The 115,343-nt window shown below is 66.4% G+C and carries 110 protein-coding genes, 5 tRNA genes and 7 pseudogenes (2 of these 122 cut by a window edge); 33 read left to right on the top strand and 89 right to left on the bottom strand.

Going from position 1 to position 115,343, the window contains the following annotated elements:
* The 8 genes and pseudogenes from V9E98_11530 to V9E98_11495 form a co-directional block, all read right to left on the bottom strand.
* Nucleotides 1–67, bottom strand: a pseudogene (locus V9E98_11530) (hypothetical protein) (it extends 38 nt beyond the left edge of the window).
* A 13-nt stretch (nucleotides 68–80) separates the two neighbouring features.
* A pseudogene (locus V9E98_11525) lies at nucleotides 81–587 on the bottom strand (EF-Tu/IF-2/RF-3 family GTPase).
* A gap of 45 nt (nucleotides 588–632) precedes the next feature.
* Nucleotides 633–812, bottom strand: a complete 180-nt coding sequence (locus V9E98_11520) for a hypothetical protein (protein MEI2717600.1) — start codon at nucleotides 810–812, stop codon at nucleotides 633–635.
* A 347-nt stretch (nucleotides 813–1,159) separates the two neighbouring features.
* Nucleotides 1,160–1,498: a GTP-binding protein gene (locus V9E98_11515; GenBank protein MEI2717599.1), complete on the bottom strand. Its 339-nt coding sequence runs from the start codon at nucleotides 1,496–1,498 to the stop codon at nucleotides 1,160–1,162.
* A pseudogene (locus V9E98_11510) lies at nucleotides 1,395–1,622 on the bottom strand (GTP-binding protein). The gene V9E98_11515 and the pseudogene V9E98_11510 overlap by 104 nt, the downstream one beginning before the upstream one ends.
* Nucleotides 1,623–1,657: 35 nt before the next feature.
* Nucleotides 1,658–2,042 (bottom strand): annotated as a pseudogene (gene rpsG / locus V9E98_11505) (30S ribosomal protein S7).
* Nucleotides 2,043–2,129: 87 nt separating this feature from the next.
* Nucleotides 2,130–2,504 (bottom strand): 30S ribosomal protein S12, encoded by a 375-nt coding sequence (gene rpsL / locus V9E98_11500; GenBank protein MEI2717598.1) that lies wholly within the window; start codon nucleotides 2,502–2,504, stop codon nucleotides 2,130–2,132.
* Nucleotides 2,505–2,850: 346 nt separating this feature from the next.
* Entirely contained in the window at nucleotides 2,851–3,303 is a 453-nt protein-coding gene (locus tag V9E98_11495; GenBank protein MEI2717597.1) for a pyridoxamine 5'-phosphate oxidase family protein, read from the bottom strand.
* Nucleotides 3,304–3,464: 161 nt separating this feature from the next.
* Between V9E98_11495 and V9E98_11490 the strand changes: the two genes are divergently transcribed.
* A complete protein-coding gene (locus V9E98_11490) occupies nucleotides 3,465–4,256 on the top strand; it encodes an HAD family acid phosphatase (protein ID MEI2717596.1) in 792 nt (263 codons plus the stop codon).
* A 74-nt stretch (nucleotides 4,257–4,330) separates the two neighbouring features.
* Here V9E98_11490 and V9E98_11485 read toward each other — a convergent pair whose 3' ends face one another.
* Nucleotides 4,331–5,281 (bottom strand): NAD(P)H-quinone oxidoreductase, encoded by a 951-nt coding sequence (locus tag V9E98_11485; protein MEI2717595.1) that lies wholly within the window; start codon nucleotides 5,279–5,281, stop codon nucleotides 4,331–4,333.
* 144 nt (nucleotides 5,282–5,425) lie between these two features.
* Nucleotides 5,426–5,860, bottom strand: coding sequence for a hypothetical protein (locus V9E98_11480; protein ID MEI2717594.1), 435 nt, complete (start codon nucleotides 5,858–5,860; stop codon nucleotides 5,426–5,428).
* A 184-nt stretch (nucleotides 5,861–6,044) separates the two neighbouring features.
* Here V9E98_11480 and V9E98_11475 point away from each other — a divergent pair, with 184 nt between their 5' ends.
* Nucleotides 6,045–6,674, top strand: a complete 630-nt coding sequence (locus V9E98_11475; protein ID MEI2717593.1) for an ion channel — start codon at nucleotides 6,045–6,047, stop codon at nucleotides 6,672–6,674.
* Here the strand turns inward: V9E98_11475 and V9E98_11470 are convergent.
* The 12 genes and pseudogenes from V9E98_11470 to V9E98_11415 form a co-directional block, all read right to left on the bottom strand.
* The gene (locus V9E98_11470) at nucleotides 6,661–8,610 is read right to left on the bottom strand and encodes a S9 family peptidase (protein ID MEI2717592.1); all 1,950 of its coding nucleotides are present in this window, start codon (nucleotides 8,608–8,610) and stop codon (nucleotides 6,661–6,663) included. The two genes, V9E98_11475 and V9E98_11470, sit on opposite strands and share 14 nt — an antisense overlap.
* Before the next feature lie 65 nt (nucleotides 8,611–8,675).
* On the bottom strand, nucleotides 8,676–9,908 hold the full coding sequence (locus V9E98_11465; GenBank protein MEI2717591.1) for an SUMF1/EgtB/PvdO family nonheme iron enzyme: 1,233 nt from the start codon (nucleotides 9,906–9,908) through the stop codon (nucleotides 8,676–8,678).
* A 175-nt stretch (nucleotides 9,909–10,083) separates the two neighbouring features.
* Nucleotides 10,084–13,984, bottom strand: a pseudogene (locus V9E98_11460) (DNA-directed RNA polymerase subunit beta').
* Nucleotides 13,985–14,062: 78 nt separating this feature from the next.
* Nucleotides 14,063–17,533, bottom strand: a complete 3,471-nt coding sequence (gene rpoB, locus V9E98_11455; protein ID MEI2717590.1) for a DNA-directed RNA polymerase subunit beta — start codon at nucleotides 17,531–17,533, stop codon at nucleotides 14,063–14,065.
* Between the two features lie 401 nt (nucleotides 17,534–17,934).
* Nucleotides 17,935–18,327: a 50S ribosomal protein L7/L12 gene (gene rplL, locus V9E98_11450; protein MEI2717589.1), complete on the bottom strand. Its 393-nt coding sequence runs from the start codon at nucleotides 18,325–18,327 to the stop codon at nucleotides 17,935–17,937.
* A gap of 267 nt (nucleotides 18,328–18,594) precedes the next feature.
* A pseudogene (gene rplJ, locus V9E98_11445) lies at nucleotides 18,595–19,098 on the bottom strand (50S ribosomal protein L10).
* A gap of 178 nt (nucleotides 19,099–19,276) precedes the next feature.
* Entirely contained in the window at nucleotides 19,277–20,668 is a 1,392-nt protein-coding gene (locus V9E98_11440; protein ID MEI2717588.1) for a hypothetical protein, read from the bottom strand.
* Nucleotides 20,669–20,872: 204 nt separating this feature from the next.
* The gene (rplA, locus tag V9E98_11435) at nucleotides 20,873–21,583 is read right to left on the bottom strand and encodes a 50S ribosomal protein L1 (GenBank protein ID MEI2717587.1); all 711 of its coding nucleotides are present in this window, start codon (nucleotides 21,581–21,583) and stop codon (nucleotides 20,873–20,875) included.
* A gap of 110 nt (nucleotides 21,584–21,693) precedes the next feature.
* Nucleotides 21,694–22,125, bottom strand: a complete 432-nt coding sequence (rplK, locus tag V9E98_11430; protein MEI2717586.1) for a 50S ribosomal protein L11 — start codon at nucleotides 22,123–22,125, stop codon at nucleotides 21,694–21,696.
* Nucleotides 22,126–22,182: 57 nt separating this feature from the next.
* On the bottom strand, nucleotides 22,183–23,163 hold the full coding sequence (gene nusG, locus V9E98_11425) for a transcription termination/antitermination protein NusG (protein ID MEI2717585.1): 981 nt from the start codon (nucleotides 23,161–23,163) through the stop codon (nucleotides 22,183–22,185).
* A gap of 13 nt (nucleotides 23,164–23,176) precedes the next feature.
* Nucleotides 23,177–23,413: a preprotein translocase subunit SecE gene (gene secE, locus V9E98_11420; protein MEI2717584.1), complete on the bottom strand. Its 237-nt coding sequence runs from the start codon at nucleotides 23,411–23,413 to the stop codon at nucleotides 23,177–23,179.
* Nucleotides 23,414–23,513: 100 nt separating this feature from the next.
* Nucleotides 23,514–23,586: transfer RNA gene (locus V9E98_11415), tRNA-Trp, on the bottom strand.
* 288 nt (nucleotides 23,587–23,874) lie between these two features.
* Here V9E98_11415 and V9E98_11410 point away from each other — a divergent pair.
* A complete protein-coding gene (locus V9E98_11410; protein MEI2717583.1) occupies nucleotides 23,875–25,074 on the top strand; it encodes a pyridoxal phosphate-dependent aminotransferase in 1,200 nt (399 codons plus the stop codon).
* A gap of 99 nt (nucleotides 25,075–25,173) precedes the next feature.
* On the opposite strand, the gene V9E98_11405 is transcribed toward V9E98_11410, so the two are convergent.
* Nucleotides 25,174–26,226, bottom strand: coding sequence for a UDP-N-acetylmuramate dehydrogenase (locus V9E98_11405; GenBank protein ID MEI2717582.1), 1,053 nt, complete (start codon nucleotides 26,224–26,226; stop codon nucleotides 25,174–25,176).
* An 11-nt stretch (nucleotides 26,227–26,237) separates the two neighbouring features.
* On the opposite strand from V9E98_11405, the gene V9E98_11400 reads away from it, so the two are divergent.
* Nucleotides 26,238–26,954: a DUF3558 family protein gene (locus V9E98_11400; GenBank protein ID MEI2717581.1), complete on the top strand. Its 717-nt coding sequence runs from the start codon at nucleotides 26,238–26,240 to the stop codon at nucleotides 26,952–26,954.
* 79 nt (nucleotides 26,955–27,033) lie between these two features.
* Here the strand turns inward: V9E98_11400 and V9E98_11395 are convergent, their stop codons facing one another.
* From V9E98_11395 to V9E98_11360, 8 genes are all read right to left on the bottom strand, one after another.
* A complete protein-coding gene (locus V9E98_11395; GenBank protein ID MEI2717580.1) occupies nucleotides 27,034–27,462 on the bottom strand; it encodes a MaoC/PaaZ C-terminal domain-containing protein in 429 nt (142 codons plus the stop codon).
* The gene (locus tag V9E98_11390) at nucleotides 27,459–27,920 is read right to left on the bottom strand and encodes a MaoC family dehydratase N-terminal domain-containing protein (GenBank protein MEI2717579.1); all 462 of its coding nucleotides are present in this window, start codon (nucleotides 27,918–27,920) and stop codon (nucleotides 27,459–27,461) included. Before V9E98_11390 ends, V9E98_11395 begins: the two co-directional genes overlap by 4 nt.
* Nucleotides 27,920–28,729, bottom strand: a complete 810-nt coding sequence (locus tag V9E98_11385; GenBank protein ID MEI2717578.1) for a glucose 1-dehydrogenase — start codon at nucleotides 28,727–28,729, stop codon at nucleotides 27,920–27,922. Before V9E98_11385 ends, V9E98_11390 begins: the two co-directional genes overlap by 1 nt.
* Before the next feature lie 324 nt (nucleotides 28,730–29,053).
* A complete protein-coding gene (rpmG, locus tag V9E98_11380) occupies nucleotides 29,054–29,221 on the bottom strand; it encodes a 50S ribosomal protein L33 (GenBank protein ID MEI2717577.1) in 168 nt (55 codons plus the stop codon).
* 36 nt (nucleotides 29,222–29,257) lie between these two features.
* Nucleotides 29,258–29,331, bottom strand: a tRNA-Met gene (locus V9E98_11375).
* Between the two features lie 51 nt (nucleotides 29,332–29,382).
* Nucleotides 29,383–29,458: transfer RNA gene (locus V9E98_11370), tRNA-Thr, on the bottom strand.
* 88 nt (nucleotides 29,459–29,546) lie between these two features.
* Nucleotides 29,547–30,284, bottom strand: coding sequence for an aquaporin (locus tag V9E98_11365; protein ID MEI2717576.1), 738 nt, complete (start codon nucleotides 30,282–30,284; stop codon nucleotides 29,547–29,549).
* Nucleotides 30,285–30,405: 121 nt separating this feature from the next.
* Nucleotides 30,406–30,490: transfer RNA gene (locus V9E98_11360), tRNA-Tyr, on the bottom strand.
* A 102-nt stretch (nucleotides 30,491–30,592) separates the two neighbouring features.
* Between V9E98_11360 and V9E98_11355 the strand changes: the two genes are divergently transcribed.
* The 6 genes from V9E98_11355 (at nucleotide 30,593) to V9E98_11330 (ending at nucleotide 36,681) form a co-directional block, all read left to right on the top strand.
* Nucleotides 30,593–31,084 (top strand): YajQ family cyclic di-GMP-binding protein, encoded by a 492-nt coding sequence (locus V9E98_11355; GenBank protein MEI2717575.1) that lies wholly within the window; start codon nucleotides 30,593–30,595, stop codon nucleotides 31,082–31,084.
* A 265-nt stretch (nucleotides 31,085–31,349) separates the two neighbouring features.
* Nucleotides 31,350–32,696: a 2-oxoacid:acceptor oxidoreductase subunit alpha gene (locus tag V9E98_11350; GenBank protein MEI2717574.1), complete on the top strand. Its 1,347-nt coding sequence runs from the start codon at nucleotides 31,350–31,352 to the stop codon at nucleotides 32,694–32,696.
* Entirely contained in the window at nucleotides 32,674–33,252 is a 579-nt protein-coding gene (locus V9E98_11345; protein ID MEI2717573.1) for a hypothetical protein, read from the top strand. Before V9E98_11350 ends, V9E98_11345 begins: the two co-directional genes overlap by 23 nt.
* Complete coding sequence (locus V9E98_11340; protein MEI2717572.1) at nucleotides 33,249–34,304, top strand: 2-oxoacid:ferredoxin oxidoreductase subunit beta; 1,056 nt, start codon at nucleotides 33,249–33,251, stop codon at nucleotides 34,302–34,304. The genes V9E98_11345 and V9E98_11340 overlap by 4 nt, the downstream gene beginning before the upstream one ends.
* A gap of 82 nt (nucleotides 34,305–34,386) precedes the next feature.
* Nucleotides 34,387–35,367 carry a hypothetical protein gene (locus V9E98_11335; protein MEI2717571.1) on the top strand — a complete coding sequence of 327 codons (981 nt, stop codon included), beginning with the start codon at nucleotides 34,387–34,389 and terminating at the stop codon, nucleotides 35,365–35,367.
* A gap of 138 nt (nucleotides 35,368–35,505) precedes the next feature.
* Nucleotides 35,506–36,681 carry an acyl-CoA dehydrogenase family protein gene (locus V9E98_11330; GenBank protein MEI2717570.1) on the top strand — a complete coding sequence of 392 codons (1,176 nt, stop codon included), beginning with the start codon at nucleotides 35,506–35,508 and terminating at the stop codon, nucleotides 36,679–36,681.
* 27 nt (nucleotides 36,682–36,708) lie between these two features.
* Here the strand turns inward: V9E98_11330 and V9E98_11325 are convergent, their stop codons facing one another.
* The 20 genes from V9E98_11325 to V9E98_11230 form a co-directional block, all read right to left on the bottom strand.
* Nucleotides 36,709–37,710, bottom strand: a complete 1,002-nt coding sequence (locus V9E98_11325; GenBank protein ID MEI2717569.1) for a polyprenyl synthetase family protein — start codon at nucleotides 37,708–37,710, stop codon at nucleotides 36,709–36,711.
* Between the two features lie 43 nt (nucleotides 37,711–37,753).
* Nucleotides 37,754–38,152 (bottom strand): hypothetical protein, encoded by a 399-nt coding sequence (locus V9E98_11320; GenBank protein MEI2717568.1) that lies wholly within the window; start codon nucleotides 38,150–38,152, stop codon nucleotides 37,754–37,756.
* Between the two features lie 201 nt (nucleotides 38,153–38,353).
* Nucleotides 38,354–38,665: a hypothetical protein gene (locus V9E98_11315; GenBank protein MEI2717567.1), complete on the bottom strand. Its 312-nt coding sequence runs from the start codon at nucleotides 38,663–38,665 to the stop codon at nucleotides 38,354–38,356.
* A gap of 151 nt (nucleotides 38,666–38,816) precedes the next feature.
* Entirely contained in the window at nucleotides 38,817–39,188 is a 372-nt protein-coding gene (locus V9E98_11310; GenBank protein ID MEI2717566.1) for a hypothetical protein, read from the bottom strand.
* A 145-nt stretch (nucleotides 39,189–39,333) separates the two neighbouring features.
* Nucleotides 39,334–40,869, bottom strand: a complete 1,536-nt coding sequence (gene nuoN / locus V9E98_11305) for an NADH-quinone oxidoreductase subunit NuoN (GenBank protein MEI2717565.1) — start codon at nucleotides 40,867–40,869, stop codon at nucleotides 39,334–39,336.
* Nucleotides 40,866–42,419, bottom strand: coding sequence for an NADH-quinone oxidoreductase subunit M (locus tag V9E98_11300; GenBank protein MEI2717564.1), 1,554 nt, complete (start codon nucleotides 42,417–42,419; stop codon nucleotides 40,866–40,868). The genes nuoN and V9E98_11300 overlap by 4 nt, the downstream gene beginning before the upstream one ends.
* Complete coding sequence (gene nuoL / locus V9E98_11295) at nucleotides 42,419–44,383, bottom strand: NADH-quinone oxidoreductase subunit L (GenBank protein MEI2717563.1); 1,965 nt, start codon at nucleotides 44,381–44,383, stop codon at nucleotides 42,419–42,421. Before nuoL ends, V9E98_11300 begins: the two co-directional genes overlap by 1 nt.
* On the bottom strand, nucleotides 44,383–44,682 hold the full coding sequence (gene nuoK / locus V9E98_11290) for an NADH-quinone oxidoreductase subunit NuoK (GenBank protein MEI2717562.1): 300 nt from the start codon (nucleotides 44,680–44,682) through the stop codon (nucleotides 44,383–44,385). Before nuoK ends, nuoL begins: the two co-directional genes overlap by 1 nt.
* On the bottom strand, nucleotides 44,682–45,620 hold the full coding sequence (locus V9E98_11285; protein ID MEI2717561.1) for an NADH-quinone oxidoreductase subunit J: 939 nt from the start codon (nucleotides 45,618–45,620) through the stop codon (nucleotides 44,682–44,684). The genes nuoK and V9E98_11285 overlap by 1 nt, the downstream gene beginning before the upstream one ends.
* Nucleotides 45,621–45,622: 2 nt before the next feature.
* Nucleotides 45,623–46,195: an NADH-quinone oxidoreductase subunit NuoI gene (nuoI, locus tag V9E98_11280; protein ID MEI2717560.1), complete on the bottom strand. Its 573-nt coding sequence runs from the start codon at nucleotides 46,193–46,195 to the stop codon at nucleotides 45,623–45,625.
* Entirely contained in the window at nucleotides 46,188–47,492 is a 1,305-nt protein-coding gene (gene nuoH, locus V9E98_11275) for an NADH-quinone oxidoreductase subunit NuoH (protein MEI2717559.1), read from the bottom strand. Before nuoH ends, nuoI begins: the two co-directional genes overlap by 8 nt.
* Before the next feature lie 4 nt (nucleotides 47,493–47,496).
* Entirely contained in the window at nucleotides 47,497–49,929 is a 2,433-nt protein-coding gene (locus tag V9E98_11270; GenBank protein MEI2717558.1) for an NADH-quinone oxidoreductase subunit G, read from the bottom strand.
* Entirely contained in the window at nucleotides 49,926–51,257 is a 1,332-nt protein-coding gene (gene nuoF / locus V9E98_11265; GenBank protein MEI2717557.1) for an NADH-quinone oxidoreductase subunit NuoF, read from the bottom strand. The genes V9E98_11270 and nuoF overlap by 4 nt, the downstream gene beginning before the upstream one ends.
* Complete coding sequence (nuoE, locus tag V9E98_11260) at nucleotides 51,257–51,907, bottom strand: NADH-quinone oxidoreductase subunit NuoE (protein ID MEI2717556.1); 651 nt, start codon at nucleotides 51,905–51,907, stop codon at nucleotides 51,257–51,259. The genes nuoF and nuoE overlap by 1 nt, the downstream gene beginning before the upstream one ends.
* Nucleotides 51,908–51,926: 19 nt before the next feature.
* Nucleotides 51,927–52,859, bottom strand: a complete 933-nt coding sequence (locus V9E98_11255) for an NADH-quinone oxidoreductase subunit D (GenBank protein ID MEI2717555.1) — start codon at nucleotides 52,857–52,859, stop codon at nucleotides 51,927–51,929.
* Between the two features lie 22 nt (nucleotides 52,860–52,881).
* Complete coding sequence (locus V9E98_11250; protein MEI2717554.1) at nucleotides 52,882–53,238, bottom strand: hypothetical protein; 357 nt, start codon at nucleotides 53,236–53,238, stop codon at nucleotides 52,882–52,884.
* Nucleotides 53,238–53,963, bottom strand: coding sequence for an NADH-quinone oxidoreductase subunit C (locus tag V9E98_11245; GenBank protein ID MEI2717553.1), 726 nt, complete (start codon nucleotides 53,961–53,963; stop codon nucleotides 53,238–53,240). The genes V9E98_11250 and V9E98_11245 overlap by 1 nt, the downstream gene beginning before the upstream one ends.
* Entirely contained in the window at nucleotides 53,960–54,514 is a 555-nt protein-coding gene (locus V9E98_11240) for an NADH-quinone oxidoreductase subunit B family protein (protein MEI2717552.1), read from the bottom strand. Before V9E98_11240 ends, V9E98_11245 begins: the two co-directional genes overlap by 4 nt.
* A gap of 1 nt (nucleotide 54,515) precedes the next feature.
* Nucleotides 54,516–54,875, bottom strand: coding sequence for an NADH-quinone oxidoreductase subunit A (locus tag V9E98_11235; GenBank protein ID MEI2717551.1), 360 nt, complete (start codon nucleotides 54,873–54,875; stop codon nucleotides 54,516–54,518).
* 178 nt (nucleotides 54,876–55,053) lie between these two features.
* Nucleotides 55,054–55,746 (bottom strand): demethylmenaquinone methyltransferase, encoded by a 693-nt coding sequence (locus V9E98_11230; GenBank protein ID MEI2717550.1) that lies wholly within the window; start codon nucleotides 55,744–55,746, stop codon nucleotides 55,054–55,056.
* A 70-nt stretch (nucleotides 55,747–55,816) separates the two neighbouring features.
* On the opposite strand from V9E98_11230, the gene V9E98_11225 reads away from it, so the two are divergent.
* Nucleotides 55,817–57,076, top strand: coding sequence for an isochorismate synthase (locus tag V9E98_11225; protein ID MEI2717549.1), 1,260 nt, complete (start codon nucleotides 55,817–55,819; stop codon nucleotides 57,074–57,076).
* A gap of 29 nt (nucleotides 57,077–57,105) precedes the next feature.
* On the opposite strand, the gene V9E98_11220 is transcribed toward V9E98_11225, so the two are convergent.
* From V9E98_11220 to menB, 4 genes are all read right to left on the bottom strand, one after another.
* Nucleotides 57,106–57,600, bottom strand: coding sequence for a glutathione peroxidase (locus tag V9E98_11220; GenBank protein ID MEI2717548.1), 495 nt, complete (start codon nucleotides 57,598–57,600; stop codon nucleotides 57,106–57,108).
* Nucleotides 57,601–57,785: 185 nt separating this feature from the next.
* Entirely contained in the window at nucleotides 57,786–59,171 is a 1,386-nt protein-coding gene (locus V9E98_11215; GenBank protein ID MEI2717547.1) for a thiamine pyrophosphate-binding protein, read from the bottom strand.
* A gap of 225 nt (nucleotides 59,172–59,396) precedes the next feature.
* Nucleotides 59,397–60,464: an enolase C-terminal domain-like protein gene (locus V9E98_11210; protein MEI2717546.1), complete on the bottom strand. Its 1,068-nt coding sequence runs from the start codon at nucleotides 60,462–60,464 to the stop codon at nucleotides 59,397–59,399.
* Nucleotides 60,461–61,381, bottom strand: coding sequence for a 1,4-dihydroxy-2-naphthoyl-CoA synthase (gene menB / locus V9E98_11205; GenBank protein MEI2717545.1), 921 nt, complete (start codon nucleotides 61,379–61,381; stop codon nucleotides 60,461–60,463). Before menB ends, V9E98_11210 begins: the two co-directional genes overlap by 4 nt.
* Nucleotides 61,382–61,425: 44 nt before the next feature.
* Between menB and V9E98_11200 the strand changes: the two genes are divergently transcribed.
* Both V9E98_11200 and V9E98_11195 read left to right on the top strand, forming a co-directional pair.
* On the top strand, nucleotides 61,426–62,655 hold the full coding sequence (locus V9E98_11200; protein ID MEI2717544.1) for an AMP-binding protein: 1,230 nt from the start codon (nucleotides 61,426–61,428) through the stop codon (nucleotides 62,653–62,655).
* Nucleotides 62,655–63,527: a 1,4-dihydroxy-2-naphthoate polyprenyltransferase gene (locus tag V9E98_11195; protein ID MEI2717543.1), complete on the top strand. Its 873-nt coding sequence runs from the start codon at nucleotides 62,655–62,657 to the stop codon at nucleotides 63,525–63,527. Before V9E98_11200 ends, V9E98_11195 begins: the two co-directional genes overlap by 1 nt.
* Nucleotides 63,528–63,616: 89 nt before the next feature.
* Here V9E98_11195 and V9E98_11190 read toward each other — a convergent pair.
* Nucleotides 63,617–63,988: pseudogene (locus V9E98_11190) on the bottom strand (PLD nuclease N-terminal domain-containing protein).
* A gap of 136 nt (nucleotides 63,989–64,124) precedes the next feature.
* Between V9E98_11190 and V9E98_11185 the strand changes: the two are divergent.
* Entirely contained in the window at nucleotides 64,125–64,472 is a 348-nt protein-coding gene (locus tag V9E98_11185) for a DUF4229 domain-containing protein (protein MEI2717542.1), read from the top strand.
* Here V9E98_11185 and ccsB read toward each other — a convergent pair.
* Nucleotides 64,392–65,360: a c-type cytochrome biogenesis protein CcsB gene (ccsB, locus tag V9E98_11180; protein MEI2717541.1), complete on the bottom strand. Its 969-nt coding sequence runs from the start codon at nucleotides 65,358–65,360 to the stop codon at nucleotides 64,392–64,394. The genes V9E98_11185 and ccsB overlap by 81 nt on opposite strands.
* Before the next feature lie 51 nt (nucleotides 65,361–65,411).
* Nucleotides 65,412–66,500 (bottom strand): cytochrome c biogenesis protein ResB, encoded by a 1,089-nt coding sequence (locus tag V9E98_11175; protein MEI2717540.1) that lies wholly within the window; start codon nucleotides 66,498–66,500, stop codon nucleotides 65,412–65,414.
* 366 nt (nucleotides 66,501–66,866) lie between these two features.
* Here V9E98_11175 and V9E98_11170 point away from each other — a divergent pair, with 366 nt between their 5' ends.
* On the top strand, nucleotides 66,867–67,118 hold the full coding sequence (locus V9E98_11170; protein MEI2717539.1) for a hypothetical protein: 252 nt from the start codon (nucleotides 66,867–66,869) through the stop codon (nucleotides 67,116–67,118).
* On the opposite strand, the gene V9E98_11165 is transcribed toward V9E98_11170, so the two are convergent.
* The 13 genes from V9E98_11165 to V9E98_11105 all read right to left on the bottom strand — a co-directional run bounded on the left by V9E98_11165 (nucleotide 67,102) and on the right by V9E98_11105 (nucleotide 82,264).
* Entirely contained in the window at nucleotides 67,102–67,287 is a 186-nt protein-coding gene (locus V9E98_11165; protein ID MEI2717538.1) for a hypothetical protein, read from the bottom strand. The two genes, V9E98_11170 and V9E98_11165, sit on opposite strands and share 17 nt — an antisense overlap.
* Before the next feature lie 698 nt (nucleotides 67,288–67,985).
* Complete coding sequence (locus V9E98_11160; protein MEI2717537.1) at nucleotides 67,986–69,110, bottom strand: redoxin domain-containing protein; 1,125 nt, start codon at nucleotides 69,108–69,110, stop codon at nucleotides 67,986–67,988.
* Between the two features lie 152 nt (nucleotides 69,111–69,262).
* On the bottom strand, nucleotides 69,263–70,567 hold the full coding sequence (gene hemL, locus V9E98_11155) for a glutamate-1-semialdehyde 2,1-aminomutase (protein ID MEI2717536.1): 1,305 nt from the start codon (nucleotides 70,565–70,567) through the stop codon (nucleotides 69,263–69,265).
* A 7-nt stretch (nucleotides 70,568–70,574) separates the two neighbouring features.
* The gene (locus V9E98_11150) at nucleotides 70,575–71,072 is read right to left on the bottom strand and encodes a hypothetical protein (protein MEI2717535.1); all 498 of its coding nucleotides are present in this window, start codon (nucleotides 71,070–71,072) and stop codon (nucleotides 70,575–70,577) included.
* 127 nt (nucleotides 71,073–71,199) lie between these two features.
* Nucleotides 71,200–73,776: a hypothetical protein gene (locus V9E98_11145; protein ID MEI2717534.1), complete on the bottom strand. Its 2,577-nt coding sequence runs from the start codon at nucleotides 73,774–73,776 to the stop codon at nucleotides 71,200–71,202.
* A gap of 7 nt (nucleotides 73,777–73,783) precedes the next feature.
* The gene (locus V9E98_11140) at nucleotides 73,784–74,404 is read right to left on the bottom strand and encodes a hypothetical protein (GenBank protein ID MEI2717533.1); all 621 of its coding nucleotides are present in this window, start codon (nucleotides 74,402–74,404) and stop codon (nucleotides 73,784–73,786) included.
* Between the two features lie 416 nt (nucleotides 74,405–74,820).
* Nucleotides 74,821–75,786 (bottom strand): porphobilinogen synthase, encoded by a 966-nt coding sequence (hemB, locus tag V9E98_11135; GenBank protein MEI2717532.1) that lies wholly within the window; start codon nucleotides 75,784–75,786, stop codon nucleotides 74,821–74,823.
* Between the two features lie 5 nt (nucleotides 75,787–75,791).
* Nucleotides 75,792–77,369 (bottom strand): bifunctional uroporphyrinogen-III C-methyltransferase/uroporphyrinogen-III synthase, encoded by a 1,578-nt coding sequence (locus V9E98_11130; protein MEI2717531.1) that lies wholly within the window; start codon nucleotides 77,367–77,369, stop codon nucleotides 75,792–75,794.
* Between the two features lie 20 nt (nucleotides 77,370–77,389).
* On the bottom strand, nucleotides 77,390–78,301 hold the full coding sequence (hemC, locus tag V9E98_11125) for a hydroxymethylbilane synthase (protein MEI2717530.1): 912 nt from the start codon (nucleotides 78,299–78,301) through the stop codon (nucleotides 77,390–77,392).
* Nucleotides 78,298–79,626: a glutamyl-tRNA reductase gene (locus V9E98_11120; protein MEI2717529.1), complete on the bottom strand. Its 1,329-nt coding sequence runs from the start codon at nucleotides 79,624–79,626 to the stop codon at nucleotides 78,298–78,300. The genes hemC and V9E98_11120 overlap by 4 nt, the downstream gene beginning before the upstream one ends.
* Nucleotides 79,623–80,390: a redox-sensing transcriptional repressor Rex gene (locus V9E98_11115; protein MEI2717528.1), complete on the bottom strand. Its 768-nt coding sequence runs from the start codon at nucleotides 80,388–80,390 to the stop codon at nucleotides 79,623–79,625. Before V9E98_11115 ends, V9E98_11120 begins: the two co-directional genes overlap by 4 nt.
* Before the next feature lie 204 nt (nucleotides 80,391–80,594).
* Nucleotides 80,595–81,500 (bottom strand): ROK family protein, encoded by a 906-nt coding sequence (locus V9E98_11110; protein ID MEI2717527.1) that lies wholly within the window; start codon nucleotides 81,498–81,500, stop codon nucleotides 80,595–80,597.
* Nucleotides 81,497–82,264, bottom strand: coding sequence for a heavy metal-binding domain-containing protein (locus tag V9E98_11105; GenBank protein ID MEI2717526.1), 768 nt, complete (start codon nucleotides 82,262–82,264; stop codon nucleotides 81,497–81,499). The genes V9E98_11110 and V9E98_11105 overlap by 4 nt, the downstream gene beginning before the upstream one ends.
* Before the next feature lie 88 nt (nucleotides 82,265–82,352).
* On the opposite strand from V9E98_11105, the gene V9E98_11100 reads away from it, so the two are divergent.
* The 4 genes from V9E98_11100 to msrA all read left to right on the top strand — a co-directional run bounded on the left by V9E98_11100 (nucleotide 82,353) and on the right by msrA (nucleotide 86,413).
* Complete coding sequence (locus V9E98_11100; protein ID MEI2717525.1) at nucleotides 82,353–83,618, top strand: MurT ligase domain-containing protein; 1,266 nt, start codon at nucleotides 82,353–82,355, stop codon at nucleotides 83,616–83,618.
* Complete coding sequence (locus tag V9E98_11095) at nucleotides 83,615–84,340, top strand: glutamine amidotransferase (protein ID MEI2717524.1); 726 nt, start codon at nucleotides 83,615–83,617, stop codon at nucleotides 84,338–84,340. The genes V9E98_11100 and V9E98_11095 overlap by 4 nt, the downstream gene beginning before the upstream one ends.
* A complete protein-coding gene (locus tag V9E98_11090) occupies nucleotides 84,337–85,629 on the top strand; it encodes an MFS transporter (protein ID MEI2717523.1) in 1,293 nt (430 codons plus the stop codon). The genes V9E98_11095 and V9E98_11090 overlap by 4 nt, the downstream gene beginning before the upstream one ends.
* A 124-nt stretch (nucleotides 85,630–85,753) precedes the next feature.
* The gene (msrA, locus tag V9E98_11085; protein ID MEI2717522.1) at nucleotides 85,754–86,413 is read left to right on the top strand and encodes a peptide-methionine (S)-S-oxide reductase MsrA; all 660 of its coding nucleotides are present in this window, start codon (nucleotides 85,754–85,756) and stop codon (nucleotides 86,411–86,413) included.
* 194 nt (nucleotides 86,414–86,607) lie between these two features.
* On the opposite strand, the gene V9E98_11080 is transcribed toward msrA, so the two are convergent.
* Complete coding sequence (locus V9E98_11080; GenBank protein MEI2717521.1) at nucleotides 86,608–87,600, bottom strand: helix-turn-helix domain-containing protein; 993 nt, start codon at nucleotides 87,598–87,600, stop codon at nucleotides 86,608–86,610.
* 121 nt (nucleotides 87,601–87,721) lie between these two features.
* Between V9E98_11080 and V9E98_11075 the strand changes: the two genes are divergently transcribed.
* Both V9E98_11075 and V9E98_11070 read left to right on the top strand, forming a co-directional pair.
* On the top strand, nucleotides 87,722–87,976 hold the full coding sequence (locus tag V9E98_11075; protein MEI2717520.1) for a hypothetical protein: 255 nt from the start codon (nucleotides 87,722–87,724) through the stop codon (nucleotides 87,974–87,976).
* Between the two features lie 30 nt (nucleotides 87,977–88,006).
* Nucleotides 88,007–88,957 (top strand): transposase family protein, encoded by a 951-nt coding sequence (locus tag V9E98_11070; protein MEI2717519.1) that lies wholly within the window; start codon nucleotides 88,007–88,009, stop codon nucleotides 88,955–88,957.
* 20 nt (nucleotides 88,958–88,977) lie between these two features.
* On the opposite strand, the gene V9E98_11065 is transcribed toward V9E98_11070, so the two are convergent.
* On the bottom strand, nucleotides 88,978–90,003 hold the full coding sequence (locus V9E98_11065) for a DDE-type integrase/transposase/recombinase (protein ID MEI2717518.1): 1,026 nt from the start codon (nucleotides 90,001–90,003) through the stop codon (nucleotides 88,978–88,980).
* Nucleotides 90,004–90,050: 47 nt separating this feature from the next.
* Nucleotides 90,051–90,431, bottom strand: coding sequence for a hypothetical protein (locus tag V9E98_11060; protein ID MEI2717517.1), 381 nt, complete (start codon nucleotides 90,429–90,431; stop codon nucleotides 90,051–90,053).
* Between the two features lie 30 nt (nucleotides 90,432–90,461).
* Here V9E98_11060 and V9E98_11055 point away from each other — a divergent pair, with 30 nt between their 5' ends.
* The 9 genes from V9E98_11055 (at nucleotide 90,462) to V9E98_11015 (ending at nucleotide 100,572) form a co-directional block, all read left to right on the top strand.
* Nucleotides 90,462–90,815: a hypothetical protein gene (locus V9E98_11055; GenBank protein ID MEI2717516.1), complete on the top strand. Its 354-nt coding sequence runs from the start codon at nucleotides 90,462–90,464 to the stop codon at nucleotides 90,813–90,815.
* A gap of 612 nt (nucleotides 90,816–91,427) precedes the next feature.
* Complete coding sequence (locus tag V9E98_11050) at nucleotides 91,428–93,830, top strand: putative Ig domain-containing protein (GenBank protein ID MEI2717515.1); 2,403 nt, start codon at nucleotides 91,428–91,430, stop codon at nucleotides 93,828–93,830.
* A 74-nt stretch (nucleotides 93,831–93,904) separates the two neighbouring features.
* Nucleotides 93,905–94,186 carry a hypothetical protein gene (locus tag V9E98_11045; GenBank protein ID MEI2717514.1) on the top strand — a complete coding sequence of 94 codons (282 nt, stop codon included), beginning with the start codon at nucleotides 93,905–93,907 and terminating at the stop codon, nucleotides 94,184–94,186.
* Nucleotides 94,187–94,547: 361 nt separating this feature from the next.
* Nucleotides 94,548–96,227 carry an SBBP repeat-containing protein gene (locus V9E98_11040; protein MEI2717513.1) on the top strand — a complete coding sequence of 560 codons (1,680 nt, stop codon included), beginning with the start codon at nucleotides 94,548–94,550 and terminating at the stop codon, nucleotides 96,225–96,227.
* A 306-nt stretch (nucleotides 96,228–96,533) separates the two neighbouring features.
* Nucleotides 96,534–97,007, top strand: coding sequence for a hypothetical protein (locus V9E98_11035; protein ID MEI2717512.1), 474 nt, complete (start codon nucleotides 96,534–96,536; stop codon nucleotides 97,005–97,007).
* A gap of 161 nt (nucleotides 97,008–97,168) precedes the next feature.
* Nucleotides 97,169–98,014: a hypothetical protein gene (locus V9E98_11030; protein MEI2717511.1), complete on the top strand. Its 846-nt coding sequence runs from the start codon at nucleotides 97,169–97,171 to the stop codon at nucleotides 98,012–98,014.
* 139 nt (nucleotides 98,015–98,153) lie between these two features.
* On the top strand, nucleotides 98,154–98,927 hold the full coding sequence (heR, locus tag V9E98_11025; protein MEI2717510.1) for a heliorhodopsin HeR: 774 nt from the start codon (nucleotides 98,154–98,156) through the stop codon (nucleotides 98,925–98,927).
* A 251-nt stretch (nucleotides 98,928–99,178) separates the two neighbouring features.
* Nucleotides 99,179–99,859, top strand: coding sequence for a molybdopterin-dependent oxidoreductase (locus tag V9E98_11020; protein ID MEI2717509.1), 681 nt, complete (start codon nucleotides 99,179–99,181; stop codon nucleotides 99,857–99,859).
* Nucleotides 99,856–100,572: a cytochrome b/b6 domain-containing protein gene (locus V9E98_11015; GenBank protein ID MEI2717508.1), complete on the top strand. Its 717-nt coding sequence runs from the start codon at nucleotides 99,856–99,858 to the stop codon at nucleotides 100,570–100,572. The genes V9E98_11020 and V9E98_11015 overlap by 4 nt, the downstream gene beginning before the upstream one ends.
* Before the next feature lie 111 nt (nucleotides 100,573–100,683).
* Here V9E98_11015 and V9E98_11010 read toward each other — a convergent pair whose 3' ends face one another.
* Both V9E98_11010 and V9E98_11005 read right to left on the bottom strand, forming a co-directional pair.
* On the bottom strand, nucleotides 100,684–101,259 hold the full coding sequence (locus V9E98_11010; protein ID MEI2717507.1) for an NAD/NADP octopine/nopaline dehydrogenase family protein: 576 nt from the start codon (nucleotides 101,257–101,259) through the stop codon (nucleotides 100,684–100,686).
* Complete coding sequence (locus V9E98_11005) at nucleotides 101,241–101,819, bottom strand: hypothetical protein (protein ID MEI2717506.1); 579 nt, start codon at nucleotides 101,817–101,819, stop codon at nucleotides 101,241–101,243. Before V9E98_11005 ends, V9E98_11010 begins: the two co-directional genes overlap by 19 nt.
* Before the next feature lie 780 nt (nucleotides 101,820–102,599).
* On the opposite strand from V9E98_11005, the gene V9E98_11000 reads away from it, so the two are divergent.
* The 3 genes from V9E98_11000 (at nucleotide 102,600) to V9E98_10990 (ending at nucleotide 104,098) form a co-directional block, all read left to right on the top strand.
* Nucleotides 102,600–102,749, top strand: a complete 150-nt coding sequence (locus V9E98_11000) for a hypothetical protein (protein ID MEI2717505.1) — start codon at nucleotides 102,600–102,602, stop codon at nucleotides 102,747–102,749.
* Between the two features lie 183 nt (nucleotides 102,750–102,932).
* A complete protein-coding gene (locus tag V9E98_10995; protein MEI2717504.1) occupies nucleotides 102,933–103,871 on the top strand; it encodes an SGNH/GDSL hydrolase family protein in 939 nt (312 codons plus the stop codon).
* Nucleotides 103,868–104,098, top strand: a complete 231-nt coding sequence (locus V9E98_10990) for a DUF4287 domain-containing protein (protein MEI2717503.1) — start codon at nucleotides 103,868–103,870, stop codon at nucleotides 104,096–104,098. The genes V9E98_10995 and V9E98_10990 overlap by 4 nt, the downstream gene beginning before the upstream one ends.
* Nucleotides 104,099–104,172: 74 nt before the next feature.
* Here V9E98_10990 and V9E98_10985 read toward each other — a convergent pair whose 3' ends face one another.
* From V9E98_10985 to mfd, 13 genes are all read right to left on the bottom strand, one after another.
* A complete protein-coding gene (locus tag V9E98_10985; protein MEI2717502.1) occupies nucleotides 104,173–105,036 on the bottom strand; it encodes a Bax inhibitor-1/YccA family protein in 864 nt (287 codons plus the stop codon).
* A gap of 248 nt (nucleotides 105,037–105,284) precedes the next feature.
* Complete coding sequence (locus tag V9E98_10980) at nucleotides 105,285–105,737, bottom strand: hypothetical protein (protein MEI2717501.1); 453 nt, start codon at nucleotides 105,735–105,737, stop codon at nucleotides 105,285–105,287.
* A gap of 298 nt (nucleotides 105,738–106,035) precedes the next feature.
* Nucleotides 106,036–106,122, bottom strand: a tRNA-Leu gene (locus V9E98_10975).
* Between the two features lie 15 nt (nucleotides 106,123–106,137).
* Nucleotides 106,138–106,638, bottom strand: a complete 501-nt coding sequence (locus V9E98_10970; GenBank protein ID MEI2717500.1) for a peptide deformylase — start codon at nucleotides 106,636–106,638, stop codon at nucleotides 106,138–106,140.
* A gap of 35 nt (nucleotides 106,639–106,673) precedes the next feature.
* Nucleotides 106,674–107,192 (bottom strand): ACT domain-containing protein, encoded by a 519-nt coding sequence (locus V9E98_10965; GenBank protein MEI2717499.1) that lies wholly within the window; start codon nucleotides 107,190–107,192, stop codon nucleotides 106,674–106,676.
* Nucleotides 107,193–107,269: 77 nt separating this feature from the next.
* Nucleotides 107,270–108,208, bottom strand: a complete 939-nt coding sequence (locus V9E98_10960) for a Ppx/GppA phosphatase family protein (GenBank protein MEI2717498.1) — start codon at nucleotides 108,206–108,208, stop codon at nucleotides 107,270–107,272.
* 23 nt (nucleotides 108,209–108,231) lie between these two features.
* On the bottom strand, nucleotides 108,232–108,801 hold the full coding sequence (locus tag V9E98_10955; protein ID MEI2717497.1) for a DUF501 domain-containing protein: 570 nt from the start codon (nucleotides 108,799–108,801) through the stop codon (nucleotides 108,232–108,234).
* Nucleotides 108,794–109,249 carry a septum formation initiator family protein gene (locus V9E98_10950; protein ID MEI2717496.1) on the bottom strand — a complete coding sequence of 152 codons (456 nt, stop codon included), beginning with the start codon at nucleotides 109,247–109,249 and terminating at the stop codon, nucleotides 108,794–108,796. Before V9E98_10950 ends, V9E98_10955 begins: the two co-directional genes overlap by 8 nt.
* 52 nt (nucleotides 109,250–109,301) lie before the next feature.
* Nucleotides 109,302–110,579, bottom strand: coding sequence for a phosphopyruvate hydratase (gene eno / locus V9E98_10945; protein ID MEI2717495.1), 1,278 nt, complete (start codon nucleotides 110,577–110,579; stop codon nucleotides 109,302–109,304).
* A 70-nt stretch (nucleotides 110,580–110,649) separates the two neighbouring features.
* Complete coding sequence (locus V9E98_10940; GenBank protein ID MEI2717494.1) at nucleotides 110,650–112,308, bottom strand: DUF885 domain-containing protein; 1,659 nt, start codon at nucleotides 112,306–112,308, stop codon at nucleotides 110,650–110,652.
* A gap of 178 nt (nucleotides 112,309–112,486) precedes the next feature.
* On the bottom strand, nucleotides 112,487–113,233 hold the full coding sequence (locus V9E98_10935) for a MazG family protein (protein ID MEI2717493.1): 747 nt from the start codon (nucleotides 113,231–113,233) through the stop codon (nucleotides 112,487–112,489).
* Nucleotides 113,230–113,853, bottom strand: a complete 624-nt coding sequence (locus V9E98_10930; protein MEI2717492.1) for a hypothetical protein — start codon at nucleotides 113,851–113,853, stop codon at nucleotides 113,230–113,232. The genes V9E98_10935 and V9E98_10930 overlap by 4 nt, the downstream gene beginning before the upstream one ends.
* A protein-coding gene (mfd, locus tag V9E98_10925) for a transcription-repair coupling factor (protein ID MEI2717491.1) crosses the window boundary here: on the bottom strand, nucleotides 113,850–115,343 show its final stretch. 2,073 nt of this gene lie beyond the right edge of the window; only the last 1,494 of its 3,567 coding nucleotides appear in the window; its start codon lies beyond the right edge, outside the window; it ends in the stop codon at nucleotides 113,850–113,852. The genes V9E98_10930 and mfd overlap by 4 nt, the downstream gene beginning before the upstream one ends.

Genomic DNA, 115,343 nt, shown 5'->3' with positions numbered 1-115,343 from the left:
TGCGACCGCCGGTGACCTTGTTCGCGAACTCGTAGCCGCCGTCGCCCTCGCCGCCGGTCGGCTCGATGGTCGATGATCACGCGGCCGAACTGGCCCGAGCCACCGGTCTGCTTCTTGTGGGTGTACTCGACCTTGTCGACCTTCTTGGTGATCGTCTCGCGGTAGGCGACCTGCGGCTTGCCGACGTTGGCCTCGACCTTGAACTCGCGGCGCATGCGGTCGACCAGCACCTCGAGGTGCAGCTCGCCCATGCCCGCGATGATCGTCTGGCCGGTCTCCTCGTCGGTCCGCACCTGGAAGGTGGGATCCTCCTCGGCGAGCCGCTGGATCGCGGTGGCGAGCTTGTCCTGGTCGGACTTGGTCTTCGGCTCGATCGCGACGTGGATGACCGGCGCCGGGAACGTCATGGACTCGAGCGTGATGGGGTTGCCCGGGTCGCACAGCGTCTCGCCGGTGGTGGTCATCTTCAGACCCATGACGGCGACGATCTCGCCGGCGCCGACCGAGTCGATCTCCTCGCGCTTGTTCGCGTGCATCCGGTAGATCTTGCCGATGCGCTCCTTCTTGTCCTTGCTCGCGTTGAGCACGTGGCTGCCCGCCGGTCAGGGTTCCGGAGTAGACGCGCAGGTAGGTCAACTTGCCCAGGTGCGGGTCGGACATGATCTTGAACGCCAAGCGCCGACAAGCGGCGCATCGCTCTTGGGTTCGCGGGTGAGGATGACCTCTTCGTCGCCAACCTTGTGACCCTCGATGGCGCCGACGTCCAGCGGTGACGGCAGGTAGTCGACGACCGCGTCCAGCAGGGGCTGCACGCCCTTGTTCTTGAACGCCGTCCCGCACAGAACCGGGCGTCAGAGCGCATCGGCCAGCGTGGCCCGACGGATCGCCGCCTTGAGTTCCGCGACGGTGGGCTCTTCGCCCTTCGAGGTACTTCTCCATCATCTCGTCGTCGGCCTCGCCGATCGTCTCGAGCAGCCGGTCGCGCCATTCGCTGGGCGATCTCGGTGTGGGTGCTCGGGGATCTCCTCGACGTTGTAGTCCTCGCCCATCTTGGTGTCCTCGGGCCAGACGAGGGCCTTCATCTGGACCAGGTCGACGACGCCGCGGAAGTCGAGTCTCGGCGCCGATCGGCAGCTGCAGGACGAGCGGCACGTGGCGTTCAGGCGGCTTGATCGATCATGTCGACGCAGCGGAAGAACTCGGCGCCGGTGCGGTCCAGCTTGTTGACGAAGCAGATGCGGGGAACGTTGTAGCGGTCGGCCTGGCGCCACACGGTCTCGGACTGCGGCTCGACACCGGCAACGCCGTCGAAGACCGCGACGGCACCGTCGAGAACCCGCAGCGAACGCTCGACCTCGACGGTGAAGTCGACGTGGCCCGGGCGTGTCGATGATGTTGATCTGGTGGTCGTTCCAGTGACAGGTCGTCGCGGCCGACGTGATCGTGATGCCGCGCTCCTGCTCCTGCTCCATCCAGTCCATGGTGGCTGCGCCCTCATGGACCTCACCGATCTTGTAGTTGATGCCCGTGTAGAACAGGATCCGCTCAGTCGTCGTGGTCTTGCCGGCGTCGATGTGAGCCATGATCCCGATGTTGCGGACATCGGCCAGATCAGTTGACACGTCAGCTACTCCGTCAGTCTCTTGGTGGTCTGGGATTACCAGCGGTAGTGGGCGAAGGCCTTGTTGGCTTCGGCCATCTTGTGGGTGTCCTCGCGCTTCTTCACCGCGGCGCCGAGGCCGTTGGACGCGTCGAGGATCTCGTTCATGAGGCGCTCGGTCATGGTGCGCTCGCGACGCTGCCGCGAGTAGCCGATGAGCCAGCGCAGGGCCAGCGTCGTGGAGCGGCCCTGGACGCACCTCGACGGGGACCTGGTAGGTGGCGCCGCCGACCCGGCGGGAGCGGACCTCGAGAGTCGGCTTGACGTTGTCGATGGCGCGGCGCAGGGTGGTCACGGGATCGACGTCGGTCTTGGCGCGGGTGCCCTCGAGTGCGCCGTACACGATGCGCTGCGCGGTCGAACGCTTGCCGTCGAGCAGCACCTTGTTGACCAGCTGGGTCACCAGCGGGCGAGTCGTAGACGGGATCGGCGACGATGCGGCGCTTCTCGGCGGGTCCTTTGCGAGGCATCAGCCCTTCTCCTTCTTCGCTCCGTAGCGGCTGCGGGCCTGCTTGCGGTTCTTGACGCCCTGGGTGTCCAACGAGCCACGCACGATCTTGTAGCGCACGCCGGGCAGGTCCTTCACACGACCACCGCGGACGAGCACGATCGAGTGCTCCTGCAGGTTGTGCCCCACGCCGGGGATGTAGGCGGTGACCTCGATGCCCGAGGACAGGCGCACACGGGCGACCTTGCGCAGTGCCGAGTTCGGCTTCTTCGGCGTGGTCGTGTAGACGCGGGTGCAGACACCACGGCGCTGGGGGCTGCCCTTCAGCGCGGGCGTCTTGTTCTTCGCGACCTTGTCCTCGCGGCCCTTGCGGACCAGCTGCTGGATTGTGGGCACCTGTTCTCCAGTCTCGGCTTCGTGTCGTGCTCGGGCGCACCGGACCTGATGTCCGATTTGCCCCACCCCCGAGGTCGGGTGTGTCGCACCGCCGGGCGGCAGCACGACGCGAATCCGAATCGTGTGGTGGAACCTCCGGGCCTGTCTGTCGCCCGCGGGGTACGGTGTGCCCGTACCACTCGCGACCCAAACGACTGACGTGGTCCCGAAGTCGTGCTCGGCAGGACGCCAGGCACGGCTTCCAACCATAGCCAACGATGCCCGCTTCGGTCAAAGCGGCCCCTCAGGGCCCACCGACCCGCCGATCTACCCGCCGATCTTGACGCGCAACCTGTACCCCCGAGCCTCAACCGCGCAGCATGGTCTCCCGACCGATGTCCGGGCGCCACAGCTGGATCCGCAGCGCCTGCGCGTCCTCGCTGAGACCGGTGAACACCACGCTGGTGAGTTCGATGCGGAACCGCCCGCCGCCCGCGGGATAGCCCTCGGGGGTCGCCACCGGCTGCGCACGGCCCGAGAACTTCGCCTCACCCATCCATTGAGTCTCGCTCTCCGGGTCGACCGTGGGACTGTGCACGGCCACTCGGGGGTCCCCCAACACATCACGAAGTTTCATTGAACCGGCCATCATGCCGAGGAACACATCGCCGCCGTCGAACTCGACCTCGGTACCACTGATCCGAGGAGCTCCGTCCCGCCGCAGGGTCGCCAGGGTGCAGTGTTTGCGCACCGCGAACGCGGCTCTCACCTGCTCGGCCATGTCGGGGGCATCCGATTCGAAGTCACGCCAGCTGACCACGTCCACACGGTGGCAGACACGAGCACACCCGGCAACCGATGGAGGGCGGGCGCCGACCCGGCCCGGTGAATCGGAGAAGATGGCGGCATGGCGATGAGGACGCACGAAAGGGAACGACTCGAGCAGCCTGACCAGCCGAGTCCGCGCAGCAGGAAGGGGGCGTGAGGTTCCGGCCGGCTGAGGTGATCGTGTCCTGCTTGGCCCTGTCCCTGACCGTGCTGTCCTCCGCCGAGGCAACCGTCGTGCCGCTGGACCCGGGTGCGGTTGCCGCCGGGCGCCCGCTCGTGTGGACGACTCAGAATCTGCCGTCGTTGGGGTCCACTGAGCCGTACGACGCGGGTCCCGGATTCGCCGCCCAGATCGAGAACCTGTATCGATCCGGGCGGGTCCGGCGCCTGCAGCGACAGATCGCTTCGGCCGCGGCCAGGGCCATCCGTCAGGACATCGGGACCCGGTGCGCCATGAGTGGGCGGGGCTTCCCCGGGGCCGGTGGCTGCCGGGACCTGGTGGTCTTCGACATCGATGACACCCTGCTGAACAACTTCGAACTGTACGCGGGCAACCATCCCGCCTTTTCCTATGACGACGCCCGACAGACGCGATGGGTCGAGCAATGCCGGACCCCAGCAAACCGCCCGGTCCGTCGGCTGTTCCGGCGGTTGCAGCACGACGGCGTTCCCGTCGCACTGGTGGCTGGTCGTCCTGGTGACCAGCGGGCTGCCACGCGGCGATGCCTCAGGCTGCGGGGCATCGACGGTTGGCGATTCCTGATCCTGCGTGATACCCGCACGGCCGACCTGCCCGCTGCCCGCTTCAAGGCGATGGCCCGCGCGCACATCCAGGCTCGCGGATACCGGATCGTCGCCAGCATCGGGGACCAGGTGAGCGACATGTCGCACGGTCACCTGCGCCGCGGATTCCTCTTGCCCAATCCGATGTATTACCTGCCCTGAGGTCGGTCTCGGACCGTACGCAGTCCGGGCACCGGCTCCGCCCTTCGACCGGGGCTGACGATGCCTCGACGGCTTCAGACGGTGAGCAGGATCTTTCCGACATGGGCGCTGTCTGCCATCAACTGATGGGCAACCGCGACATCGGCCAGTGGCAGCACCCGGTCGATCACCGGCCGGATCTCCCCTGCGGCGATGAGCGGCCAGACGTCGGCCACGACCCTGCGGCAGATGTCGGCTTTCTCCTCGGCCGGCCGGGAGCGCAGGGAGGTGGCCATGATCGATGCCCGCTTCATCAGCAGTTTGTTGAGGTTGAGTTCGGCCTTGATTCCGCCCTGCAGGCCGATGACCACGAGACGACCCCCGACTGCCAGGGCGGCGAGGTTGGCACCAAGGTACTTCGCCCCCATGACATCGAGGATGACATCGGCGCCACGACCGTCGGTGGCTTTCTTCATCTCGGCGGTGAAGTCCTGCTCGCGATAGTCGATGAGCACCTCGGCACCCAACTCGGCGCAGCGAGCCAGTTTTGCGGCACTGCCGGCGGTGACCGCCACCCGGGCGCCGATTGCGCGCGCCCATTGGATGGCGAAGGTGCCTATCCCCCCTGTCCCGCCATGGATCAGGACCCACTCCCCCACCTGTAGCCCAGCCACCATCGCGAGGTTCGAGTAGACCGTGCACGCGACCTCCGGCAGCCCGGCGGCCGAGATGAGATCGATGCCGTCGGGCAGTGGCATCACCTGCCCCACCGGTACCGAGACCCGCTGCGCGTACCCGCCACCGGTGAGCAGTGCGCACACGGGGGTACCGGGCCGCCACGGACCGGCGCCGGAGCGGACCCGACCGCTGCATTCGAGTCCGAGGATCGGCGAGGCACCGGCGGGTGGCGGATAGAAGCCCTGCCGCTGCAGAAGGTCGGCCCGGTTGACCCCGGCGGCCGCGACAGCAAGCAGGATCTCGTCGGCACTTGCTTGCGGGTCAGGGACAGCGTCGACGCGCAAGACCTCGGGGTCCGCCGGAGCCAGTGGTGATTACGGCTTCCATGACCGTGAATCTAGCGCCCCAACGGGACGCCCTTTCGTCGGTTCCCACTCCGAGGCGTGAGCAGCCGCCACCGAATAGCGACTCCCAGAGCGCCCACACCCACTGTCACAGATCAAGGCTATGACTCAAGGCTGAGACCCGGTAGGGAGACGCTCCAGCCAATCCTGGAGCCCTGGTTTGTGGACATCGAAGACGGCGGCATTGCCGTCCCACTCCACCCGCAGGGCGGCACGACGGTCGGTGGGTTTCGTGCGGTACTCCCATGCCTGCGCGCGGGCAAGGGGGATATCCAGCAGGAATCCGGTGGCGCCGACCACGAACACCAGTCGGGAATCTGTCAGGGCCAACGCCCCGACCCCGGACAGGTCGTCCGACACGCTCGTGCCCACAAGGACTGCGGGCCCGGAGAACCGGGCCTCCGGCAGGTCACGTTCCGCCTTCTTGACCCGGCGCCGTAACACCATCCGGGCGACCATGGTCGCTGCGACCGTTGCGAACAGCAGGAGGATCAGGGCCACCAGGGCGTAGAAGGCAAGCGACACCCCACTATGGTCGCTCACGCCCCACTTCCCGCCGCCACACTGGGGACTTGTCGCCGCCACCCGGGGACCCCTCTCGGGTTCCCTGCGACCTCGGGGTTCAGTGCGACCTCGGGGTTCAGTGCGACTTCGGCTACATCACGACATTGCGTGTCTCCGCGTCGCTTCCGAGGTCCAGCCCCCGCGGTCTGCGATCGTGGGCCGCATGATTGAGCGACGCCGACGCGAACTACTGGGACTCAAGGTGGCGGGCCATATCGTGACGGCGATCGCGCTGAGCATTGTCGCGCTGGCGGCCATGACATGGCTGTACATGGCTGCTCCCGAACCCACCGAAGCCGGCGATCTGGGTCTTTGGGGGTATGCCGCGTTCGGCGCGGTGAGCCTGACGATCTACATCTTGTTGGCACTGGGCGCGGTGCTGCGATTGCGCAACACCAAACGCCCGTTCGTCGAGGGGTCGCTGTTCGTCGTCATCATGGCGGCGCTGATCATCCTCGTCTACTCGTGGCTCTACGTGGCCATGAGCGGGGTCAATCCTGCGAGTTTCACGGAGCCGCTGAGCAAGACGACCGCTGTCTACTTCACGGTGACCGTTCTGGCCACGGTTGGCTTCGGCGACATCACCCCGTCGACCGACACCGCCCGACTTGTTGTGACCAGCCAGATGTTGCTGGGGTTCACGGTGATCACGCTGGCCATCCGCATCATCACCTCATCGGCTTCGACGGCGGCCAAGAGCCAACATCGGCGCCAACAGTTGGAGCGCCGAGCCGCCGCCCACAAGAAGGCCGACCCGTTCTTCCAGGTCGGCTCGGGAGTCAGCGAGGAGTGAGTGCAGTGGCGAGTCCGGCAATGTCATCGACTCCGGCCGGGATCGTGATACTCGACTTCTCGAAGACCGTCCCGAACGGCTCGAAGCGGCCGCCTAAGTGCTCAGCCAAGAACGCCTCGGTCACGGCGAAAAAGCTGAGCCGGTTGGCCGGCTCAGCGAATCCGTGACCCTCGTCAGGGAACAAGACATACGTCACCGGTATGCCGTGCCTCTTCATCGCGGACACGATCTGTTCCGACTCCGCCTGCTTGACGCGAGGGTCGTTCGCGCCTTGCCCGATGAGCAATGGCCTCTCGATGCGATCCGCGAAGGTGAGAGGGGAGCGCGAAAGCAGGAACTCTCGACCCTCGTCGGTCGTGAAGTCTCCCACCCGGTCCTTGAACATCTGCACCATGGGCTCCCAGTACGCGGGGATCGACTCCAAGAGTGTGGTGATATTCGAGGGACCGACGATGTCGACCCCGCACGCGAAGACGTCAGGGGTGAGCGTCAGTCCGGCCAAGGCCGCGTATCCGCCATAGCTGCCACCGTAGATCGCTACCCGATCTCGTCGGGCCACTCCCGCTGTGACTGCCCAGTCGACGGCGTCGAGTAGGTCGTCATGCATCGAAGCGCCCCACTCCTTGTTACCGGCGTTCACGAATCCCTTGCCGAAGCCGGTGGACCCCCGGTAGTTGACCGACAGAACGGCGTATCCGCGGTTGGCCAGAAGTTGGTGCTCGGGATTGAAGCCCCACTCGTCGCGTGCCCACGGCCCACCGTGAACGAGGAGGACCATGGGCAGCGGGGTCTGCGGACGACCGGTGCCGTCAGGGTCTGCATCGGGCGGCAGGGACAGGTAGGACACGAGCTCACGTCCGTCGCGGGCGGTGATGACAAGTGGGTGCATTCGAGTGAGCGGGTATTCGTCAAGGTCGGAGCGGTTGGTGAACAGGAAGTCGCACTTTCGTTGGGTGCGGTCGAAGAGGTAGTAGCGCACCGGGCCGTCGTCGGTGACGAACGCAACGATCCATCGGTCGTCCGCCTTGGTTCGGCTGGTGACGGTGACTTCGCCGGGGTCGACGGTACCGAGGTACTGCAGGTCTGCGGCCACCTCTGCGTCCAGCGGGAACCACTCGGTTCGTTGGTGATTCACGGCCACTGCCTGGACGGTCTTCTCGGTGGGGTGGGTCATGATCGCGTGGACGTCGGCCACCTCACTTTCGAAGACGAGCTCAGTGCCCCCTCCGTCGAGATCGACGAGGAAGAGCGCAGCCTTGTCTCGGCCGCGGCTGTCGAGCGCGTAGAACCTGTCTCCATCTTTCGTGAACCCGAAGGGATGCGTCGTGAGCGTGTCCTCCATCGGGATCTGCAGGAAGGGCTCATAGGCACCGTCGGTGTCCTTGCACACGACCATTCCACCGTCGGGTGTCATCGCCGCCGCCAATGGCACCGCGAAGTCCTCCCTGCCGACGAAGTCCACGAACCCTTCATTGACGACCACTGTCTGCCGCTCACCGGTGACGATGTCGGCGCGCACGATGTCGTGCAGTTCGGCGACCCGGTTGTTGACTCCCAGTAGGACCTCGCGCGGGTACTCGGGACTGGTCATGATGATCGTGGCGGCGACCTGCTCGAACGGGGTCAGATCGACCGTCATACCCGTGTCGAGATCGACCGAGTAGATGTGCCAGTTCTCATCACCGCCGACATCTTGCGGGAACAGGATGTGGCGGCCGGTGTAGGCCCACTCGTGAGCACGGATACCCCGCGTTGTGTCAGATGTGACGGGCGCAGCCTGAGCCGGATCCGCCACCGGGGCGACGAACACGTTGAGGACCCCATCGCGAGGTGCGAGCCAACTGAGGTGGGCACCGTCCGGGCTGATCTTGACATCCGCCCGTTCCGGGTTGCCGTAGAGCGCGTCACGCGGGATGAGAGGAGTGGTTTCAGTCACTCCCGCAGCGTACGCGGTCGAATCGGCAGGCGACTTCCCTGCGCAGGCCGCGCTGCGCCATGGCGCTACTTCGGGTTTCCGATGACTCCGATGCGGAATCCCAGCCACGGGTAGGTGCGGTTGTAGAACGTGTTGTCCTGCGGCTGCAACCCGACCGCACTGATCCACAGCTGGTAGGCAGGCGCATTGGGCACGCCGCCGTGCAGCCGCCGCCACACCCGCTCCCCGGGGAAACCGAAGGGCGGCGGCGTGATGGTGTCGGTCCATTCGACGGCGTTACCCCCCTGATCGAGTGTGCCCCACGGGGATCGCGTGCCCGCTTGTCCGACACTGCCGAGGCTGCCCTGGAACGCCGTTTGGTAGGCCGTTTCATCGAGTCCGAACGGGTTGACCGTCTCGCAGTCCGTCTGCGACACCTGAGCGGGACACCAGTTCGGCGCGGTCTCGCCGGAGGCGTGGAAGATCGACAGCGGTTGGGTGGCGCTGTTCGTGACGCTCCCGTTATCGGGATTCAGCACTGCTTGCTCGGGGCCGTCGCTCTCCCCTTCGCCGAAAGTGCCCGGGTTGGTCGGGTACTTCCAGTACGACAACGTTCCCCCGCCTGAGGTGTCGTAGTACGCCGCCTTGATCCACTCGTCCTGGCTGGGAATCACGAACCCGTTCTTCTTCGTTCGAGTGGCAGCGCGATTCTTCAGGTTGTACATACCGGAGTCGACTCTGGTGCCCAGTCGGACCCGGTAAGTGGTGACGGTGAACCCATCCGATTCCACTGCCTTCTTCGACAACACATCCCCATTGGTCAAGGCGTTGGCGAACCGCGCCGCCCGCGGGAACGTCGCGAACCCATAGGGCTTGTCTTTCCATTCCGGGTAGGTCACCGAGTACCGATGACCCTCGCGGGCCTTGCGATTGCGGTTCACCTGCCCGAAACGCGGCCACTGCTCGGACCCTTCGCTGGTGACGTACATGTTGGCCCGGTACCGGCCCTTGGGATCAGTCCGGTTGAGGAACTTCACCCACTGCTCGACGGTGACCTCGATCTCCCCGATGCGGTAGTGGTAGGGGACACCGCCCACATCCATGCAGTCCGATGATGTCGTCTCGGAACAGTCGCTGTAGATCGCATCCGTGAACGGCACGATCGCCACGGTCGGGTTGTCCGGCTCGCTGACCCGGACGGTGCGCAGTGTGACCACCGCATCCCCCGATGCGGCATGAGCGATTCCCGGCAACCCGACAGCGGCAAGCGCACCAGCCACGATCACCGCTGCCAACGTCTTCGTCCGTCTTACGGCCACGGCGCACCTCTTCTGGTCGACCCGTTCCCGAACACGCGCAGCCTAGTTCTCCGAGGGGGCGGAGTCGCACCGGTGACGCCCGAACTAGAAAGCGTGAAACCGGCGGTGGCCTCCGGACAGCGATCGGGCCGCCGAACTGTTGAGTTCGACGGCCCGATCGAGGTTGAGATAGCGGTCAGTTCGGGTAGTAGCCCCGCGTGTCGAACTCCTCCAGTGCGACGGACTCACCTGTGCTCTCACCGAAACCTTCGGTGTAGGTGAGTTCGTCGTAGGTGGTGAACGACGGGTACATGGCTTCCTTGGCTTCCTCAGTCGGGTCGACCCGGATGTGCCGGTACTGCGGCATGCCGGTGCCGGCCGGGATGAGCTTGCCGAGGATGACGTTCTCCTTCAGCCCCATCAGGTTGTCGGTCTTGGCCTGGATGGCCGCGTCCGTCAACACGCGAGTGGTCTCCTGGAACGACGCCGCGGACAGCCACGACTCCGTGGCCAGCGACGCCTTGGTGATACCCATCAGTTCCGGGCGGCCGGAGGCAGGCTGGCCGCCTTCTTCCTGCACGCGACGGTTCTCGTTTTCGAAGATGCCGCGGTCGACCAGTTCACCGGCGAGGAACTGCGAGTCCCCCGAGTCGATGATCGTGATCCGGCGCAGCATCTGACGAACGATGACCTCGATGTGCTTGTCGTGGATCGACACACCCTGGCTGCGGTAGACCTTCTGCACCTCATCGACGAGGAACTTCTGGGCCTGACGCTGCCCCAGCACACGCAGCACCTGCTTGGGGTCGATGACACCCTTGACCAGCTGGGTACCGACCGGCACATGTTCGCCGTCTTCGACCAGCAGATCGGAGCGCTTCGACACACCTTGGGCGACCTCGGGCTGATCGCCGTCGGGAGCGACGACGATCTTGCGGGTCTTCTCGGTGTCGCGCACCTCGACCACACCGCTGGCCTCGGAGATCGGGGCGTGACCCTTGGGGGTACGCGCCTCGAACAACTCGACCACACGCGGCAGGCCCTGCGTGATGTCCTCACCAGCCACACCACCGGTGTGGAAGGTGCGCATCGTCAACTGGGTGCCGGGTTCACCGATGGACTGCGCGGCGACGATGCCGACAGCCTCGCCGACATCGACCAGGTGACCACTGGCCAGGCTCTGGCCGTAGCACACCGCGCAGATGCCCTTGATGCTCTTGCAGTGCATCACCGAACGCACCCGGATCGAGGCCACACCGTTGGCGACCAGATCCCGGATCATCGGCATGCTGATCTCGGAACCGGCCGGGACCACGACAGTGCCGTCGACCTCGACATCACGAGCCAACACCCGTGAGGCGACCGAAGTGTCGACGTTCTCGGCGACCTGCAGCACACCTTCGGAGTCAGGTTCACCGATGGTCATCTCGAGACCGACCTTGGTACCGCAGTCGATGTCGCGCACGATCAGGTCCTGCGACACGTCCACCAGACGGCGGGTCAGATACCCGGAGTCCGCGGTCCGCAGCGCCGTGTCGGCCAAACCCTTACGAGCACCGTGGGTGGAGATGAAGTACTCCAACACCGACAAGCCCTCACGGAAGTTCGCCTTGATCGGACGTGGGATCGTCTCACCCTTGGGGTTGGCGACCAGGCCACGCATACCGGCGATCTGACGGATCTGGCTGTAGTTGCCACCAGCACCCGAGATCACCATCTCGGCGATCGAGTTGTCAGCGGGCAGGTTCTCACGCATCGCACGGTCGACGTCTTCGGTCGCGCGCGTCCAGATCTTGATCAGTTCGTCGCGACGCTCCTGATCCGTCATGCCACCGATGGCGACCTTCGCATCGATCTTCGTCGCCTTGGCCTCGGCCTCGTCGATGATCTGCCGCTTCTTCGGTGGCGAGACGACATCGTCGATCGAGATCGTCACACCTGAACGGGTCGCCCAGTGGAAGCCCAACTCCTTGAGTCGGTCCAGCGTCTCGGCGATGTCGATCTTCATGTACCGCTCGGACAACCGATTGACCAGACTCGCCGAGGACCTTCTTGTCGACCTGCTGGTTGACATACGGATAGTCACTCGGCAGCGCCTCGTTGAACAGCGCCCGGCCCAGCGTGGTGTCCACGATGTAGCCGTCACCCGGCTGCCAATCCTCGGGCAACTCCACCTCAGCCGGCGGCTGCCCGTCGAACATCCGCAGTTTGATCCTCGCCTGCAGCGACAGGTCACCCAGGTCGTACGCCATCAACGCCTCGGCAGGCGCCGCGTAGGCTCCGCCTTCGCCCTTGGCGCCTTCCTCGATGCCGGTCAGGAAGAAGATGCCCAGCACCATGTCCTGCGTCGGGGTGGTGATCGGACGGCCGTTGGCCGGCGACAAAATGTTGTTCGACGACAGCATCAGGATGCGCGCCTCGGCCTGCGCCTCCGGAGACAACGGCAAGTGCACCGCCATCTGGTCGCCGTCGAAGTCCGCGTTGAACGCGGTACACACCAACGGGTGGATCTGGATGGCCTTGCCCTCGATCAACTGCGGCTCGAACGCCTGGATACCCAGGCGGTGCAACGTCGGCGCGCGGTTGAGCAGCACCGGATGCTCGGCGATGACCTCCTCGAGCACCGCCCACACGTCGGCGTAGGCGTGACCGCCACCCGGCGCGCGCTCGACGCGGCGCTTGGCCGCCTTGATGTTCTGGGAATGACCCAGTTCGACCAGGCGCTTCATGACGAACGGCTTGAACAGTTCCAGCGCCATCTGCTTGGGCAGGCCGCACTGATGCAGCTGCAACTGCGGGCCCACCACGATGACCGAACGCCCCGAGTAGTCCACCCGCTTGCCGAGCAGGTTCTGACGGAATCGCCCCTGCTTGCCCTTGAGCATGTCGGACAGCGACTTCAGCGCGCGGTTGCCGGGCCCGGTGACGGGTCGGCCGCGGCGGCCGTTGTCGAACAGCGCGTCGACGGCTTCCTGCAGCATGCGCTTCTCGTTGTTGACGATGATCTCGGGCGCACCGAGATCGATCAGCCGCTTCAACCGGTTGTTGCGGTTGATCACCCGCCGGTACAGGTCGTTGAGATCGGAAGTGGCGAACCGGCCACCGTCGAGCTGGACCATCGGGCGCAGGTCCGGCGGGATCACCGGTACCGCGTCGAGGACCATGCCCAACGGTGAGTTGGTGGTGTTCAAGAACGCCGACACGACCTTCAGCCGCTTCAACGCACGAGTCTTCTTCGCGCCCGTGCCGCTGCGCACGACTTCGCGCAACTGCTCGGCCTCGGCCTCGAGGTCGAAGGTCTCCAACCGGCGCTTGATCGCCGCGGCACCCATGTCGCCCTTGAACCACTTGCCGTAGCGGTCGTCCATCTCGCGATACAGCATCTCGTCGCCCTCGAGGTCTTGGACCTTCAAGGTGCGGAACCGGTCGAAGACCCGCTTCAAGAAGTCGATACGGTCGTCGTTGCGCTTGCGCAACTGCTTCATCTCACGTTCGGCGGCGTCCTTGACCTTGCGCTTGGCGTCGGACTTCGCACCCTCGGCTTCGAGCGCGGCGAGGTCCTCTTCAAGCTTGGCCATACGGGTGTTGATGTCGTTGTCGCGGCGCTGCTCGATGCGGGCGATCTCCTCGCCGAGGCGGGCCTCCAGGGACGGCAGTTGCTTGTGCCGACCGTCCTCGTCGACCTCGGTGATCATGTGCGCGGCGAAGTAGATGACCTTCTCGAGGTCCTTCGGCGCCAGATCGAGCAGGTAGCCCAGCCGTGACGGGACCCCCTTGAAGTACCAGATGTGCGTCACGGGTGCTGCGAGTTCGATATGGCCCATGCGCTCACGGCGCACTTTGGCGCGGGTGACCTCGACGCCGCAGCGCTCGCAGATGATGCCCTTGAACCTCACGCGCTTGTACTTGCCGCAGTAGCACTCCCAGTCCCGGGTGGGACCGAAGATCTTCTCGCAGAACAAGCCGTCGCGTTCCGGCTTCAGGGTGCGGTAGTTGATGGTCTCGGGTTTCTTGACCTCGCCATGCGACCAGGTCCGGATGTCCTCTGCGGTCGCCAGACCGATCTGCAACTGGTCGAAGAAGTTGACGTCGAGCACTTCGTGGTTCCTTCTCTTGCTCGTGGATGTGATTCAGCTGTTGGGGTGACCGGGGCCGTTGGGCCCCGGTCACGACGGTCAGACTTCCTCGACCGAACTCGGTTCGCGCCGGGACAGATCGATGCCCAGCTCTTCCGCGGTTCGGAAGAGGTCCTCGTCGGACTCCTTCATCTCGATGGCGACACCGTCGCTGGACAGCACCTCGACGTTGAGGCACAGCGACTGCATTTCCTTGACGAGCACCTTGAATGACTCGGGGATCCCGGGTTCGGGGATGTTCTCGCCCTTGACGATCGCCTCGTAAACCTTGACGCGGCCGTGCGTGTCGTCGGACTTGATGGTGAGCAACTCCTGCAGCGCGTAGGCCGCACCGTAGGCCTCGAGCGCCCACACCTCCATCTCTCCGAACCGTTGCCCGCCGAACTGCGCCTTACCGCCCAGAGGCTGCTGGGTGATCATCGAGTACGGACCCGTGGACCGGGCGTGGATCTTGTCGTCCACCAAGTGCAACAACTTGAGGATGTAGATGTATCCGACCGATACCGGCTCGGGGTACGGATCTCCGGAGCGGCCGTCGAACAGTCGGGCCTTGCCACCGGAATCGACCAGCACCTGGCCGTCCTCGTCGGGACGGGCGTGCTCCATCAGCGCGGACAACGCATCCTCTCGGGCACCGTCGAACACAGGGGTGGCGACGTTCGAACCGGGAGGCGCGGAGCGTGTGCCTTCCGGCAGCGCTGCCACCCGCGGATCACTCGACGGAACGTCCCAGCCTGACTTGGCCACCCAACCCAGGTGCGTTTCGAGGATCTGGCCCAGGTTCATCCGACGCGGCACGCCCAGCGGGTTGAGCACGACATCGACGGGAGTGCCGTCCTCGAGGAACGGCATGTCCTCGATCGGGAGGATCTTGGCGATCACACCCTTGTTGCCGTGCCGACCCGCAAGCTTGTCGCCTTCGGTGATCTTGCGCTTCTGCGCCACATACACACGCACCATCTGGTTGACGCCGGGGGGCAACTCGTCGCCCTCGTCGCGGTCGAAAATGCGGGTGCCGATGACCTTGCCACTCTCGCCGTGCGGGACGCGCAGCGAGGTGTCGCGGACCTCCTTGGCCTTCTCTCCGAAGATGGCCCGCAGGAGTCGCTCTTCGGGGGTGAGTTCGGTCTCGCCCTTCGGAGTGGTCTTGCCGACCAGGATGTCACCGGACTGGACGTCGGCGCCCACCCGAACGATGCCCCGCTCATCGAGTTCGGCCAAGGCTTCCTCGGACAGGTTGGGGATGTCGCGGGTGATCTCCTCGGGACCCAGTTTGGTGTCGCGGGCGTCGACCTCGTGCTCTTCGATGTGGATGCTGGACAACACGTCGTCGCGAACGAGCCGCTCGGACAGGATGATCGCGTCCTCGTAGTTGTGACCCTCCCAGGGCATGAATGCCACGAGCAGGTTCTTCCCGAGTGCCAGTTCGCCGTTGTCGGTCGAAGGCCCATCGGCGATGACCTGGTCGGCCTCGACCCGCTGTCCCACCTCGACGATCGGACGCTGGTTGTACGACGTGCCCTGATTCGAGCGACGGAACTTGTGCAACCGGTAGTCGCGGATGGAGCCGTCCTCGGACTGGACCGAGATCAGGTCGGCAGACACCTCGATGACATCGCCGGCCTCCTCGGCCACGACGACATCGCCGGCGTCCTTCGCCGCGCGGAACTCCATTCCGGTCCCGACCAGCGGCGCCTCGGCCCGCAGCAGCGGAACCGCCTGACGCTGCATGTTGGATCCCATGAGGGCGCGGTTGGCGTCGTCGTGCTCGAGGAACGGGATCATGGCCGTGGCGACGGACACCATCTGTCGTGGCGACACGTCGACGTAGTCGACCTCGTTGCCCGGGACGTAATCGACCTCGCCACCCTTGCGGCGCACCAGGACGCGGTCCTCGACGAACGTACCGTCGGGGTTCAGTGCGGAGTTGGCCTGCGCGATGACATGGCGATCCTCCTCGTCAGCCGAGAGGTAGTCGACCATGTCGGTCACGATGCCGTTCTCAACGCGGCGGTATGGGGTCTCGACGAACCCGAAGGGATTCACCCGACCGTAGGTGGCCAGCGAGCCGATCAGGCCGATGTTCGGACCTTCCGGAGTCTCGATCGGGCACATGCGGCCGTAGTGCGACGGGTGAACGTCACGGACCTCGAAGCCCGCGCGTTCGCGGGACAGGCCACCGGGGCCCAGCGCCGACAGGCGGCGCTTGTGGGTCAGACCCGCGAGCGGGTTGGTCTGGTCCATGAACTGCGACAACTGGGAGGTTCCGAAGAACTCCTTGATCGCGGCAGCCAACGGCGTGATCTTGATCAGCGACTGCGGCGTGATGGCCTCGACGTCCGAGGTGCCCATCTTCTCGCCGACCAGGCGGGCCATCCGAGTGAGACCCGTACGGATCTGGTTCTGGATGAGCTCGCCGACCGTGCGAAGCCGCCGGTTGCCGAAGTGATCGATGTCGTCGGTCTCGACGGGGATCTCGCCCCGCGGCGACTCGAGGGTCTCCTTGCCGGCATGCAGGGCGGCGAGGTACTCGATGGTGGCGACGACGTCCTCGTCGGTCAGGACGACCTCGGACAGTGGGAGCTCCAGCCCGAGCTTCTTATCGACCTTGTAGCGACCGACTTTGGCCAGGTCGTAGCGCTTGGGGTTGAAGTAGTAGTTCTCGAGCAGGTTGCGCCCCGCGTCGACGGTCGGGGGTTCACCGGGTCGCATCTTGCGGTAGATGTCGAGCAGCGCCTCGTCCTGCGTAGTGACGTGGTCCTTCTCGAGGGTCTGCATGACCGACTCGTACTGGCCGAACCGCTCCGCGATCTGCTCGGCCGTCCAGCCGCGGGCCTTCAGGAGGATGGTGGCCGGCTGCTTGCGCTTCCGGTCGAGACGGACGCTGACGATGTCCTTCTTGTCGATCTCGAACTCCAGCCAGGCACCCCGGCTGGGGATCACGCGAGCAACGAAGACGTCCTTGTCGGTGGTCTTGTCGACGGACTTCTCGAAATAGACGCCTGGCGAGCGGACGAGCTGGGACACCACGACACGCTCGGTGCCGTTGATGATGAAAGTGCCCTTGTCGGTCATGAGCGGGTAGTCACCCATGAAGACGGTCTGGCTCATGCTGACGTCGGTGGTGCGGTTCTCGAAGGTCGCCGTCACGAACAGCGGGGCAGCGTAGGTGAGGTCCTTTTCGCGGCACTCGTCGACGGAGGCCTTGGGGGGCTCGAAGTGGAAGTCCTTGAAGGACAGGGACATGGTGTCCTGGTTGTCCTTGATCTCGCCGAGTTCCTCGAAGACCTCTTCCATGCCGGACTTCAAAGGGACGTCATCGCGTCCCCCGGCCTTGGCGGCATCGACCCGGGCTTGCCAGTGCTCGTTGCCGATCAACCAGTCGAACGAGTCGATCTGCAGACTCAGCAAATCGGGGACTTCGAGCGGTTCGTGGATCCGGGCGAACGAGACACGTCCGGATCCGGGGAGGTTGGAGTTGGTGAGATTCGACGGAGTCGAGGCGGTCAAGAAGGGTCCTTCCCGAGCAACGCGCTGATTGTCAGTTCGCCTCTACCCACACCGTCCACCGCAGTGGCCCGTGGGCTCACTGAGTGCTCCGATCATCCGGGTGTCCTGCGCGGCTCAAGACACGCTGATGAGCGGGGGTTCATTTGATAGGAGACGCAACCCCCAACACTACAGAGGAAGTGGGCGCATGTCTATGGGGGTGTTGAGAATCACACAACACCCTGCTGAGCCGCGCCCCCGGCGCGAAACCTGACCCGATCATGGCCATCCCACCCCAATGAGTCAAGGCGAAACCCCGAACGGTGGACAAGAGCGGCAAGGTGAGCGGATCGCGACAAGCGAAAGGGGCAGCCGCACCGGCGACTGCCCCTTCCGTGCTGACCGAAGCGGTCAGCGTGGGATCACTTGACGGTGACCGTGGCTCCAGCGGCCTCGAGAGCCTCCTTGGCCTTGTCTGCGGCCTCCTTGTTGACCTTCTCCAGGACGGGCTTGGGTGCGCCCTCGACCAGGTCCTTGGCCTCCTTGAGGCCCAGGTCGGTGAGACTGCGGACCTCCTTGATGACCTGAATCTTCTTGTCGCCGGCCGACTCCAAGACGACATCGAACTCGTCCTGCTCGGCGGCGGCGGCCTCCCCGCCACCGGCCGCCGCTGGGGCGCCCGCGGCTGCGACCGCGACGGGAGCGGCTGCGGTGACCTCGAAGGTCTCTTCGAACTGCTTCACGAACTCGCTGAGCTCCAGGAGAGTCATCTCCTTGAAGGCATCCAGCAGTTCCTCGGTGCTGAGCTTCGCCATGGTGGCGTTCCTTTCGTTTGCTCCGGCTGGGCCGGACTCCTTGACGGGCCGTCGGGGGACGGTGGGTGGGTCAGGGCGTCAGCCCTCCTGCGATGCCTCCGCGGCAGCCTGTGCTGCCGGTTCGGCGGGCGCCTCGGCCGGAGCCTCGGCATCGGCGGACGACTCGGTGTCGTCAGCCGAAGAATCATCCGCGGTGGCTTTGGCCGCCGCTTCCTCCGGGGCAGGCGATCCGGCGCCTCCGGCCAGGACTGCGGGATCGGCCTCGGCCTTGACGCGCAGCGCCTCGATAGTGCGGACCGCTTGCGACAGTGGGGCGTTGAACAGGGCTGCAGCCTGGTTGAGGGAGGCCTTCATCCCTCCGGCCAACTTGGCGAGCAGGACGTCGCGCGATTCAAGATCCGCCAGCGTCTTCAGTTCTTCCGGAGTGACCGTCTTGCCATCAACGAAGCCGCCCTTGACGACCAACGCGGGGTGATCCTTGCCGAAGTTCTTCAGGCCCTTGGCTGCTTCGACGACATCGCCGGTCACGAAAGCGATCGCGGACGGCCCGGAGAGCAGTTCCTCGAAGCCCTCGACACCGGCATCCCGCGCGGCGAGTTTCGTCAGGGTGTTCTTGACGATGGTGTAGTCGGCATTGCCGCGCAGGGCCGTGCGCAGTTCCCGCAGCTGCGCCACGGTCAGGCCTCGATACTCGGTGAGGACGGCGCCGGACGAGTTGCGGAACTGCTCGGTGAGTTCCGCGACTGCTTTGGTCTTGGAGCTGCGCGACATTCGTCGGGTCCCTTCTGGTGGGACCGCCGGCGCGCGAGGAGAGGGTGGGATCCGATCGGGTTCCCGGTCATCACCTGCGCGGGCTACCTCGGGAGGCATTTACGTCTTTCGACACCAGCGGTCTACGGCCCGGCCAGGGTACGCGGTGATCCGCGCTCGGGTCAAAACGGCGGCCGTCTCACTCGACGAGTGGACCGCGCACCTGGAGTTTCGCAACTCCGGTCTCGCTGCCCGCGGCGTCGCGGTTCTTCAGGAACTCACCTTCCGCGCGGTACCGTCCCACGCTCGGGGGACGGAAGGACACGGTGGCGTCCCCGCCGTTGACGGACACGCGATACCGGCGCAGGAACTGCCATCCGGCGATCGGATCGAGGCGCTCCACCACGATGACCCCACGCCCGGACACGCCGGGACGGACGTTCATCTGCAGGCGCGCGGTCGACCCCGGGCGCACTGCGGCCTTGCGGTTGCCGTTGAAACGCAGGGACGACTTCGTCACCGCGCGCGAAACGCGGGACAACTGGTATTTGCCCTGGCCTTCGACAGCGACGAAGAACCGTCCGGGCCGGACCACACGGTCGATGGTGGACCCACCACCGAGATAACTGCCGCCGTCGCTGCGCAACTCAAGATCGGGTCCCCCACTGACCCGCAGGGTCAACTCACTGCGGCGGGTGACGTCGAAACGGTAGAGATCGACGGAGTCGATGCCCCCATTGACGTGGCCTTTGACCTTGGCGTGGTTGCGGATGAAGATCCCCGGAACGGTGTCGTCCGCTCGGGCGCGCTCGACCTGAAGTCGATACCGCTGCACGTCCCGGCTGCGCCCGGCTTCGACCAGGAAGACGTAGCGACCGGACTCGTCGGGGGTGAACAGTCTGTACCCGCCGCACTTGCTGCGCAGGACCGGCTGGCTGGAGAACGACTTGGTTCCGGGACGGTAGACACTCAGCGACGTGCAGTACTGGCCACCGAGGTACATCTTGGTGGTGCGCCCCTCGTTGAGGCGTTTCCAGTAGGCGTTGCCCGGATCGACCAGGCGGTCGACAGAGCCCTTGGCGCCGTTCGCGGGGAGTTTCTTGCCGGGGGGGCGAGGTGGCTGAGCGGGGATCAGGACCCGCAGCGTGAACGTATTGGCGACAGAACCGGTCTCATTGCCGATCCGGATCGCGTATTCAGCGCCGGATTCCCAGCCGCCGGTGTCGAGTGTGGCAATGCCTTTCTTGTCCGTCGAGGTGCAGTCGAACCAGTCATAGCGAGACCGGGTGCGCTCGAAGACGTCCACGGTGGCGTCCATCTCGCCGTTGGCGTCGAGCTGGATGATGACGCCGTCCTTGGGGGCGGTGAACCGATACCAGACCGAACCGTCAGTGTCGCCACATTCGCTCTCGTCCCCGACCGGCTCGAGGGTCGCCCCGACCAATGTCCCGGTGACCGTTTGTGGCGGGGTGACTCGGATCGCATCGGCGCGGTTGTTGTTCGGCGGCGGGTCGGCAGCGACAGCGCCTGCCGGCAGGGCCATCAACCCAGCCGCGACGATGCCGGCCACCAGGGCGTGGAACGACTTCATGGCGTCCTCCTGACGCAGGAACTCTGATTCCACGGTACTCGGGGCCAAGCGGGCATGACGGATCCCCAGCCCTCATCACCAGATGCAGTCACCGGATCACCAGTGGCAGGCACCGGCGCGCGTCCTGGGCGACTTCGCAGTCCGACTCGGCGCTCGCATCCCGACTCGAAAGAGCACCCGCCCACCGGGGAACCGCTGGCAACGTCAGGCCTGGTCGCCCGCGGATTCGCGGGCCCGGGCCGGCTCCACCGGGATCCCGGGTCCCATGGTCGAACTCACCACGATCTTCTTGATGTAGCGGCCCTTGGAACTCGACGGCTTCAGCCGCAGGATCTCGTCCAAGGCCGCCGTGTAGTTCTCGGCCAGCTGTTCTGCGGTGAACGACTTCTTGCCCACGATGAAGTGCAAGTTCGCATGCTTGTCGACGCGGAACTCGATCTTGCCGCCCTTGATCTCCTCGACGGCCTTGGCGACGTCCATCGTCACCGTGCCGGTCTTGGGGTTCGGCATCAGACCGCGGGGGCCCAGAACCTTGCCCAACCGGCCGACCTTGCCCATCATGTCCGGGGTCGCGACAGCCGCGTCGAAGTCGGTCCAACCTCCGGCGACCTTCTCGATCATGTCGTCGCTGCCGACGAAGTCCGCCCCGGCTGCCCGGGCCTGCTCGGCCTTCTCGCCGGCGGCGAAGACCAGCACCCGCGCGGTCTTGCCCGTGCCGTGCGGCAGGTTCACGGTGCCCCTGACCATCTGATCGGCTTTGCGGGGATCCACGCTAAGCCGCGCAACTGCCTCGACGGTGGCGTCGAACTTCTCGGTTCCGGAGTCCTTGACCAGCGTCATGGCCTCGAGTGGGGTGTACAGCTTGTCGCGGTCCACCGTGGCGGCGGCACTGCGGTAGTTCTTTCCGTGCTTCATGTTCTGCTCCTTGTTCGCAGGTGTGGTCATGTGGGCTGCACGAGCCCTGCCACGAGGCGGCGCCGGCGGCGCATCCTCCTCCGCCGGGGAGGCGGGAGATCGGGGAAGGGTCAGCCGGTGACGGTGACGCCCATCTGACGGGCGGTGCCCTCGATGATCTTCATCGCTCCGTCGATGTCGTTGGCATTGAGGTCGGGCATCTTGGTCTCAGCGATCTGGCGCACCTGATCGCGCGTGATGGAACCAACCTTGGTCTTGTGTGGCTCGCCCGAACCTTTCTGCAGCCCGGCGGCCTTGAGTACCAACTTCGCGGCGGGAGGAGTCTTGGTGATGAACGTGAACGAGCGATCCTCGTAGACGGTGATCTCCACTGGGATCACTTCGCCGCGCTGGCTCTCGGTGGCCGCGTTGTAGGCCTTGCAGAACTCCATGATGTTGACACCGTGCTGTCCCAACGCAGGACCCACGGGTGGGGCCGGGTTGGCCTGGCCCGCCTGAATCTGCAGTTTGATCAGGCCGGCGACCTTCTTCTTGGGAGCCATGTCTTCCTCACTCGTTCCTTGCTCGTGCTGGCTGTGTTGTGTCCCGGGGAGGGGTCGTCATGCCCGTTCGACCTGATCGAAACGTAGTTCGACCGGGGTGTCACGACCGAACAGTTCGACCATCGCCGTGAGTTTCTGACTCTCCCCATTGACCTCGGAGATGGTGGCTTGCAGGGTCGCGAACGGCCCGTCGATCACCGTGACCACGTCACCCACGGAGAAGTCGCTGACCACAACCGTCTGGGTGGCGGGGGCAGCGCCACCGGAGCTGGCTGCTTGCTGTGCCGCGCTGTCGGGAGTTGCGGCCGCTGCGGGCTTGGACGTCTCGGGCGGCTGCAGCATACGCACGACCTCGTCGATGCTGAGCGGTTGCGGGTTCTGGGCACTACCGACGAATCCGGTGACTCCGGGAGTATGGCGCACCGCGCCCCACGTCTCGTCGTCCATGTCCATCCGCACCAGAACGTAGCCGGGCAGTTTGATGCGGCGGACCCGCTTCTTCTCGCCCTTGCGGAACTCCCAGACCTCTTCTTCGGGGACCTCGACCTGGAAAATCCGGTCCTCGAGGTTCATGGTCTCGCGACGACGCTCGAGGTTGGCCTTCACTCGCTTCTCGTAGCCGGCGTAGGAGTGGATCACGAACCACTCACCGGGCTGCATCATGAGTGATTCGCGCAGGTCGGGTTCACCCGCCTCGTCGATCTCGCCAGTGCCGACATCGACACCGGCATCTCCCGCGCTGGGGCTTGCGTCGTCATCCGCGGCGGCAACATCACCGTCGGAGGCCGGCTGTTGTGCGATGGCGGCCTCATCCTCGACCTGGGTCACCTCTGCGGCGGCCGCGTCTGAGGAGTTCTCGAACTGAGTGGCTTCGTCCGGCGCCAGGTCAGGATCCGTCACTTCGGAGAGTTCGGACTGGACGGCGGCCGTCTCATCGGTCGAGGCGAACGGATCGGGGGCGCTGTCGACGGCGGTAGTCCCATCCCCGGTCTCGGCGGGGACTGCCGGTCCGTCGGACCACGTCGGCTGATCGGTCACTTCATTCCTTCCGTCACTCGCCGCCGAACAGGGCGAGAACGCCGCGTCCGAATACGAAGTCCATGAGGGCCACGATCCCGGCCATGATCACCACGAAGACGATGACCACGCCGGTGTAGGCGATGAGTTCCTTGCGTGTGGGCCAGATGACCTTGCGCAGCTCGGCGATGACCTCGCGCAGGAACAAGGACAGTCGGGCGAACCAGCCCAGGCTGTCCCGGTCAGCTCGCGCTGTTCCGGTTCCGCTCACTGTTCCTCCGCGTCTGTCGCTGCTTGTTCGTCTGGCTGGTCGAGCCGTCTCCTTCGGATCGAGCCGTCTCCTTCGGATCGAGCCGTCTCCTCCGGTCCAGCAGGGCCGGAGGGACTTGAACCCCCAACCGCCGGTTTTGGAGACCGGTGCTCTACCAATTGAGCTACGACCCTGTGGAGCCACAACTCCGCCGAGGACTGACCACTGGGGGTGGGCAGGCTGCCGCAGGGCGGTGACACACCGGGTCCGAGTGTAGATGCCGACGCGGGCGCGGTCCAATCCCCCGAACCCCCGCAAGGTCCCTGAGTCCCCGTGAGTCCCCGTGAGTCCCCGTGAGTCCCCGTGAGTCCCCGTGAGTGCAGGGCGATCTTCTTGCCGAAGCTCGGACAAGTGCCCACGTGCACCTCTTGGCGAAGACGGGACCCCTTCCCGGCCGGGGTTCCCGATGAGAGGATGACGCCATGTCTGCCTCCGCACGGGTTTCCCAAAGAATCGGCTCCATCGCAGAGTCGGCCACGCTGGCCGTCGACGCCAAGGCCAAGGCCATGAAGGCCGCCGGTCGCCCGGTCATCGGCTTCGGCGCGGGCGAGCCGGACTTCCCCACCGCCGACTACATCGTCGAGGCGGCTGTCATCGCGGCACGGGACCCGAAGAACCATCGGTACTCCCCGGCCGGAGGCCAGCCCGCCTTGAAAGAGGCCATCGCGGCGAAGACGGAACGGGACTCGGGCCTCGTGGTACCCCCCAGCCAGGTTCTCGTGAGCAACGGCGGCAAGCAGGCTCTCTACAATGCGTTCGCCACCCTGCTGGATCCCGGCGACGAGGTCCTGCTGCCCGCGCCGTACTGGACCACGTATCCCGAGCTCGTACAGCTCGCCGGGGGGACGGTGGTCGAGGTTCCGACGGACGAGTCGACCGGGTATCGGGCCAGCATCGCGCAACTCGAGGAGTATGTGACGGACCGCACCAAGGTTCTGGTGTTCGTGTCACCGTCCAACCCGACTGGCGCCGTCTACTCCCCCGCCGAGGTCGAGGCCATCGGACAGTGGGCCGTCGAACGCGGGCTCTGGGTCATCACGGACGAGATCTACGAACACTTGGTGTACGGCGATGCGGAGTTCAGTTCCATGCCCGTACTGGCACCGGACCTCGCCGATCGCTGTGTCGTCGTCAATGGGGTGGCCAAGACCTACGCCATGACCGGCTGGCGCGTGGGGTGGATGGTGGGTCCCGCCGACGTGGTCAAGGCAGCGACCAACCTGCAGTCACACGCCACCTCGAATGTGTGCAATGTGGCTCAGGCCGCGGCCTTGGCAGCCGTGTCCGGGGATCTGGCCGTCGTCGCGGAGATGCGCACGGCGTTCGACCGGCGCCGACGCGACATCGTGGCCCTGCTGAACGAGATCGACGGGGTGGAATGCCCCGAACCCGAGGGCGCCTTCTACGCCTACCCCTCGGTCAAGCAGGTCCTGGGGCGCGACATCCGTGGTCGGGTCCCCACGACCACCGCGGAGTTGGCGGAGATCATCCTTGACGAGGTCGAAGTCGCCGTCGTGCCGGGCGAAGCGTTCGGCACACCCGGGTACTTACGTCTGTCCTATGCACTGGGCGACGACGATCTACGCGAGGGCGTGACCCGGATCGCCACTCTGCTCGCCTGAGCCTGGATAGGGTCTGGGCGCCTTTCCTCCGTCACGGCCTTTCCTCGGTCACGGCCTTTCCTCGGTCACGGCCTTTCCTCCGTCACAGCCTTTCCTCCGTCACAGTTCGCATCCCACCAGCACCGGCTCAGGTGACAGTCGGATCCCGAACCGATCGGCCACCCCGATACGGATTTGATTGGCGAGCGCCAGCAACTCAGCGCTCGTGGCCGAACCTCTGTTGGTCAATGCCAGCGAGTGTTTGGTGGACACCGCCGCCGTGCCCGTTCCATACCCCTTGCCGAAGCCGGCATTCTCGATCAACCAGGCAGCGCTGACTTTCACTCCGCCCTTGACCGGGAACCGCGGGGCCTCGTCGGGCAGCGTCTGGGCTGACGCCGGATCGATGATGGGATTGGTGAAGAAAGAACCGGCGCTCCAGGTGTCGTGATCGCTGTCATCGAGCACCATTCCCTTCTCACCACGCAGGCCGAGCACGGCCGCTCGGACATCACCGAGAGGAGCGCGATCACCCAATCCCACGCCTAACCGCCTGGCCAACTCCGGGTACGTGATCGGCCGTGATGATGCCGAGCGCTCGAGCCGGAATGCCACCGCGAGGATCACGTACCGGCCCGGGCGTCGTTTGAACACGCTGTCGCGATAGGCGAATCCACATTGGCCGGGGGTCAACTCCCTGATCTCCCCGCTCTTGCGGTCGAAGAGCCGGACTCGAGCGATGACGTCCGCGACCTCTTGACCGTAAGCGCCGACATTTTGGATCGGTGTGGCCCCCACCCGACCGGGGATACCCGAGAGCGCCTCGACGCCTGCGAGTTCCGTGGCCACCGCGGTGGCCACGAGGTGATCCCAATCCTCACCTGCCTCGGCGATCACCTGGGCGGCACCACACCCTTCCGCGATCGCGACCCCACGGTTGCGCACGAGCAACACGGTGCCGGGCCATCCGTCATCGGCGACGACGACGTTGCTTCCGCCACCGAGGACGAGCAGCGACTCCCCGTCATGGTCCGCTCGCTGCACCTCGGCGATGATCTCGTCCTGGGTGGTCGCCTCCACAACGCGGTGAGCCGGGCCCCCCAGGCGCAAGGTGGTGAGGTCTGCCAAGCACACATCGGGCAGCGCCGGGCGCTCATCGACGGGCTGGACCACAGGCCTATCGTATGGACAGCACCTCAGGGACGGGAGTCGACCTCATGCGCAGCGCCCTTTCGCCAGAACCGAACCCTTCGGGGGGGCTGGCCCGTCCGCGAGGACTGACCGGTGCGCAAGGACGGGCGCGAGCGGCGAGACTGTCCATTTCGGCATCAATTCTGGCTGTCGGCGCGTTGGTTGCGGGGTGTTCGGGGTCAGCGCAACCCGGAGGGCCGGTTTCGACCGGGTCGGCGACTTCCGCCGTGCCGACCCCTTCCGCGACCTCGGCGCTGCCGAGCGAGTCGGTGTCAGCCGTCAGCGCTGATGACCCTTGTGGCTTGCTCACCGCCGATGAGATCAATCAGGTACTCGAGACAACGTTCCCCGCCGGGGAAGAGTCCACTGATGGCGCCCGGCAGATCGCGACCTGCACGTTCACCAAGATGGGCGACGTCGGTGGTGTCGAGGTCCCGGAGGCGATCGTCGACGTGAGCGTCTCCCAGATCGATGGTGCCAAGTCGTATGACACCAACGTCGATCTGGCGCCGGCCTACTTCGGGGACAAGGCCAGGCCCGTCGAACTACCCGGCGCCAAGCGCGCTTACATCCTCACCAACGAGGAAACCGAATCACCTGTGGTCGGGATGCTGGTGGGCGACCACTTCGTCATGGTCCAGATCGGAGTCGGCGCCAGCGACGAGCAGGCCCTACAACTGGCCACCACCGCAGCGGCTCGGATCAGTTGACGCGCGCCGGAGCAGGTAGGCGGCGCTCAGTGTGCGGATGACGGGGTGCGCGGATGACGGGTTCCGGGAATGCGTGCCGTCAGAGCCGTAGTTCCACCACAGCGCGCGCCTGCTTCAGCACTTCCTCGTCACCGGACATAGCCGTGATCTCGATCGCCACGTGACCGTCAGCCAGCTTCTCGGCCACCTGCGCGGTGATCGTGACTTCAGCGCCACGATCGTCGTCGGGCACCACCACCGGACGGCTGAAACGGGCCTGATAGGACCGAACAGCGCCCGGATCGTCCAGCCACTCCGTGACCACTCTCGCAGCCGTGGCCATCGTGAGCATGCCGTGCGCGATGACGTCGGGAAGCCCGACTGCGGTCGCGATTCGTTCATTCCAGTGAATGGGATTGAAGTCGCCACTGGCCCCTGCGTACATGACCAGATTGACGCGCTGCAGCCGCACTCTCAGCGGGGGGAGCTCGTCGCCGACCGAGATGTCATCGAATGTCACTGTGGTCATGGCGCCACCTCCACCGCGGTCCCCCGGGACACGATGACCTCCGACGTGGTCACGACGAGTTCGCCGGCCACTGTGCTCACTTCGCTGCGGGTGGTGAGGAACTCGTTCTTGCCAGACGAGTGGATGTCGGCGATGACTGTGCTCACGACCAGTTCGTCACCGGCGCAGATCGGACGTGTGTACTCGAAGTGCTGCTCACCGTGCACCACGCGGCCATAGTCCAATCCCAGTTCCGGGTCGAACATCGCCATGGCCATGGCCTTCATCGTGAGCGTGAATGGGAAGGTCGGTGGGGCGATGAGATCCGGATAGCCGAGTTCCCGCGCGACATCGACGTTGTGGAACACGGGGTTGTTGTCTCCGATGGCGGTGGCGAAGTCACGAATGTGCTCGCGGCCGACGAGGTAGCCGGGGGTGGCGGGGTAGGCCTTGCCGACGTACCCGGGGTTGAGAGGCATCACATGCCTCCGAGTTGTCCGCCGGTGACAGGGATGGTGACCCCGGAGACGAAGTCGGAATCCGACGAAGCGAGGAATGCCGTGACGTTTGCTATGTCCTCCGGCAGACCGAGGCGGCCCAGCGAGATCATCGCGCGCGCCATGGTCCGCATTTCTTCCGGGATCCCGTAGGTCTCACCCGATTGTTTGGCCGCGGTGAGGCGGGTCTCCACGAAGCCCGGAGCGACTGCGTTGACGTTGATACCGAACGGCCCGAGTTCCCGAGCCAAGGTCTTGGTCGTGGCGATGATGGCGCCCTTGGCGGCGGTGTAGTTAAACTGGCCGGGGTTGCCCATCAGCGCCGCGACACTCGAAGTGAAGATGATCTTGCGGTGATAGGCGGGGGCGCCGTTCTCCTTGATCTCCGCCTTGGCGACCTCACGCATGAAGGGCATGGCGGCCAGCGTGGTGTGGAAGCCCGTCTTGAGGTTGGTGTCCACCACGAAGTCGAAGAGTTCGTCGTCCAGTCCGTGGAACATCTTGTCCCGCGTGGTCCCCGCGTTGTTGACCAGAATGTCGAGTTGGCCGAACTCGCTCACGGCGCGGTTGACCAGCGCGTGCGCCTGATCGAGTTCGACGGTGTTGGCCACGGCCGCCACGGCCCGCCCCCCCGCCTGTGTGATCAGATCCACTGTCTCGGCGGCGGGAGTCTCGTCGATGTCATTGACCACGACGGCCGCCCCATCGGCAGCCAGGCGCAAAGAAGTGGCCTGCCCGATTCCCCGGCCACCGCCGGTCACAATCGCCACCCGGTCGTCCAGACGTCCCACAGTTCCTCCTTGATCCGACTTGATCCGACTTGATCCGACTTGATCCGACTTGATCCCGACCCGATCCCGATCCGACGTGAATCGATCGATTCCCCGAACCTATCCCGGTGTGCGTGTCGATCGCCTGCGGGGGCGGCGAGGGACTCGGACACACATGCCCTAGCGCCGGAACTGCAGGAGCTGTGCCGCTAAGCCCGTGATCTGTGAGTGTGGGGGGCAGCAGTGAAGAGAGCGAAGGGAAGGGGGGTGGTGGATCCTTCAAGTAGCGGCGAGGCGATCCGCCTATGGCCTGGCTGGGGTGCTGAATCGCCTACGACCGCTTGCTCAGCGGGTTTCCTTGTGCACCGTGCTGGCGTTGCAGCGCGGGCAGAACTTCTTCAACTCGAGCCGGTCGGGGTTGTTGCGCCGGTTCTTCTTCGTGATGTAGTTGCGCTCTTTGCAGTCCTGGCAAGCCAAGGTGATCTTGGGGCGGACATCGCTGGCCTTGGCCATGAGTCGGTTCCTTTCGGAAGTTGTTTCTGTGAGGGGTAGCGGAGGCGGGACTTGAACCCACGACACAGCGATTATGAGCCGCTTGCTCTACCAGGCTGAGCTACTCCGCCCTGGCACCGAAGTGCCGGTTGTTCAGTTGTCCGCTGCTGCCATGAGCAGCATGGAGCCCCAATACGGAATCGAACCGTAGACCTTCTCCTTACCATGGAGACGCTCTACCGACTGAGCTATTGGGGCGAGCGTGAGTCAGGGTACTACGCGCGCCCCCCGGACTGATAACTGGCGACCGAGCCCCCGGCGTCACAGCGGCACGGGGCCAGTTCGATCAGGCCTTGTTCCGCTCGAGGGCTTCTTCGCCCTCGTCGCCCAGGATCGCGTCATGCGGCCGCACCAGTGCCCAGAAGCCGACGGCCAGCAGCCCGCCGAGGAACGGTGCGATCAAGAACAACCACACCTGCTGCAACGACTCGCCACCGGCGAACAGCGCCGGTCCCAACGAGCGAGCCGGGTTGACCGAGGTGCCAGTCAGAGGGATTCCGACCAGGTGGACGGCCGCAAGGGTGGCGCCGATGGCCAGGCCAGCGAAGCCCGGCGCAGCGGCGTGGTCGGTGACCAGCAGGATGACGCCGACGAAAGCTGCCGTCAGAAGGAGTTCGGCGACGAAGGCACCAAGAGCGTTGGGGCCGTTGCCGCCGAACGCGTTGGTACCGAGTCCACCCGTGCGATCAGCGACCCCACCGAACTCGACCAAGACGTAGAGCACCGCACCTCCCAAGGCAGCGCCCAGGAACTGCACGACCATATACAGCAAACCCTCTTTGACCTCCTGGCGACGCGACGCCATGAAGGCCAAGGTCACTGCCGGGTTCACATGGCAGCCGGACGTCGGTCCGAGCGCGTAGGCAAGACCCATCAAGACGAATCCGAACGCCAGCGCCACACCAGTGACACCGCTCGCGGGGTAGTCGGACAGCCCACCGATCCCGCTGACCGCCGCGCCGACGGCCAACAGCACAAGCAAGAACGTCCCGACGAACTCGGCGGACAATTTGCGGGCGAGCATTCGAACCTCCCGGATAGAACCCCACCGGCCGAGTGGCCCCGAACCGGTTACTGCCTTCCAGGCTAGAGGCCTATGCGAGGCACACTCGCCACGCCCCCGCAGGGGATGTTCAGGATTCCGATGGTGGCGGGTAGTGGATTCGAACCACTGAAGGCAGAGCCGGCAGATTTACAGTCTGCTCCCTTTGGCCGCTCGGGCAACCCGCCGTTGTCGGTTGACGACCGCGCTCAGGGTAGCAGGGGTCCCGACCCCAGCTACGGTCGCGCTGCCACAATGGGCCTCGCGGCGTTTTCCGGAAGGCGGTTCTCATGGCAGACAGCAGTTTCGACATCGTGTCCAAGGTGGAGCGGCAGGAGGTCGACAACGCGCTGAACCAAGCGCAGAAGGAACTGCGCACCCGCTTCGACTTCAAGAACACGGGGGCCGGGATCGAGTGGACCGGTGACCTCAGTGTCGAGATCACCGCCGGCACCGAGGAGCGAGCCCTCGCCGCCTTGGATGTGTTCAAGGACAAGCTGGTCAAGCGCTCGATCAGCCTCAAGGCCCTCGAGTCCGGTGAGCCTCGACTGTCCGGCAAGGAGTACAAGATCTCGGCGTCATTGCAGTCCGGGCTCACCGCCGAGCAGGCCAAGAAGCTGGCGAAGATCATCCGCGACTCCGGACCCAAGGGGGTCAAGCCGCAGATCCAGGGTGACGAACTGCGCGTCTCCGGTAAGAAGCGCGACGATCTGCAGGCAGTCATCGCTCTGGTCAAGCAGGAAGATCTGGACTTCCCGGTCCAGTTCACGAACTACCGCTGATCGCATCCGCTCGGGCGCTGACCGCATCCGCTCGGGCGCTGACCGCATCCGCTCGGGCCCCGGAGGTGGTGTACGTCACCTCGACCCTCAGACACGCTGGGTTGGGCCGACGCGGGAAGTGGGGCACAATTGCACGTGCCCTCGCGGGTGTGGAACTGCCCTCGCGAGAGCCGCAACTGATCTCGCGGGTGGCCGTACCTCTCGTGGGCTCGCCGACCGACGACCAATATCCGGGCCCACTCGGCCCCGGGTCCGAAGGATGACCGTGGCCAAGGAACGCATCGAACGCAGCGACGTCATCATTCGGTTCGCGGGCGACTCCGGCGACGGCATGCAACTGACCGGAGACCGCTTCACCTCCGCCACTGCCTCGTTCGGCAATGACCTGTCGACCCTGCCCGACTTCCCCGCCGAGATCCGCGCACCCGCCGGGACGCTCCCTGGTGTGTCGGCCTTCCAGATCCATTTCGCCGATCACGACATCATGACCCCGGGCGACTCCCCCGATGTGCTGGTGGCCATGAATCCGGCCGCACTCAAGGCGAACATCGCTGATCTGGGCCGCGGCGGCACCGTCATCGTCAACACCGACGAGTTCACCAAGCGAGCGACGCAGAAGGTCGGGTACGACACGGATCCGCTCACGGATGGTTCGTTGGACTCCTACAGCGTGCACCCGATCCCCCTGACCTCGCTGACCGTCGGAGCGCTGGAGCCCTTCGACATCTCCAAGAAGGAGGCCGAGCGGGCCAAGAACATGTTCGCGCTCGGCTTGCTGTCGTGGCTCTACGACCGGCCGACCGATCAGACCAAGGCATTCCTCGACGACAAGTTCGCCAAGAAGCCGGAGATCCTGGCGGCCAATCTGGCTGCCTTCGAGGCCGGGTGGTCGTTCGGGGAGACCACGGAGACATTCGCCGTCCAGTACGAGGTGCGGCGGGCGGAGGTCCCGACCGGCATCTACCGCAACATCACCGGCAACCTGGCCCTCGCCTATGGTCTCGTTGCCGCAGCCCAACACAGCGGCATCGGGATGTTCCTCGGCTCCTATCCGATCACCCCCGCCTCGGACATCTTGCACGAGTTGGCCAAGCACAAGCGCTTCGGCGTGACCACGTTCCAGGCCGAGGATGAGATCGCCGGCATCGGTGCCGCGCTGGGGGCCGCCTACGGCGGGTCGATCGGCGTCACCACCACCAGCGGACCGGGATTGGCCTTGAAGTCCGAGACACTGGGCCTCGCCGTTGCGCTGGAACTCCCCCTGATCGTGATCGACGTGCAGCGCGGCGGCCCGTCCACCGGGCTGCCGACCAAGACCGAACAAGCCGACCTGCTGCAAGCCATGTTCGGGCGAAACGGCGAAGCGCCGGTACCGATCATCGCGCCCCAGTCCCCCGGCGACTGCTTCTACGCCGCGCTCGAGGCCGTGCGGATCGCGACGAAGTACCGGACCCCCGTCTTGGTCCTGTCCGACGGCTATCTGGCCAACGGCGCCGAACCGTGGCGGATCCCTGACGTCGACGCACTGCCCGACCTCTCGGTGAGTTTCACCACGGAGCCCAACGACACCGACACTGACGGCAACCGCCGTGTTCCACCCGTTCAAGCGTGATCCGGAGACACTCGCCCGCCCATGGGCCGTTCCGGGCACCACCGGCCTGGAGCACCGCATCGGCGGCCTCGAGAAGGCCGACATCACGGGCGACATTTCCTATGACCCCGCCAACCACGACTTCATGGTGCGGACTCGCCAAGCGAAAATCGACGGCATCGCCGACGACATCCCGCCCCTCGCGGTCGACGATCCCAGCAGCGAGGCCGACGTGCTCGTGTTGGGTTGGGGCTCTACCTACGGCCCGATAGCAGCGGCTTGCCGGCTCGTGCGCGACGACGGTCTGCAGGTGGCTCACGCGCATCTGCGCCACCTGAATCCGTTTCCCGCCAACACCGCCGAGGTGCTGCGCCGCTACCGGCGGGTCATCATCCCGGAGATGAACCTCGGTCAGTTGGCGCTGCTGATCCGCGGGCGCTACCTCGTCGATGCCCTCCCCTACAACCAGGTGCGGGGGCTGCCCTTCCGCTCGGAGGATCTGGCTGACGTGATCCGCAGCGAGATCGGCCAGGACCAACCCGACATCACCGGCCTCGCCGAACGGAGCCTGACATGACCGCCACCGAGCTGCCCGCCCTCGACTTGGTCCCCAAGTCCGATGAACCGCTGTCGGCGAAACAGTTCAAGAGCGACCAAGAAGTCCGCTGGTGCCCAGGGTGCGGCGACTACGCGATACTCGCCGCTGTCCAAGGGTTCCTGCCGAGTCTGGGACTGCGTCGCGAGAACATCGTCTTCGTCTCCGGGATCGGCTGCTCCAGTCGGTTCCCGTACTACCTGAACACCTACGGACTGCATTCGATCCACGGCCGCGCACCGGCCATCGCCACCGGACTGTCCGTCAGCCGCCCCGACCTGTCCGTCTGGGTCATCACCGGCGACGGCGACTCCCTGTCCATCGGTGGCAACCACCTCATCCACGCCCTGCGACGCAACGTGAATCTCAAGATCCTGCTGTTCAACAACCGGATCTACGGCCTGACCAAGGGCCAATACTCGCCGACCTCCGAGGCCGGCAAGATCACGAAATCAACCCCCATGGGCTCTGTCGACTACCCCTTCAACCCGGTGTCGCTGGCGCTCGGCGCCGAAGCCACGTTCGTGGCGCGCACCATCGACTCGGATCGCAAACATCTGACCGCTGTCCTGGGGGCAGCCGCGGCACACGAGGGTTCGGCGTTGGTGGAGATCTACCAGAACTGCAACATCTTCAACGATGGGGCGTTCGAGCCGCTGAAAGATGCGGGCATCAAGGACGAGCATCTGATCCGCCTGCGGGCAGGGGAACCGATCCGATTCGGGATCGACGGGCATCGGGGCGTGATCCGAGATCGCGACGGGCACGTCAAGGTCGTCGAAGTGGCCGACGTCGGGGAATCGGAACTCATCGTGCACAACCCCGCGGCCGACGACCCCGGTGTCGCCTTCGCGCTGTCCCGGCTCGTGGACCCGGGCACGCTCGACAAGACCGCCATCGGGATCTTCCGCGATGTACAACGGCCCTCCTACGACCGGCTCGTGCGCGAACAGAACGCCGCCGCCGGGTCGGCCGCCTCGGACCAGGATCTTGCGGCTCTGCTCGCCGGTCGCGATACCTGGGTGGTCACCTGACTCGTCCATCGGGCGCCGCCACACAGTTCCCGGTCACTGCGTAACCGAGAGGAACAAGAGGCACGAGCACTAGGCTCGCGATGTGGGGCATTCGCAGTTGGACATCCCGGCGACGGCCTTCTCCATCTCCTTCGGGCTGGCCGGACTGACGTCGGTGTGGCGAGTGGCCGCCGACGATTTCGCGGCCCCTGACGTCTTGCCGGGCTTGCTGGCGCTGCTCACTCTGGCCGTGTGGCTAGTCCTGGTGACCCTGTACGCGCGCCGACTGATCTCCCGGAAGACGTCCCTGACTGCCGAGTTGACCCACCCCGTCACCGCGCCATTCCTTGCCCTGATCCCTGTGACGCTCGTCGTGCTGGCCCCTGAAGTCCACCACTGGTCTGTTCCGGCTTCTCTGGTCCTCACCGTCGTGGGTGCGGCGACCGCACTGCTCCTGGGAGCCTGGTTGACCGGTCGATGGGTGGGACACGGAGTTCCCGAGCGCGCATTGAACTCGGCCTACTACCTGCCAACTGTCGCCGCGGGGCTCATCACCGCAACAGCACTGGGCGCCCTCGGGTATCCGGAACTGGCGCTCATGGCGTTCGGGCTGGGCGGAATCGCGTGGCTCCTGCTCGGGTCCATCATCAACAACCGCAACTTCGTGGTCGAATCGCTTCCGCCCGCCCTGGTCCCGACCCTGGCCATCGACGTGGCCCCCTCGGTAGTCGCCGGCAACGCCTGGTTCGTGATGAACGGGGGTGTGACCGACAGCATCCAATACGTGTTGGCCGGATTCGCGGTGCTGATGGTCTTGGTGCAGGTGAGACTCCTGTCCCTGTACCGCAGTCTGCGCTTCTCGGCCGGTTTCTGGGCGTTCACCTTCTCGTATTGCGCTGCGGTGGCCTATGGGCTGCGCTGGCTGCACACCACCGACGCCGCCTGGGCCACGTGGCTGGCCTGGACCCTCATCGCAGCCGTCACGCTGTTCCTTGTCGGGATCGCCGTACGCAGCATCGCGGCCCTGCGCTCAGGCGAGTTGTTCGGACCTGACCCGACGCCTTCTGTCGCTCCCGCTTCATGACTGCGCGGAACTCGGCCCAGCTCCCGACATGAACCGCAGCCGCCGGCGGACCTGCAACCCGCCCGACATCCGCGTGTCCCTGACCACATCCCGGCATAGCGCGGTGCGCGAGCGTGCGGTGCCCCGTAGGTTCCCCCTATGACCACCGATCCCTTTCGCACACCCGAGCGCGCAGCACTCGCCGCCACCGTGCGGGCTTTCACGACCGACCACATCGCTCCACACGTGGACGAGTGGGAGGCCAACGGCGAGATGCCGCTCAGTCTGCAGAAGGAGGCGGCCTCCCTCGGACTTCTGGGGGTTGGTTTCCCCGAGGAAGTCGGAGGATCCGGCGGAGACACGGTCGATATGACGATCATCATCGAGGAGGTTCTCGCGGGCGGCGGAACCGGTGGGGTTGTCGCTGGGATGCTGACGCATGGCATCGCGACACCTCATGTCAGTGACGAGGTACTTCGCCGTCGGGAGTCAGGTGACGAGGCCGGCGCCACTTACCTGCTGGAGCGGTTCGTCCGACCGGTCCTGGCCGGGGAAGTGGTCGCGTCGCTGGGGGTGACCGAACCGGACGGTGGCTCCGACGTTGCCCGGCTGCGGACCACCGCGGCGCGCGACGGCGACAGAGTGGTGTTGAACGGGGCCAAGACCTACATCACTTCCGCGACCCGCGCAGACCACGTTGTGGTCGCCGCTCGCACCGGAGGTGAGGGAGCGGAAGGTATCTCGTTGATCGCCGTTCCGACCGACACTCCCGGCTTCTCGATCACCCGGAAACTGGACAAGATGGGCTGGCGCTGCAGCGACACCGCCGAGATCTCGTTCTCCGATGTGAGTGTGCCGGCTGCGAACGTGCTCGGGTTCGAGCAGGGATTCGCGTCCTTGGCCCGACACTTCGTCACGGAGCGCTTGACGCTGGCTGTGACCGGATACGCCACGGCGCAGCGCTGTCTGGACCTCAGCACGGCCTGGGTGCGCGACCGCGAGACCTTCGGACGCCCGCTGGTCACGAGACAGGTGGTTCGCCACATGCTGGCCGAGATGCATCGACAGACCGACATCGCTCGGGTCTACTGCCGCGACGTGGCAGCCCGGCATGCGGACGGCCAACAAGTGCTGCTACCCGCTCTCCTGGCCAAGACCACAGGTGTGGCCGCCGGCGAGTATGTCGCCGACCGGGCCGTGCAGTTGTTCGGCGGCGCGGGATACATGACCGGCACCGAGGTCGAAAGGCACTACCGCGATGTCCGCATCCTTGGCATCGGCGGCGGCGCGACCGAGGTGATGACCGATCTGGCTACCCGACTGATGGGTCTGTAATCAGCGGCGACAAGCGCGGCTCCACCGTCATCCGGTGCGAGCCACCACGTAGTCACACAGTGACGACAGCGCGGCAGTCGCCGGGAGATCAGGCAACGGCGCCAGGCACTCCCGCGCCTCGGCCGCCCACAGTTGCGCCTGGGCCTGCGCCTGGGCGAGTGCCGGGTCCGCCCGCAGGAGAGCGAGCGCTTCAGCGTGTTCCCGATCATCGGGGAGCGGTCGGCTCAGCAGGTCGGCGAGCCGACTGCCGTCGTCACGTTCCAGAACCAGCAGTCCGGGCAAGGTGGCGATACCTTCGCGGAGATCGGTGCCGGGGGTCTTGCCTGAATCCGACGAGTCGCTGGTGATGTCCACCAGGTCGTCAGCGAGTTGGAAAGCCACCCCGATTCGTTCGCCGTACCGCGTGAGCGCGTCGACGATGAAGTCGTCTGCCCCGGACTGCAGGGCACCGAACCGCGCTGAGGTGGCGATGAGGCTGCCGGTCTTGTCGGCCAGGACGGCGAGATGGTGATCAACGGGGCTGTCACCTGGGCCAGGCCCCATCGTCTCTCGGATCTGACCGACGCAGAGACGCTCGAAAGTACGCGCTTGGAGCCGCACCGCCTCCGGGCCGAGGTCGGCCAGGATGTCCGAGGCACGCGCGAACAGGAAATCGCCGGTGAGGATCGCGACGGTGTTACCCCACCGGGAGTTGGCGGATTCCGCGCCTCGGCGTCTCGGGGCCTCGTCCATCACATCGTCGTGATAGAGGGTCGCGAGATGGGTCAACTCCACGACCACGGCCGACGGGATGACCCCGGGGGCGGCGTAGTCGCCGTACTCCGCCGACAGGAGGGTCAGCAGAGGTCGAAACCGCTTGCCGCCGGCGGAGACCAGGTGCCGTGAAGCCTCGGACACAAAGTCATCACTGCTCTTGACCGCATCGGCGAGTTGTTCCTCGACGGCGGCCAGGCCGTGCAGCAACCTACTCTCGAGCTGCGGACTCGGCAGGGGGAAACCCACCGAAGTCCGTAACTTGGAGTTGGTCATGACACGAGGGTAGGGGGTCCGGCGGACTTCCACCCATTCGAGGTCAGCCTCCGAGCGACGCGTCCTGCAGATTCGTGGCGCACTCGGTGACCTTCTCGGTCAGTTGAGGCTCCGCGATCACGACTGGCGCCAACGCCTTGGCTTGGTCACTGAGCTTCTTGACCTCGGCCTTGATCTTCGCTGTCTGCTCCTTGGTCATCGTCCCGGTGGGCCCGTCTGCCTTCTGTGCGTCCTCGGTGAGCTTCTTCGCCTCGGCGAGAACAGCGTCGACCTGGTCGCAGAACGCATCGACCTTGGCTTCGTTCTCGGTGTTCGCGATCTCCGACGGGGGGACCTCGGGCGGGGCGGAGGAACCACCGCTGCCGGAGGTGCTGCTGCTACAGGAGGCAAGCGCAACAACCAGGAACGGAGTCGCGGCCAGGGCGAGGGTGGACTTGCGCATGTGATCTCCCTGCATCGGGACGGCGGTCAGGCGCCGGGGTCGGCAGCACAACGGTAGCCGGATCAGCCGGGGCACGGAGGATTTCCCGTCAAGAGATCCACGAACGCTCGACCACGTGTGGGCCGCTGGTTGACCGACTGCAACGCCGCCAGCGCGCCGCGATGGTGGCGCGCAGCAGCCGAGGGATCGACGGATCCGGGGTTAGCTGCCCTGCTGCAGAATCTCGGCAGCCTGTTGGCTGCATTCGAGGATCTGTTGGGCCAGTAGCGGATCGGAGATCACCGCGCCGGCAAGTTCGGAGGCCTGGCCGGCCAGGGCCTCCGCGTCCTTCTGGAGTTTCTTGGCCTCAGCCTGCTTGGTGTTGCCGTCCAGCACCTTGGCCTGCTGGGAGAGTTCCTTGACCTTCTGGCAGTACTCGTCGACCTTCGCCTGGGCATCGGGGCTACCAGAGCAAGAGGACAGCCCCAACACGAGGATCGGTGTTGCGGCCAGAGCGATCACGGACTTGCGCATGGATTCTCCCTGCATCGACGGGTCTTCGTCACGCTATCGACCTGGGCGGGAAAGGGGAAACACATTCGACCGGAAATGCGTGACGGCCCGCCCCCGGTAGGACGGACCGTCACGCGAACTGGTCGGTTGATCAGACAGCTGGTGAAAAGGCTCAGCCGCTCTGCAGGACGTCGCTGGCCTGCTGGCTGCACTCCAGGATCTCCTGCGCGAGCGAGGGATCGGACATGACGGCACCGGCGAGTTCCTGCGCCTGACCAGACAGCGCCTGGGCTTCCTTCTGCAACTCCTCGGCTTTGGCCTGATCGGGATTGGCCTGCAGGTCTTTGGCCCGCTGTGAGAGTTCCTTGACCTTCTCGCAGTAGGCAGTGACCTTCGACTGGGCGTCGGAGCCGCCTGCGGCCGGAGACTCCGCGGCGGGGCTGCTCGCCGGTGTGGGTGTGGTTGTGGTTGTGGTACTGGAGCACGATGACAGCGCGAACACCAGGAATGGTGTCGCGGTCAGTGCGATCACGGACTTGCGCATGGAATCTCCCTGCATCGACGGTCGGATTCCGTCACGCTATCGACCCGCGCGGGTCAGGGGAACAACCGTCACCCATAGCGACTGTTCCGTTATCCGGCTCGTCATCAGGTTCTGGGTCGGGCAACTCCCTAGTCGGAGGCACTGCTCAGCGGACGAAGATGTCGGCGTTCGACGCCAGGTCGAGCAGGGGCTGCGGGAAGATCCCCAACACGAGGGTGACCGCCGCCGCCACTGTGATGGTGGCCCGGGTGGCCCAGCTGGGTACCGCGACCGCGGGCCCGTCGCCGACGGGATCGGAGAAGAACATCACGACGACAACGCGCAGGTAGAAGAACGCCGCGATGGCGCTCGCGATCACCGCGAGGAGTACCAGCCACCCTTCGCCGGCGGCGGCCGCAGACGAGAACACGGCGAACTTCCCGACGAAGCCGGCAGTCAGCGGGATACCGGCGAACGACAGGAGGAACAAGGTGAACGCACCCGCGAGCATGGGGTGTCGGCGTCCGAGCCCGCGCCAGGCGTCCAGCGCACTCGTCTCGCCGGTGTCGTCCCGGATGAGCATCACCACGGCGAATGCACCGACGGTCGCCAGCGCATACGTGAGCAGGTAGAACAAGGTCGAGGACAATGCATCGGGGGTCACGGCGATGACGCCGAGCAGCAGGAATCCCGCGTGCGCGATCGACGAGTAGGCCAGCATGCGCTTGATGTCGCTTTGGGCCAGGGCGATCATGGCGCCGACGAAGAACGTGAGTACCGCGATCACCCAGAAGGCGGGTCGCCAGTCCCAGGCCGACCCACCGAAGGCGACGTAGAACAGCCGCAGCATCGCCCCGAACGCGGCCACCTTGACGCCGGAGGCCATGAAGGCCGTCACCGGAGTCGGTGAGCCTTGGTACACGTCGGGTGCCCAGGAATGGAAGGGCACGGCGGCGACCTTGAACAGCAGGCCCACGCTCATCAGTGCGATCCCGCCGAGCAAGAGGCCGCTCAACTGCGGCTGCCCGGTGACGGCATCGGCGATGCCCCCCAGCGAGACCGTTCCCGCGAATCCGTAGACCAGCGCCGCTCCGTAAAGGAAGAACGCCGACGAGAACGCACCGAGCAAGAAGTACTTGATGGCGGCCTCTTGGCTGAGCAGTCGGCGCCGACGCGCCATGCCCGCCAGCAGGTACAACGGCAGGCTCATGATCTCAAGGCCGATGAACATCAACAGCAGGTCGTTGGCCGAGACGAACAGCATCATGCCACCGGTGCTGAACAGCAGGAGGGGCCAGATGTCGGTTTGGAGGTATCCCCGCGCCGTGAATTGCCGCTCGTCCTCGGAGCCGGGCATGGCCGATGCCCGGGCAGCGAAGGCGTCGCCACTGGGATCGACATGACGTTCAGCCATGAGAAGGCCGGAGAGTAGGGCGGCCAGGAGGACGGCTCCCATCAAGAACAGTCCCGGCCCGTCGATGGCAGCCGAACCATCCACAACCGTCTCGAACGAACCGGCCGCGATTACGACCGTGGCGAAGGAGGCAATCAGTGCCGCGAAGGTCAACCACAACTGGATGGGGCGGCGGCTGGTGCGGGGAGCGAATGCTTCGACCAGGACACCGATCGCTCCAGCGGCCAGCACGATGATGATCGGTGCCAACTGCTGCCACGCGATGGCGGGGAACGTGACGTCTGTCATGGCTGGCTCCCTTCGCTCGCGTCCGGTAGGACCGGGGCCGGGTCGGTGGTACCGACTTGGGCCATCACGTCGGCCACGTAGGGATCCAGCACATCCAGAGCAGGTGCGGGGTAGAACCCGAGGAATATTACGACAGCGATCAACGGCGCGATCGCGATCTTCTCGCGAGCGTTGAGATCGACCATTCCCTTGACTCGCTCGACCGGCGGGCCCGTCATGGTCCGCTGGTAGAGCAGGAGCACGTAGACCGCCGCGAGGATGATGCCCAGTGTGGCGAATGCCGCTACCCAGGGATAGCGCGTGAATGCCCCCACCAGGACGAGGAACTCCGACAGGAACGTGCTCAGCCCGGGAAGTGCCAGAGCCGTGAGTCCGGCGAAGAGGAAAGAGCCGGCGAGCACCGGAGCGACCTTGGACACACCGCCGTAGTCGCCGATGTTGGCGGTCTTCTGGCGCGTGATCATGTACCCGGCGACCATGAACAACAGGGCAGTGCTGATGCCGTGGCCCAGCATGTAGAACGCCGACCCGACTTGCGCCTGGGTGGTGAACACGAAGATTCCCAGAACGATGAAGCCGAAGTGCGAGATCGACACATACCCGAACAGTCGCTTCATGTCGGTCTGTCCGATGGCCACCAAACCGCCGTAGAAGATGCTGATCACCGACAGCGCGATGATGACGGGTGCGGCATCCTGGGCTGCCTCAGGGAAGAGCGGCAGACAGAACCGCAGCATGCCGAACGTGCCCAACTTGTCGAGAACACCGATCAGGAGGATGGCGGTTCCCGGGGTGCTGGACCCGGCGGCGTCTGGCAGCCAAGTGTGCACCGGCCACATCGGGGCCTTGATCGCGAAGGCGATGAAGAAGCCCCAGAACAGCCATGTCTGCATGGTGGGATCGATGTCGATCGCCATGAGATCGGGAAGGAAGAGATTGGGCCCGCCGAGGGCATCCAGAGAGACGTACCAAAGCAGCGCCAAGGCGGCGAGCATGACGAGGCCACCGAGCAGACTGAAGACCAAGAACTTCACGGCCGCGTAGGTGCGGCGTCCGGTGCCGAACCGCCCGATCATGAAATACACCGGGATGAGGACGGCCTCGAACAGGAAGTAGAACAAGAACACGTCGAGGGCCGTGAACAAGGTGACGGTCATAGCCAGCATCAGCAGCATCAGCGCCAAGTAGCCACGAACCTGCCCGACCTCTTGGTCACCTCCCTGGGCGGCCGAATCCTCGACGTCGTTCCAGCAGGCGACCATGACCAGCGGTGTCAGCAGGGTCGCCAGGAAGATCATGATCAGGCCGAGACCGTCGACCCCGAGCGAGAAGCTGATTCCCAGGGTGGGGATCCAGTCGTACTGCTCCACGAGCTGGAACTGTTCCGGGGCACCTGCGTCGTACTGGGTGATCACGATCACCGCGATGGCGAATGTGGCGGCGGCGAACAACAAGGCGATCTGCTTGGAGCGGACCGGGGCCGCGGGGACGAAGCCGACGACCAGCGAACCGATCAGCGGCACCAGCGCGAGGATGGTGAGGATAGCCATCACAACCACCTCGCAGCCACGAACACGACACCCAAGAGCAACGCACCACCGACCATCGAGAGCGCGTAGGAACGCGCGAAGCCGGTCTGAACGGTCTTGAGTCGCTCACCCAGGCCACCGACGCCGGAGGCGATGCCGCGCACAGCACCGTCCACGGTGCGGTTGTCGAACCACACCAGCCACCGGGTGACGTATTGGCCGGGACGCATGAACAGGGCCTCGTTGACCGCGTCATCGTAGAGGTTGTTGCGTCCCGCCGTGGTGAGCACGCTGACCTGTTGGGGTGCCACGCGCGGAACGTCGTCGCGGGCGTACTTACGCCATCCGAGGCCGATCCCGATCACCGCGATCGCGATGCTGATGACCTTCAGCCAGATCTCGGGGATCGGCGGATGGGCGGACTCGAATCCGGTGATGGGAGTCAACCATTCTTCGATGGGCGCGACGTACACGAAGAACAAGCCACCGGCGACGGCTCCCACGGACAGGATCAACATGGGGACCGTCATGACGGCCGGGGACTCGTGAGGATGAGTGTCGTCCTCCCAGCGGGGGCTACCGAAGAACGTCATGGCGAGCATGCGGGTCATGTAGAACGCCGTGAGTCCGGCCGCGCCGAGCGCACACAGACCCGCGAAGAGGTTGACCCCGAGCGCTGTGTCGATGATGGCGTCCTTCGAGAACCAAGAATCGAAGGGGGGCAGACCGGAGATGCCGAGGAAACCGCAGAAGAACGCGACCATGGTGACCTTCATGGCCACTCGCAGCGCGCCGTACAGACGCATGTTCTGCTCGTCCTTCATCCCGTGGATGACCGAACCCGCGCTGAGGAACAGATCGGCCTTGAACATGCCGTGCATGAGCAGGTGGAAAATGGCGAAAACGTAGCCCGCCGGGCCGAGACCGGCGCCCAGGAACATGTAGCCGATCTGGCTCATGGTCGAGCCGGCGAGCGATTTCTTGATGTCGTCCTTCGAGCAGGCGATCCACGCTCCCATGATCATGGTGATGACCCCCACGGCCAGCACGACGGTGATGGCTGTGTTGGACAGGTCGAAGATCGCGTTGCTGCGCACGATGAGGTAGACCCCGGCGGTGACCATGGTGGCCGCGTGGATGAGCGCCGACACCGGGGTCGGACCCTCCATCGCGTCGAGCAACCACGCCTGCAGAGGGAACTGAGCGCTCTTGCCGACGGCAGCGAGCAGCAGGGTGAGCCCGATCAAGGTCAGTGTCGTCTCACTGGCCTGTGGCGCTGCCTCGAAGACGTTCTCGAACGTCACCGTGCCGAAGGTGACGAACATCAGCATGATGGCGATGCTCAGGCCGACGTCACCCACACGGTTCATGACGAAGGCCTTCTTGGCCGCCACCGCGGCCGAGTCCTTGTACTGCCAGAACCCGATCAGCAGGTACGACGCCAACCCGACACCTTCCCAGCCGACGTAGAGCAGGAGGTAGTTGTTGGCGAGAACCAGCAGGAGCATGGCCGCCACGAACAGATTGAGATAGGCGAAGAACTTGCGGCGGTCGGGGTCGTGCGCCATGTACCCGATCGAGTAGATGTGGATCAGCGACCCGACCCCGGTGATGAGCATGACGAACGCCATCGACAATGGGTCGATGCGCAGCGAGAAGTCCACGTCGAAGGATCCGGCGAAGACCCAGTTCCACAGGTCGAGGACGACGAGCCGCTCGGTCACCGGCTTGGCCATCATCTGCACCAGCAGGATGCAGGCGAGGACGAACGATCCGATCGGAAGCAGGCAGGCGAGCAGGTGTCCCCACGCGTTGGTGCGTCGACCTCCCAGCAGGAGCACCGCTGCACCGAAAACGGGGAGGGCGATCAGGAGCCACATCAGGGGGAAGTAGCCCCCGGCCTGTGCCGCGGTCACCGTTGCGGTGATCGGTTCGACGCTCTCGGACTCCTCCGAAAGTGGAAGTGCGAGGGAGAGGAGAGTCATCAGTTCCTCATCAGACTGGGTTCGTCGATCGAGACCGATCGCCGGGTGCGGAAGATGGTCATGATGATCGCCAGACCGACGACGACCTCGGCTGCGGCCACGATCATCACGAAGAACGCGATGACCTGACCGTCGAGGTTGCCGTGCATCCGGGCGAAGGACACGAATGCGAGGTTCGCCGCGTTGAGCATCATCTCGACGGACATGAACACCACGATGGCGTTACGCCGGATCAGGACACCGATGGCACCGATGCAGAAGAGGATCGCCGAAAGGGTGACGTAGGCGGACGGGTCCATCACTCCCCCTTCACTTCGGGGCCTTGGCCCGACTCGGCCGGGCCTTGGTCCGCGTCGTCGGGATAGACCTCCGCGAGGTCGGTGTGGCCGTCGACGGACGCCAGGACTTCGGACCGCTCGGCCTGTTCGCGCTCACTGATCTCGCGGACCTCGGACGTGTCGGCTTGGAGTTCGTCGGGGTGTACCGCGAGCCGCGTCCGGCTTTCTCCGCGTAAGGGTGCCGGAATCGACAATTCGGACGCGGAACCGTCGGGCAGCAGGGCAGGAGTGCCGATCGCGTTGCTGGTGGCCAGCACCCCCGGGCTGGGCAGAGGCCCTGGGTGTTCACCGGTATCGGCGTAGCGCAGCAGCCGGTCGCGAGACAGATCCTCCTGACTCTTCTTCGGCTCCCAGTGATCGCGGTGGGCGAGGACGAGCGCCCCGAGGGCGGCAGTGATGAGCAGCGCAGCGACGACCTCGAGGGGCAGCAGGAAGGTCGTGAACATCATGTGGGCCAAGCCCTGCACATTGCCCCCGAACTCCTCGTTGGCCTCGGCCATCCCCACTGATTCGACCCCGGTCAGCGCAGTACCCACTGTGAGGACGAGCAGGATGGCGAAACCGGCGATGAGCAAGCCGGCCGCCCAGCGCTGTCCTTTGAGGGTCTCCACAAGAGAGTCGGACGCGTCGACCCCGACCAACATGATGACGAACAGGAACAGCATCATGACGGCGCCCGTGTAGACGATGACCTGGACGAGTCCCAAGAAGGGTGCCTCGTTGGCCACGTAGAGGACCGCCAGGTTGATCATCGTGAGAGCCGTGAAGAGCGCACTGTGCACGGTCTTGCGCGACAGGATCAGACCCAGCGCGCCCACCACTGCGAGTGTGGCGCAGATCCAAAATGTCCATTGCTCGCCGGGGCTCCCGGCCGCAGCCGGTACGGCTGCGATCGCCATGTTCACTGAGTCACCTCTGGCCCGCGGTTCAACAACCGCGCCTGCTCCCGTTGTTCGTCGGTGGCGCCGACCACCTGTCCGTCGTAGTAGTCCTGGGCAGTGGCCCCGGCCACCATGTCGTGGGGCGGCGGCACCATGCCTTCCGCCAGCGGCGCCAGGAGGTCTTCCTTCTCGTAGATCAACTTGGCGCGGTCGTTGTCCGCCAGCTCGTAGTCGTGGGTCATCGTGAGGGCCCGGGTGGGGCAGGCCTCGATGCACAGCCCGCAGAAGATGCACCGCAGGTAGTTGATCTGATACACGCGCCCGTAGCGCTCCCCGGGTGAGAATCGTTGGGCTTCGGAGTTGTCCGCGCCCTGGACGTAGATGGCGTCCGCGGGGCAGGCCCAGGCGCACAACTCACATCCGACGCACTTCTCCAGACCGTCCGCCCATCGGTTCAGTTGATGCCGACCGTGGAAGCGTGCCTTGGGCGGGTACTTGTCTTTCTGCTCCGGATACTGCTCGGTGTTGACCTTCTGGAACTGGGTTCTGAAGGTCACCCAGAATCCCCTCAATGCGGGGGGGAGTTCAGCCATCAGAGTCCTCCTCGGTGGTCGCGGTCACCGTTGTCGAGGATCCGGCGACGGCGGTTCGACTGCGAGGTGTGTAGTCGAATGTCTGGCCGGGCAACGGGGGTACCGGGAACACCTCGCCTTCGATGTCGACCGGCCCTGTCGGCAGGTCGTCACCCTCCTTCTTGCGTCCCGCCCGGACGGATCCGAGGAATCCGATGGCCAGCAGGATGGCGAGCATGATCGCGCCGCCGGTGAGCATCGCGTTGGCGCTGTCGGCGTATTCCTCACGGATCGCCTTGAGCCCGGACACGAGCACGATCCATACCAAGGACACGGGGATCAGGACTCGCCATCCGAAGGCCATGAATTGGTCGTACCGCAGCCGGGGAAGGGTGCCGCGCAACCAGATGAACATATAGATGAACAGCATCGTCTTGATGAGCCACCACAGCATCGGCAGCCAGCCGGTATTGGCCCACGACAGCAGGGACAGTGGCCACGGCGCCATCCAGCCGCCCAGGAACAACGTCGTGGCGATACTCGAGACGGTCACCATGTTGATGTATTCGGCGAGGAAGAACATGGCGAACTTCAGCGACGAGTACTCGGTGTGGAATCCACCGACCAGTTCGCCCTCTGCCTCGGGCAGGTCGAAGGGGGCTCGGTTGGTCTCGCCCACCATCGCGGTTACGTAGATGACGAACGACGGCGCCAACAGCACCGCGAACCACAACGACTGTTGGGCGGAGACGATCTGGGACGTTGACATGGTGCCGGCGTAGAGGAACACGGCAACGAACGACAAGCCCATCGAGATCTCGTAAGAGATCATCTGGGCGCTCGAACGAAGTCCGCCCAGTAACGGGTAGGTCGAACCGGACGACCAGCCGGCCAGGACCAGTCCGTAGATACCGATCGACGCCACCGCGAGCACGTACAGCACGGACTGCGGGAAATCCGTCAACTGCAGGGGGGTCATGACCCCGAAGATGGACACCTCGGGACCGAACGGGATCACGGCGAACGCCGCGAAGGCACAGACCGCACTGATCAGCGGAGCGAGCCAGTAGACCGCCTTGTGCGCTGTGATGGGGATGATCTCTTCTTTGAGCGCGAGCTTGAAACCGTCCATCAACGACTGCAGCAGGCCTGCGGGACCGACCCGGTTGGGTCCGACCCGCATCTGCATCCGCGCGACGACGCGTCGCTCGGCCCAGATCGTGAACAAGACAATGACCACAAGCAGGACGAAGACGCCCAGGGTTTTCAGACACACCAGCCAGAAGGGGTCGTTGCCGAAGGCACTCAGTTCGGGCATCGGCTCATCTCCTTCCCAGCCGCACGCTATCGCCCGCGGTGGCGCGAAGTGTGACGCCCACCCGGGAGTCGACGGAATTCGTCGGTAACCACACGATTCCGTCGGGCATGTCGGTGATGACAGCCGCCAGGGTGATGGCGCCGTGGTCCGTGCTCACCGTGATCGGCTCGCCCTCCGCGACCCCGACACCAGCAGCTGTGGCAGCACTCACGCGGGCCACTGTCGGCTGCCGTGTTCCGGCCAGGTACGGCTCACCGTCCTGCATGATGCCGAGGTCCAACAGCAAGCGCCAGGTCGCGAGCACCGCCTGGCCGGGCTCGGAGGTTGGGGGTGTACCCGGTGATTCCTCACCGGCCCAGGTGCGCGTGCCGCTCCAGGCCCCCAACCCGTCCAACTCGGATCTCAGCCGATCGACTTCGCGGGGTGCGGCGTCGAGATCCATGTAGTCCGTGAGCAGGGCCAGGACCTCGGCGTCGGGGAATGTCGATGTGTCGGGGAAGGCCCGAGCGAACGGTCGGCGCCGCCCCTCCCAGTCCACGAAGGTGCCGGCCTTCTCGGTGACCACCGCCACCGGGAAGACGACATCGGCCAGCGCCGTGACCTGCGAGGGCCGAGTCTCCATCGCTACCAGGAACGGAACATCCGTCAGTGCCTGGAGCAGCGCGTCGGAGTCGGGAACGTCGTCCACCTCGACTCCGGCGACCACCAGAGCGCCGAGTTGCGGCAGGTAGTCCTCGTCATCGCCATGTTCGACGGCGGCGTCGGCGGCGATCATCGCGACGATGTCGGGCAGACAACGACCGGCGGCAGCGGGCAGATCATCGGCTGCCACACCCCACACCCCCGCGACCTCACGGCGGGCGACCGGGTCGGTGAGCGGTCGGCCACCCGGGAGCAGTCCGGGAAGGCAACCGGCATCGAGGGCACCGCGCTCCCCCGCGCGCCTCGGCACCCAGCCGATGGTGGCACCGGTGTCGTCGGCCAACGCCGCCACCGCCGCCAGGGTTCCGGGAGATCCGGCAGCACGTTCGCCGACCAGGATCACGGCACCGGGTTGGCCCAGCAGTGAACTGACATCGGAGGGAAGGTTGGCGAGAGACTGCGCCTCGGCCCCGGGGACGGCTGTGACCAAGCGCCCGGACATCTTGTGCAGGGAGCGGGTCGCGAACGGCGCCACCGACACGATCGGCGTCGCGTTGCGGCGGACGGCCTTGCGCAGCCGCAGGTACACGATGGGTGACTCTTCTTCGGGTTCCAAGGCGACGAGGAGGACAACCGGGGCGGCCTCCAACTGCGCGTAGGTCGGTCCCGCCGTTCCCGCTACTCGAGCGGTGAGGAAGCCGACCTCGTCGGGGCCGATCTCTCGAGCGCGCATATCGATGTCGTCGCTGCGCAGTGCGACCCGAGCGAACCGGGAATAGGCGTAGGCGTCCTCGAGTGTCAAGCGGCCGCCGGTGAGCACGGCGGCCCGGCCGACAGCGGCGCTGAGCCCCTCTGCCGCGCGGCGTAGAGCCTCGGGCCACGACGCCGGCCGCAGCGCTCCGTCCTCTCGGACGAGCGGCTGCTCCAACCGATCGTTGGAGAGATACGGGAACGCGAACCGACCCTTGTCGCAGTTCCACTCTTCGTTGACCTCGGGGTCGTCCCAGGCGTAGCGCCGCATGACGTTTCCGTGTCGGAAGTCGGTGCGCAAGGCGCAACCCGATGCGCAGTGTTCGCATGTCGTGGGGACGCTGACGAGGTCGAAGGGTCGTGATCGGAACCGGTACTCCGCGCTCGTGAGAGCCCCGACCGGACAGATCTGGATCGTGTTGCCGGAGAAGTACGAATCGAACGGCTCCTCCCCGATGCCGATCTGCTGCTGCGCTCCCCGCTGCACGAGTTCGATGAACGGGTCGCCCGCGATCTCGTCGGCGAAGCGGGTGCATCGCTGACACATGACGCACCGTTCCCGGTCGAGCAGGATCTGGGTGCTGATGTTGATCGGCTTCGGGAACTGGCGCTTGGCCAGGTCGAAGCGGGACTCCCCACGACCGACGGCCATGGACTGGTTCTGCAGGGGGCATTCCCCGCCCTTGTCACAGACGGGACAGTCGAGAGGGTGATTGATCAGGAGGAACTCCATCACTCCCTCTTGCGCCTTCGCTGCGACCTCGCTGCCGTGCTGGGTCTTGACGACCATGCCGTCACCGAGCGGGATGGCGCAGGACGGTTGCGGTTTCGGCATGCCTTCGATCTCGACGAGGCACGCGCGGCAGGCCGCCACCGGATCCAGCAGGGGGTGGTCGCAGAACCGCGGGACCTCGACTCCCATGAGTTCCGCGGCCCTGATGATCATGGTGCCTTTGGGCACGGTCACCTCGGTGCCGTCGATGGTGCCTGTGACCATGTCTTCCACCGCAGCTGCCTGCTGGTTCGCGTCGGATGTCGTGGTCATGCACCCACCCCACTCAAACTGGCGTCGGTCTTGCTCGGGCTGGGGATGACCATGGTGGCGGTCGGGTCGAAAGCGTCGTCGGCGGATTGCGTCAGCGCCGCCTCGAACTCCGCTCGGAAGTACTTCAGGGCAGCCGGGTAGGGAGTCGCCGCGGCGTCGCCCAAGGCGCAGAAGGACCGACCCATGATCTGGTTGCACAACTCGACCAGTGTGTCGACCTGGGCCGCCTCGCCCTGGCCCTCTTCGAACTTCTTGAGGCTGCCCGTGATCCAGAATGTTCCCTCGCGACAGGGAGTGCACTTGCCACATGATTCGTGCTTGTAGAACTCCAGCCATCTGGTGACGGCCTTGACCACGCTGGTGGTGTCGTCGAACAACATGGGCGTACCGGTGCCCAGCATGCTGCCCGCCGCGGCCATGTCCTCATAGGTCATCGGGGTGTCCAGATGCTCCTCGACCAGCATCGGCACCGACGACCCACCGGGGAGCCAGAACTTGACCTTTCGGTTGTCGCGCATCCCACCGGCGTAGTCGAGCAGTTCGCGCATCGTGATGCCGAGGGGAGCTTCGTAGATGCCCGGCCGATTGACATGCCCGGAGACTGCCCACACCTTGAAGCCCGGCGATTTCTCGGTACCCATCTGGCGGAACCAGGCGGACCCGTTGGCGATGATCGACGGCACCGACGAGATCGTCTCGACGTTGTTGACCACGGTGGGCGATGCGTACAGGCCGGCCACGGCCGGGAACGGGGGCTTGAGCCGCGGCTGGCCACGACGCCCTTCGAGGGAGTCCAACAGCGCGGTCTCTTCACCACAGATGTAAGCCCCGGCACCGCCGTGAACCACGATGTCGAGGTCCAGTCCGGAACCCAGGATGTTGGTTCCGACGAGGCCCGCGGCACGCGCCTCCTCGACCGCACGGCGAATCCGACGGATCGGCTGGGGCACCTCGCCTCGGACGTAGATGAAGGCGTGGTTCGAACGGATCGCCCAGCACGTGATGATGATGCCTTCGACAAGTGCGTGCGGGTTGGCCAACAGCAGGGGGATGTCCTTGCAGGCGCCAGGCTCGGATTCGTCGCCATTGACGACGAGATAGTGGGGTTTGCCGTCGTTCTGCGGAACGAAACTCCATTTCAGTCCGGTGGGGAATCCCGCACCACCTCTGCCCCGCAGTCCGGAGTCTTTGACAGTGGCGATGACCTCGTCGGGGTCGGTGCGCAGCGCCTGGGCAACGGCCGTGTACCCGCCGTGGCGCCGATAGGCGTCGATCGTGTAGGAATCAGGTTCGTCCCAATGTGCCGTGAGCACCGGAGTGAGGGGCATCAGTCCGCCTTCCCGGGGGCGGTCATGCCCCGCTCCTTGGCCACGTCGAGCCCGGCGAGCATGAGCGCGTCGGCTCCGCCACCTTCGTCGGCCAAACCGTCATCGATGCCGGCGACAGTGCGCTCGGTCGCCCGCCATCCGCGCACCACCGGCCCGCGGGTCGGGGTGACCTCGTTACCGGCCTGGAGTTCGTCGATGACCCGCATCGCTTCGGCGACGGTCGTGCGGTCGAAGTACTCCCAGTCCACGGTCATGACCGGTGCATGGGTGCAGGCCGCTTGGCATTCGATGCGCTCAAGGGTGAACTGACCGTCATCCGTGGTCTCGTTGTGGCCCACACCGAGTCGCTGTGCCAGTGCGTCGTAGACGGCGTCTCCTCCGAGCAAGCCGCACCCGGTGTTGACGCAGACACCGATGTGGTGGGTCCCCCCGGGACTGTGCTGCCGGTACATCGTGTAGAACGTGGCAACAGCCGTGACCTCGGCAGTGGTCAGGTCCAGAACCTCGGCGCACAACTCGATCCCGGCTGACGTGATCATGCCGGCTTCGGACTGCACCAGATGGAGCATCGGCAACAACGCGGACCGGGCTTGCGGGTAGCGCGCCGCGAGTTCACGGCACTCCGCAGCAGTCTGATCGGTCAACGGCATGTGTGACACCCTTCAGTGCTCATCGATCGACCCCGCCCATGACCGGATCGATGCTGGCGACAGCAGCGACGACATCGGCGACCATGCCGCCTTCGCACATGATCGGCACCGCTTGGAGGTTGGCGAACGAGGGATCTCGATAGTGCACGCGGTAGGGGCGAGTACCGCCGTCGGACACCATGTGGACTCCGAGTTCGCCGCGCGGTGACTCGACGGCGGAATACACCTGACCGACCGGGACCCGGAAGCCTTCGGTGACCAGTTTGAAGTGATGGATCAGCGCCTCCATCGATTCGCCCATGATGTGCCGGATGTGCTCCAGGGAGTTGCCCTGGCCGTCATGGCCGATCGCGAGCTGGCTGGGCCAGGCGATCTTCTTGTCAGCCACCATGACCGGTCCGGGCTTGAGCCGGTCGAGCGCCTGGTCGACGATGTTCAGGGACTGGTGCATCTCCGCGATACGGATCAGGAACCGGCCGTAGACGTCGCATGTCGTCGCAGTCGCCACCTCGAACTCATAGTTCTCGTAACCGCAGTAGGGGTCGGACTTGCGCAGATCGTGCGGCAGCCCCGTCGCCCGGAGCACTGGCCCCGACATGCCCAGCGCCATGCACGCCTGCAGGTCCATGTAGCCGATTCCTACGGTGCGGCCCATCCAGATGCCGTTGTCCACCAACAGGTCGGCGGTGTCCTTCAGTCGTTTGCGGACCAGGGCAACGGTCTCGGCGATCTGCTTCTCGGCGCCGTCGGGAAGGTCCTGCGCGACCCCGCCCGGACGGATGAACGCGTGGTTCATGCGCAGACCGGTGATCATCTCGAACAGGTCGAGGATCAACTCCCGTTCGCGGAATCCGAAGATCATGGCCGTCAGGGCACCTAGTTCGAGACCCCCGGTCGCGAGCGCCACCAAATGCGAGGCGACCCGGTTGAGTTCCATCAGGATGACGCGGATGACCGTGGCCCGGTCCGGGACCTCATCGGTGATGCCCAGCAGTTTCTCGACTCCCGAGGCAATAGGCGGTCTCGTTGAAGAACGGGCTCAGGTAGTCCATGCGGGTCACGAACGTGACGCCCTGGACCCAACTGCGGAACTCGAGGTTCTTCTCGATGCCGGTGTGCAGGTACCCGATGCCACAGCGAGCCTCGGTGACGGACTCCCCCTCGAGTTCCAGGATCAGACGCAGCACACCGTGGGTGGAAGGATGCTGGGGGCCCATGTTGATGACGACCCGTTCGGCTTCGCCCTCAGGCGCCGGGAGCACGGTCTGCCAGTCGCCCCCGGTCACGGTGATCACACGGTCGGCGTCGGGCTCGTGGATGGTGCTGGTCATCAGTTGTAGCTCCTCCGCTCGTTCGGCGGCGGCACGGTGGCGCCTTTGTATTCCACGGGGATGCCGTTGAGCGAGTAGTCCTTGCGCTGCGGATGGCCGACCCAGTCGTCGGGCATCTCGATTCGGGTCAACGCGGGGTGACCGTCGAACTCGATCCCGAAGAAGTCGTAGGTCTCGCGCTCATGCCAGTCGTTGGTCGGATACACCGCGACGATGGACGGGATGTGGGGGTCGCCGTCCGGACAGGTCACTTCGACGCGGATTCGGCGTGCGTGAGTGATCGACCGGAACTCGTAGACCGCGTGCAACTCACGGCCCTTCTGGTCCGGGTAGTGCACGCCGGAGACTCCGGACAACCACTCGAACCGTAGCGAGGGCTCGTCTCGCAACATAGTGGCGAAGGCGACGAGGTGCTCCCGGCGCACGTAGTACGTGATCTCGCCCCGGTCGATGACGATACGTTCGACCGCGTCGGTGGCGGGCAGCCCACGGTCGGCCAGCGACAACTCGATCTCGTCGGTGACGTGATCCCATGGCTCGCCGAAGGGCCGACTGGCGGGCGCGGGCCACACGATCGGCTCGACGAGCCCACCGAAACCGCTGGTGTCCCCCGATCCGGAGACCCCGAACGAACCGCGTCGCACCCCGACGACCTCGGGTGACTGATCGAAAGGAGCGGCGAGGTCGGCGCCGGTGGTGGACTCCACCTGGGGTTCGTCGGTCACCGCAGCAGCCCCTTCATGTCGGACGTCGGTTCGGCCGTGAGAGCAGCGGCTTCGAGTTCCCTGACCTCGACTTCGCGGTTGGCACCGAGCTTGGTGTGCTGGATCTGGTCGTGAAGCTTGAGGATCGCGTCCTGCAGCATCTCGGGGCGGGGGGGACAACCCGGCAGGTAGATGTCGACCGGGACCACATGGTCGACACCTTGGACGACCGCGTAGTTGTTGAACATGCCCCCACTCGACGCGCAGGCACCCATGGCGATGACCCACTTGGGGTTGGGCATCTGGTCGTAGATCTGACGCAGCACCGGCGCCATCTTCTGGCTGACCCGACCGGCGACGATCATCAGATCCGCCTGCCGGGGAGAAGGGCGGAAGACCTCCATGCCGAACCGGGCGAGGTCGTAGCGGCCGGCTCCGGTGGCCATCATCTCGATGGCACAGCAGGCGAGGCCGAAGGTGGCCGGCCAAAGAGACCCTTTGCGCGCATACCCTGCGACCCCTTGGACTGTGGTCAGCAGAAAACCGGAGGGGAGCTTCTCTTCCAGACCCATGTCAGTCCCAGTCCAATCCGCCGCGGCGCCATTCGTACACGTAGGGAATCGTGAGGTTGATCAAGAACAGCAGCATGGCGAGGAACCCGAACATGCCGAGCGCGTCGAAGTACACCGCCCACGGGTACAGGAAGACGATCTCGATGTCGAAGATGATGAACATCATCGCCGTCAGGTAGTACTTCACCGGGAACTTGCCGCCACCCACCGGCTGGGGCGTGGGTTCGATCCCGCATTCGTAGGCGTCGACCTTGGCGCGGTTGTATCGCTTGGGGCCCGTGAGCGAGGCCATCGTGATCGAAAACAGCGCGAACAGAGCCGCCAGTCCCGCCAGCGTCAGCAAGGGGATGTAGACGTTCACTCGCTCCTCCCACCGGTCGGGCTCATCCTAGGGAGCAGGACGCCCCGATGCGCCACAACCGAAGGATCCGGGCCGAGGCTTGTGAAACCATTCACGAGCCAGAGTCTAGTGAGTTTGCGTGGACCACATCGAGGGGCATCGGGATTGCGCTTCGGGCGGGCTCCCCGGGGCTCGCCCATCACGACGACCTGGCCCGGTGCAGCGCCACGATCCCGCCGGACAGGTTGCGGTATCGGACGTCGCGCCATCCGCTCGCGGCGATGACCTCGGCCAGCTGTCGCTGGTCGGGCCAGGCTCGAATCGAGTCGGCCAGGTACACGTAGGCCTCGGGGTTCGACGAGGTCGTGCCTGCCACTGCCGGCAGCGCCTTCATCAGGTACTCCAGGTACAGGGTCCGAAACGGAGCCCACGTGGGCGTACTGAACTCGCAGACGATCAGACTCCCCCCCGGTTTGGTCACCCGGGCCATCTCGCGTAGGCCCTGCTTCGAATCGGTGAGGTTGCGCAGCCCGAAGGAGATCGTGACCGCGTCGAAGGAGTTGTCGGCGAACGGCAGCGCCAGCGCGTCGCCCGCGACGAACGTCTGGGCCGGGTACCGGCGCCGGCCCTGTTGCAGCATCCCGATCGAGAAGTCGCACGACACCACGCGCGCCCCTCCGGCGATGAGCGGTGTACTGCTCGTTCCGGTGCCCGCCGCGAGGTCGAGGACAATCGCGCCCGCCAGAGGTTGCAGAGCGTCGGTGACCTGGTGGCGCCAACGAGCCGTCTGCCCGAACGACAGGACGTCGTTGGTGATGTCGTAGCGCCGGGCGACCCCGTCGAACATGGCGGCCACCGCCCGCGGGTCCTTGTCGAGGTCGGCTCGAGTCACGGGACCATCCAACCAGTCGCACTGCCGCGGCGCATCTGCCTACTACGCGTGATCCGTCTAATCTTGGTCCGTGCCCAATTCCCGACCGATCCGGACCCGCGCACTCGCCGCCCCGGTCGACCTCCTGGACACGCCATGGCGCCAGACCCCGACCGTCGCGTGGGTCCGAAATGGCGAGGGCATGGTCGGTTTCGGGGTGGCCGCATCGGCTCAGTTCCGAGGTGCGGAACGGTTCAGCCGGGCCCAGCGGTGGGTCAGCCAGTGGTTGGCCCAAGCCCAGGTCCACGACTCGTCGGGAGTGGTCGGTGCGGGCCCCGTCGCTTTCGCCTCCTTCACCTTCGATGACGCGGCGGACGAGTCCGTGGTCGTGATCCCGCGGACACTCGTCGGGTCGCGGGGCTCGATGTCTTGGCGCACGGACGTGTGGTCGCACGACGATGTCGACCCCCCGTTCATCGCCACGCCCACGGGACTCGGCGATCTGGTCGACGAACCACGCGAGTCCCCTTTCCCGGCTGTCACTTGGGACGACGACACGGCGTCGGCCTCCCGATGGACCGCTGCGGTCGACGAAGCCGTCAAACGCATTGCCGCGGGTGAGCTGGACAAGGTTGTCCTGGCCCGTGAGTTGCGCGCCCGGTTCGATGGTCCGGTCCCGTTGGAGGTCGTGCTGCGGCGACTCGGCCAGCGGTATCCCGAGTGCTGGACGTTTCACATCCAAGGACTGGTCGGCGCCACTCCGGAGCTCCTGGTGCGGCGTTCCCGCGACAACGTCATGTCCCGCGTACTGGCGGGGTCGATCGCCGCGACCACATCGAGTCGCACAGACTCGGCCGCGGCCCGGGTACTGAAGGCAAGCAGCAAGGACCTCGACGAACACGACTACGCAGTCCGCTCGGTGGCGCACGCTCTCGCGGTCCACTGCACGGATCTGTCCGTGCCGGATGAGCCGTCCGTGCTGCGTCTCGCCAACGTGCAGCACCTCGCCACTGACGTCACCGGGAGTCTGGCGGACGGGTCGAGTGCACTGGTCTTGGCCGCGAGCCTGCACCCCACCGCCGCCATCTGTGGGACTCCCACCGAACGGGCGAGTGCGGTCATCGGTGAGTTGGAGGACATCGACCGCGGCCGCTACAGCGGTCCGGTCGGGTGGTTCGATGCCAACGGCGACGGGGAGTTCGCGATCGCCTTGCGATGCGCGCAGTTCGACGATGACCTGCAGACAGCGCGCCTGTTCGCGGGGTGCGGACTGGTGGCCGACTCGGACAGTCAAGCAGAGCTGCGGGAGTCAGAGGTCAAGTTGGCGGCGATGCGCGCCGCCTTGTCCTGATCAGCCCCACCGCCGTACGGTTCGTCGAGTCAGGCAGCCGCTGATTCGGCCAAGGCGGCCTCGATGTCGTCGGCGAGTCCCGCAGGTTCGTCATTGGGTGCGTACCGCTTGATGACCTGCCCGTCACGGCCGACGAGGAACTTCGAGAAGTTCCACTTGATCCGCTTGCTGCCCATCAGGCCGGGTGCTTCAGCGGTCAGCCACTGGAACAGGGGGTCCGCGTCCTTCCCGTTGACGTCGATCTTGGCCATCATCGGGAATGTGACGCCGAAGTTGACCTGGCAGAACTCCACGATCTCGGAGTCGGTGCCGGGGTCCTGCGATGCGAACTGGTTACAGGGGAAACCCAAGACGGTCAGACCACGATCGCCGAAGTCCTGCCACAACTGCTCAAGTCCGGCGAACTGCGGGGTGAACCCGCACTTGCTCGCGGTGTTCACGATGAGCAGCACCTGACCTCGATAGTCATTCAGGTCTACCGCCTGGCCGTTGGATCCGATCACGGTGAAATCAAAAGCGTCCACATTCGACAGTGTGCGGGACCAGCGTCGGGGCCGCATCTTCACGAGCTCGCCGGCGCCGCGATGCCGCCCCATCCGGCGGGGTAACCGCAGCGATTGGCCGACTTGCCGCACTCTGGTCGCGAATTCGAGGACAACTGGCCCACTGCGGGATCCACCGACCACCAGCCACTGATTGTCGCCGAGGATCAGAACTGACCGCGGGGCAGTCGGGCAACCACAGCCCTTACACCGGATCCCCCTGTCAGCGCATCGGCGAGGGTGTCGGTGTCGGTCACCACACCGGCAGGCACCTGATGCGCGGCGAGAATGTCCACCAGGTCTCGATCGTGCGGCGTGGCGAAGACCCGTTCGAAGGTGTCGGCGTACTGCGCCGCACCCTGCTCCAGGCTTGCGAAGATCCCACCGCCATTGTTGTCGACGACGACGAAGGTCAGGTCGGGTCTCGGCTCCGCTGCGGGCACGAGCAGTCCGTTGGTGTCGTGCAGGAAGGCAAGGTCGCCGAGCAGCGCCACTGTGCGCCCGGAGCACACGTCCGCCGCACCCCAGGCGGTGCTGACCAGCCCGTCGATCCCGTTGGCGCCCCGGTTGGCGATGACTTTGGGACCGGGTCCCCGCGCAGCCGCAGCCAGCGCACGGACAGCCGTCGACGACGCCACGACGAGGAGATCGTCGCGTTCCATCTGCCGCCACACCGTCGCGGCGACCGCCTCGGGGGACCACGACAGTAGTGGAGCCGGCACGTCGTGGTTCCACGCAGACCGCCAGGATGGGTCAGGAGTCACCGCGGTCAGTGAGGGGATGTGATCCACCACGACCTCGGCTGTGGCCAACGGGTCCGGCGGGTCGGTTCGGGGCCGCAATCGGATCGCGACGTGACGCTGGGCTGACCGCACCCAGGCCAGCACGCCACGGTCGAGACCGAAGGGTCCGACCGTGACGACGAGATCAGCGCGCAGTTGCTCGCGGCGGACCGGGTCGGACAACATCGCTGTCCCCCCCGGGACAACGCCCGGCTGACCGAGCATGCCCGACGATGCCTCGGCCACGATCGGCCAGCCACACTCGTCGGCGACGTCGTGGATCCAGCGGCGGACGCCGTCATCGCCGACATCGAGATCGCCGACGAGGAACGCTCCCCGCGCTGCACCCGCCAGAGCGGGCGCCGACCGACGAGTCACTTCCGGGTCAGGTGCTGCGGAATTGGAGGAAGAAGTCGCCGCTAGTGCTGTGATCGCTCCCGGCGGCGAGGCGCTATGCGAGCGTTCCAGCGCCCCGACCAACGGGGGCCGGAAGGGGATGTTCAGGTGCACGGGCGCCCGAGTGCGCACGGCCATCTGTACCAGGTCCACCACCGGCGAGGCCGACCATTCAGCATCTTCTGGGACAGCCAGGTCCCGCGATCCGACGACGACGTGGTCAAAGAATCCGACCTGATCGATGGTCTGACTGGCACCGCGACCGCGCAGTTCCGGAGGGCGGTCGGCAGTGACGATCACCAGAGGGACCCCTGCATAGCGGGCCTCGACCGCGGCGGGCATGAGGTTTGCCACCGCCGTGCCGGACGTACACATGACTGCCACCGGCGCAGGTACCGGCCTTGGCCATACCAAGGGCCAAGAACCCGGCGCTTCGTTCATCGACGCGAACGGACAAGTCCACGACGCCCGACGCCTCGAGGGCGGCTACAGCCCGGGCCAACGGAGCCGAGCGAGAGCCGGGCGACAACACGATGCGCTGGACTCCGGCGGAAAGCAATGCTTCGACGACTGCGACCCCGGCGGCGACGCTCGGTTCCATCACGCTGTCACGCCCAGTTCCGCTAGGTCCTCGTGATGGAACAGTCCATGCTCGAGACCCACTCGCCAAGCTCGATCGAGACGGTCTCGCCACTGCGCTTGGCGATCTGCGTCCAGCCTCCCCGTAGCTCGGGCGAGGGCCGAGGGCGACACCTCGACGGGGAGCGCCGACACCACACCGCCGCTAGGGAGCAGCGGCCGCGTGACGAGGTCGTCGGCCAGCAACGTTCCCGTGCCCAGCCCGTGGACCAATCCGGTATCGGGAAGGGCCGCAGCCAATCGGGCATCCCGCGTGGCTCCCACGGATGATTCGGCGGCGCCGCTGACCACCACCGGCACCGGAAGCTCCGCAATCACCCGCGCCGCCTGCCGGACTCCGCCTAGAGGGGCCACCTTCACAACTGCGACATCGGCAACGTGAGCAACGGCCGAGAAGTCCCGATCGCGGCGGATCGTCTCGTCGACGGCCACCCGAACCTCCGGGTCCAACGTGCGAAACTGCTCCAGTTCGGCGACCGTACGGCACGGTTGCTCGAAGTAGTCAATGACTACCTGTTCGGAACGGATCGTGCGGGACAGCTCGCCCGCCTGCCGCGGATCCAGCAGGCCATTGCCGTCCAGCCGCCAACGCACACCTGGCACGACGTCAGCGGCGGCGGCAGCCGCAGCCGCGACACGGGCTATGTCGGCCGCGACCGGGCGCGCGCCCACCTTGAGCTTCACCACCTGACATCCGGTCTGAGTCAGCAACTCCTGGACGGCGCTGGGCAGTTGGGTGTCCGGCACGTCCGGGAGGATGGCGTTGACTGGAACGACAACCTCCGGCAGTGCCTGGGGCGTGACAGCCGCCTCGATCGCGGCCGCGAGCCACCGGGCGTCCTGTTCGGGGCCGTAGTCGGCGAAGGGGGCGAACTCGCCCCATCCCGCCGGGCCCTCGATCAGCACCCCCTCGCGCTGGTTCAATCCGCGGAATGAGGCGGCGAACGGCACTGCGAATGGCGTTGCCGGCAGCAGGAGGGGAATCCCGCTCTGCGCGAGGGTGGCCCCGTTCCGCGGCAACGAGGTCATGGACGCTTGGGGAACTTCGCGAAGTCGGGGCGGCGCTTGTCTTTGTAGGCGTCTCGCCCTTCTTGAGCTTCCTCCGTCATGTAGAACAGCAACGTCGCGTCGCCGGCCAACTGCTGCACGCCCGCCAACCCGTCGTCGGCGGCGTTGTGGGAAGCCTTGAGCATGCGCAGCGCCAGCGGTGACATCTGGAGCATCTCGCGGCACCATTGCACGGTTTCGATCTCGAGGTCGGGCAGCGGGACGACAGCGTTGACCAGGCCCCAGTCGTACGCCTGTTCGGCACCGTACTGGCGGCACAGATACCAGATCTCGCGGGCTCTCTTCTGACCGATTTGACGGGCGAGTAGTCCCGATCCGTAGCCGCCGTCGAAGGAGCCGACTTTCGGGCCGGTCTGCCCGAATCGTGCGTTGTCGGCGGCGATGGTCAGGTCGCACACGATGTGTAGTACATGCCCGCCACCGATGGCATAGCCGGCCACCATGGCGACGACAGGTTTGGGGGTGCGCCGGATCTGGATCTGCAGATCGAGCACGTTGAGGCGTCCGATGCCTTTCTGCGCGACAGCATCGTCGCCGATATATCCGTCATCTCCCCGGATGACCTGATCGCCGCCCGAGCAGAATGCCCAGTCGCCCTGGCCGGTGAGGATGATGACCCCGACGGTGTCGTCGTCGCGGGCGACCCGGAACGCATCCTCGAGTTCGAAGAGGGTCTGGGGTCGGAAGGCATTGCGTTTGTGCGGTCGGTTGATGGTGATCTTGGCGATGCCGTCGGCGGTCTCGTACTTGATGTCGCCGTACTCACCCTGGGCTTCCCATTCCGCCCCCGGTCGGATGGACGAGTACGCGGGATCGGCCCGCGCCGGACTGTCGTCGGCCACCACGGGTCCAAGCGGGTAGCGGGCGCGCGAATCCATCGTCGATTACTCCTTCGTGGGGACTGTTCCTAGGCTAAGGGTCGATGACTCCCCCTGCGCTGTCGCGTCTGCTGCTACCTCCGGGTCCGGCGGGGGTGACCCGCCTCGCCGGCGCCGTGCGGCGAATGCTGGCCGGGACCGAGTCGTCGCTCGAGGTCGTTCCTTCCGACCGGCCCCCGCCGACGAACGTCACTATCGGGTTCGACGCGCCGGCCATCGTTGTGCCGACGTCGGGTTCGACCGGAGCCCCGCGCCGCGTGGTTCTCCCGCTGAGTGCGCTCCTGGCCTCGGCCGACCGAGGATCCGCGGCGCTCGGCCAGCCCGGCAGGTGGCTGACCACGATCCCGGTGACCGGGGTCGGAGGGGTGCTGACCATCGTTCGGTCTCTGCGCGCGGGCTTCGACCCAGTCGCCTGGTCAGGTGTGGGCGGCGCCGAACCTTTCACCGCGGCATCGTTCTCAGCCATCGCCGCACCGTTGCTCACGACAACGCAATCCGCGTCGGTCCCGGTCTACGTATCACTGGTCCCGACCCAGTTGCGGCGCATCCTGGCTGATCCGGCGACCGCGGCGGTGCTGGCGGAGTTCACAGCGGTGTTGGTCGGCGGTTCCCGGCTACCCACGGACCTGCGGCAGGCGGCCGAGGTCGCCGGCGTGAGAGTCGTGGCCACCTACGGCGCGACGGAGACCGCCGGAGGGGTCGTGTTCGACGGCAAACCTCTGCCGGACGTGACCGTGACCCTCGAGCCAGAACCGGCAGACGACACGGACACGGGAGACGAGCCCAACCTCGGACACGAACTGGACACCGGAGTCGATCCGGAGGCGGGAGTCGAAGCGGGAGTCATCGTGATCGGTGGGCCCACCGTGGCCGCCGGGTATCTCGACGACCCTCACGAGACCAGTTTCGTGCCCCACGGCTTCCGCACCGGTGACCGCGGCGAATGGCGCGGCGGTCGACTGATCGTGAACGGACGCATCGACGACATCATCAAGGTGGGCGGGGTGAAGGTCTCGCTCAACGCCATCACGAATGTCCTGCGCTCGGACCCCCGGGTCCGTGACGCCCATGTCATCGCCCGTCCATCGACGGAATGGGGCCAGGTCCCCCACGCCTTCGTGGTACTGCGTGACCCCGGCACGTCCGATCCGAGCGCCGACCTGATCGAGGCAGTCGGCCTCGCCCTGGGTCGGCGCTCTCAGCCGCCTACGATGGCCGTCGTGCCGGAGATCCCGGTGACCGCAGCCGGCAAGCCGATCCGTCGGGAGACCTGATGGCCACAGCCCAGCAGTGGCTGGCCGGCGCCCGTCCGCGGACACTGCCCGCTGCCGTCGCCCCTGTGGCGGTGGGGACCGGCGTCGCGGAGTTCTCCGGCGGCTGGCGACCCGTCCCGGCGCTGCTGGCACTGATCGTGGCAGTCGCTTTTCAGGTGGGCGTGAACTTCCACAACGACTACAGCGACGGGGTGCGCGGCACCGACGATGCGCGAGTGGGACCGGTTCGTCTTGTCGGCCAGGGACTGGCTCCCGCGCCTGCCGTCAAGACCGCGTCCATCGTCTCCTTCGGGGTGGGGGCCGCGGCCGGCCTGGCACTCACCGCAGTGTCCGGGCTCTGGTGGCTGCTGCCGGTGGGGATCGCGAGCGTGGCGGCCGGGTGGCTGTACACCGGCGGTCCCCGACCCTACGGATACGCCGGCTTGGGCGAGTTGTTCGTGTTCGTGTTCTTCGGGTTGGTCGCGGTCATCGGAACGGCCGCGACCCAGGTGGGTGTCGTGACGCTGCTCGCGGTGGTGGCGGCGGTCCCGGTGGGCCTGTGGGCGTGCGCGATCCTCATCGCGAACAATCTGCGGGACATCCCCACCGACATCCAGGCGGGCAAACGCACTCTCGCCGTGCGACTCGGGGACCGTGGCACACGGGTGTTGTTCGTCGCAGTGATGGTGCTCGCGTTCGCTGTGGTCCTGGTTCTCACCGCCTGGACCCCCTGGGCCCTCTTGGGCCTATTGGGTATCGGTGCCGCGTTCGGTCCGATCCGCGCGGTTGTCGGGGGAGCGACCGGCCGCGACCTGGTTCCTGCGCTGGGAGGGACGGGTCTGACGCTGCTGATCGGTGGCGTGGGGCTGGCGGTCGGCCTCGCGATCGGGTGACCCCTTGACTCATCGCGGCCTTGACTCATCACGGCTGGGCGCCAGACCCTGATCGGCCCCGGCCAGAACCGCGTCGTTGGTCGGTGGCGTCAGGCAGGCGCGATCCCCGGCCCCGTCCCGGGGGCGGGACCGTCCGATGGTCGCTCCGGCGGATCCTGCGGCGGCGTATCAGAACCAGTTGACGGCGGCGGTCCCGCATCAGTGTCACGCTGCTGGTCACGTTTGCGGCGCCAGGCCTCCTCGTCGAGTCGCTTGAGGAAGTTCGGGTCGTCGTCGGGCGCGATCGGTCGCCGGTTGCCGCGGGGCGCGATGCCCCCCGGCGCGTCGTAGGTGCCGCGGGACCGACGCGGCCGTCCAGCCAGGAACCACAAGGCGGCCCCGACGACCGGGACCAGAACCATGACGAGCCAGAAGGTCTTGGGGTATCGCCGAATGCGGCCGTCCTGGGTCTGCAGGACGTCGAAGAACGAGTAAAATCGCCAGTCCCACGATGATCAGGATCGGAAGAGCCCGGGGCACGGGGAAAGGGTAACCCTGTCGACGCCGCCGCAACATCCGAAATACGACGCTGCCCGACCGCCGACGTATTCTGTCCGCGTGAAGCACTTCCTGATGTATTCCACGCTGCGACTGTTGCTCCTCGTCGTCGTCGGTGGTCTGGCTTACGCAGCGGGCATGCGCGGGCTGTTGCTGCTCATCGCGGCCTTCCTCGGCAGCGGTCTCCTCAGTTTCTTCGTGCTCCGCGGGCCGCGCACGCAGTTCGGTACCGACATCCGAGGGGTGTTCAAGCGCATCGACGACCGCATCGACGCCGCTACCCGAGCCGAGGACGCCGAGGTCCTGGCGCGGTCACAGGCCGGAGTGTCACAGGCCGGAGTCGGAATGAAGCCCACTGAAGAGCAGGTTGACCCCGAAGTAGTTGAACCAGAACACCACAAGTCCTAGTACCGCCAGCCACGCGGCCTTACGCCCCCGCCACCCGACGGTCGATCGCGCGTGCAGATACGCCGCATACACGACCCAGGAGATGAACGCCCACGTCTCCTTCGGGTCCCAGCCCCAGTAGCGACCCCAGGCACTCTCGGCCCAGATGGCCCCCGACACGATCGCGAAGGTCCATAGGGGGAAGGTGAACATGATGGTGCGGTTCGTCAGTTGGTCCAACCGCTCCAGCCCGGGCAGTCGGCGGGATAGCGGAGCCAGTGCTCGGCCCACCTTGGTGTCGCGAGCCGTCGCATCGACCACGAGGTACAGGATCGCGACGACCCCGGCGAACGTGAACGCGCCACCGCACACGACCGCAGCCGAGACGTGGATGACGAGCCAATAGGACTGCAGCGCGGGGACGAGTTGGGCGGCTTCCGTGTACAGCACGGTGACGGCCAGACCCAGGGTGAGCAGGACCGCGGGAACCAGGAACACTCCGAGCCACCGGACATCGCGCCGGGTGGAGATCGCGAGGAAGACTCCCAAGACGGCCCATGCCGAGACCAGCGAGAACTCGTACATGTTGCCCCACGGGACCCGGTCGGCCCACAGTGCCCGGGTCAGTACTCCCCCACTGAGCAGGAGGAATCCGAGCCAGGAGACGGCCAGCGCCATGTTGCCGGAGCGTCGACCTGACTCGTCGTCAGAGTCGGCGGTCTCGGCCGTCTGGGGCGTGTTGTCTGCACCACCAACCGCGATCAGGGCGGGTTGCCGTTCACGCAGGTCGACCGCGCGGGTGCTGCGCTGGGCGAATGAGATGAAGAACAGCACCATCGCGACGGTGAGGACGAACATCGACGAGTAGGTCAGCAGGTTCGACAGGTCGGCCAATGCCTGATCAGTCATCCGTCACCGTTCCTTACGTTCATGTCAGCGTTCCTGCCCCTTGCGTTCCTGTCACGTGCCAGCCGGTCCCGAGCGCTCCCCGAAATCGGGGTGCGAGCGCCCCTCGCCCTCCGCGGGTTCCCCAGCATGTGCGGGCCCTGGAGTACCGGCGGGCCCTGAGGTTCCTGACGTTCCTGACGTATTGTGCCGTGCGGCCACAGGAGTCGGTGAGATCACCCGCGTGAGGGCCGCCACATCGTCGGCCATCGAGATGCCGCCGCCGCGGGCTGAGCCGGCCACCGTGGCGACCTCACCGTCGACGGACACCCAGATGCGCCGTCTGCGGACGAACAGCGACAGACACACGCCGAGGATGGCCAGCCCGACAAACGCGAGCGCCCATGGCCCACCGGGGTCGTGCGCCACCTTGACCGAGATGTAACGGTCGTATCCGGTGAACTCGACAGTCCCCGAACCATCGGGGAGACGCCAGGTCTCCCCGAGACGCATGGCCCGCAGCCCCACTTGGGTCAGAGCGGAGTCATCCAACTCGTAGACGTTCTGGGTCTGGCCGCGGTCGAGACCCAGATCCCCCGTGAAGGCGGACATGAACAGTGCCGGGTCGTCGGGCGCGGGGAATGTGGACGTGGGACCCATCTGGGGATCGATCGCGGCGGTGGGCAGGAACAGGCCCCGGAAACCCAGTTGCTCGGGTTGGGCGTCGGGAGCCTTGATCACCCCTTCGGAGGTGAAGTTGCCGTCCTGGGGCAAGAACACCACGGAATCCTCGAAGACGACATCGCCTTCTCCGTCTCGCACCGTGACTCGGGGCGCGTAGCCGTGACCGATGAGGAACACCTTGGCGCCATCGACTTGCAGCGGATCGTTGACGCCGAACGTGTCCGTGCGCACGGTGCCATCGCCGTCGGTGACCTGCACCTGGGCATCGAACTCCCGGGGCGCCCCCCGCTGGGCCTCGCCGCGTTCGAAGTCCACCTCGAACGAGTCCAGTCGAACGCTGAACGGTGGCAGGGAATCCCCCCCGAGAACCGGCCGGCGGTGAACGAGTCGTACTGGGTGATCGTGTTGGCGAAACCGGAGCCCTCTTTGACGATCGACGGTTCCGTGCCATCCCGCGAGTGCTCCCCATCCGATCGCCACGAGCACGCACGAGCAGCGCGAAGTGGAACACCTGATTGCCGGTCTCGCGCAACGAACCGCGTTCTGCCGCCACCCAGGTCCCACCGCGGCGGACTCGCCAACGACGGGAGCGCAGGTCGGCTCTCGGCCCGGGTCAGAGTGTCGGGAGTGGCCGCCACTGTCGCTTTGTCGGCGAGCCGCTCGGGGTGACGCGGCGGTGCGGCCGGGCCTGCGCGCCACTGGCGCCAGTGTTGCCGGGCACGGGGCACCAGGCAGCCGACCAGGGAGATGAACAGCAGCAGGTAGATCGCCGAGAACCACGGCGTGCCGTACACATCGAACAAGCCGAGCCGTTCGTACCACTCGCCGCGAACAGGATCCGCGGCGATGAACTGGTTGACGGCGATGGCGTCGCTGGTCCGCTGCGGGATCAAGGATCCCGGGATGGCCGCCAATCCCAGCAACAGCAGCAGCACCAGGGCCGTGCGCATGGAAGCCAGTCGGCGCCAGATCCAGCGGGCCCACCCGAGCGGGCCCAGTCCCCGCGGTGAGGCCACCTCGCGGTCCATGGGATCGACGTGGGTCGTGAAGGTGACGGCCGGATCGGTCGTGTCCGCGGCCATCACAACACCACCGTGAAGCTGGGCAGCAGTGTCTGCAGGTGGGCGACGATGTCGTTCCACCACCCCGTGATGAGCAGCACGCCGACGGCCACCAGCAGCGCGCCGCCGGCGATCGCGATCCCCCGGCTGTGGGCACGGGTCCAGGCCAACGCCCCGGCCGACCAGCGCAACCCCCACGCGATCACGATGAACGGAAGCCCCGAGGCCGATGCAGTAGGCCATCGACAGAACGGCTCCGCGCGCGGCCGACGCTTCGGTGAAGGCCAGGGTCTGCACCGCTGCCAGAGTGGGGCCGATGCACGGCGTCCAGCCCAGGCCGAACACGACACCCAGCACCGGGGCACCCCATAGACCGGTCGGGGGGCGGAATCCCAGTCGGCGCTCACGGTTCCACCACATCGTCCGAGCAAGCAAGGGCATGCCCATGAAGCCGAGCCCCAGGGCCACCACGACCAGCCCGAGGACGACCGAGATCGTGCGCTGGTGGACCACCAGCCAGGAGCCGAGCTCACCGAACAACAGGCCGTACGACACGAACACAGCCGTGAACCCCGCGACGAACAACACCGCACCCCACACGACCCGGACGCGGTTCGGGAAACCTGCCGGCTGAGCTGGGGGCTCGGGGTCGGGCTGCGCGGCGACCGGGCTGGACGACCGCGCGTCGGGCACCGAGGCGCGTGGGTGACCCCGGCACCGACCGCCGCGCTCACCCGGGGAGTCTCTGCATCCGCTCTCATCAGATCGGTGCCCGTCATCCCGGCGACGTATGCGAGGTAGCCCGGCGCCAGCGGCAGCACGCACGGGCTGAGGAACGACACCAGTCCGGCCAGGAACGCCACGGGGAGGGCGAGGAGCAAGGACCCATCCGCGATGAGCTCCGTCATGCGCCCGACTCCCTTTGGACCCGGTCGATCAGGCTGCGCAAGGTGGGGGCGCTGACCTCTCCCAGCACCCGGGCGGCGATGCGGCCCTGCTGGTCGATCACGAGGGTCGAGGGGATCGCCTGCGGCGGCAGGTTGTCCCGGAACTGCATCTGGAGAGCGCCGTCGGAATCGATCACATGCGGGTAGTCGAGCGCGAAGCGGTCCACGAATGCCCGCGCCGACGCGTCGCTGTCGCGGGTGACCAGACCGGCGAACACAACTCCCTTGTCCGCGGTCTGCTGCGCGACCTCGGCCAGGGCGGGGGCCTCGCTGCGGCAGGGGGCACACCACGAGGCCCACACGTTGAGCACGACGATGTCACCGGCCTGATCCGCGAGGGCGAACTCCTCACCCGACAGTGTTGTGCCCCGCAGGTCGGGGGCCGGTTGACGTTGATCCGCGGGGACCTCGGTGATCGACCCGTCGCCGGCGACGAACGCCTGTTCGCTGCCGACCGCCGTGTCCCCGGCCGCGCCACACCCGGCCAGAAGGGGCATGAGCAGCACTGCGAAGCCGATGATCACGGCTCCGAGGCGACAACGCCACACGGTCAGGCCCCGGTGGCCTTGTTGGACCGGGCGACCAGGTCCGCACATGGCTCGGTGTAGACGATCGCCGCCAGGACGTCGTCGTCGTAGAGCAGCGAGGTGATCGACGCGAGGGAGCACTGCCGGTTGCGCGGGTCGTGAGCGAAGCGACGGTTTTCCAACGCGAGTCGGATCGTCCAGATCGGCAACTGATGGGAGACGAGCAGGGCCTTCGCGCCCCCGCGCCGCGTCGCGGGCGCGGTCGACGGCGCGCTGCATCCGTTCGGCGATCTCGACGTAGGGCTCCCCCCAAGACGGGCGCAGCGGGTTCCACAGGTGGCGCCAGAGTTTGGGTTGCCGCAGGACTCCGTCCCCGACCGATACTCGCTCACCTTCGAAAATGTTGGCCGCCTCGATGAGATCGTCGTCGGTGCCGATGGGCAGGTTGTGCAGCTCGGCCGCGGGCGTGGCGGTCTCTTGGGCTCGATCCAGCGGGGAGGCCGTGACGACGGCGATGTCCCGGTCCTGAGTCGCCTCGGCGGCGCGCACGGCCATCTCGCGGCCCAAGATCGGACAGATGGAAATCGGGCAGGCGCCCGTACAGGACTCCGTCGGGGTTGAAGACCTCCCCATGGCGCAGCAGATGGACGATGGTGCGTTGCGTCACTCCAACTCCTACCCCTGCGGATCCGGCTTCCCAGGGTACGTCAGTCCGCGGGCCCTGCAGCCGCGGCGGCACTCGCTGCTTGTGGTAGGGCTGCGACGATCTGTTCCAACACCTGGGCGTCGTGCGCGGCCGAGACGAACCAGGCCTCGAAAGCCGACGGTGGCAGGTAGACGCCCTGATCGAGCATGGCGTGGAAGAACGCCGCATAGCGCCATGCCTGCTGACGCCGCGCCTGCTCGTAGTTATCGACGCGGCCGGCGGTGAAGAAGACGCTGAACAGGTTGCCCGCATGCTGGACCCGGTGCTCGACCCCGGCTCGGGTCAGCGCCGCCGACACCTGGTCGCTGAGGGAATGAGCGGTCGCGTCGAGGTGAGGGTAGATGTTGCGGTCGCGGCAGGCACGCAAGGTGGCGATCCCCGCCGCCATGGCGACTGGGTTGCCACTGAGCGTGCCCGCTTGGTAGACGGGTCCGACCGGAGCGAGGTGCGCCATGACGTCGCGGCGGCCCCCGAAGGCAGCGGCCGGCAACCCGCCCCCCATGACCTTGCCGAAAGTGAACAGATCCGCGGCCACTGCGTCGCGCCCGAACCACCCGGATTCGCTCACGCGGAAACCAGTCATGACCTCATCGCTGATGAAGAGGGCACCGTACTCCCGGCACAGTTGGTGCAGACCGTCGTTGAAGCCATCGTCCGGCGGGACGACACCCATATTGGCAGCTGCCGCCTCGGTGATCACACAAGCAATGTCGTCATTGGTGCGGAACACCTCGGCGACCGCCGCGAGGTCGTTGTAGGGCAGCACGATCGTGTCCTGCGCCTGATGCCCGGTGACACCGGGGCTGTCGGGCAGAGCGAACGTGGCCACGCCGCTGCCCGCCGCTGCCAGCAGCGCATCGACGTGGCCGTGATAGCAGCCGGCGAACTTGATGACCTTGGTCTTGCCCGTGAATCCGCGCGCCAGCCGGATCGCCGACATGGTGGCCTCGGTGCCGCTGGACACGAACCGGACTTGTTCGACCGGCTCGACGCGGTCGACGATGATCTCGGCGAGTTCGACCTCACCCGGGCTGGGTGTGCCGAATGAGAGACCGGCGGCTGCGGTTGTCTGTACCGCCTCGATCACCTCGGGATCGCCGTGGCCGAGGATCGCGGGCCCCCAACTTCCGACCAGATCCACATAGCGGTTTCCGTCCGCGTCCCGCAGGTAGGCACCTTCGCCGCGGACCATGAATCGCGGTGTTCCCCCGACGGCCCCGAAGGCGCGTACGGGCGAGTTGACGCCACCCGGAGTGACCGCGAGGGCGCGGTCGAAGAGCTTGGTTGAGTGATCGACGGTATGCATGGTTGGGTCAGGAGGCGCTCGGTGAAGGGCTCGGCGACGCGCCGTCCTTTTCGGCGACCACCTTGTCGCTGAGCACCTGGACCTTCTCGTTGGCGGCGTTGAAGGCGTTGATGCCCTCTTGGGTCACTCCACCCTCTCCGGTTGTGACACCGGCACTCATCAGCAGCATGGCCTGTGACACTGCGTCCGCGGCATCGCGGAGTTCCGGGGTCTGCGCATTGCGGTAGACGGCGCGAACGGTGACCGCTTGTTCGGTCATGGCCTGACCGACACTGGTGTCGCCCTTCTGGGCCTTCTTGATCAGTTCCTGGAAATCGGTCGCCGACCGCACGAACGTCTGCAGCAACACGGCTTCCTGCGGATTGGACAGCCCGACGGGTTCCGCGGGCGCCTGGGAGATGACGATGGTCTCTGGCTGGCCCACGTTGGTTCCGACGGCCACACCGACACCGAGCAGGGCTGCACCGCCCAGGATGCCCCCGCCGATCATCACCACGCGGTTCATACGTCCTCCCGAAGTCGCGCCATCCTCTCACCCAAGACGGGCACGGATAGGACGATTCGGGCGAATTCACCCTCTGCACGACGATGGGCCCACGGATTGACCGCAGGCCCATCACCAACTAATGCGTTCAGCCGCCGCTGGCCCGGTTGCCCAGGACCGCCCCCACACCGCCGGCGGCGATCAGGGCCAGGAGCGCGAGCCCGGCGCGGGCCGCGTTCTCGGTGGCCGTGCCTCCGGCCCCGTCGAAGGCGAAGGCATAGACGCCGTTCACGTCGTCCACTCCCTCGGGCGCGCCGCCGGGTATTCCAGCGCCGCTATCGACGCGGGACTGCAGCGCCTCGAAGGTCGCCAGCGCCAGTCCGGCCTGCTTCGACCCTTCGTTGCCCTGCTTCTGCAGTGCCTCGCCACCGTCGGTTTTGATCTTGCCGGCACCTTCGACTGCGGCAGGCAAGCCATCCGCCAGCTGTTGCGTACCGGGTCCGAGGGTGTCGGTCACACCCACGGTGATGGTTCCCACGGCGCACGCGAGTGTTGCCGTCGGCTCACAGCCTGGCGAGTAGGAGCCGACACCGGCCAGCAACTGCTCGCTGATGCCCTCGAGCAGCGTGAAACTCACGCCCTCTTCGAGTAGGTCCGTACCCATGACGGCGATGTTGAGGACATCTGCCGCAGCACACGTCTGCTCGACGCGATCCGGGTCCGCCTCGGTGTTGGGTCCACTGCTGGGGACGCCGGTGCGGGCGTAGCCCTCACAACGGCCGCCCGGGTACAGGGACTTGCCCACGCCACCGAGTGCCAGCGAGTTGCGGGTCTGCATCACGATGCCCGTCGCGGTGGTCTTCTTGTTCGTGTCGAGGTCGGGGTAGCCGTCTTTGCGCGTGGTGATGACACCGTTCAGTTCGACGAGGCCGTCAGCGGCTTCCTTGATGCCAGGCTCGACGGCCGTGGCCCAGGCACCTGGGTAGAACTGACCCAGGACCGCAGCCAGGCCCGAACTCGGATCGGGTGTGATTCCGTTGAGTTTCAGCGGGTTGTAGAAACTCTGGGTCAGCAGCGGCAGCACCAGGTTGACGGTCCCGCTCACGTCTTGGCCATTGACGATCACTGGGGTGGTGCACCCAGTCACGATGGGACCGGTCTGGCCCGCCTTGGCGGCCGGGTCGCCCTTCTGAACCACGGTGCAGCCGAGTGACCCAGCGAGCGCATTGACCCCGACCGCGCCGGTTCCCGTCAGGTTGTCAGAGATCTCCTTGGGGCCGCTGGACAGCAACTGCTCCAGGTTGGGGATGAGGGTGTCACTGAGACCCGTTGCGACCTGATCGATGATCTGGAAGGCGCCGCAAGGGTTCTTGGCATTTCGAGGGTCGTCCGGGTCGCACAGTGGATTGGTCAGACCACCGTTGTTGGTGTTCGGAATATTGTTCGGGTTCTTCGAGTCCGTCGGGATGTCGATGGTCCGGGCTCCGTAGACCAGAGCCCACAGGGTCCGCGCCACATCTGCGCGCCCGGTGTCGACGTCGCCGTTCTTCTTGATCCAAGGACCAGGCTTCTGGCTGGACTTGGTCTTGTAGACGCCCAGGCCGTCTCGCACACCCTCGTTGGCGGCGCGGATCGCGGCGAAGCCGTCGGTGATCTGGCTGAAGTCAGGCGAACTGCGCACTGTCTCGGGAAGCGTGGCACCGGCCTCGCGCAGGGCACCGATGCCTTGGACGTTGAGGGCGATCAAACCTGGGGCGAGTGTGCCGTTGACACCGTCGGCGATCTGCTGGGCGCCGTCGGCGGCGGTCTGCAGGCCGGACTCCAACTGGCTCGCACCATCGGCCAACTGGGTGCCGGCGTCGGTCAGCGTCGCCGCGAGTTCGGCGCCCTCTTCACCGGTGGTGATGCCTTCCTGCAGGTCCGGGGACTTGCTCGGATTCAGCACGGCGACCTTGATGTCCGCCGGCGGAACGACAGCATCGGTGATGCGGGCTTCGATCTCCAGTGTCTGGGTGGTTTCCTGGCCAGGCAGGGAGTCGGGGAGCATTGCCGACGTGGCCGAGACCAAGGTGTCGCCGGAACCGTTGCCCGAGACCACGGACGCCTTGGGCGAGGAAATCTCCTGCCACGAGGGGTCGAACTCGATGGTGGTGGAGGCCGCCATGGGGACGGGGATGTCCCGCTCTTCGGTGATCGTGTTGCCCAGCGCATCCTTGTAGGTGAGCTGGGTGGGTTCACCGGAGTTGTTGGTGAAGGTGTAGGTCAACTTGGCGAGACCGGTCTGGCCCGCGAGGTCGGCGGGTGCGATGGGCTGACCATCAAGTTCGGCCTCGGCGGTCACGGAGACCGGGATCTGATCCTGCGGGTAGGTCTGGGACGTCCGGAACGTCTGCGGTCCATTGACGTCGATGTCGTACTGCGCTTGCCCGTCGACCACGGTGGGGCTGCCGAAGGAGTCCATGTTCTTGGGACTACTGCCCTCGGCGACCGGGATGGTGAAGTTGGCCTGGCCCTGACCGTCGAGGTTGATCTGGGTGACCAAGGTGGCCCGACTGATCTCGCCGTTGGCGTCACCTTGGATGAGGACCGCTCGGGTCACGGCGCTCTCGACGTCGCCGGTCTCCTCGGCCGTGGCGATAGTGCCGGGAAGCACGGAGGCCGCGACGACAGCACCCACTCCCAGGAGTGCGACGCCCGCACGGGCAGTGTTCATGCGCTTGGACATGGTGGCCTCACACCTCGCTGTTCGAGTTGGTCGCGCCAGCGGTGCCGGCACCCGTCGAAGTCGTCGGGGCAGCCGCAACGCCGGCCGGCGCTGGTGGTAAGCCCGCGTCGGTGTCGCCGATCGTATCGGCCGCCGGTTCCTTGCCTGACGTTCGGTCGGCGACGAAGACCGCAGCCAGGAATCCGACCGCAGCGGGAACCAATGCCTGGGTCACGGCCATGGGCAGTTCCGTGAGCAGGTTCTGGGGGGCGTTGTTGAAGGACACCTGGTAAGCCCCGGTCACCAGCGCCGCACCGAGTAAGCCCGCCCACAGTGGGAGCCTGCCGCCGGTCACGGCGCAGATGACGGTGATGAGCCCCAGTCCGATGACGATGGACACCACACTGCCCAGGAAACTCCCGTTGAGCAGAAGCGCCTGGAGGACATACAGCGCCATGGCGATCACCATGCCGACCACGAAGGACCCGACTCGGCCCACCGGGCCCCCGTCGGAGACGAGCCCGAGAACGCCACCCATCGCGATTCCGAAGGTGATGGCGCCGAGGCCGAGGTTCAACACCTCGTTCAGGGCGAGCACGACGATCCCGCCCACCAGGATCACGAGGCCCTGGACGAATACCTTGCCCATGCCGACTCCTTCAACTCAGCGCCAGTGATGGCATCAGGCCCTGTCTTACCAATCCCAGCACAGTTACGTGACCAAAACGCAACTTTTTCTGTGTCCGATTTGCGCGGAATGCTGCGGACCGACCGGATAACGACGGTTGACTTCCCTGCGAAACGGACATTTCCTACCTCTCCCAACTCGAGCCCCCAACTCGAGTCCCCAACTCGAGCCCCTGGCTCATCAGGACCAACTGACTGACCCAGCCGACTGACCGAGCCGACTGACCGAGCCGACTGACCGAGCCGGGGCACGGCAGCAGGGGCTGCCCTGGTTCCACTGTTTCGCACGCGGGCTTGCGACGCTCGCCGTGGCAGAAGTTCGCCGTGGGAGAAGCTCGCCGTGGGAGTAGGAGGTGATTGCGGGACCCGATCGACCCGCTATAGGGATTCGGCGAGTTCGGTCGCCCAATAGGTCAGCACCGCATCGGCTCCGGCGCGGTGGATGCCCAGGATGGTCTCGCGGATCACCGCATCCCGGTCGAGCCAGCCGTTGGCGGCAGCCGCCTCGATGGCGGCGTACTCACCCGACACCTGATAGGCCCACACGGGGCGGTCGCTGCGGGCCGCCACGGCAGCGACCACGTCGAGGTAGCCCATCGCGGGCTTGACCATGACGATGTCCGCACCCTCCGCGAGGTCGAGATCGACCTCCCGGATCGCTTCGCGAGCGTTGGCGGGATCCTGCTGATAGGTCCGTCGGTCCCCGGTCAACGTGGACTGGACGGCCTCCCGAAATGGCCCGTACCAGGCTGACGCGTACTTGGCGGCGTAGGCGAGCAAGGCAGTATCCGGGTGACCCGCGGCGTCCAGTGCACTGCGGACGGCCCCGACCTGCGCATCCATCATTCCGCTCAGTCCCAAGATCTCGGCCCCCGCAGCCGCCTGGGCGACGGCCATGGCCCCGTAATGCCCCAGCGTGGCGTCGTTGTCCACGGCGCCGGTGTCGGTCAGGACGCCGCAATGACCGTGGTCGGTGAACTCGTCCAGGCACAGGTCCGCCATCACGACGAGGCGCCCCTCGGCGGCGTCTCGCGCCCGCCCGATAGCGCGGTTCAAGATGCCGTCCTGCGCCGGCCCTTGGGAGCCGATCGCGTCACGGGCGCTCGGGATCCCGAACAGCATCACCCCGCCGATCCCGGCGGCCGCGGCTCGAGACACCGCTGCAGGTAGCGAGTCGAGGCTGTGTTGGACCACGCCGGGCATGGACGTCACCGCCCGTGGCTGCGACACGTCCTCAGCGACGAAGAGCGGCTGCACCAGGGCAGCGGCATTCAGGCGATGCTCCGCGACGAGGCGCCGCAGCGCGGCGGTCCGGCGCAGCCGCCGGGGCCGTTGCGCGGTCACGGCTGTCAGGTCGCCTTGCGGCGGGACGAGGAACGGCGGCGACTCGGACGCCAGGTGGATTCACCGGCGTCCATGGCGGCCACGCGGAGCGCGTCGCCGTGCTCGGCCAGATTGCGAGCCAGGATGTCCACCTTCGGTGAATCGGCCAGGACGTCGACCTTCAAACCGTGCTCTTCGGCGGTGCTGGCTGTCTGGGGCCCGATGCACGCGATGACCGTCGCAGCATGGGGCTTGCCGGCGATCCCGATGAGATTGCGGACCGTCGATGAGGACGTGAACAACACCGCATCGAATCCACCGGTCTTGATGGCCTCCCTGATGTGCGCGGCCGGTGGAGCCGCCCGCACTGTGCGATAGGCCGTGACGTCGTCGACCTCCCAGCCGAGTTCCTGCATCCCAGCCACCAGCGACTCGGTGGCGATGTCGGCCCGGGGCAGGAAGACCCGGTTGATGGGGTCCACCACGGGATCGAACTCGGGCCAGACTTCGAGCAGCCCCTTGCTGGAGTGCTCACCCGTCGGCACGAGGTCCGGACTGACACCGAACGAGCGCAGGGCTTCGGCGGTGGCGTCCCCGATTGCCGCCACCTTCAGTCCGGCGAAGGAACGCGCGTCGAGCCCGTAGGCGGCGAAGCGTTCACAGACGGCGCGTACGGCGTTGGTGGAGGTGAACACGACCCACTCGTAGCGTCCGGTCACCAGCCCCTGGATGGCTCGTTCCATCTGGTGGGGCGTGCGAGGGGGCTCGACGGAGATCGTGGGCACCTCGACGGGGACGGCCCCATACACGCGCAGCTGTTCGGAGAGTTGCCCCGCCTGCTCCTTGGTCCGTGGCACCAGCACTCGCCACCCGAACAGCGGTTTGGTCTCGAACCACGACATGGCTGTCCGCTGGTCGACCACGTCCCCGACGACCATCAGACCGTTACCGGCCTGCTTGCTCGCCTTCACAGCCGCCGCCACCGTGCCCAGTGTCGCCACGACCGTGCGCTGATCGATCGTGGTTCCCGCACGGGTCAACGCGACGGGCGTCTGCTCGGGTCTTCCGGCTGCCAGCAGTTCGGCTGCGATCGCAACAGCCCGGTCGGCGCCGTTCAGGATCACGACAGTCTCGCGGCTGCGGGCGTGGGCTGCCCAGTCGAGGTCGGTGTCGTTCGCATCGACGATCGCGACTTCACGGGTCTTGCCCCCGGTCAGACCGAACCCGGCGTAGGCGGCGACACCGTTGACCGGGCTGACGCCGGGCACGATCTCGAAGCTGACCTTGGTGCGGCGCAGCGCCTGGACCTCGATGAGCAGTGCGCCGTCCAGAGTCGGGTCACCGGCGATGAGCCGGACGACGGTATTGCCCTTGCGGACCAGGTCCGCCACCACCTTGGCCCGGGCGCGATGATCGAGCGGCAGGCCGTCGGCGTCGACTGCAGTGCGGATCCGGTCGTCGGCCTCACCGAGGACGGCGCGAGCCACCTCGATGGCGTCGGCGTCGCACATCACGACATCCGCTCGCCTGAGCAACTGCGCCGCCCTCACGGTGAGCAGATCCGGATCACCGGGTCCGGCGGCGATCAGTGCAACAACTGACATGGTGCGTCCCTTGCTTGAGGTCATCGGACTGGTTCCCCTACGAGTTGGGCGGCACCGTCGGCGAGCAATTGCTGCGCGGCGGTGCGGCCGAGGTGGGCGGGGTCCGAGGTGGCCCCGCTGATCGACACACGGATGGGTTCGGGTGAGCCGTCGCCCCAGACGGCGGCCTCGAGCTCGAGGCCCTCACCGGTGATCGTGGCGAGGGCGGCGACAGGCGCGGTGCAGCCTGCCTGGAGTTCATGCAGCAACGCCCGTTCGGCGGTGACACACGCGTAAGTGGTGGGGTCCGACAAGTGAACGACAGCGGCCTTGGTCTCGGCGTCGTCGGCTCGGCTCTCGATGGCGAGAGCGGCTTGCCCGGGGGCCGGCAGCATCTCAGCGACGGACAGCACCTGTGTGGCCCGATTCTCCCGCCCCAGGCGCTGCAGACCGGCCAGCGCCAATACGATGGCACCCATTTCGCCGGAGTCGACCATGCCGATGCGGGTGTCGACGTTTCCCCTGATGTCGATCACTCTCACGTCGGGGCGCAACGACCGTAGTTGCGCCGCACGGCGCGGGGATCCGGTTCCGATCGAAGCGCCGGGCGCGAGGTCGGCGAGGCCACCGTTCAGCGACACCAGTGCGTCTCGAACGTCGCCGCGCGCAGGGACCGCGGCAAGTTCCAGCCCTTCCTGGGCCGCTGTGGGGAGGTCCTTCAAGGAATGGACCGCGAGGTCGGCGCGTCCTGCTACGACCGCGTCCCGCACGGTGGCCACGAAAACGCCGACCCCTCCGATCTGGCGCAGCGAGGCGGTGCTGCGATCACCGTCGGAGGTGATAGGCACCAGTTCGACGTCGCGGCCGGTCGCCGCTTCGATGCGCTCCGCGATGCTGTGGGATTGGGCCAGGGCAAGCGGTGACCGGCGGGTCGCCAAACGCAGCGATGTCATGGCGTATCCCCCGGGTCGTCCGGGTTCTCGCGGGAGACACTGATGACGTCCACGAGGTCGACTGACAGATCGAACAGGGAGTTGAGCGCGTCGGCGTAGCGCTGACCATCGGGATCGGCAGCGAGTTCCTTGATGCGTACGGTCGGGGTGTGCATCAGGGCGTTGACGGTCCGTCGCAGTGAGCGTTCGACGAGCGCCCAATCGGACTCGGTCAATCCCGCGAGCCGCTCACGCAGGCGTTGCAGTTCCGCGTCCACGACCGCCGTGGCGCGGCCCCGCAGACTGACGAGCACCGGTTCGACCGCCCGGGCAGCACGGGCCGCGAAGTAGCTCCGCAATTCGTCGGACAGGATTGTGTTGGCCGCCAGGGTGTCGGCGTGATCAGCCCGCGCCTCCGGCCGTTCCGACAGGCCGGCAAGATCGATCCGGGCGACGCCGGGAATCGCAGCGGTCCTGGGGTCGGTGTCGTGGGGCAAGGCCAGGTCAACGAGAACCAGAGGGCGCTGGGGCCTGCTCAGCATCGCTTCCGCCACGTCACCGCGGTCGACGATGGTGCCTACAGCCCCGGTGCAGAACACGACGATGTCGGCGGCTGCCAGCAAGTCGGGGAGTTCGTCGATGTGGGTGCCCCGGGCGTTGTAGGAGTCGGCCAGTCGTTGCGCCTTCTCTTCCGTTCGCCCGGCCACGGTGACGGAGGCGACTCCGACACGGCCAGCGTGCGCCACGGCCAGACCGCTCAATGCCCCGGATCCGACGATGACCATGTGACTGTCTTGCGGCTTCGGGCCACCGAGTGTGGCCAGTCGCTCGAACGCATCGGCGTAGGCGACGGTCACGATCGTGGCCCCAGCACGATCGAGCCCGGTCTCGGAGCGGACGCGTTTGCCAACCCGCAGTGCCGCTTGGGCGGCTTCGTTCAACTCCCGTCCGGCAGTACCGGACTCCTGGGCAGCGGCCAGTGACGTCCTGATCTGACCCATGATCTGCTGTTCGCCGACGACCATGGAGTTCAGGCCGGCCGTGACTTCGAACAAGTGCTGGGCGGCTCGTTCGTCGTAGTGCACGTAACACTGCGGTGTGAGGTCGGCGATGGGGATGCCGCCGGCCTTGGCCAGGGCGGCGATGAGGTCATCCACGGCGGCGTGGAACCGATCGACTTCGGCGTAGACCTCGACCCGATTGCATGTCGACACGACCATGCTTTCAGCGACATGCGGACTGGCCAGGGCCTCAGCAGACAAGTGTCCGGCTTCGGCGGCGGCCAAGGCCTCAAGAACATCCATAGGGGCAGACAGGTGGCTGGAGCCAACGACGAGCAGGGTCACGCGGGCACCTCCCGTCGGGAGTTCCCGGTGGCGGCGTCGCGCAGGTCCAAGCCGGAGACATCGACTGCACGCGGCACCCCGGCGCCGTTGCGCGGTGCGTCGCCACGACGCTGCTGGGCGTGGAACGCCAAGATCTGCAGTTCCAGTCCCAGATCGACCTTCCGAACCTCGATGTGAGAGGGCACGGTCAGCACGGTTGGAGCGAAGTTGAGGATACTGGTGACTCCTGCGGCCACGAGTCGGTCGCACACCTCTTGGGCAGACTCGGCGGGCGTGGCCACGACGCCGATGTCGGGGGCAGCGTGACGGGCGATGCGCTCGAGTTCGGAAGCAGAGCCGACCGCTACTGGTCCGACCGACTGGCCCACGAGTGTGTCGTCGACGTCCAGCAAGGCGAGAACCCGGAAACCCCGGCTCGCGAAACCGGCATACGAGGCCAGGGCACGACCCAAGTTGCCGGCCCCCACGATGATCACTGTGGAGTCATTGGTCAGTCCGAGTCCGCGGGAGATCTGGTAGTTGAGATAGGCGACGTCGTAGCCAACTCCCCGCACCCCATAGGAACCCAGGTGGGACAGGTCCTTACGAACCTTGGCGCTGTTGACACCGGTCAGGTCGGCGAGCTCGGCCGAGCTCACCGTGGCGACGTCGTCGTCCAGGAGCTGCCCGAGGACACGGTGGTAGATCGGAAGGCGCGCGACCGTCGCAGCGGGGATGTCGCGGGCGGCTGCTAGCCGGCCGGAGACCTGCGACTGCGGCGACAACGCACACTCCCCATTTCCCCGGTCGTCCGGCTGACGGTTTCCGACCGCTCGGCTGGTGAATTCCAGGCCGGTCGGTTGCTCAAGTTCCGTTCGGGCTGCGGCCCTTGCCACGGGTCCCCGCGACGGGGTCAGGTTACGAGCGCGCAACGCTCATCACAAAAGCACGAACAACCCCCCAGCCGGTTATCGGACGCGGAAGTTGTGCTATGGAAAGCCGTTGCGTGGCCCCGTATCCGGGGCACCTCGGAACAACGTGGCAGCGCCGATCAGCACACTGTCGGGTGCCGCCAGGACGACTCGGCAGCGTCGGTTGGACCCACCGCTGTAGTGGCGTTCCCAGGCCGCGAAAACACCATCCATCACCAGGTCCGCGGCGTGGGACAGCCCGCCGCCGATCGCTGCGACGTCGAGGTCCAGCAGTGCCGCTGCCGACGCGAGTGCGGTACCGAGCGCGGTCCCGGCCGCGTGCAGAGCATCTGCTGCGCACTTGTCGCCGCGACGCGCCATCGCGACCAGATCCGTCAGGTCCTGCGCGCGCGCACCGCCGCGTGCGGCAGTGGCGAGAATCCTGTCGGCGTCGACGGTGGCCGCGAGGCAGCCGTGCGCACCACAGCGACATGGAGCGCTATCGCCGGTCACGACGACATGGGCGACGTCGCCGTCCACGGCGACGTCGTCGTGGAGCACGAGACCGGACGTCACTGTCGCGTCGCAGAGGACACCCAGCACGTTGCCCCGCCCGCCGAGCTGCTCGCCGCGGGCCAGGCACACGGCGTCGCGGTCGATGAGGACGGGCAGCCCGAAGCGATCGGCCAGATGGTCGCGCAGCGGGAAATCCCGCCATGCGCTGATCCCCAGCGGTGAGACGTCACCACTGGGCAGCTTCAGTGGGCCGGGACAAGACACGGCCAGACCCTCGACCGGCTCGGCCGAGGCGGACAGGACGACGTCGATCGCGAAGAGGACCGAATCGAGCAGCTTGGTGGCGTCGGCCTCCGGGGGGTGGGCGGTGACCGCCGATTCCGTGACAGTCCCGTGCGAAACGACTCCCGCACGCAGGGACGTCGTGCCGATGTCCACGGCCAGATACTGCGCGGCGCCCGCGCTCATTCCTGCGCGACGACCACGGCAGTGCCGTAGGCCACCACCTCGTTCACGAGTTCCGCGATCTCGCCGGAGTCGAACCGCATGGCGAGGACGGCGTTGGCATCCATGTTCGCGGCCGCTGCGCGCAGCCCCGCCACTGCCTCGTTCCTGCTCTCGCCGAGCAACTCGCTGTAGCCCTCGGCTTCGCCGCCGAGCATGGCGCGAAATCCCCCACCCATGTTGGACAGGGAACTGCGACTGCGCACCGCGACCGCGTGCACCTCACCCAGAACCCGTGTCACTCGGTAACCGGGCAGCGCCGAAGCGGTGGAGACCAGGACATCTGCTCCCGCGCGTTGCTGTGCGGGCGCGGTTGACGACGTGGCAGCGGTTCCGGTCGTTTCGGCCGGACCGGTCTCGATAACGTCGATCCGCTCCTCCTCGGCGAACCGGAAGGGCGACGATTCCACCGCTGCCTCGTCGGCGAATCGGATCCCCCCGGATTCCTGCCCCCCGGGCACGTCACCCTGCGTCGCGAGGTCCGCGAACTGGACCTGCGGCTCGGCCACGGTGTGGTCTTGCTGCGGCTCTGCGGCAGCGGTTGCGGCTGTTTCGGCCGGAGGTGCCACTGGCGCGGGCTGCGGGGGTTCGGGCTGTGGGGGTTCGGCACCGGGGACTGGTCGGGTCTGATCGGTCCACTGGTCGCCGTCCCAGTACCGCAGCTGGGACTGATCCTGCGGATCGTTGTACCAACCGGCCGGGGGCATCAGATTCGCGCTGTCGGTCATGGGACGAGCGTAGTCCTCGCCTGAGGCGTGACGCGGGCGGAGTCGGGCGATCGTCGGAGGCCGTGGGCGCGCGGCGTACGCTGCCGTGGTGACCACATCGACGTCGGGGAAACTCCCCCTGCGGACCCGCGCGGCCATCGGTGCGGGACGTGCCGCGTCAGCGCTCTCGCGGGTTGCCGGGCGCGGGGAGGGCATGGTCATCGGCGGCCAGGTCATCCTGCGACTGGCCCCCGAGGCCATCACGGAACTCGCGCAGGGGCGGGTCGCGGCACTGGTGTCGGCGACGAACGGGAAGACCTCCACGACGAAACTGCTGGCTACGGCCATGGAGCAGGCCGGGCCGGTGGTCTCACAGCCGACGGGGGCGAATATGTCCACGGGCATCGTGATGACACTGTCGGAGTGTCCGGCGGACGCCACGGTCGTTCTGGAGGTCGACGAGGCCTACCTGCCCCGCACGATGACCCAGACCCGCCCCCGGGTCCTGCTGCTGGGGAACTTGAGCCGCGACCAACTGGATCGCATGAATGAGGTCGCGATGACCGCGCGGTCGTGGCGGACCATGTTGACCGACCACCCAGACGTGATCGTGGTGGCCAATGCCGACGACCCCATGATCGAGTTCGCTGCCGCCACCGCACCGAATGTCGTGTGGGTCGCGGCCGGCCAAGCCTGGACGTCGGACTCCTCGGTCTGCGCCCAATGTGGAGCACTGTTGTCGCGAGCCGAGGGGACATGGTCCTGTCCGGGATGTGGTCGACATCGACCGACCCCGGCGTGGCAGCTGCGAGACGGGTCGGCCGTCGGTCCGGACGGGGTCACGTACGACCTGTCACGACTTGGCCTCCCGGGGCGGTTCAACCAGGCGAACGCGACCCTGGTGCTGGCTGCTCTGGCGGCCTTGGGTTTGGACCCGGGCGAAGGGCTGCGCCGCATGGAATCCGTGCAGTCGGTGTCGGGGCGTTACGGTTCCTTCCGCGTCGGCGACCTCCGCATCAGGCTGTTCCTCGCCAAGAACCCCGCCGGCTGGTCGGAGTTGCTCGATGTGATGCCGCCGGCACCGACGCCGGTGATCATCACGATCAACTCCGACTTCGCCGACGGGCGCGATCCGTCGTGGCTATGGGACGTCCCGTTCGAGAAACTGCGCGGCCGTACCGTGGTGGCGACCGGGTTCCGCCGCCGGGATCTCGCCGTGCGACTCACCCAGGCCGGTGTCGACCACGTGGTCATCGAGGATCCCTACGTGCCCGACGCCCCGCTGCCGACGGGCATGAGGGACTTGACGGAAGTGCACGTGTGCGCGACGTATACGGCCTTTCACCAGTTGCGGACGACGGGGGCTGCGGTATGAGCGCTGATACGGGCATCGTGATCGCCTCGATCTACCCGGATCTGCTGGGAACGTATGGCGACGGCGGCAACGTGATCACGTTGACTCATCGAGCGGCACTGCGGGGTCTGGACTCCGAGGTGATCGTGGTCGGTCCCGGAGATGCGGTACCGGCGCAGGCCGACATCTATGTCCTGGGGGGCGGCGAGGACACCGCCCAGGTGGCTGCCTGCCAAGCGCTGCGCACTGATGGTGGTTTGCGCCGTGCCGCCGACCGAGGGGCCCCCATCTTGGCCATCTGTGCCGGCTACCAGTTCCTGGGATCGGTGTTCCCGGACGCGACCGGCAGCCCGGCTCCCGGCCTGGACCTGGTCGACATCGCCACCACGCGGCTGCCGCAGCGCGCCGTCGGCGAGCTGGCGGCGCAGCCGGCGGCCGGCACTGATCTCCTGCACCGGGAGCGATTCACCGGTTACGAAAACCACGCCGGCGGGACGACGCGCGGTGCTGGGGTCGAACCGCTGGGCCGCGTTCTTGCCGGGGTCGGCAACGGGGATGGTACCGAGGGCGCGGTGGCGGGCCGGATCATCGGCACCTACCTGCACGGCCCGTGCCTCGTGCGCAACCCCGACATCGCCGACCAACTCCTGACCTGGGCCGTGGGCGCCGAACTCGAGCCCCTCGTGGAGCAGGCAGTCGTCGACCTCAGGGAGGAACGGCTGCGAACGGTGCTGGGCGGGTGAGCCGCCTGGGCGATCGCGCACGGCGGACACCGCTGCTGCAGGGTCTGCCCCCCGAAGTGGCCGTGATCGCCGCGATCGCATTCTGCGTCGCACTCGGATTCGGAATCGTCGCGCCGGCGATCCCCATCTACGCGCAGTCGTTCGGGGTCACCGCGTTCCTGGCCGGTGCCGTGGTGAGTGTTTTCGCCCTCATGCGCCTGATCTCCTCCCCGGGGGCGGGCGCACTGGTCGACCGGGTCGGGGAGCGCAACGTTCTCACCACCGGACTGATCATCGTGGCGGTGTCCAGCGTGCTCGCGGGCCTGGCCCAGGACTACGTGCAATTGCTCGTCCTGCGCGGCGTCGGTGGGATCGGGTCGAGCATGTTCACGGTCTCCGCGATGGCCCTGCTGCTCAAGGTCGTGACCGCACAACAAAGGGGTCGGGCCGCGGGCGCGTTTCAGGCGGGCTTCCTACTGGGTGGAGTGGCCGGACCCGCGGTCGGAGGTGCCGTTGTTGCGCTGTCCATCCGGGCGCCCTTCTTCTTCTACGCCGGAACCCTGGCACTGGCGGCGCTCGTCTCGTGGCGCTTCTTGCCCGCCGAACCTCCGGGCCAGCCGGTCCCGCACCATGCAACTCCGGCTGCCGCTGCGACTGATGACGGCGACGACGAGACGACACCCACCGAGCCCCAGCATCACTCGGATACCACCGCAGGTGCACCCGACAACGACGCCCACGACTCCGACCCGGACAAAGCCCCGACTCTGCCGCAGGCACTACGCAGCCCGGCGTACCAAGCGGCGCTTGCGGCGAACCTGACCAACGGCTTCGTGACTTTCGGGCTGCGCAGTTCCCTGGTGCCGCTGTTCGTGATCGAGGGATTGAACGCGGACGCCACCCTCGTCGGGCATCGGATTCCTGGTCGCCGCAGCGACCCAGGCGGTCCTGCTGCTGCCGGCCGGTCGGCTGGCGGACCAACGGGGACGTCGTCCGGCGTCTGCTGTGGGGATGCGGTGTTGACCCTCGTCGGGATGGCAGGGTCTGGCTGTGGCCGGGGCGACCTGGATGTTCCTGGTCGCCATGGCCGTCGCGGGACTGGCCGCCGCATTCATGGGATCGGCGCCCGCCGCCGTCGCCGGGGACGTGGTCGGCCCCGGGGGCAAGGGGATCGTCATCGCGGTCTATCAGATGACTGCCGACCTCGGGGCGATCCTCGGGTCCGCTGCTGGCCGGGCTGCTGGCGGATTCGCTCGGGTATGGGCCGGCGTTCGCCGTGGGTGCTGCCGTCGCGGCACTGGCGCTGCTGACGGCCGCGCGGATGCCCGAGACGCTACGCCGGCATGAACCAGCCCCCCACTGAGCACGGCGCCGCTCAACTCTCCGGGGCCTCGACCAGATGCGCAAAATCCCACTCGGGTGGACAATTGCGCAGTGCACCTCTTCAGCCAGCGCCTGTCCCCCTCGATGATCACACCGGAACAATCCCTTCCCGGGCGCGCCCAGCGTCCGTTCGACATACCGGCGACCCATGCAGTGCTCGGGACCCCGCTGGAATGTCCCAACGGCTTCCCCGCTGATCTCGAGAAGGTCTACGTGGGCATGGGTTGTTTCTGGGGCGCTGAGCGGCGCCTGTGGCGACTGCCCGGCGTGTACACGACAGCAGTCGGGTACCAGGGCGGCTACACCCCCAACCCGACCTACTCCGAGGTTTGCACCGGTCGAACCGGTCACGCCGAGTCGGTTCTCGTGGTCTACGACCCCAAGCAGGTTCCGTTCTTCGACATCCTGAAGGTGTTCTGGGAGAACCACGATCCCACCCAGGGTTATCGCCAGGGGAACGACGTCGGCACGCAGTATCGATCAGCGCTGTATTGGACAACTCCCGCCCAAGAGGAACTCGCCCGCGCGACCGCGCAGCAATACCAGGCGATCCTGACGGGTAATGGTCTTGATCCGATCACGACGGAACTCGCCCCGGCCGCGGGTCGCGACTTCTACTACGCCGAGGCCGAGCATCAGCAGTACCTGCATAAGAACCCGCATGGATATGACTGTCACGCCAACACCGGGTATGCGCTGCCTGAGGTGTAGTCCTCTGGGTGCGGGGTGGCACTATCCTCGGACGTCCATCGTTGGTGACTGGGAGACCCCATGAGAGTTGGCCCCGCTCGCTGAGGACTCGATGACCGTGGGAAACATGCGCGGCACTACCACCAGGGCTAGGGCTTCCGGCGCACGGGTCGGGGTGACAGTTGGGTGTCTCTGGGACGGCGATGGTTTCGCTGTCAGGCGGCAGTCTTGCGTAGTCGGCGGGTCAGGTCCAGGCGGACTTGGCGTGGGGTTCGTCCGCGCATGTAGTCCCCGTGGTTGGGGCGGTGGTTGTTGTAGTCGTGGATCCAGGTCTGCAGGGACTTGTCGAGCAGTGCGGTGTCGTCGACGCGGCCGCGGTGGAAGTGGGGCCGGTAGAACTCGCGCAGCACGGTGCCGTGGAAGCGTTCACACACGGAGTTGTGATTCGGAGACCGCGGCGGGATGCGGTGGTGCGTCAAGCCCATGGCCGCGGCGCGGTCTTGGAACGCTCGTCCGACGAACTCGGGGCCGTTGTCCGTCAGCACGCCGGTCATGGTGACTCCCACGCGGCGCAGCGCCCGTTTCAGGTCGGTCAGAAACGCCGCAGCGACGGCGGCGGTCTTGTCTCCGACGATGATCTGCACGACGGCGTGGCGGGTGGCCACATCGACCGCGGTCAGCTGCCACACCGCTCCGACACCTTTGAGCCGGCCGACGTAGAACGTGTCCAGCGACACCACCTGCCCGGGCTTGGTGGCGTATAGGCAAAACCCGAACGGGCCTTCGGCGGCGGCGTCGGTGACCTGCCCGGCCTCGGCGGCGGTCAGTGACGCCAACGCCGCGACCCGCTGTTTCGCGGTGCCCAGCCGGTGGCGGCGCAGCACCTTGGCCACCCCGGACGCGGAGCGGTGCACGCCACGGGCCGCGAGGTGGCGCAGCAGGCTCTTCGGACCCAGCGTGGGCCGCGCGATGGCTTCGGCGAGGATGGTCGACACCTCCTCGGGGCTCATCGCATTGGGCTGATGTGGCCTGCGGCGGTCCTTGGGCAGCAACCCCGACGTGCCGTACCGGCTGGCGGTGTTGATCCACTGGTAGTACGTCTTGCGCGACACCCCAAACACCCGGCAGGCATGCGACACGTTGCCGCACGCGGCGGCGTACTGAATCAAACGGACACGACGGTCATACACAATGTCTTCGTGGGTCACGAGCGGGCTCCATCTCTAGATCGTTGAACAATCCAGAGACTCCCACTCGTGGCCCACACCTCCACGGAGGCGCAAGCCCCAAGTGTCACCCCAACCCGTAATCCCTAAGGGCTAGGGTGCCGTGCGTCGTCGTGGTTCAGCCGGTTCCCGCGATGCGCGATGCGACGCGGGGGCGCTCCGGGGGCGCCAGGTGCGGGTCCGGGTCGCGCCGGGCTTCTTCGCGGTGATCGTGGCGTGGATCGTCAGGTGGGTGCCAGACCGGTTCCCGCCGATCCTCGGTGAGAAGTACCGCGCACGCAAGCGCACGACGAGCATCACGAGAACTGCCCGCGAAACGCCGTCGGTGCATCAGATGGGAATGCCCGCGAAACGGTGACCCTGGATGGGCATGGGAAGTGAGCTTTCGATGTCCTCGCGCGCAGAGATCACGACGCGGTACGCCAAGGCGTACGTGAAGGCCGGCAAGGCCGATAAGGGCCGGGTTCTCGATCAAGTGGTGCAGGTGACGGGGTGGTCGCGGGACAACGCCCGACGCCGGTTGGTGGCGGCCGCCAAGACCAAGCCCGGTGCGGGGCGCCAGGTCGCGGCCCGGCCGCGCAAGGTGAGGTCACCGAAGTACTCCTACGACGCGATCCGGGTGCTGCAGCGGGTATGGGCAGCGTCCGGCGGGCAGTGCGGGCGCTACCTGGCCGCGTCGATGCGCATCCAACTGGACCTGCTGGAACGCCACGGAGAACTCGTCGTCGATACCGACCGGTACAGCGCCGCGGTGCGCGAGGAGTTGCTGGCGATGAGCAGTGCATCGATCGACCGCTACCTCGCGCCGGTGAAAGCATCCGACCAGATCCGCGGCGTGGCCACCACGAAGCCGTCACCGTTGCTGCGGTCGTCGATCAAGGTCCGCAAGGCCGGCGACGAGGTCGAGGCCGAGCCGGGGTTCTTCGAAGGCGACACTGTCGCGCACTGCGGGCCGACACTGAAAGGCGAGTTCGCGCGCACCGTGAACCTGACCTGTGTGCACACCGGGTGGGTGTTCACCCGCACCGTGCGCAACAACGCCCACGGCCACATCGTGTCCGCGCTGAACGCCGCCGCGGACGAGGTGCCGTTCCTGATCACCGGCCTGGACTTCGATAATGGCAGCGAGTTCTTGAACAAGGCCGTGATCAGCTGGGCGGCGGATCGGGAGATCTTCTTCACCCGGTCGCGGCCCTACAAGAAGAACGACCAGGCCACCATCGAGTCCAAGAACAACCACCTGGTGCGCAAGTACGGGTTCTACTACCGCTACGACACCGACGCCGAACGCAAGGCCCTAAACCGGCTGTGGCGCCTGGTTGAGGCGTGTCTGACTTAATGTCGCTTTCTGCTGGTTGTCTAACCACCATCGCGGCGCCCCTTGGCAGCTTGATTCTGGCGGTCGTTTTGGCGCGATGCAATCCGGCGCAGTCGGGCTTGTCTCATCCCGTCGCGGCGGGCTTGGCGGATGGTTTCTCCTCGGCCTTCGTGTTCGTCGTCGGGGGTGACGTAGCCGATCGCTTCGTGCAGGCGCACGGTGTTGTGGTGGGTGCGCACGACGTCGAGTTCAGCGCGCAAGGTGGCGGGGTCTCGGATCACGGCTAGGTGGGGGTGTTCACCTTTGACGTGGCCGAAGTGGGACTCCACCCAGGCCTGGTCGGTGGGGGTGCCGGGTCGCCCGAAATGCTGGGCGATCGCGCTGACGGCCATGAACTGCGCGGTGTCGCTCGATGTCATCTGGGGGCCGTTATCGCTCATGGCCAGCAGGATCGGCAGGTAGGGCCCGTGCACCCCGGCGGCGCGCTCAGCAGCGCGTTGATCGAGGACGAGGTCCAAGCCTTCAGCGGCCATGGCTCGTTCGAAACACAGCTTGACCTGCACTGAGGTTTCTTCGGCGGAGACCACGGTGGCGATCCACTTCCTGGACACGACGTCGAGCACAGCCACACACGCCATTTGCGCGCGGGTGAAGTGCGTCGTGTCGTAAATCCAGATTCTGTTTGGCTGCCACGACACCCAGTTCGGTACCGGCCGCTTCGCGCCGGCGCCGCCGCCGCGCTGGGGGCGGAAACGCTTGCCGGATAAGGCCAGAACGCGGCGAACCGTCGATGGTGACGCCCAGAACTGGCCGGTATATGAGCCGCGGTGAGCCAGTTTGCGGTGCGAGCGGTCGATGTCGGCCCACTGGTCGAACACCGCCACGATCGCGGCGTGTTCGTCGGCCAGCAGCCCATGCACCGGGTGCCCGCCGGGGCGGCGGTCCGCCAGCGAACCGGCGACCGCTCGGGTGCGCCACCGCTGGTAACGCCGGGTCGGCAGGTCCAGATAGGTGCACGCCGCCGCCGCGGTCCAGCCCTGCCGCTGGGCATCAGCGACCAGGCCCAACAACGCCGCTTTCGTGGCCTCAGATACCCGTGCTGGGATCGGGCCACTTAACCCCAGCTGTCTTTTCCCTCGGCCAGCGTCAACTTGATCGCCATCTCCTTGATGGCCTCAGCCATCCGCGCGTTCTCCGCGCGCACCGCCTCCAACTCCAGATCCCGCGCCCGATCACGTGGGGTCCCGGGCCGCGACGCGGCCAACGCCGACAAGGCCCCCTCACGGGCCACTTGACGCAACTTCGCGATCACCGAACGGTCCACCTGATGAGCCGCGGCAGCCTCAGCCATCGAGGCCTCCCCGCGCAGCAGCTGCACCCAGATCTCGTACTTCTCCGACGGCGACAAAATCCGACGCCTCCGCTTACCCCGGCCCTGCTCGGACCCCTGTGACATCGACACCATGACATCCTCCAACTCCACAGTCGACGGCACCGAAATGTTGGTTAGGAAAACACCAGAAAAGTGTCACGAAGTCAGACGCGGAACAGGTACAACGACCGGTTCAACTACCTGACCCCCACCAAGAAACCGGTCGGCTGGGGCGAGAACCGCAACGGGCAGCGCCGCCGCCACTACGACGCCCCCACCACGCCACTGGACCGGCTGCTGGCCGCTGGGGTGCTGGCACCAGCCCAAACCGCCGATCTGCTCGCCCACCGGGACTCGCTGAACCCCGCCAAACTCGCCCGCGAAATCGCCGACCTCCAAACCGTCCTGCTCAAACTGGCCAAGGACAAAACCGAGCAGCTCTACCTCGCTTCGATCCCCAGCGCCCTGCCCGACGTCCGCAAAGGCATCCGCGTCAAAGCCTCCTGACCGGAGCCTGCTTCGCGGGCATTCCTATCTGATGCACGGACCAGGTTTCGCGGGCACCTTGACTTGATGCACCACGGCGCACGGCCGTGCGCTGGATGCAGGATCGCGAGAGACCGGGGCATCATCACTCACCGCCACGGGTGGGTGATGTGGGCGGCGAGTTGATCGCCAGATCAAGGCCCTAGACCGCCCCCCTCCGCTACTGGTGACAGGGCCGACCATTTGTCGTGTAGTCAAACGCCTTTCTGCGCGCTGCTCAACTGCTGGCGCCCGTCACGACACACAAGGTGAGACGGGGCGGCGCTTCCGCCATGGAGTCCGCACCCAACGGTCGGGGCACGGCTTGGTAAGGGAAGCTCGGATACCTTGAGAGGATGCGGAATGGCCGTGGTGGCCCTGATAGATCAGCAGAGCCCCGTGCTGCACATCGGTCCGTCGTATCGATATCGGCCTGAAATGACCCACGCGTCCTGAGGCCAGGTCTCTCCGTCCTTCGCCAGTGGGTGGGCCCAACGTCGAAGCGCCAGTCTCACAATCCGCGCCGATCTCCCGAAGTTCAATCCAGGGATCGTGCCAGCCTAGACTGATCTATAGGGGGGAAGGAGGCGCATCGTGTCTCAGCCAGTTCGATCGGGCCACTCACATTGGGCCGGCTTGGTAACCGGACTCGTCGTGATCGCACTGACGTTGTTCGGGGTGCCGCCCGGAGCGCGGGCCGGGACTCCCCAGCAGATCTCATTCGAGGACCTGTTCGACTTCGAGATCAACGACTACCAGGTTGTCGAGCCGACCGCGTCGTCCGGGCTGCCCGTGACCGTGACCGTGGACACCCCCGACGTCTGCACTTGGCAGGCCCCCTACCTGACGGCCGTCAAGGCCGGCACTTGCCAGGTGACGGCGAGACAGCCCGGCAATGCCCAGTTCGACCCCGCCGAACCGGTCGTGCGCACCACCACAGTCAACCGGCTCGGAGCCGGAATCCGGGCCACCCCACCGGAAATCGTGTACACGCCCGACGACCCGGTCCACCTCGCATTCCAGGTGGTCCAGGCCCAGCCCCGGGAAGGCGACCCGACACCCACGGGGACGGTCAACGTGAAGATCCGACCCCTCCGTGGATCGGAGGACCTGTGGGAGTTCAACTTGCCGCTGAACGCCGAGGGGTTCGCCGAGATGGATTTCAACGACCCACCCATCCCGCTGGAACCCCGGTCCTACGGGATCCTCTACTACTACAGCGGGGACGCCAACTACCGGGAATACGCAGCCGAGGAACCTTTGGTGTTCGACATCGTGAAGGGTCTCACCAGGACCGTCCTCACCGTGTCTCCCCAGTCGGCGACGTGGGGAGATGACTTCACCTTCGACGTCAAGGTGGTCAGCGCCAAGACCGGCGAGATCCCCGACGACATCGAGGGCGACGTGAACTTCTTCTGGACGATCAAGGGAGGGGCCGCGAGTGTACCCCTGGTCAACGGCCGGGCGCAGTTCACGACGAGCGACGTCAGCCCCGGCGCCAATCAGGTGTTGGCGCAGTATGTGAACCCCGACGACTTCACCTGGGGCACCAGTTGGGACAAGAAGCAGTTCAAGACCACCGGGCTGGACCCCTACCTGGCCTACCCGGACGGACTCGGGGCCGTGGGCGTCCCGTTGCAGCCGCTGAACCCGATCTCCCGCGGCATCCTCGACCCGACATTCGCGGCGTCCGGTCTGCCGGCGGGCCTGGCCATCGACCCGGATTCCGGCGAGATCAGCGGGGTCCCGGCTCGTGAGGGTAAGAGCAGCGTGACCGTCACGGCGACCGACCCCAACGAGGACGACTACAGCACCGAGTTGACCATCACGGTCGTCAAGTCATCGGTGACACCGACCATCGGCTACCCCCGCGCGAAGGCTCAGGCCGGACGGGCGATGACCCCACTGACCCCCCAGGTCACCGGGATGAGCCCCCCGGTATCGGTGACAGCAGTCGGGTTGCCGGCTGGGCTCTCTGTCAACCGCGCGACGGGAGTCATCTCCGGGACGCCGTCGCAGGTGGGCACCTTCACACCGACGGTGACCGCGGTGGCTGTCCAGGGAACGGCCACCACGACGGTCTCCCTCGAGATCACGTCCGGCCCGGTCGTGCCGTACGTGGCCTACCCGAACGCGCAGGGCGTGGCGGGCAGTCCGCTCGTCCCGCTCACGCCATACACCGCCGGGCTGACTGGGTCCCTGGCCTTCACGGGGTCCGGTCTCCCGGACGGCCTGACCCTGGACAGCGGGACCGGCGTGGTGTCGGGAACCCCGACCACCCCGGGCAGCAGTTCGGTGACGGTAACGGTCACGGGGGCCGAGGGGACGGCGACCACCACGTTCTCGGCCAGGATCACCGGATCGCCGTTGCCCAAGCGCCTGGCGTACCCGACGGTGCGCGGCCAACAGCACCAGAGAATCGATCCCGTGGTGCCGCAGACCAGTGGCCTGACCGGCTCTCTGCGCTACACGGCGCGGAACCTGCCCAGGGGGCTGCGTATCGATCCCGGAACCGGCGTGCTCACCGGCAAGCCCAAGGTGTCCGGCAAGCATGTCGCCAAGGTGAGGGTCACGGGAAACAACGGACAGGCCAGGGCGAAGGTCCGCATGCGGTTCGCCAGGAACCGGGGACATAAGCCAGGCGTGCCGCTGACGGTCACCGGCGCCCGCAAGGCCTCCGCCGACCTATCGGCGGGGACTGCTACCCGGTTGATTTCCCGCGCGGAGGCCAAGGGCAAAGCCCGCGTCCATGCCCACGTGAGCTGCATGATGGGAAGCCGTCCTCAGGCTGCCTCGGTCTGCGCCGCTTCCATCGCGCGTCGGTCACACCGGGTCACGGTCACGCCGCACTGCTCGATCCCCCAGGTCACGGTGACGCTGCGGGTGACTGCCCAACCAACCGAGAAGCAGGCCCAGAAGTACAACCCGCGCACCTGGAACCGCTCCTGGTCGGTCTCGGGGGCGCCGGCGAAGCGGTGCGTCGAACCGGCCCGCTAAGCCAGTAGCGACGGTTGCCAAACAGGCCTGAGTCGCCGGCCCCGCACGTGGGGGCACCGTGGTCCGGCTCCGACGTGAAGTTCCGCACCAAGGTGACCGCATCTCCACAGGGGAGGATCAGACTGAAGGTCGTCAGCAGCCCTGCGATGAACGCCAAGGGCGCATGGCTTACCTGTCGCAAGGGCAAGGACATCGACTCGGCCGGCACCTACAAGCTCTCCTGCGCCATGGGGAGCAAGGCAAGGGCGGCGTTGCGCGCGGGCGCCATCAAAGTGCGCGTCACCGGATACATCCGACCGCCCGCGGACGAGGGCATGAGTGTCACCAAGATCTGGAAGATCAGGCGCGCGCACTAGCGTCCCGAGTGGGAAGTCCTCGAACGTTTGCTTTCCCGGTCGGGACACCAGCAACGGGTGAGGACACATACGCCCGCAACCGGGTATGCGCTGCCCGAGGCGTGATCCTTCGGGAGAGCCGGAGTCGCGGACGTCCGCGGTAACTCCCTCACCCCATCCATCGCCGCGCCGACAAGATCGTGAGTAGCGCGGCCGCTGCGCTGGTTCATGGTCCGACCGCCCTGCGCATTCCCGAGTGGCGCACAAAGCAGCATCGGGACTTCGGTCGGGGTGAGGCGGAGGGCTCTCGGCCGCCTGATCTACTTGATGTGGGGCGCCGACGCGTTCAGTGGGTGGCGCCACCGGTGCCACGGAGGCCGCGATGTCCACGAACAGACAGCTGACACTGGGGACTGCGACTGCGGTGCTGATCACCGCGATGGGTATCTGGTCTTCTCCAGCTCAGGCAGCGGTCACCACGAACCCGTTCGGCGGCTCGACCGGTCTCCAACCTGTCGGAATCGCCCTCGACGCTGAAGGCAACATCTACACAGCCAACAACGGCTCGAACACCGTCACCCGCATCAGCGCCGACGGCACCACCACCGCCCAATTCGGCGGAACCACCGGAGCCGAACCCTACGGGATCGCGGTCGACACCAAGGGCAACGTCTACACCGCCAACTCCGACGCGGACACTGTCACCCGCATCAGCGCCGACGGCACCACCACCGCCCAATTCGGCGGCACCACCGGCTCTGGTCCCGGCGGGATCGCGGTCGACGCTGACGGTAACGTCTACACCGGAAACACCGGCTCGAACACCGTCACCCGCATCAGCGCCGACGGCACCACCACCGCCCAATTCGGCGGCACCACGGGCGACTACCCCGTCCGGATCGCCCTCGACACCAAGGGCAACGTCTACACCGCCAACAACGGCTCGAACTCCGTCACGAAGATCAGCGCCGACGGCGCCACGACCACCCAGTTCGGCGGCACCACCGGCGACTACCCCAATGGGATCGCGGTCGACGCCCAGGGCAACGCCTACGTCGCCAATGTCGGCTCGGACACGGTCACCCGCATCAGCGCCGACGGCACCACCACCGCCCAGTTCGGCGGCACCACCGGCCACCTTCCCGACGGGATCGCGGTCGACGCCCAGGGGAACGTCTACACCGTCAACTACGGCTCGGACTCCGTCACCAAGATCAGCGCCGACGGCACCACCACCGCCCAATTCGGCGGCACCACCGGCACCAGCCCCGGCTGGCTCGCGCTCGACGCCGACGGCAACGTCTTCACCGCCAACTACGGCGCGAATTCGGTCACCCGGATCAGTCCGGATCGGGGGCCGGTGACGTTCAACTCCGGCGCCTTCCCAGCCGGGCAGGTCGGGTCGGCCACGCGGTTGACTGTGAAGGTGACGAACACCGGTGAAGGCTCGGTGCGACCCACCGCCATCACCGCGATCGGCTCAGGTGTCACGGTCACCGGCGGTACGTGTGTGGTCGGAACCCGCATCGCCCCCGACGGGACCTGCACTGTGTCCTTGTCCTGGACTCCTTCGGCCGCCGGCCCGCTGAGCAACGCATCGCTGATGATCACCTACCCCGGCGGCACCGGAACCGGCGAAGCCGTGGAACTGACCGGCACCGCCACCCCCAAACCTGACACCGTCCTGAAAGTCACGGGTACCCCGCAGGCCACCCGGCTGCCGCTCGGCGAGCGGTCGGTGCTGGTGAAGAAGGTCCGCTCCGACGGACAGATCACGCGCACCAAGGCGTGGTGCGAACTGGACGGTCGGCGTCTGCCCCAGCGGATCCAGAAGAAGCTGTGCGGCACGACGGTCACCTCACCGGACACCGCGTCGATGCAGTCCACCGCCGTGGCCAAGAAGAGGGTTCGCATCACCGCCACCCCCAGCTGCAACACGCGCCTGACGATCCACGCCACGATCACTGCGAAGAAGCCCGGCGCCATCCGAACCACTTGGACCCGTACCTGGCGTCCCCAGCCCACGCCTCGCGTCGTATGCCGCATCACGGGAACCGGCTGAACCACGACAACGCGCGGGACCCCAGCCCGACCAAGGCCCGTGATCGCCTCGGTGGCGCGCAGGGCATCGAGTCGATCGTGCTGGAGCAACGGCCCCAGACGCCAGGGACAGCGACAGAACGAACTCGCACGTGACTGTCACGCCAACACCACTGCGGATGACAGCGGCCACGGGACAGTGGATAGTCGTCGTGGACATGTCCGGCGCATCCCCGTCGGCTCCAAACGCGCCAGAGAGAAGGCAGACCATGGGACTTCGTGATCGATTGCGGGGCAGACCACGGCCCTCCCCCCTCAGCGCTTCCAGATGCGCCAGAAGCTGATGTCGATCGGCGACGACTACTGGATCGAGGACGAGAACGGCCAGCGCGCCTACAAGGTCGACGGCAAGGCGGTGCGGGTGCGTCAGACACCTTCGTGCTCCGAGGACGCCGGCGGCCAGCGACGTCGCCAAGATCCACGAGCGCAAGCTGCGGGTGCGCGACACCATGGAGATCGAACGCCCGGGCGGCACCACGCCACCGTCAAGAAGGCGCTGGTCGGGTTTGCGAGACCGCTTCACAGATCGAGGTCGACGGCGGGCCCGGAGCTCGAGTGCCCACGGCAACCTCGTCGACCACGAGTACGAGATCGAGCAGGACGGCAATACCGTGGCGACGGTGTCCAAGAAGTGGTTCCGCGTACGCGACACCTGCACGCAGGTGTGGAGATCGCGCCCGGGGGCGATGCCGGGCTGATTCTTGCAATCACCGTCTGCATCGACAGCTTGACCCACGACTGACCCGCGGCCGGGCCGCCACAACTGCAGCGCCGCAGGAGTCTGCGGCGCAGATAGGCTGACCAGCGAACCGCATGTGTCGTTGCGGCCACGACCGAATGGAGGGCCGCTGTGCCCGAACCGTCGGGGAGGCTTCACGAGTCCCGCGCACCATCGCCTCCGTCGTGGCGATGTGCGTCACCCTGATACTCGCCGTGTCGGTGAGCGGCACCACGTCAGGTGCCCAGCCGGAGGGCAAGGTCACGATCTGTCATGCAGCGAGTTCGGCTTCGAATCCGTACCAGCAGATCACCGTCGCGCCGTCGGCCGTCGACGGAGAGGGCAAGGGCGATCACTACCTCGAGCACACCGGCCCCGTCTGGCGTGAGGGCATGGCCAAGGGCACCTGGGGAGACATCATTCCCCCGATCCCGGACGTGCACGATGGGCTGAACTGGAGTGCGCGGGGCAAGCGCGTGTGGCGGCTGGGCTGCCTCCCGCAGACACCCATGCCGAAACCGACGCCGACGCCGATCCCCACACCGACGAACTCGGGATCTCCGACGGCGACACCCACGCCGACAGACTCGGGTCCCCCGACTCCCACACCGAGCGGCTCCACTTCGCCGACCGCGACCGCGACACCAACCGATTCAGCGTCCCCGACAGCCAGTCCCACCACTGCACCTCCCGATCCAGGCGAACCACAGACGCCGATCGTGATCATCCCTGCCGCGCCGGGGGCGATCCCACCAGGTGAGCGAACCACTCTGCTGAAGCACGTGCGCTCGTCTGGAGACATCACGATCCGCGTCACCTGTCGCGTCAACGGCGACCAGGCGAATGCACTGTGCGCCAAGGCGGTCACCAGCCGCCGGGCCACCGTTCGGGTTGTGTGCCAGGCGGACATCACCGTGACCGTTCGTGTGACGGCGAAGGCGGAGGACATGCGCACGAGCAGATGGACCGGGCGATGGTCGGTGGGTAAGCGAGGACCGGGGAAGGTCTGCGCTGTCAAGGGCGACGGCTGAGAGAAACGGGCTGAGCACGGGCGGAACGCGGTGGGCGTGGAGCAGCAGCAAGGCCCTCCAGCCCACTGAGCGGACGCAGTGGCTGGGGCTTACTGTCGAAGGGTAAGCGTCAACTGACCCACCTGAGGATGATCTCGCCGTGACCACTGCCCCCGTCGAGCCCGGTCGCCTGGCCAAGCTTCGCCGCTACAACATCATCGTCGGGATCGTCCTGGTCGTACAGGCAGTGGCGGTCTATCTGTTGTCCAACGACTTCACGCTGCCCATCACGGCCAGCTACATGGAGGGACCACCGGGAACTCCTCTCGGCGATCCGGTGACCTTGCTGAACTCGCCCATCGGACTTGCCGTGGCGAGTTTCCTCGCGCTTTCGGGACTTGCGCTGCTCATCGTGGCCACGGTCTGGCACCGCGGCTATGCCGCTGATCTTGCGCGCAACCGAAACCGGGCCCGCTGGGTGGAGTACGCGCTCACCTCCTCGATGATGATCGTCGTCATCGCTCAGATCACCGGTGTCTCGGACGTTGCCGCGCTGGCGGCGATCTTCGCGACGAACGCCGGGATGATCTTCTTCGGCTGGCTGCAGGAGAACTACGAACAACCCGGTGGCGGATGGCTGCCGTTCGTCTTCGGATGCATCGTCGGCATCGTGCCATGGCTGATCATCGCGTTCTTCATCGTCGCGCCCGGAGCCGCGTCACCGTCCGAACCTCCCGCGTTCGTCTACGGGATCGTCATCTCACTGTTCCTGTTCTTCAACGTCTTCGCCCTCAACCAGTTCCTGCAGTACAAGCAGGTGGGCCGCTGGTCTGACTACCTGTTCGGTGAAAGCGTCTACATCACCCTCAGCCTGGTGGCCAAGTCCTTGCTCGCCTGGCAGGTGTTCAGCGGAACCTTGGTACCGGCGGCATGACCGAGCAGCAGCGCTATGAGGTCCTGGAGCGGCAGGGGCCGGTGGAACTGCGCCGGTACGTTCGCGAGGACTGAGTCGAATCGACCCGGCCCGAGATCCGATTCAGGCCTCACTGCAGATGGCGCGCGCGACTTCGTGTGGACGCGACAGCATGACGCAGTGATCGCCCGGGATCATCTCGGGCCGGGTTCCCGCCCCGCCCGGGTCCGAAGCCCCGTTGCGCAGAATCGGTGACCGTGTTCTGATCACACATGGAATCGGGTGCGCCGGTCGGACGCCGGGTCGTCTTGGGCCTCGTCGTCTTGGGGGCGGCGGGAGTCGTCTTCGGACGCCGGCTGTCTGATGCCACCACGGCGGCAGTGGCGACCGTGGCGCCGGGACTGCAGAAGGTGCTGCCAGCGACCGGCGGGTTCCGCATCTACACCGTGACCAATGGCTACCCGGAACGCACGGTCGCCGATTACCGGTTGACCCTTCAGGACGGTGACCGACGGACGGTTCTGACCTACGACGACCTGGCGGACCTGCCGCAGACAGGACTGACCAAGGACTTCCAGTGCGTCACCGGATGGCGGGTCGACGACGCGGTGTGGACCGGCGTGCTGCTGTCGGATCTTCTCGGCGCCGCCGCCATCGACATCGGATCGGGTGCCCTGCAGTTCACGTCTTTCGACGGCGTTTACACGGAGTCGCTCACCAAGGATCAGGCGCTGCGCTCTGATGTCCTCGTGGCCACGACGTTGTACGGCCAACCACTCGAACGGGCCATGGGCGGGCCGGTGAGGTTGGTGGTCGCTCCCATGTACGGCTACAAGTCCTTGAAATGGCTGGACGGCATCATCGTGACCGATGAGGTGGTGCCCGGCTACTGGGAGGAACGCGGCTACGACATCGATGCGCTGGGTCGGCCGCTCCAACGGGCGCACCGATGAACCCGTCATCTGAGGGGCTGGCACGGTTCTCGCGTGCCGAGCGGTGGACCCACCGCATCACGGCTGTGCTGGTGGTGACTCTCATCGTCAGCGCGGCCTGCCTCTACTTCCCCGACCTAAGTGCGCTGGTGGGCAACCGCGAGATCTTCAAGCGAGTCCACGTCGTCGCCGGCTTCGTACTGCCCGTCCCGGTTCTCGTGGCCCTGTTCTTCGTGGCGTTCCGGGCGGATCTTGGGCGGCTGAACCGGTTCACTCCCGACGACTGGCGCTGGTTCCGCAAGCGCGAACGGCGCACGGGTGGACTCGCCGTCGGCAAGTTCAACGCAGGACAGAAGCTCCACTCCCACGTGGAGGCAGGATCGCTGATAGTCCTGTTCGGCACCGGCATGATCATGTACTTCTCCGGATTCTTCGCCGACGACCTGCGCACGGGGGCCACCTTCGTGCACGACTGGGTGGCGCTCGGCGTCGCCCTGTTGGTCGCCGGGCATGTCTACAAGGCGTACTCGGACCCGACCGCACGCGAAGGCATGCGCACGGGGTTCGTACCCATCGAGTGGGCGCAGACGCACCATCCCGCCTGGGTCGCGGAGACCGCCGTGGGCAGTGGGGTAGAGGAGACTGAAGCCGGGCGGCGCGGTGAATCCCGACCAACGCTGACAGACCCCCAGCCCTGTCGGCGCCGAGGTGGCGCGGAGCCCGGCCGGCACTGACGTGATGCGCATGCTCTCCGGTTAGCCACGATCGACGGTCGTTTCGCGCAGCACGACGCTCATCGGACCGCCGCGACCCCATGCCGAACCCCGAACGGGAGAACATGCGCATCAATAGCGGCGACCGACCCCAATCGCCCTGGCGCGAGCCGCTACCTCTGGCCGGTCGTGACGTACTCCAGCAGTTGATCGCGGTCGAGGCCCGCGATGCCGCAGCGTTCCAGGGTGCGACCGATCGCGACGAAGTCGCGGCCCAGCAGGCGCTCCGGTCAAAGTGATCACCGACTGCATGATCTTGGTGTCCACTCCCAATCGCGATCCGAGCTGGGAGTAGATGGTCAGGCCGATCGGAACGTCCTCGGTGAGGTAGCGGCTGTCGATCTCAGTGGGCCCCTTGATGCCGTTCAGCGCGGCCACCCCACGGATCACCGACCAGAACGTATCCCCCTTCGGCCCGTATCCCATGACGGAGTACGTGTCCCGCAGACTGAGGACGGACACCCCGAGTGCCTCGCCGATGGCCACCCGCTCCGCATCGATCGCCTCGATCGCCTGGCAGACGTGCGGCGTCATCCCCTCTTCGTAGTAGTAGAACTCACCGTGGCTGTACTCGATCCGGCTGGCTGACAGCAGGACCCCCAGGCAGTGCAAGGTCGGGTTCGGGTTGTTCAGCCCCGCCTCAAGCACATTCGACCATCTGATCGATGCCCGGGGTAGAGGTCACGCATGACCGGCATGACCCGATCAGCTCGCAACGCGCTGGGAACACACCGATCGACACGATCCGACGCCGACCGAAGATGTGGACCGAGTCCGGGCCCGACGATCCGCGTCGCATACGGCAGCGCTGCGATCTCGGAGACGGTGATGTCGGCCGTCGCAGCCGCGCTCGCCGAAGCGCCTCGACGAACTCCAAGCGAACCCAACGAGCCGGGCATAAGCACCACGTTCATGCCGTCTCTCAGCAGCGGAGCGAGCAGCTCTGCATAGGTCAGTTGGTGCATCGTCGGCACGACGATGAAGATGACGTCGGCCTCCGCGATCGCTGTGCCCAGATCCGCCTCCACCCGTACCGGCGCGGTCCCGGCGAAGACCCCCTCGGCCGCGATCCGACCCGACGCGGCGATCGGGAGCCAGCCCGCCGACGAACTCAGGGACGTCGTACATGCGTGACCTCGATGTCCGCGCGATACCGAACTCCGCCGCCGCGGTCCGGGCTCCGTTTCCGCCGCCGAGGATGGTGACACCGTCGCAATCATGAAGGTTCCGCCGATCTGTCGACCCACGGTAGGCCGCGACCAACCTTGCTAGCGCGCGGCGCGTGCGCAGGTTGGATGGCAGTCGATGGCCGGTTAGCGGGGAGCTGACGGGATAGGGTCGCGAACGTGACTTCCGATGAACTCGTACTGGACACGCACGGCGCGGCCGTCCATCTGATCCTCGAACCGGGCCGACAAGGCGAACGCGCTCACGCAGCAGATGTGGGACGACCTGCCGGGTCTGGTCGCGCACGCCCAGTCGATCCCCGGCGCACGCGTGCTCGGTGCTCCGATCCGCCACCGACAGGGTGTTCAGCGCCGGGCGCCGACGTCGCGGAGTACCGCGAGAACGCCGGGAAGCACAGACTGGGGCCTGGCGAACCACACGCAGAGTCACCCGAAGGCGACACAGGCGTTGGCGGACTGCACGTTGGCCACCGTCGCGCGGATCGCGGGACCCTGCGCCGGGGGTGCGGTCGGGCCTCATCGCCGCCTGCGATCTTCGCTTCTCATCCGCCGATGCCTTGTTCGCCGTCCCTCCCACGCGCCTCGGACTGGTCTACCCGCAGCCAGACACCGCCCGGCTGGTCGACCTCATCGGACCCAGCGCCACCAAACGTCTCCTGCTGACCGCAGCTCGGATGGAAGCAACCTGGGCTCTGCGGGTGGGTCTGGTCGACGAGACTCGTCCACCTCGAGGATCTGGATGCCGCCATCGACCAGTTGGTGCTGCAGATCGCCGGTGGAGCCCCGGTATCGGTTCGGGCGATGAAGCGGACCATCGCGTGGGCCGGGTCCGGAGTGCGAGACGAGAACGACGACACCCGGGCGCTCCTCGTCGAGGCACTCGAGCACCCCGATCACCTCGAGGGCACTGCGGCGTTCCTGGAGCGACGGACACCTTTGTTCGCAAGCTGAGCGATTTGTTCGCAAGCCGAGCGATTTGTTCGCAAGCCGAGCGATCACAGCATCATCTGTCGTCCCTTGCTGCCACCATCGGATCGTGGTCTCCACCCTGATCCCCGAACAGTTGCGCGCTTTGCTGCGTACAGCGGCGCCGGGCTGGTCGGCGTTGGTGCCGCTGCAGCCGGCCTGATCAACATGCAACGCCAGCAGGCCAAGCGGACCATCGGACCTCGTCGCACAGCTGCCCCCTACGACGACGGCAGGTACGGACGGTCCAAGGGCCCGTCGAAGCGTCTGGTGATGATCGGAGACTCGATCGCCGCGGGCCTCGGCGCCGACCACCCCACCCAGACGATCGGAGCCCAACTCGCGCGCCTCGTGTCGGACTACACTCGCCAGGCTGTCGTGCTGAGCAACGTCGCCATGGTGGGGGCCCGCACCCGCGACCTCGAGGCCCAGGTCACGCGCGCCCTGCAATACCGGCCCCACGTTGCGGTCATCATCATCGGTGCCAACGACGTCACCCACGCGGTGCCCAGGCGGGTATCGGTGGCTCGCCTCGAGGAGGCAGTCCGACGACTGCGCGATCACAACGTCCAGGTCGTCATGGGGACCGCCCCGGACTTCGGCGCGGTCCAACCCATTCGACCCCCCTTGCGCTGGATGCTGCGCGAGATGGCCCGCTCACTCGCAACAGCCCAGGCCGTGGCAGTGGTTCGCGCGGGCGCTCGCGCAGTGTCATTGGGCGATCTTCTCGGTCCCGAGTTCGCCCAGCGGCCCTACCAGCTCTTCAGCACCGATCAGTTCCATCCCTCGACCGAGGGCTACGAGGCGGTCGCGCAGGTCCTGGCTCCCTCGGTCCTCGCAGCGCTGAGCCGGGGGGAACGTGGCGAGGTCCTGCCGGAACTGTTCGACGCATCTGTCGAAGCCCCGCTGCTCGAAGTGGCCGCCGCAGCCGCCGAGCAACCCGGTACCGAGGTGTCGGCGGCGCCTGCGGAACCAGGTCGCCTGGGGCGGCGACGCAGACGTATCCTGCGCATCGGAGTTCCCGGGGACCGGGCATCGGATCCAGCCGATCACGGGAGTACGGTGGACTCCAGCGAACAGGGGCCACGACACCGGGAGGAACGATGACCCTGCACCATTCCGAGGAGACGCACCGCCAGTTGGTGGAGCGGATCCCCGCCTCCACCGGCAAGCAGATGAGCGAGTGGTTCACTGTGCTGGAACATGGCCCAGCACTGTCCCGGTTCGACGAACGCGTCACCTGGTTGCGCTCCGAGTACGACCTCTCACACGGCCAGGCGACAGCCATCGTGCACGAGTACGACAAAGTGCGGGCAGCGCGCAAACTCACCTGACCCACAGGACACGAACGGCGGGGACGATCCGATCGGATCGTCCCCGCCGTTGTCAGGTCAGTCTCGGGCGAGCATCAGTCCCTGCTGAGCGCGACCAAGGCAAGAAGCCGCAGGATCTCGAGGTACAGCCAGATCAGCGTGACCAACAGCCCGAATGACATCCGCCACGACTCACGCTCGGGCAGTCCCATCTTGATGCCCTGTTCGATCGCGGCGAAGTCCAGGTTGAGGGTGAATGCCGCCAGCAGCACTCCGAAGGCACACAGCAACAGGCCGAGGGTCCCGACTCCGTAGAAGCCCCAGCCTCCACCGACTCCGAACAGGGCCGCGACGAATGACGCCAGGGCGATGACGGCGTAGCTGATGAGCGCCACCATCATGACCTTCATGAAGGTCCCGTTGACCTTGATGATTCGGCCCGTGTAGAGGGCCAGCATCACACCGAAAGCCACCAGGGTGCCGATGATCGCCTGCGACACCAGGCCCGTGTACTGAGGGTTGCTCTGCTGGACGAGCGCGTCGTACCACCACGAGATTCCCCCCAAGAAGATGCCCTCGACGAACGCGTAGGCGAGCGCCAGCGGCGGCTTGATGGACTTCATGAAGGTGTTGGCCAGACCCAGGCCCAGACCGATCAGCATGGCCACCCACGTGACCCACGGCATTGTGGGAGCGAGCTGCCAACCGATCACCGCTCCGACGATGAGAACGACGAAGTTGATGCCTGTCTTGACGATGACGTCGTTCAGGGTGACGCGCGCACCGGTGACCTCCGGTGTGTGCATCTGGCCCATACCGGCTGCCTGGGCGGCATCCATGGTCGCCAGTCCGGTGGTGGCCTGCTGGTACGCGGAGCGCCCTTCGTCGTACGCGAAGCCACTTCCGCCTGGGGCCGCTTCCTTGTCGATCCGGTTCAGGATCGGATTACGACTTTGCACAGTGAGTTCACTCCTCCTGTCATGCGCCACGATCGGCGCAGGCTCGTCCGCCCAGTATGGCGGACACTTCAAGTATGAGCGACAAAGCACGAAAGAACATTCCCGTGTGGCGTCGGTAGGGCTCAACTCCGAGAATCTGACAAATCTCTGACATTCCCGCGTACCTGTGCCGGGAATGCCAATACCCGCGCGTCCTGTAGGCAGCTGGCACGGCTGTCTGTTCGAGCGAGTTCAGCTTCGCGCCCATCTCACGCCCGCGCGAGGCTGTAGGCCAGAAAGTGATACCGCCGGGAATCGACGTCGAAAGTGGCCAGCGGCTGGGCGCCGAGTTTGGTTGTCGTCGTGTGCAACGATTGAGGGTTCTCGGCTGCCACGAACAGCACGCCGATGTCGAAGCGATGCGCGTACGCTGCGCGCGTGACCGCGTTGAACGTGGAGTAGAGACCCTGCCCGCGGACGGACCGGTCGATCACGACTGGCCCGCGAAACGCGAAGCGTTGTTCGGCGATGGGTTGGGAGTCGAACTCCACAGTTGCCGCGAGCCCGAGCATCTCCTCGATGATCGGAGATGAACCGGCGCTCGACAGGGTTGAGGGGTCCAGGACCGCTATGAAACCTCCAACCGTGCCGTCATCGGTGGCTGCCACGTGAACCCCGCCGGAGTCGACTGCGGCCTCGAACCACTGCTGGGAGTGAAGCACTCGAGATGAAGCCGTGGGTCCGATCGGATGGATCGAGATTGCCGACGTAGTAGCGCGATTCGAGCGCCATGATGGACCGAACGTCGTCCCGTGTCGCCACCCTGACCATCATCACGAGGTCAATCTATGGGGCCCGGGGCGGATTCAACACGTCCTCGACGGCTCATGCTGGGGCCCGGCTCGGTGACTGCCGCGATCCGGTGCCGGCAACACGAGGAGCGGATTGAGGGCAGCCTGCCCGCCAAAGCCCGTCGGCAGGCGGCGGATGAACTGTTTCGGGCGGACTTCACGCTCAGAATGGTGCCCGGAGTGGGACTTGAACCCACACGCCGTTGCCGGCCCGAGGGTTTAAGCCTCGTGCGTCTGCCGATTCCGCCATCCGGGCGCTGCGTGGCCCAGCCTACTGATAACGGCGACGGGGATGGATCGCGTGGGATCCCGCCACCCGGTCGAGGAACAGCAGACCGTCCACATGGTCCAGCTCATGCTGCAGCGCGCGGGCTTCGAATGCATCTGTGACGATCTCGACCCAGTCCCCCGTTCCGGGCAGTTGGCCCGCCACCACCAGCCTGCTCGCCCGGCGGACATCGCCGGTGAAGTCAGGTACCGACATACACCCCTCGCGGGCTCGTTCCTTGCGAGTGGCCGACCCGACCACGGGATTGACGAGAACGAAAGAGCCGTGACACGTTCCCGTCTTCGGATGACGAGTCACATCCACACAGAACACCCGCCAGGCAACACCCACCTGGTTCGCCGCGAGCCCCACACACCCGGGCGACACGACCATCGTGGCCAACAGATCCGCAGCCAGGTGCACTACCTCGGGGTCATCCGGTCGCACCGTCGCACCCACCGTGGCCAACACCGGATCCGGCGCGGTGACGACGGGTCGGATCACGCCCGGCGGAAGATCCGGAACAGGCAACCGCGCCACTACAGCAAGTCCTCGTCGACGGCGTGCAGAGATGCGGTCACTCCCATGGTCGCCATACGCCGATCGAGATCGGCAGCCACCACTGCGAGTTCCGTGTCGGAGGGGAAGGAGACGTCAGCGGTCAAAACATAGAGGTCGCGACCGAGTCGGGTGCTGAGGTCGGTGATGTTGCCCCCGTGGTCCATGATCACCGCGGTGGCAGCCCGCACAATCCCGGGCCGGTCGGCACCATGCACTGACACCACAGCGGCGAGTCCGACATCCGGGGTCTGCTCGTCGGTCACAGCGAAGACCGACACGACCAGACCATCGTCGGCGAGATCGGTCAGCTGGTCGCGAAGTTGTGACACCGGAACACCGTTGGGAAGTGCGGCGACCAGAGTCATCGCGAAGTGTCCCCGCAGCAGGCTCATGGAACTGTCTTCGAGGTTGCCGGACAAGTCGGCGATCGCGGATGTCACCCGGTGGACGATTCCCGGCCGATCATGGCCCACAACGGTAACGGCGACGGATGGCATGAAATGACCCTACTCGGACCGTCGCGGTGGTGACGGGCTGCTGATCGTCAGGCTGCTGGGCTGGTGAGCCGATGTGGTCAGTCCGGGCGAGGTCTGACTTGCGGGTCCAGCAGCGACCAGGCGAGACCGTCGAGGATGTCGTGCTCGCTGGCGATCAGTGAACTCATCCCCAGTCGGCGCATGATGACGGCCAGGATCGTCGCTCCGGACACGATGACGTCTGCTCGGCCCGGGTGCATCACGGCGAGGTCGCGGCGCTCGGCCACGGTCAGCCGAGCCAGGTCGGCTGCGATCCGGTCGATGTCGGCGGCGGCGATCCGGGCGCCGTGAATCCGCTCAGAGTCGTACAGCGGGAGCCCGAGCGCGAGAGCCGCAACCGTCGTGACCGTCCCCGCCAGCCCGACGACGTCTCGTGCCGCGGTCACATCGATGGCCGCAAGGACCCGGTCCATGAACTCATCGGCCGTCGCCACCAGCGCTGCCAGTTCCTCCTCACTCGGAGGGTCGGAGACCAGGAAACGTTCGTGGTAGCGCACACAGCCCATGTCCACGCTGATCGCCTGCCCCACTCCCCCGTCGCCGACCACGAACTCGGTCGATCCGCCACCGATGTCGAAAATCACGACCGGCTCGTCGTGCGCCAAGCCTCGGGTGGCGCCCACATAGGACAGCCGGGCCTCCTCGTCCCCGGAGATCACTTCCGGCTCAACGCCGAGGATCTGCTCGACGCCGGCGGTGAACTCCGCCGAGTTGTCCGCGTCCCGACTGGCTGACGTGGCCACGAATCTGATCCGGTCGGCTCCCAGATCGGAGATGACCTCGCCGTAGTTGCGGCAGGCCGCGAAGGTGCGCTGCAGCGCGGCCGACGACAGTCGTCCCGTTCGGTCGACTCCTTCGCCCAGTCGGACGACCGTCATGCGCCGGTCCAGGTCCACGAGACTGTCGCCAGAACGATCGGCCACGAGTAGCCGGATGGAGTTGGTCCCACAGTCGATCGCAGCGACAGGGCCAGTCATGGCTGTCTCCCCTCCAGAGATCCTCACGTGAGCCCTCCTGCCGGACCGACCGCCGCTGGATCCTCCTCGCCACCGGCACCAACCCCCGCGGCCCGACGGTTGAGGGCGGTGCCGAAGCATGTCTCGCCGTCCCACCAGGGTGAGATCTCAGCCACGACCTCGTCGCCGAGGGGGTTGACTCCCGGACCGGCAGCCAGGGAGTGGGCCGCCAGAACGTGCAGGCACTTGACCCGGTTCGGCATGCCACCCGCCGACACGCCCTGGATCTCGGGGACCGATCCGAGCGCGGCTCGACGTGACAGGTAGTCGGCATGCGCTGCACGGTAGGCACGTGCCAGCGTCTCGTCTTCGGCGAGGCGCTGCTGCATGACGCGCATCCAGCCTCGGGCCTCGAGTGTGCTCACGGCAGCATTCGCCCGCGGGCAGGTGAGGTAGAACAACGTTGGGAACGGCGTCCCATCCGAGAGCCGCGGGCGAGTGGCCACGACATCAGGCGCGCCACAGGGACAGCGATGGGCGACCTCCGCGACGTCACGGGGCGGGCGGCCCAACTGGTCGGCGACGAGGTCCGGGTCGGACGGCCGCTCAGCCACCATCGGACTCGGGGGCCGACAGCGGCCGAACCCCCGCAGCGGTCTCAGTGGAGCGCCAGACCTTGTCGTACCAGGTGACCGCAGGTTCTTCGACGACTTCGGTGTTGGCCAGTTCGTCGCGGTCGAGGGTGATCAGCCCCGCCTCGCCGGGGCGAACCAAGTTCAGCCGCAACCGCGCCTGGGCCTCCACATAACGGGGGTTCTGCCACATCTGCTGTTCGCTTTGCAGCGCGGCGACCCGCTGCCTGGCAGCGTCGATCTCGGCTCTCATGGAGTCCAACTCCGAGCGCTGAGCGACCCACGTCCTGATGGGAAGCGCGAGCATGAGAGCCACGGCCAACAGGGTGCCGAACAGAACCAAAGTGCGTCCCGAGGTGTGGTGCTCGACCACCGGAGCGTCGCCCTGCGCAACCTCCGCGGGCCGGGGCGGAGCGGCAGTCGGAGTCATGCCTCAGATCGTCGCATACGGATCGGGCTGCACCCGGCAGCGCCGCGGCGCGTCAGGGCTGGAAGCGCGGGAATGCACTTGCTCCGGCGTAGCGCGCCGCATCGTCGAGTTCCTCTTCGATGCGCAGCAACTGGTTGTACTTCGCGACGCGTTCCGACCGCGCCGGAGCTCCTGTCTTGATCTGACCGCAGTCAGTGGCCACGGCCAGATCGGCGATGGTGGTGTCCTCGGTTTCGCCCGAGCGATGCGACATCATGCACGCGTACCCGTTGCGGTGCGCCAGTGCGACCGCGTCCAGAGTCTCGGACAATGTGCCGATCTGATTGACCTTGACCAGCAGGGCATTGGCTGCGCCGGCGTCGATGCCCCGCTGCAAGCGTTCCGGGTTCGTGACGAAGAGGTCGTCTCCGACGATCTGGATCTTGTCGCCTAGCGCATCGGTGACGTGGACCCATCCGTCCCAGTCCTCTTCATCCAGAGGATCCTCGATCGACACCAGCGGGAAGTCCGCAACCAGGGACTCGTAGTAGCCCGTCATCCACTCCGCACTGCGGTCGGCGCCTTCGAACTGGTAGACCCCGTCGCTGCAGAACTCCGACGCGGCAACATCCAGCGCCAGCGCAACTTCGCGGCCAGGGGCGAATCCGGCCTTCTCGATGGCGGCCACGATGATGTCCAGCGCCGCCCGGTTGCTGGCCAAGTCAGGGGCGAACCCTCCCTCATCACCCAAACCGGTCGCCAAGCCCTGCTCCTTGAGCACCGACTTCAGCGCGTGGTACACCTCCGCGCCCCAGCGCACGGAATCGGCGAACGTCGGCGCCCCGATCGGAGCGATCATGAACTCCTGGATGTCCACGTTGGAGTCGGCGTGGGCCCCGCCGTTCAGGATGTTCATCATGGGCACCGGCAGGACATGAGCGCTGGGCCCGCCGACGTAGCGGAAAAGCGGAAGGTCAGCGGATTCGGCGGCGGCTCGGGCAACGGCCAGTGAGACGCCCAGGATCGCGTTGGCGCCCAGTCGGCTCTTGTTGGCTGTGCCATCTAGATCGATCATGGCCTGATCGACCAGGCGCTGTTCGGACGCGTCGAAACCCAGCACTTCGGGCGCGATGTCGTCGGTGACCGCCACGCATGCTTCGGTGACGCCCTTGCCTCCGTACCGATCGCCACCGTCTCGCCGTTCCGCTGCCTCGAACGCTCCCGTTGATGCGCCGGACGGGACCGCTGCACGACCCACCGCTCCGTCATCCAGTCCGACCTCGACCTCGACCGTGGGGTTTCCTCGTGAGTCAAGAATCTCTCGGGCGATCACTGCTTCGATGCTGGCCATGACGGGGGGTCCTCCCTGCTCGCAATCCGCACACTTGGCGACCACCCTATCCGGGCATCGCGCAGGAGGGTCACTCCAGTCCCACGAGCCCTCGCAACACCGCCGGTGGCACCGATCCATGGGACAGCACCGCATCGTGGACTGTCCCGAGACTCCAATCCCGATGCCGCGCCGCGAGATCCGCGACCACGTTGCTGACGCCCCGATGGCCGACGTAGTAGCTCGGCAATTGGCCCGCGGTCAACTGAGCCCGGTGCCACTTCCCGACGATCTCACCGTCTTCTTGGAACCCCTTGGTCGACAGCAGCCGCCGCGCTTCTGCCTCCGTCATCCCTCGCGTGTGAATCCTGATGTCGAGGATCGTGTTCAGGATCGTGCGCAGTCGCATCTTGAGCTGTTGCAGACGTAAGGAGGGGCGCGGTTCATCAGCCACGGTGAAACCTTCCCGGACCATCATCTCCTCCGCGTAGACCGCCCACCCCTCGATGAACAACTCACTGGGCATGGTGGCGCGCGCATACGTCGGTGCCGCTGCCTCGCGAGCCCGGGCCAACTGCACCGCGTGACCTGGCATGGCCTCGTGGACCATCAAGTCCTGGATCATGTGGCGGTTGTACTCGCGGTAGAAGGTCTGGCGCCGGGAGCGATCCCAGTCTCGCGGTGTGGGCGCGATGGCGAGAAGTGTCGCCAGTCGCGACCGCTCCAGCGGTCCGGGTGCGTCACGGTCGGCGACGGCGACCCCCCGGCGAGCGGCAGGCATGGCCTCGAGACGCAGATCGATGTCGGGAACGCTCACGATGCGGTTCTCGGTGACGAAGTCCGTGGCGTGGATGAGGGCGTCATCGGCGACTTCCAGAACGTTGGCGTCGGAGACATCGGACTCAGCGGCTAACTGCTCCACCGCCTGTGAAATGGCGCTGCGGTCGGCGACGGTCGTGCCACCGAACTGAACCGCCGTGGTCACCAGGTCGTCGAGCACACAGTCGAGGTCGTCCTCCGCCGCCGCCAGGAGCTCGTCGATGTCGCAATCGAGATCGAGGTGGTGCCGCATCACACCGCGATAGAGGTCGGGCCCGAGCGCCGCGGGGCGCTGGGCCTCGTCGACCTGGTCCCACAACCAGTCCGCGTGACTCTCGCAGGAGCGGACTGCTGTCTCGACGGCGTCCTGGACCCCAGGCTCGCTGGCCAGTTCACCCAGAGACCCCGTGAGAAGCGAGCCGAGCTGACGCAGTTGGGTCACCGCAGTGATGACGTGTGGCCGCGGCATCGGACCGAGTGTCTGCCTGGCACTGTCCAGGAACTCAGGAACGGTCCTGAGTCTGTGTATCAGGGATCGGGCACGGACTTTCGGCGGCGCGTAGGGCCTGGCGACCAGCGTGTACAGAGGGTCGATCGGACTCCAGGCCAAGGGATCCCACTCGTTGCGCCGCAGGACTGTGAGGTCGAAGATCCGGCGGGCCACCCCGCGCCGCAGGATCTGCAGGTCCGCGAGAGCGAACCGGGACAGGGCACGCTCATCCACCCGGTCCAAGAACAGTTGGTGGCGCTGCAGCACGCGGGCGAACTCGTCGGCTCCGTCGGGGGTCAGATCGGGCATCCGTTCGTCGAACCGATGGTCTCCGATGCGAGTGGCATGCGCGGGATCACGGACCAGGATGTCGTCGAGGACCCCCTCGGCCAACCCGACGAACCTGCGGTCCTCTGGGCTGTGGACTCCGGTGCCGAGCATTGTTCGACCCTACTGCTGGCTCGATGGGACCGCCGGCTCGACGGGACCGCCGGTTCGACGGGACCGCCGGTTCGACGGGACTGCCGGTTCGACGGGACTGCCGGTTCGACGGGACTGCCGGTTCGACGGGACTGCCGGTTCGACGGGACTGCCGGTTCGACGTAGGCGGCGGACGAAGTCAGGGGGCGCCTCCGAGACGGGACTCCCCAGGCCCGAATCCGGCTTCCGCCGGTCTCATGCCGGTCTCCGCTTGTCTCATGTCTGATTCCGCTTGCTGGATGTTCCGGTGCAGTTCGCGGACCCTCCCGCGCAGCGACGCCTCGGCGTCCCAGCCTTGGGATTCAGCGGCGATCACCAGTGCGAGGAGTTGTTCCGCGAGTTGGTCCTCGTCCGCTGGCACCTGCTCGTCAATCGGTGACGCCAAGTCATCGGCGCGGATACCGGCCTCGACCGCCCGCCGCCAGGATTTCTGGGCCCACGCGAGCGCGGGCAGGGTGGCCGGGATCCCCGCAACCGCTGAGGTCCGGGCCTTTTCGGCCGCCTTGATCACCGCCCAGTTCCGCGTCAGGGTTTCTTCATCCGAAGTACCGACCGGGGCCAGCTCCGAGTACTCGGAGTCCGTCCCGAAAACATGGGGGTGGCGGCGCACCAGTTTCGCCACTATTCCGGCGGCGACATCCTCGATGTCCCAGCCGGGGTCCCCTTCGGAGGCGATGCGGGCATGGAAGACCACCTGGAGGAGCAGGTCGCCCAGCTCTTCGCGGAGACCGTCCAGGTCGTCGGTTTCGATAGCTTCGATCGTCTCGTGGGTCTCCTCGAGCAGGTACTCCACCAACGTGCGGTGCGTTTGGCGGGCATCCCAGGCGCAGTGCGTGCGAAGCCGGTCCATGACATCGACCAACTCCAGCAGCGCCGAACCGGTCACGGGGCGGGGATCACGGGCCCGGGCTCGACCGCGGGACGCGCGACGGGGTCTGGATTGGGGACGAGTTGGAGTTGTTCGGGGTCCCAGACTCCGTACTTGGGGGCCACCTCGACGCCAATGCGCGACGAGACTTCGCGCACTTTCTCGAGTAGTGCGGCCTGAGCGGCTTGCTGTTGCCCACCCGGGGCCAGACGATTTGCTATCGCCGAGGCGAGCAACTGGGTCTCCAGGTCCCGGCGCAACGACTGCGGCGGAATGCCCTGTTGGGCGGCAGCCTGCTGCAACTGCTCTTCACCGCCCAGTTGCTGCACTTGCTGGTCGTATACCTGGTCGGACTGCGACCGGGGGATGCTCACCTGCAGTTCGGCCGCGGTCTGCGCGATCAACTCGTAGCCGAGGTTGTACGACACCAGCGTCCGGGCCAACTCGGCGCTGGGTTCCTCTGCGGGGCGCCCGGCGAGTTCATTGACCGACCGCATCTGGTCGGCGATCGCGCTTTCGGGGATGCGGGCATCACCCACCACAGCCGCTTGGCCGGGTTCAGCCGTGCTGCAGCCGGTCAGCGCCAGCGCGGCCAGCGCAACCCCCGCCAGACCCGAGCCCCACTGCATGCGCTTCATTCCGCTCCCTTGTCCACGGGTTCATCCAAAATGACAGTCTTGACCACCCTGGTCGCCCAGTCCAGCGCATCAGATCCGGTGACGTCGCTGGGGATCGGGACCAGAAGTTGCCGCACCGCTGGTTTGACGATCGTCCCCGGGTACAGCCGCGCCGCGCGCACCCGCCGGGAGTCGGGCAACTGAACGGGATGGAATCGCACCCGCTCGCCCATGGTGATGACCTCGTCCAGTCCGGCGCGCCGCGCCAGCAACCGGAATCGCGCCACCGCCACCATGGCAGCGGCAGGTGGGGGCAGGGGTCCGTAGCGGTCCGCCAGCTCGGCGACGAGATCGTCGATCTCGGCCGCATCCTTCGCCTCGGCAAGCCGCCGATACGCCTCAAGACGCAGCCGTTGTTCCGGGACGTACTCCTGCGGCAGGTGCGCGTCGATGGGAAGGTCCACCCGAATCTCGGCGGCGTCGTCGTCCGCAGCCTGCTCGCCTTTGAACTCGGCGAGCGCCTCGCCGACCATCCGGATGTACAGGTCGAATCCGACATCAGCGATATGCCCGCTCTGCTCCGCTCCCAGCAGGTTGCCCGCGCCACGGATCTCCAGATCCTTCAGCGCCACCTGCATGCCCGATCCCAGATCGGTGTTCTGCGCGATCGTGGAGAGCCGTTCGTGCGCCGTCTCGCTGAGCGACCGGTCCGGCGAATGCAGGAAGTATGCGTACGCACGACTGCGGCTGCGCCCGACGCGGCCCCGCAGCTGATGCAGTTGGCTCAGGCCAAAAGCGTCGGCTCGGTCCACGATCAAAGTGTTGGCGTTCGCGATGTCGATGCCGGACTCCACGATCGTCGTACACACCAGGACGTCGATACGACCTTCCCAGAAGTCGACCACGACACGTTCCAAGTCGGCCTCGGCCATCTGACCGTGAGCTACCGCGACACTGGCCTCCGGCACCAAGTCCCGGATCCGGGCCGCGGTCTTGTCGATGCTCTCGACGCGGTTGTGCACGAAGAACACCTGACCGTCCCGCAGCAGTTCCCGGTGGATGGCCGCCGCCACCTGACGGTCGTCGTAGGCGCCGACGTACGTCAAGATGGGCAGCCGTTCCTCAGGGGGGGTGGCGATGGTCGACATCTCCCGGATCCCCGTGACGGCCATCTCCAAGGTGCGCGGGATCGGGGTGGCTGACATCGCCAGCATGTCGACATTGGCCCGCAACGCCTTGAGGTATTCCTTGTGTTCGACGCCGAACCGCTGCTCCTCATCGACGATCACGAGGCCCAGGTCCTTGAATCGCACGCGAGACGTCAGAAGCCGGTGGGTACCGACGACGATGTCGACAGTTCCGGCGGCGAGTTCCTCGATCACCTTCTGAGCGGCCTTCTCGGACTGGAACCGGCTGAGAGCCTCGACCCGGACAGGGAACTCGCTGAACCTCTCGGTGAACGTGGCCAAGTGCTGCTGGACCAGAAGAGTCGTCGGCACGAGAACGGCCAC

The organism is Candidatus Nanopelagicales bacterium (genome assembly GCA_037045355.1).
In the GTDB taxonomy this organism is placed as follows: domain Bacteria; phylum Actinomycetota; class Actinomycetes; order S36-B12.
This window is presented reverse-complemented; position numbering and strand designations above follow the sequence as displayed.

Coding starts and splice junctions, on each gene's coding strand:
- rpmG (MEI2717577.1), bottom strand. CDS start 29,221: ATGGCCAAGGCCAGCGATGTCCGCCCCAAGATCACCTTGGCTTGCCAG.
- V9E98_11240 (MEI2717552.1), bottom strand. CDS start 54,514: ATGGGTCTGGAAGAGAAGCTCCCCTCCGGTTTTCTGCTGACCACAGTC.
- V9E98_11440 (MEI2717588.1), bottom strand. CDS start 20,668: ATGAAGTCGTTCCACGCCCTGGTGGCCGGCATCGTCGCGGCTGGGTTG.
- V9E98_11095 (MEI2717524.1), top strand. CDS start 83,615: ATGAGCGCTGATACGGGCATCGTGATCGCCTCGATCTACCCGGATCTG.
- V9E98_11160 (MEI2717537.1), bottom strand. CDS start 69,110: ATGGCCGTGCGCGCCGCCGAGGCGACTCAGGACCGGGACATCGCCGTC.
- V9E98_11475 (MEI2717593.1), top strand. CDS start 6,045: ATGATTGAGCGACGCCGACGCGAACTACTGGGACTCAAGGTGGCGGGC.
- V9E98_11215 (MEI2717547.1), bottom strand. CDS start 59,171: ATGTGTACGTCCGGCACGGCGGTGGCAAACCTCATGCCCGCCGCGGTC.
- V9E98_11020 (MEI2717509.1), top strand. CDS start 99,179: ATGGAATCGGGTGCGCCGGTCGGACGCCGGGTCGTCTTGGGCCTCGTC.
- V9E98_11320 (MEI2717568.1), bottom strand. CDS start 38,152: ATGCGCAAGTCCACCCTCGCCCTGGCCGCGACTCCGTTCCTGGTTGTT.
- eno (MEI2717495.1), bottom strand. CDS start 110,579: ATGGCCAGCATCGAAGCAGTGATCGCCCGAGAGATTCTTGACTCACGA.
- rplK (MEI2717586.1), bottom strand. CDS start 22,125: ATGGCTCCCAAGAAGAAGGTCGCCGGCCTGATCAAACTGCAGATTCAG.
- V9E98_11250 (MEI2717554.1), bottom strand. CDS start 53,238: ATGACCAGCACCATCCACGAGCCCGACGCCGACCGTGTGATCACCGTG.
- V9E98_11395 (MEI2717580.1), bottom strand. CDS start 27,462: ATGACCACAGTGACATTCGATGACATCTCGGTCGGCGACGAGCTCCCC.
- V9E98_11285 (MEI2717561.1), bottom strand. CDS start 45,620: ATGGCGATCGCAGCCGTACCGGCTGCGGCCGGGAGCCCCGGCGAGCAA.
- V9E98_11040 (MEI2717513.1), top strand. CDS start 94,548: ATGTCCACGAACAGACAGCTGACACTGGGGACTGCGACTGCGGTGCTG.
- nuoK (MEI2717562.1), bottom strand. CDS start 44,682: ATGGACCCGTCCGCCTACGTCACCCTTTCGGCGATCCTCTTCTGCATC.
- V9E98_11000 (MEI2717505.1), top strand. CDS start 102,600: ATGAAGCGGACCATCGCGTGGGCCGGGTCCGGAGTGCGAGACGAGAAC.
- V9E98_11140 (MEI2717533.1), bottom strand. CDS start 74,404: ATGGGCAAGGTATTCGTCCAGGGCCTCGTGATCCTGGTGGGCGGGATC.
- V9E98_11325 (MEI2717569.1), bottom strand. CDS start 37,710: ATGACCAACTCCAAGTTACGGACTTCGGTGGGTTTCCCCCTGCCGAGT.
- V9E98_10960 (MEI2717498.1), bottom strand. CDS start 108,208: ATGACTGGCCCTGTCGCTGCGATCGACTGTGGGACCAACTCCATCCGG.
- V9E98_11070 (MEI2717519.1), top strand. CDS start 88,007: ATGTCCTCGCGCGCAGAGATCACGACGCGGTACGCCAAGGCGTACGTG.
- V9E98_11035 (MEI2717512.1), top strand. CDS start 96,534: ATGCGCCAGAAGCTGATGTCGATCGGCGACGACTACTGGATCGAGGAC.
- V9E98_11200 (MEI2717544.1), top strand. CDS start 61,426: ATGACTCCCCCTGCGCTGTCGCGTCTGCTGCTACCTCCGGGTCCGGCG.
- V9E98_11410 (MEI2717583.1), top strand. CDS start 23,875: ATGTCTGCCTCCGCACGGGTTTCCCAAAGAATCGGCTCCATCGCAGAG.
- V9E98_11400 (MEI2717581.1), top strand. CDS start 26,238: ATGGACAGCACCTCAGGGACGGGAGTCGACCTCATGCGCAGCGCCCTT.
- V9E98_11210 (MEI2717546.1), bottom strand. CDS start 60,464: ATGACCTCGTTGCCGCGGAACGGGGCCACCCTCGCGCAGAGCGGGATT.
- V9E98_10965 (MEI2717499.1), bottom strand. CDS start 107,192: ATGCCATCCGTCGCCGTTACCGTTGTGGGCCATGATCGGCCGGGAATC.
- V9E98_11130 (MEI2717531.1), bottom strand. CDS start 77,369: ATGTCAGTTGTTGCACTGATCGCCGCCGGACCCGGTGATCCGGATCTG.
- V9E98_11105 (MEI2717526.1), bottom strand. CDS start 82,264: ATGACCGACAGCGCGAATCTGATGCCCCCGGCCGGTTGGTACAACGAT.
- hemL (MEI2717536.1), bottom strand. CDS start 70,567: ATGCATACCGTCGATCACTCAACCAAGCTCTTCGACCGCGCCCTCGCG.
- V9E98_10990 (MEI2717503.1), top strand. CDS start 103,868: ATGACCCTGCACCATTCCGAGGAGACGCACCGCCAGTTGGTGGAGCGG.
- V9E98_11330 (MEI2717570.1), top strand. CDS start 35,506: ATGACCACCGATCCCTTTCGCACACCCGAGCGCGCAGCACTCGCCGCC.
- nuoN (MEI2717565.1), bottom strand. CDS start 40,869: ATGACAGACGTCACGTTCCCCGCCATCGCGTGGCAGCAGTTGGCACCG.
- menB (MEI2717545.1), bottom strand. CDS start 61,381: ATGGATTCGCGCGCCCGCTACCCGCTTGGACCCGTGGTGGCCGACGAC.
- V9E98_11145 (MEI2717534.1), bottom strand. CDS start 73,776: ATGTCCAAGCGCATGAACACTGCCCGTGCGGGCGTCGCACTCCTGGGA.
- V9E98_11150 (MEI2717535.1), bottom strand. CDS start 71,072: ATGAACCGCGTGGTGATGATCGGCGGGGGCATCCTGGGCGGTGCAGCC.
- V9E98_10940 (MEI2717494.1), bottom strand. CDS start 112,308: ATGCTCGGCACCGGAGTCCACAGCCCAGAGGACCGCAGGTTCGTCGGG.
- V9E98_11390 (MEI2717579.1), bottom strand. CDS start 27,920: ATGCCTCTCAACCCCGGGTACGTCGGCAAGGCCTACCCCGCCACCCCC.
- V9E98_11340 (MEI2717572.1), top strand. CDS start 33,249: ATGACCGCCACCGAGCTGCCCGCCCTCGACTTGGTCCCCAAGTCCGAT.
- V9E98_11315 (MEI2717567.1), bottom strand. CDS start 38,665: ATGCGCAAGTCCGTGATCGCTCTGGCCGCAACACCGATCCTCGTGTTG.
- V9E98_11170 (MEI2717539.1), top strand. CDS start 66,867: ATGAACTGGTTGACGGCGATGGCGTCGCTGGTCCGCTGCGGGATCAAG.
- nuoF (MEI2717557.1), bottom strand. CDS start 51,257: ATGCCCCTCACTCCGGTGCTCACGGCACATTGGGACGAACCTGATTCC.
- ccsB (MEI2717541.1), bottom strand. CDS start 65,360: ATGACTGATCAGGCATTGGCCGACCTGTCGAACCTGCTGACCTACTCG.
- nuoH (MEI2717559.1), bottom strand. CDS start 47,492: ATGCCCGAACTGAGTGCCTTCGGCAACGACCCCTTCTGGCTGGTGTGT.
- nuoE (MEI2717556.1), bottom strand. CDS start 51,907: ATGCCGTTGACCGATCAGACTGCTGCGGAGTGCCGTGAACTCGCGGCG.
- V9E98_11310 (MEI2717566.1), bottom strand. CDS start 39,188: ATGCGCAAGTCCGTGATCGCACTGACCGCGACACCATTCCTGGTGTTC.
- nuoI (MEI2717560.1), bottom strand. CDS start 46,195: ATGGCTGAACTCCCCCCCGCATTGAGGGGATTCTGGGTGACCTTCAGA.
- V9E98_10930 (MEI2717492.1), bottom strand. CDS start 113,853: ATGAAGCGCATGCAGTGGGGCTCGGGTCTGGCGGGGGTTGCGCTGGCC.
- V9E98_11270 (MEI2717558.1), bottom strand. CDS start 49,929: ATGACCACGACATCCGACGCGAACCAGCAGGCAGCTGCGGTGGAAGAC.
- hemC (MEI2717530.1), bottom strand. CDS start 78,301: ATGACATCGCTGCGTTTGGCGACCCGCCGGTCACCGCTTGCCCTGGCC.
- V9E98_11355 (MEI2717575.1), top strand. CDS start 30,593: ATGGCAGACAGCAGTTTCGACATCGTGTCCAAGGTGGAGCGGCAGGAG.
- V9E98_10950 (MEI2717496.1), bottom strand. CDS start 109,249: ATGACTCCGACTGCCGCTCCGCCCCGGCCCGCGGAGGTTGCGCAGGGC.
- rplA (MEI2717587.1), bottom strand. CDS start 21,583: ATGAAGCACGGAAAGAACTACCGCAGTGCCGCCGCCACGGTGGACCGC.
- V9E98_10995 (MEI2717504.1), top strand. CDS start 102,933: ATGCAACGCCAGCAGGCCAAGCGGACCATCGGACCTCGTCGCACAGCT.
- nuoL (MEI2717563.1), bottom strand. CDS start 44,383: ATGACTCTCCTCTCCCTCGCACTTCCACTTTCGGAGGAGTCCGAGAGC.
- rplL (MEI2717589.1), bottom strand. CDS start 18,327: ATGGCGAAGCTCAGCACCGAGGAACTGCTGGATGCCTTCAAGGAGATG.
- V9E98_11015 (MEI2717508.1), top strand. CDS start 99,856: ATGAACCCGTCATCTGAGGGGCTGGCACGGTTCTCGCGTGCCGAGCGG.
- V9E98_11110 (MEI2717527.1), bottom strand. CDS start 81,500: ATGAGCGCGGGCGCCGCGCAGTATCTGGCCGTGGACATCGGCACGACG.
- V9E98_11515 (MEI2717599.1), bottom strand. CDS start 1,498: ATGAGGGCGCAGCCACCATGGACTGGATGGAGCAGGAGCAGGAGCGCG.
- V9E98_11365 (MEI2717576.1), bottom strand. CDS start 30,284: ATGCTCGCCCGCAAATTGTCCGCCGAGTTCGTCGGGACGTTCTTGCTT.
- V9E98_11195 (MEI2717543.1), top strand. CDS start 62,655: ATGGCCACAGCCCAGCAGTGGCTGGCCGGCGCCCGTCCGCGGACACTG.
- V9E98_11300 (MEI2717564.1), bottom strand. CDS start 42,419: ATGGCTATCCTCACCATCCTCGCGCTGGTGCCGCTGATCGGTTCGCTG.